At 71.0% G+C, this 111535-nt stretch carries 114 protein-coding genes and 1 pseudogene (2 of these 115 only partly in view); 49 read left to right on the plus strand and 66 right to left on the minus strand.

The window, feature by feature from the left end:
• Positions 1–181, minus strand: the 5' portion of a protein-coding gene (locus QRX60_RS06825; protein WP_286003519.1) for an aldo/keto reductase. Its footprint begins 743 nt before the window's first position; 181 of the gene's 924 nt are visible here — the first part of the coding sequence; it begins with the start codon at positions 179–181; its stop codon lies beyond the left edge, outside the window.
• A 50-nt stretch (positions 182–231) separates the two neighbouring features.
• Positions 232–633, minus strand: coding sequence for a MerR family transcriptional regulator (locus QRX60_RS06830; RefSeq protein WP_285999952.1), 402 nt, complete (start codon positions 631–633; stop codon positions 232–234).
• 84 nt (positions 634–717) lie between these two features.
• Between QRX60_RS06830 and QRX60_RS06835 the strand changes: the two genes are divergently transcribed.
• The gene (locus QRX60_RS06835; RefSeq protein WP_285999953.1) at positions 718–1335 is read left to right on the plus strand and encodes a TetR/AcrR family transcriptional regulator; all 618 of its coding nucleotides are present in this window, start codon (positions 718–720) and stop codon (positions 1333–1335) included.
• On the opposite strand, the gene QRX60_RS06840 is transcribed toward QRX60_RS06835, so the two are convergent.
• On the minus strand, positions 1308–2579 hold the full coding sequence (locus QRX60_RS06840; RefSeq protein ID WP_285999954.1) for a hypothetical protein: 1272 nt from the start codon (positions 2577–2579) through the stop codon (positions 1308–1310). The genes QRX60_RS06835 and QRX60_RS06840 overlap by 28 nt on opposite strands.
• Positions 2576–3145 (minus strand): RNA polymerase sigma factor, encoded by a 570-nt coding sequence (locus tag QRX60_RS06845; RefSeq protein ID WP_285999955.1) that lies wholly within the window; start codon positions 3143–3145, stop codon positions 2576–2578. Before QRX60_RS06845 ends, QRX60_RS06840 begins: the two co-directional genes overlap by 4 nt.
• Positions 3146–3221: 76 nt before the next feature.
• Between QRX60_RS06845 and QRX60_RS06850 the strand changes: the two genes are divergently transcribed.
• Positions 3222–4625, plus strand: coding sequence for a hypothetical protein (locus QRX60_RS06850; RefSeq protein ID WP_285999956.1), 1404 nt, complete (start codon positions 3222–3224; stop codon positions 4623–4625).
• On the opposite strand, the gene QRX60_RS06855 is transcribed toward QRX60_RS06850, so the two are convergent.
• The 3 genes from QRX60_RS06855 to QRX60_RS06865 are packed head-to-tail and all read right to left on the minus strand — an operon-like array spanning position 4607 to position 6609.
• Complete coding sequence (locus tag QRX60_RS06855) at positions 4607–5554, minus strand: pentapeptide repeat-containing protein (RefSeq protein ID WP_285999957.1); 948 nt, start codon at positions 5552–5554, stop codon at positions 4607–4609. The genes QRX60_RS06850 and QRX60_RS06855 overlap by 19 nt on opposite strands.
• 3 nt (positions 5555–5557) lie before the next feature.
• Positions 5558–6181, minus strand: coding sequence for a uracil phosphoribosyltransferase (gene upp / locus QRX60_RS06860; RefSeq protein WP_285482509.1), 624 nt, complete (start codon positions 6179–6181; stop codon positions 5558–5560).
• A gap of 5 nt (positions 6182–6186) precedes the next feature.
• On the minus strand, positions 6187–6609 hold the full coding sequence (locus QRX60_RS06865) for a protein-tyrosine phosphatase family protein (protein ID WP_285999958.1): 423 nt from the start codon (positions 6607–6609) through the stop codon (positions 6187–6189).
• A gap of 85 nt (positions 6610–6694) precedes the next feature.
• Here QRX60_RS06865 and QRX60_RS06870 point away from each other — a divergent pair, with 85 nt between their 5' ends.
• The 5 genes from QRX60_RS06870 to QRX60_RS06890 all read left to right on the plus strand — a co-directional run bounded on the left by QRX60_RS06870 (position 6695) and on the right by QRX60_RS06890 (position 11264).
• Positions 6695–7309: a DUF1707 SHOCT-like domain-containing protein gene (locus tag QRX60_RS06870; RefSeq protein ID WP_286003520.1), complete on the plus strand. Its 615-nt coding sequence runs from the start codon at positions 6695–6697 to the stop codon at positions 7307–7309.
• 84 nt (positions 7310–7393) lie between these two features.
• Positions 7394–8368, plus strand: a complete 975-nt coding sequence (deoC, locus tag QRX60_RS06875) for a deoxyribose-phosphate aldolase (RefSeq protein WP_284747996.1) — start codon at positions 7394–7396, stop codon at positions 8366–8368.
• Positions 8368–9801: an aldehyde dehydrogenase family protein gene (locus QRX60_RS06880; protein WP_285999959.1), complete on the plus strand. Its 1434-nt coding sequence runs from the start codon at positions 8368–8370 to the stop codon at positions 9799–9801. Before deoC ends, QRX60_RS06880 begins: the two co-directional genes overlap by 1 nt.
• Positions 9802–9820: 19 nt before the next feature.
• On the plus strand, positions 9821–10681 hold the full coding sequence (locus tag QRX60_RS06885; RefSeq protein ID WP_408630212.1) for an aldehyde dehydrogenase family protein: 861 nt from the start codon (positions 9821–9823) through the stop codon (positions 10679–10681).
• 127 nt (positions 10682–10808) lie between these two features.
• Positions 10809–11264 (plus strand): hypothetical protein, encoded by a 456-nt coding sequence (locus tag QRX60_RS06890; protein WP_285999961.1) that lies wholly within the window; start codon positions 10809–10811, stop codon positions 11262–11264.
• On the opposite strand, the gene QRX60_RS06895 is transcribed toward QRX60_RS06890, so the two are convergent.
• Positions 11251–12093 (minus strand): GH12 family glycosyl hydrolase domain-containing protein, encoded by an 843-nt coding sequence (locus tag QRX60_RS06895; RefSeq protein WP_285999962.1) that lies wholly within the window; start codon positions 12091–12093, stop codon positions 11251–11253. The two genes, QRX60_RS06890 and QRX60_RS06895, sit on opposite strands and share 14 nt — an antisense overlap.
• Before the next feature lie 86 nt (positions 12094–12179).
• A complete protein-coding gene (locus QRX60_RS06900; protein ID WP_285999963.1) occupies positions 12180–12830 on the minus strand; it encodes a TetR/AcrR family transcriptional regulator in 651 nt (216 codons plus the stop codon).
• 179 nt (positions 12831–13009) lie between these two features.
• Here QRX60_RS06900 and QRX60_RS06905 point away from each other — a divergent pair, with 179 nt between their 5' ends.
• Genes QRX60_RS06905 through QRX60_RS06915 form a run of 3 tightly spaced genes read left to right on the plus strand, consistent with a single transcriptional unit; the run spans position 13010 to position 15675 of the window.
• Complete coding sequence (locus tag QRX60_RS06905) at positions 13010–14233, plus strand: cytochrome P450 (protein WP_285999964.1); 1224 nt, start codon at positions 13010–13012, stop codon at positions 14231–14233.
• Between the two features lie 10 nt (positions 14234–14243).
• Positions 14244–15443: a cytochrome P450 gene (locus tag QRX60_RS06910; RefSeq protein WP_285999965.1), complete on the plus strand. Its 1200-nt coding sequence runs from the start codon at positions 14244–14246 to the stop codon at positions 15441–15443.
• Positions 15444–15480: 37 nt separating this feature from the next.
• Entirely contained in the window at positions 15481–15675 is a 195-nt protein-coding gene (locus QRX60_RS06915; protein ID WP_285999966.1) for a ferredoxin, read from the plus strand.
• Between the two features lie 53 nt (positions 15676–15728).
• Here QRX60_RS06915 and QRX60_RS06920 read toward each other — a convergent pair whose 3' ends face one another.
• Together QRX60_RS06920 and QRX60_RS06925 are read right to left on the minus strand one after the other, a co-directional pair.
• Complete coding sequence (locus QRX60_RS06920) at positions 15729–16643, minus strand: IS3 family transposase (RefSeq protein ID WP_285999967.1); 915 nt, start codon at positions 16641–16643, stop codon at positions 15729–15731.
• Positions 16643–16966: a transposase gene (locus QRX60_RS06925; protein ID WP_285994936.1), complete on the minus strand. Its 324-nt coding sequence runs from the start codon at positions 16964–16966 to the stop codon at positions 16643–16645. The genes QRX60_RS06920 and QRX60_RS06925 overlap by 1 nt, the downstream gene beginning before the upstream one ends.
• Positions 16967–17165: 199 nt before the next feature.
• Here QRX60_RS06925 and QRX60_RS06930 point away from each other — a divergent pair, with 199 nt between their 5' ends.
• On the plus strand, positions 17166–18164 hold the full coding sequence (locus tag QRX60_RS06930; RefSeq protein WP_285999968.1) for a hypothetical protein: 999 nt from the start codon (positions 17166–17168) through the stop codon (positions 18162–18164).
• A 49-nt stretch (positions 18165–18213) separates the two neighbouring features.
• Here QRX60_RS06930 and QRX60_RS06935 read toward each other — a convergent pair whose 3' ends face one another.
• The 5 genes from QRX60_RS06935 to QRX60_RS06955 are packed head-to-tail and all read right to left on the minus strand — an operon-like array spanning position 18214 to position 23389.
• Positions 18214–19287, minus strand: coding sequence for an ABC transporter ATP-binding protein (locus tag QRX60_RS06935; protein WP_285999969.1), 1074 nt, complete (start codon positions 19285–19287; stop codon positions 18214–18216).
• 2 nt (positions 19288–19289) lie between these two features.
• Positions 19290–20129, minus strand: a complete 840-nt coding sequence (locus QRX60_RS06940) for a carbohydrate ABC transporter permease (protein WP_285999970.1) — start codon at positions 20127–20129, stop codon at positions 19290–19292.
• Positions 20126–21058 carry a carbohydrate ABC transporter permease gene (locus tag QRX60_RS06945; protein ID WP_285999971.1) on the minus strand — a complete coding sequence of 311 codons (933 nt, stop codon included), beginning with the start codon at positions 21056–21058 and terminating at the stop codon, positions 20126–20128. Before QRX60_RS06945 ends, QRX60_RS06940 begins: the two co-directional genes overlap by 4 nt.
• Positions 21058–22392 (minus strand): ABC transporter substrate-binding protein, encoded by a 1335-nt coding sequence (locus tag QRX60_RS06950; protein WP_285999972.1) that lies wholly within the window; start codon positions 22390–22392, stop codon positions 21058–21060. Before QRX60_RS06950 ends, QRX60_RS06945 begins: the two co-directional genes overlap by 1 nt.
• Complete coding sequence (locus tag QRX60_RS06955; RefSeq protein WP_285999973.1) at positions 22385–23389, minus strand: zinc-dependent alcohol dehydrogenase family protein; 1005 nt, start codon at positions 23387–23389, stop codon at positions 22385–22387. The genes QRX60_RS06950 and QRX60_RS06955 overlap by 8 nt, the downstream gene beginning before the upstream one ends.
• 128 nt (positions 23390–23517) lie before the next feature.
• Between QRX60_RS06955 and QRX60_RS06960 the strand changes: the two genes are divergently transcribed.
• A complete protein-coding gene (locus QRX60_RS06960; protein ID WP_285999974.1) occupies positions 23518–24498 on the plus strand; it encodes a sugar-binding transcriptional regulator in 981 nt (326 codons plus the stop codon).
• A 307-nt stretch (positions 24499–24805) separates the two neighbouring features.
• Positions 24806–25492, plus strand: a complete 687-nt coding sequence (locus QRX60_RS06965) for a hypothetical protein (protein WP_285999975.1) — start codon at positions 24806–24808, stop codon at positions 25490–25492.
• Here the strand turns inward: QRX60_RS06965 and QRX60_RS06970 are convergent.
• Positions 25383–25706, minus strand: a complete 324-nt coding sequence (locus tag QRX60_RS06970; RefSeq protein WP_285999976.1) for a winged helix-turn-helix transcriptional regulator — start codon at positions 25704–25706, stop codon at positions 25383–25385. The two genes, QRX60_RS06965 and QRX60_RS06970, sit on opposite strands and share 110 nt — an antisense overlap.
• A 67-nt stretch (positions 25707–25773) precedes the next feature.
• Between QRX60_RS06970 and QRX60_RS06975 the strand changes: the two genes are divergently transcribed.
• On the plus strand, positions 25774–26358 hold the full coding sequence (locus tag QRX60_RS06975) for an NADPH-dependent F420 reductase (RefSeq protein WP_285999977.1): 585 nt from the start codon (positions 25774–25776) through the stop codon (positions 26356–26358).
• A gap of 91 nt (positions 26359–26449) precedes the next feature.
• On the opposite strand, the gene QRX60_RS06980 is transcribed toward QRX60_RS06975, so the two are convergent.
• The 3 genes from QRX60_RS06980 to QRX60_RS06990 all read right to left on the minus strand — a co-directional run bounded on the left by QRX60_RS06980 (position 26450) and on the right by QRX60_RS06990 (position 30308).
• Positions 26450–26635 carry a hypothetical protein gene (locus tag QRX60_RS06980; RefSeq protein ID WP_285999978.1) on the minus strand — a complete coding sequence of 62 codons (186 nt, stop codon included), beginning with the start codon at positions 26633–26635 and terminating at the stop codon, positions 26450–26452.
• 68 nt (positions 26636–26703) lie between these two features.
• Positions 26704–27765, minus strand: a complete 1062-nt coding sequence (locus QRX60_RS06985; RefSeq protein ID WP_285999979.1) for a C45 family autoproteolytic acyltransferase/hydolase — start codon at positions 27763–27765, stop codon at positions 26704–26706.
• A gap of 38 nt (positions 27766–27803) precedes the next feature.
• On the minus strand, positions 27804–30308 hold the full coding sequence (locus QRX60_RS06990) for a DEAD/DEAH box helicase (RefSeq protein ID WP_285999980.1): 2505 nt from the start codon (positions 30306–30308) through the stop codon (positions 27804–27806).
• A 151-nt stretch (positions 30309–30459) separates the two neighbouring features.
• On the opposite strand from QRX60_RS06990, the gene QRX60_RS06995 reads away from it, so the two are divergent.
• Positions 30460–31722, plus strand: a complete 1263-nt coding sequence (locus tag QRX60_RS06995; RefSeq protein ID WP_285999981.1) for a primosomal protein — start codon at positions 30460–30462, stop codon at positions 31720–31722.
• A 196-nt stretch (positions 31723–31918) separates the two neighbouring features.
• Here the strand turns inward: QRX60_RS06995 and QRX60_RS07000 are convergent, their stop codons facing one another.
• Both QRX60_RS07000 and QRX60_RS07005 read right to left on the minus strand, forming a co-directional pair.
• Entirely contained in the window at positions 31919–33118 is a 1200-nt protein-coding gene (locus tag QRX60_RS07000) for an MFS transporter (RefSeq protein WP_286003521.1), read from the minus strand.
• Between the two features lie 100 nt (positions 33119–33218).
• Positions 33219–34313 (minus strand): adenosine deaminase, encoded by a 1095-nt coding sequence (locus QRX60_RS07005; protein WP_285999982.1) that lies wholly within the window; start codon positions 34311–34313, stop codon positions 33219–33221.
• 212 nt (positions 34314–34525) lie between these two features.
• On the opposite strand from QRX60_RS07005, the gene QRX60_RS07010 reads away from it, so the two are divergent.
• Positions 34526–35650 carry a PA containing protein gene (locus QRX60_RS07010; protein WP_285999983.1) on the plus strand — a complete coding sequence of 375 codons (1125 nt, stop codon included), beginning with the start codon at positions 34526–34528 and terminating at the stop codon, positions 35648–35650.
• Between the two features lie 179 nt (positions 35651–35829).
• On the opposite strand, the gene QRX60_RS07015 is transcribed toward QRX60_RS07010, so the two are convergent.
• The 7 genes and pseudogenes from QRX60_RS07015 to QRX60_RS07050 form a co-directional block, all read right to left on the minus strand.
• Complete coding sequence (locus QRX60_RS07015; protein ID WP_285999984.1) at positions 35830–37113, minus strand: thymidine phosphorylase; 1284 nt, start codon at positions 37111–37113, stop codon at positions 35830–35832.
• The gene (locus tag QRX60_RS07020; RefSeq protein ID WP_285999985.1) at positions 37110–37502 is read right to left on the minus strand and encodes a cytidine deaminase; all 393 of its coding nucleotides are present in this window, start codon (positions 37500–37502) and stop codon (positions 37110–37112) included. The genes QRX60_RS07015 and QRX60_RS07020 overlap by 4 nt, the downstream gene beginning before the upstream one ends.
• Positions 37502–38779: an ABC transporter permease gene (locus QRX60_RS07025; RefSeq protein ID WP_285999986.1), complete on the minus strand. Its 1278-nt coding sequence runs from the start codon at positions 38777–38779 to the stop codon at positions 37502–37504. The genes QRX60_RS07020 and QRX60_RS07025 overlap by 1 nt, the downstream gene beginning before the upstream one ends.
• The gene (locus QRX60_RS07030; RefSeq protein WP_285999987.1) at positions 38779–39876 is read right to left on the minus strand and encodes an ABC transporter permease; all 1098 of its coding nucleotides are present in this window, start codon (positions 39874–39876) and stop codon (positions 38779–38781) included. Before QRX60_RS07030 ends, QRX60_RS07025 begins: the two co-directional genes overlap by 1 nt.
• Positions 39873–41444 (minus strand): ABC transporter ATP-binding protein, encoded by a 1572-nt coding sequence (locus QRX60_RS07035; RefSeq protein ID WP_285999988.1) that lies wholly within the window; start codon positions 41442–41444, stop codon positions 39873–39875. Before QRX60_RS07035 ends, QRX60_RS07030 begins: the two co-directional genes overlap by 4 nt.
• A gap of 80 nt (positions 41445–41524) precedes the next feature.
• Positions 41525–42667: a BMP family lipoprotein gene (locus tag QRX60_RS07040; RefSeq protein WP_285999989.1), complete on the minus strand. Its 1143-nt coding sequence runs from the start codon at positions 42665–42667 to the stop codon at positions 41525–41527.
• A gap of 321 nt (positions 42668–42988) precedes the next feature.
• Positions 42989–44871 (minus strand): annotated as a pseudogene (locus tag QRX60_RS07050) (NPCBM/NEW2 domain-containing protein).
• A gap of 497 nt (positions 44872–45368) precedes the next feature.
• Between QRX60_RS07050 and sdhC the strand changes: the two are divergent.
• From sdhC to QRX60_RS07075, 5 genes are all read left to right on the plus strand, one after another.
• On the plus strand, positions 45369–45812 hold the full coding sequence (gene sdhC / locus QRX60_RS07055; protein ID WP_103353015.1) for a succinate dehydrogenase, cytochrome b556 subunit: 444 nt from the start codon (positions 45369–45371) through the stop codon (positions 45810–45812).
• A 1-nt stretch (position 45813) separates the two neighbouring features.
• A complete protein-coding gene (locus QRX60_RS07060; RefSeq protein WP_285999990.1) occupies positions 45814–46227 on the plus strand; it encodes a succinate dehydrogenase hydrophobic membrane anchor subunit in 414 nt (137 codons plus the stop codon).
• A gap of 19 nt (positions 46228–46246) precedes the next feature.
• Positions 46247–48001 (plus strand): succinate dehydrogenase flavoprotein subunit, encoded by a 1755-nt coding sequence (gene sdhA, locus QRX60_RS07065; RefSeq protein WP_285999991.1) that lies wholly within the window; start codon positions 46247–46249, stop codon positions 47999–48001.
• A complete protein-coding gene (locus tag QRX60_RS07070) occupies positions 48001–48771 on the plus strand; it encodes a succinate dehydrogenase iron-sulfur subunit (RefSeq protein ID WP_285999992.1) in 771 nt (256 codons plus the stop codon). Before sdhA ends, QRX60_RS07070 begins: the two co-directional genes overlap by 1 nt.
• A gap of 255 nt (positions 48772–49026) precedes the next feature.
• Entirely contained in the window at positions 49027–49899 is an 873-nt protein-coding gene (locus tag QRX60_RS07075) for a hypothetical protein (RefSeq protein WP_285999993.1), read from the plus strand.
• A gap of 76 nt (positions 49900–49975) precedes the next feature.
• On the opposite strand, the gene QRX60_RS07080 is transcribed toward QRX60_RS07075, so the two are convergent.
• A complete protein-coding gene (locus QRX60_RS07080) occupies positions 49976–51373 on the minus strand; it encodes a S8 family peptidase (protein WP_408630213.1) in 1398 nt (465 codons plus the stop codon).
• A gap of 63 nt (positions 51374–51436) precedes the next feature.
• Positions 51437–51670, minus strand: a complete 234-nt coding sequence (locus QRX60_RS07085; protein ID WP_285999995.1) for an SCO4848 family membrane protein — start codon at positions 51668–51670, stop codon at positions 51437–51439.
• Between the two features lie 43 nt (positions 51671–51713).
• Here QRX60_RS07085 and QRX60_RS07090 point away from each other — a divergent pair, with 43 nt between their 5' ends.
• Positions 51714–52952 (plus strand): D-alanyl-D-alanine carboxypeptidase family protein, encoded by a 1239-nt coding sequence (locus tag QRX60_RS07090; RefSeq protein ID WP_285999996.1) that lies wholly within the window; start codon positions 51714–51716, stop codon positions 52950–52952.
• Here QRX60_RS07090 and QRX60_RS07095 read toward each other — a convergent pair.
• From QRX60_RS07095 to QRX60_RS07125, 7 genes are all read right to left on the minus strand, one after another.
• On the minus strand, positions 52949–53395 hold the full coding sequence (locus tag QRX60_RS07095) for a winged helix-turn-helix transcriptional regulator (RefSeq protein WP_285999997.1): 447 nt from the start codon (positions 53393–53395) through the stop codon (positions 52949–52951). The two genes, QRX60_RS07090 and QRX60_RS07095, sit on opposite strands and share 4 nt — an antisense overlap.
• Positions 53392–54396 carry an NADP-dependent oxidoreductase gene (locus QRX60_RS07100; RefSeq protein WP_285999998.1) on the minus strand — a complete coding sequence of 335 codons (1005 nt, stop codon included), beginning with the start codon at positions 54394–54396 and terminating at the stop codon, positions 53392–53394. Before QRX60_RS07100 ends, QRX60_RS07095 begins: the two co-directional genes overlap by 4 nt.
• An 8-nt stretch (positions 54397–54404) precedes the next feature.
• Entirely contained in the window at positions 54405–55511 is a 1107-nt protein-coding gene (locus QRX60_RS07105; RefSeq protein WP_285999999.1) for an acyl-CoA dehydrogenase family protein, read from the minus strand.
• 56 nt (positions 55512–55567) lie between these two features.
• Positions 55568–56581: an inner membrane protein YhjD gene (gene yhjD / locus QRX60_RS07110; RefSeq protein ID WP_286000000.1), complete on the minus strand. Its 1014-nt coding sequence runs from the start codon at positions 56579–56581 to the stop codon at positions 55568–55570.
• A gap of 45 nt (positions 56582–56626) precedes the next feature.
• Positions 56627–57130, minus strand: coding sequence for an ATP-binding protein (locus QRX60_RS07115; RefSeq protein WP_286000001.1), 504 nt, complete (start codon positions 57128–57130; stop codon positions 56627–56629).
• A complete protein-coding gene (gene trpS / locus QRX60_RS07120) occupies positions 57127–58161 on the minus strand; it encodes a tryptophan--tRNA ligase (protein ID WP_286000002.1) in 1035 nt (344 codons plus the stop codon). Before trpS ends, QRX60_RS07115 begins: the two co-directional genes overlap by 4 nt.
• Positions 58162–58504: 343 nt before the next feature.
• On the minus strand, positions 58505–58855 hold the full coding sequence (locus tag QRX60_RS07125) for a hypothetical protein (protein ID WP_286000003.1): 351 nt from the start codon (positions 58853–58855) through the stop codon (positions 58505–58507).
• Between the two features lie 455 nt (positions 58856–59310).
• On the opposite strand from QRX60_RS07125, the gene QRX60_RS07130 reads away from it, so the two are divergent.
• A complete protein-coding gene (locus QRX60_RS07130) occupies positions 59311–60039 on the plus strand; it encodes a chitinase (RefSeq protein ID WP_286000004.1) in 729 nt (242 codons plus the stop codon).
• A 57-nt stretch (positions 60040–60096) separates the two neighbouring features.
• On the opposite strand, the gene QRX60_RS07135 is transcribed toward QRX60_RS07130, so the two are convergent.
• A complete protein-coding gene (locus QRX60_RS07135) occupies positions 60097–60597 on the minus strand; it encodes a MarR family winged helix-turn-helix transcriptional regulator (RefSeq protein WP_286000005.1) in 501 nt (166 codons plus the stop codon).
• Between the two features lie 82 nt (positions 60598–60679).
• On the opposite strand from QRX60_RS07135, the gene QRX60_RS07140 reads away from it, so the two are divergent.
• Complete coding sequence (locus QRX60_RS07140) at positions 60680–61153, plus strand: cupin domain-containing protein (RefSeq protein ID WP_286000006.1); 474 nt, start codon at positions 60680–60682, stop codon at positions 61151–61153.
• Here the strand turns inward: QRX60_RS07140 and QRX60_RS07145 are convergent.
• The gene (locus tag QRX60_RS07145) at positions 61150–61956 is read right to left on the minus strand and encodes an exodeoxyribonuclease III (protein ID WP_286000007.1); all 807 of its coding nucleotides are present in this window, start codon (positions 61954–61956) and stop codon (positions 61150–61152) included. The two genes, QRX60_RS07140 and QRX60_RS07145, sit on opposite strands and share 4 nt — an antisense overlap.
• 55 nt (positions 61957–62011) lie before the next feature.
• On the opposite strand from QRX60_RS07145, the gene QRX60_RS07150 reads away from it, so the two are divergent.
• The 3 genes from QRX60_RS07150 (at position 62012) to QRX60_RS07160 (ending at position 64596) form a co-directional block, all read left to right on the plus strand.
• Positions 62012–62749 carry an MBL fold metallo-hydrolase gene (locus QRX60_RS07150; protein WP_286000008.1) on the plus strand — a complete coding sequence of 246 codons (738 nt, stop codon included), beginning with the start codon at positions 62012–62014 and terminating at the stop codon, positions 62747–62749.
• Between the two features lie 643 nt (positions 62750–63392).
• Complete coding sequence (locus QRX60_RS07155; protein WP_286000009.1) at positions 63393–63968, plus strand: TetR/AcrR family transcriptional regulator; 576 nt, start codon at positions 63393–63395, stop codon at positions 63966–63968.
• A gap of 79 nt (positions 63969–64047) precedes the next feature.
• Positions 64048–64596, plus strand: a complete 549-nt coding sequence (locus tag QRX60_RS07160) for a permease (protein ID WP_286000010.1) — start codon at positions 64048–64050, stop codon at positions 64594–64596.
• A 4-nt stretch (positions 64597–64600) separates the two neighbouring features.
• Here the strand turns inward: QRX60_RS07160 and QRX60_RS07165 are convergent, their stop codons facing one another.
• Positions 64601–64897 carry an SH3 domain-containing protein gene (locus tag QRX60_RS07165; RefSeq protein WP_286000011.1) on the minus strand — a complete coding sequence of 99 codons (297 nt, stop codon included), beginning with the start codon at positions 64895–64897 and terminating at the stop codon, positions 64601–64603.
• A 179-nt stretch (positions 64898–65076) separates the two neighbouring features.
• Complete coding sequence (locus QRX60_RS07170; protein ID WP_286000012.1) at positions 65077–66300, minus strand: NADP-dependent isocitrate dehydrogenase; 1224 nt, start codon at positions 66298–66300, stop codon at positions 65077–65079.
• A gap of 165 nt (positions 66301–66465) precedes the next feature.
• Between QRX60_RS07170 and QRX60_RS07175 the strand changes: the two genes are divergently transcribed.
• From QRX60_RS07175 to QRX60_RS07190, 4 genes are all read left to right on the plus strand, one after another.
• Positions 66466–66903, plus strand: coding sequence for a hypothetical protein (locus QRX60_RS07175; protein WP_286000013.1), 438 nt, complete (start codon positions 66466–66468; stop codon positions 66901–66903).
• A gap of 88 nt (positions 66904–66991) precedes the next feature.
• Positions 66992–67501 (plus strand): hypothetical protein, encoded by a 510-nt coding sequence (locus QRX60_RS07180; RefSeq protein WP_286000014.1) that lies wholly within the window; start codon positions 66992–66994, stop codon positions 67499–67501.
• 25 nt (positions 67502–67526) lie between these two features.
• Positions 67527–67907 (plus strand): DUF2203 domain-containing protein, encoded by a 381-nt coding sequence (locus QRX60_RS07185; RefSeq protein WP_286000015.1) that lies wholly within the window; start codon positions 67527–67529, stop codon positions 67905–67907.
• A 10-nt stretch (positions 67908–67917) separates the two neighbouring features.
• A complete protein-coding gene (locus QRX60_RS07190; protein WP_286000016.1) occupies positions 67918–68535 on the plus strand; it encodes a class I SAM-dependent methyltransferase in 618 nt (205 codons plus the stop codon).
• A gap of 3 nt (positions 68536–68538) precedes the next feature.
• On the opposite strand, the gene QRX60_RS07195 is transcribed toward QRX60_RS07190, so the two are convergent.
• Together QRX60_RS07195 and QRX60_RS07200 are read right to left on the minus strand one after the other, a co-directional pair.
• Positions 68539–69027 (minus strand): hypothetical protein, encoded by a 489-nt coding sequence (locus tag QRX60_RS07195; RefSeq protein WP_286000017.1) that lies wholly within the window; start codon positions 69025–69027, stop codon positions 68539–68541.
• An 85-nt stretch (positions 69028–69112) separates the two neighbouring features.
• Positions 69113–69526, minus strand: a complete 414-nt coding sequence (locus QRX60_RS07200; RefSeq protein ID WP_286000018.1) for a DUF2000 domain-containing protein — start codon at positions 69524–69526, stop codon at positions 69113–69115.
• A gap of 50 nt (positions 69527–69576) precedes the next feature.
• On the opposite strand from QRX60_RS07200, the gene QRX60_RS07205 reads away from it, so the two are divergent.
• Both QRX60_RS07205 and QRX60_RS07210 read left to right on the plus strand, forming a co-directional pair.
• Positions 69577–70356 (plus strand): helix-turn-helix transcriptional regulator, encoded by a 780-nt coding sequence (locus QRX60_RS07205; protein ID WP_286000019.1) that lies wholly within the window; start codon positions 69577–69579, stop codon positions 70354–70356.
• Between the two features lie 30 nt (positions 70357–70386).
• Positions 70387–70968: an HhH-GPD-type base excision DNA repair protein gene (locus QRX60_RS07210; RefSeq protein ID WP_286000020.1), complete on the plus strand. Its 582-nt coding sequence runs from the start codon at positions 70387–70389 to the stop codon at positions 70966–70968.
• Here QRX60_RS07210 and QRX60_RS07215 read toward each other — a convergent pair.
• Genes QRX60_RS07215 through QRX60_RS07225 form a run of 3 tightly spaced genes read right to left on the minus strand, consistent with a single transcriptional unit; the run spans position 70965 to position 72420 of the window.
• Positions 70965–71519 (minus strand): hypothetical protein, encoded by a 555-nt coding sequence (locus tag QRX60_RS07215; protein ID WP_286000021.1) that lies wholly within the window; start codon positions 71517–71519, stop codon positions 70965–70967. The genes QRX60_RS07210 and QRX60_RS07215 overlap by 4 nt on opposite strands.
• Entirely contained in the window at positions 71501–72133 is a 633-nt protein-coding gene (locus tag QRX60_RS07220; RefSeq protein ID WP_286000022.1) for a spermidine synthase family protein, read from the minus strand. Before QRX60_RS07220 ends, QRX60_RS07215 begins: the two co-directional genes overlap by 19 nt.
• Positions 72055–72420: a TrmH family RNA methyltransferase gene (locus QRX60_RS07225; RefSeq protein WP_286000023.1), complete on the minus strand. Its 366-nt coding sequence runs from the start codon at positions 72418–72420 to the stop codon at positions 72055–72057. The genes QRX60_RS07220 and QRX60_RS07225 overlap by 79 nt, the downstream gene beginning before the upstream one ends.
• A gap of 309 nt (positions 72421–72729) precedes the next feature.
• Between QRX60_RS07225 and QRX60_RS07230 the strand changes: the two genes are divergently transcribed.
• Positions 72730–72918 (plus strand): DUF1918 domain-containing protein, encoded by a 189-nt coding sequence (locus QRX60_RS07230; RefSeq protein ID WP_284745509.1) that lies wholly within the window; start codon positions 72730–72732, stop codon positions 72916–72918.
• Between the two features lie 72 nt (positions 72919–72990).
• Here QRX60_RS07230 and QRX60_RS07235 read toward each other — a convergent pair whose 3' ends face one another.
• On the minus strand, positions 72991–74169 hold the full coding sequence (locus QRX60_RS07235; protein ID WP_286000024.1) for an MFS transporter: 1179 nt from the start codon (positions 74167–74169) through the stop codon (positions 72991–72993).
• Between the two features lie 109 nt (positions 74170–74278).
• On the opposite strand from QRX60_RS07235, the gene QRX60_RS07240 reads away from it, so the two are divergent.
• Positions 74279–74602, plus strand: a complete 324-nt coding sequence (locus QRX60_RS07240) for an ArsR/SmtB family transcription factor (protein ID WP_286000025.1) — start codon at positions 74279–74281, stop codon at positions 74600–74602.
• A gap of 194 nt (positions 74603–74796) precedes the next feature.
• A complete protein-coding gene (locus QRX60_RS07245; RefSeq protein WP_286000026.1) occupies positions 74797–75969 on the plus strand; it encodes an MFS transporter in 1173 nt (390 codons plus the stop codon).
• Between the two features lie 54 nt (positions 75970–76023).
• On the opposite strand, the gene QRX60_RS07250 is transcribed toward QRX60_RS07245, so the two are convergent.
• Both QRX60_RS07250 and QRX60_RS07255 read right to left on the minus strand, forming a co-directional pair.
• Entirely contained in the window at positions 76024–76347 is a 324-nt protein-coding gene (locus QRX60_RS07250) for a DUF3017 domain-containing protein (protein ID WP_286000027.1), read from the minus strand.
• The gene (locus QRX60_RS07255; protein WP_286000028.1) at positions 76344–77201 is read right to left on the minus strand and encodes a bifunctional methylenetetrahydrofolate dehydrogenase/methenyltetrahydrofolate cyclohydrolase; all 858 of its coding nucleotides are present in this window, start codon (positions 77199–77201) and stop codon (positions 76344–76346) included. The genes QRX60_RS07250 and QRX60_RS07255 overlap by 4 nt, the downstream gene beginning before the upstream one ends.
• Before the next feature lie 188 nt (positions 77202–77389).
• Between QRX60_RS07255 and QRX60_RS07260 the strand changes: the two genes are divergently transcribed.
• Complete coding sequence (locus QRX60_RS07260; RefSeq protein WP_286000029.1) at positions 77390–80212, plus strand: glycohydrolase toxin TNT-related protein; 2823 nt, start codon at positions 77390–77392, stop codon at positions 80210–80212.
• Between the two features lie 49 nt (positions 80213–80261).
• On the opposite strand, the gene QRX60_RS07265 is transcribed toward QRX60_RS07260, so the two are convergent.
• Positions 80262–80849 (minus strand): pentapeptide repeat-containing protein, encoded by a 588-nt coding sequence (locus QRX60_RS07265; protein ID WP_286000030.1) that lies wholly within the window; start codon positions 80847–80849, stop codon positions 80262–80264.
• A gap of 25 nt (positions 80850–80874) precedes the next feature.
• Positions 80875–81333 (minus strand): VOC family protein, encoded by a 459-nt coding sequence (locus QRX60_RS07270; protein WP_286000031.1) that lies wholly within the window; start codon positions 81331–81333, stop codon positions 80875–80877.
• A gap of 76 nt (positions 81334–81409) precedes the next feature.
• Here QRX60_RS07270 and QRX60_RS07275 point away from each other — a divergent pair, with 76 nt between their 5' ends.
• The 3 genes from QRX60_RS07275 to QRX60_RS07285 are packed head-to-tail and all read left to right on the plus strand — an operon-like array spanning position 81410 to position 83389.
• The gene (locus QRX60_RS07275) at positions 81410–82231 is read left to right on the plus strand and encodes an AraC family transcriptional regulator (protein ID WP_286000032.1); all 822 of its coding nucleotides are present in this window, start codon (positions 81410–81412) and stop codon (positions 82229–82231) included.
• The gene (locus QRX60_RS07280; RefSeq protein WP_286000033.1) at positions 82200–82628 is read left to right on the plus strand and encodes an acyl-CoA thioesterase; all 429 of its coding nucleotides are present in this window, start codon (positions 82200–82202) and stop codon (positions 82626–82628) included. Before QRX60_RS07275 ends, QRX60_RS07280 begins: the two co-directional genes overlap by 32 nt.
• Positions 82629–82660: 32 nt before the next feature.
• Positions 82661–83389, plus strand: a complete 729-nt coding sequence (locus QRX60_RS07285) for a class I SAM-dependent methyltransferase (RefSeq protein ID WP_286000034.1) — start codon at positions 82661–82663, stop codon at positions 83387–83389.
• Here the strand turns inward: QRX60_RS07285 and QRX60_RS07290 are convergent.
• From QRX60_RS07290 to QRX60_RS07305, 4 genes are all read right to left on the minus strand, one after another.
• On the minus strand, positions 83382–86687 hold the full coding sequence (locus QRX60_RS07290; RefSeq protein WP_286000035.1) for an error-prone DNA polymerase: 3306 nt from the start codon (positions 86685–86687) through the stop codon (positions 83382–83384). The genes QRX60_RS07285 and QRX60_RS07290 overlap by 8 nt on opposite strands.
• A complete protein-coding gene (locus QRX60_RS07295; protein WP_286000036.1) occupies positions 86688–86945 on the minus strand; it encodes a hypothetical protein in 258 nt (85 codons plus the stop codon).
• A gap of 593 nt (positions 86946–87538) precedes the next feature.
• The gene (locus QRX60_RS07300; RefSeq protein ID WP_456298884.1) at positions 87539–89146 is read right to left on the minus strand and encodes a DNA polymerase Y family protein; all 1608 of its coding nucleotides are present in this window, start codon (positions 89144–89146) and stop codon (positions 87539–87541) included.
• 265 nt (positions 89147–89411) lie between these two features.
• On the minus strand, positions 89412–90110 hold the full coding sequence (locus QRX60_RS07305) for a hypothetical protein (RefSeq protein WP_286000037.1): 699 nt from the start codon (positions 90108–90110) through the stop codon (positions 89412–89414).
• Between the two features lie 326 nt (positions 90111–90436).
• On the opposite strand from QRX60_RS07305, the gene QRX60_RS07310 reads away from it, so the two are divergent.
• Both QRX60_RS07310 and QRX60_RS07315 read left to right on the plus strand, forming a co-directional pair.
• Positions 90437–90904: a GNAT family N-acetyltransferase gene (locus tag QRX60_RS07310; RefSeq protein ID WP_286000038.1), complete on the plus strand. Its 468-nt coding sequence runs from the start codon at positions 90437–90439 to the stop codon at positions 90902–90904.
• 68 nt (positions 90905–90972) lie between these two features.
• Positions 90973–91719 (plus strand): hypothetical protein, encoded by a 747-nt coding sequence (locus QRX60_RS07315; RefSeq protein WP_286000039.1) that lies wholly within the window; start codon positions 90973–90975, stop codon positions 91717–91719.
• Here the strand turns inward: QRX60_RS07315 and QRX60_RS07320 are convergent.
• The 9 genes from QRX60_RS07320 to QRX60_RS07360 all read right to left on the minus strand — a co-directional run bounded on the left by QRX60_RS07320 (position 91716) and on the right by QRX60_RS07360 (position 101770).
• Positions 91716–92327: a hypothetical protein gene (locus tag QRX60_RS07320; RefSeq protein ID WP_408630214.1), complete on the minus strand. Its 612-nt coding sequence runs from the start codon at positions 92325–92327 to the stop codon at positions 91716–91718. The genes QRX60_RS07315 and QRX60_RS07320 overlap by 4 nt on opposite strands.
• A 172-nt stretch (positions 92328–92499) precedes the next feature.
• Entirely contained in the window at positions 92500–94059 is a 1560-nt protein-coding gene (purH, locus tag QRX60_RS07325) for a bifunctional phosphoribosylaminoimidazolecarboxamide formyltransferase/IMP cyclohydrolase (RefSeq protein ID WP_286000041.1), read from the minus strand.
• A complete protein-coding gene (purN, locus tag QRX60_RS07330; RefSeq protein WP_286000042.1) occupies positions 94049–94666 on the minus strand; it encodes a phosphoribosylglycinamide formyltransferase in 618 nt (205 codons plus the stop codon). The genes purH and purN overlap by 11 nt, the downstream gene beginning before the upstream one ends.
• A gap of 77 nt (positions 94667–94743) precedes the next feature.
• The gene (locus tag QRX60_RS07335; RefSeq protein ID WP_408630215.1) at positions 94744–96219 is read right to left on the minus strand and encodes a cell division protein PerM; all 1476 of its coding nucleotides are present in this window, start codon (positions 96217–96219) and stop codon (positions 94744–94746) included.
• A gap of 160 nt (positions 96220–96379) precedes the next feature.
• Entirely contained in the window at positions 96380–97162 is a 783-nt protein-coding gene (locus QRX60_RS07340) for a DUF5336 domain-containing protein (RefSeq protein WP_286000044.1), read from the minus strand.
• 207 nt (positions 97163–97369) lie between these two features.
• Positions 97370–98260, minus strand: coding sequence for a succinate--CoA ligase subunit alpha (gene sucD, locus QRX60_RS07345; RefSeq protein ID WP_286000045.1), 891 nt, complete (start codon positions 98258–98260; stop codon positions 97370–97372).
• A 1-nt stretch (position 98261) separates the two neighbouring features.
• Positions 98262–99431 carry an ADP-forming succinate--CoA ligase subunit beta gene (gene sucC, locus QRX60_RS07350; protein ID WP_286000046.1) on the minus strand — a complete coding sequence of 390 codons (1170 nt, stop codon included), beginning with the start codon at positions 99429–99431 and terminating at the stop codon, positions 98262–98264.
• 118 nt (positions 99432–99549) lie between these two features.
• The gene (locus QRX60_RS07355) at positions 99550–99882 is read right to left on the minus strand and encodes a hypothetical protein (RefSeq protein ID WP_286000047.1); all 333 of its coding nucleotides are present in this window, start codon (positions 99880–99882) and stop codon (positions 99550–99552) included.
• Positions 99872–101770, minus strand: a complete 1899-nt coding sequence (locus QRX60_RS07360) for a hypothetical protein (protein WP_286000048.1) — start codon at positions 101768–101770, stop codon at positions 99872–99874. The genes QRX60_RS07355 and QRX60_RS07360 overlap by 11 nt, the downstream gene beginning before the upstream one ends.
• A gap of 937 nt (positions 101771–102707) precedes the next feature.
• Between QRX60_RS07360 and QRX60_RS07365 the strand changes: the two genes are divergently transcribed.
• Positions 102708–103388 (plus strand): M23 family metallopeptidase, encoded by a 681-nt coding sequence (locus QRX60_RS07365; RefSeq protein ID WP_286000049.1) that lies wholly within the window; start codon positions 102708–102710, stop codon positions 103386–103388.
• Positions 103389–104390: 1002 nt separating this feature from the next.
• Here the strand turns inward: QRX60_RS07365 and pcrA are convergent.
• A complete protein-coding gene (gene pcrA / locus QRX60_RS07370; RefSeq protein ID WP_286000050.1) occupies positions 104391–106811 on the minus strand; it encodes a DNA helicase PcrA in 2421 nt (806 codons plus the stop codon).
• A gap of 108 nt (positions 106812–106919) precedes the next feature.
• On the opposite strand from pcrA, the gene QRX60_RS07375 reads away from it, so the two are divergent.
• From QRX60_RS07375 to QRX60_RS07400, 6 genes are all read left to right on the plus strand, one after another.
• On the plus strand, positions 106920–107345 hold the full coding sequence (locus QRX60_RS07375; RefSeq protein ID WP_286000051.1) for a DUF1707 SHOCT-like domain-containing protein: 426 nt from the start codon (positions 106920–106922) through the stop codon (positions 107343–107345).
• Between the two features lie 158 nt (positions 107346–107503).
• Positions 107504–107800, plus strand: a complete 297-nt coding sequence (locus QRX60_RS07380) for a chorismate mutase (protein ID WP_257926867.1) — start codon at positions 107504–107506, stop codon at positions 107798–107800.
• Between the two features lie 64 nt (positions 107801–107864).
• Entirely contained in the window at positions 107865–108179 is a 315-nt protein-coding gene (locus QRX60_RS07385; RefSeq protein ID WP_286000052.1) for a hypothetical protein, read from the plus strand.
• 335 nt (positions 108180–108514) lie between these two features.
• A complete protein-coding gene (locus QRX60_RS07390) occupies positions 108515–109786 on the plus strand; it encodes a hypothetical protein (protein WP_286000053.1) in 1272 nt (423 codons plus the stop codon).
• A gap of 259 nt (positions 109787–110045) precedes the next feature.
• Positions 110046–110903: a hypothetical protein gene (locus QRX60_RS07395; protein ID WP_286000054.1), complete on the plus strand. Its 858-nt coding sequence runs from the start codon at positions 110046–110048 to the stop codon at positions 110901–110903.
• Positions 110904–111118: 215 nt separating this feature from the next.
• A protein-coding gene (locus tag QRX60_RS07400; RefSeq protein WP_286000055.1) for a serine/threonine-protein kinase crosses the window boundary here: on the plus strand, positions 111119–111535 show its start. Its footprint extends 1206 nt past the window's final position; only the first 417 of its 1623 coding nucleotides appear in the window; its start codon is at positions 111119–111121; its stop codon lies beyond the right edge, outside the window.

The raw sequence follows: 111535 nt of genomic DNA on the forward strand, positions 1-111535 counted from the left end.
TCGCGAGCACGACCTCGTCACGGCGGCCGGCGATCGCGCGGCCGACCAGCTCCTCGTTGACGCCGTTGGCGTAGACGTTCGCGGTGTCGAGCAGCGTGACGCCGAGGTCGAGGGCCCAGTGGATCGTCGCGATCGACTCTTCGTCGTTGTCGCGGACGCCGTAGGCCTGGCTCATCCCCATGCAGCCGAGTCCCTGGGCGCCGACCTCCAGACCGCCGAGCTTCCTGGTCTTCACGCGGAAATCTCCTCCATGCCGGGTTCGATGCCGAGCACGTTGCGCTCGACCTGGGCGTAGTTCTCGATCTTGTAGTCCAGGACGTCGAGGCAGCCCTGCAGCTCGGCGATCCGCTCCGCGACCGACCGCCGCTGCTCCACCAGCAGGGCCTTGCGGCGGCCCGCGCTGGCGACGCCGTGGCGACGCAGCGACGCGTACTCGCGCATGCTCTTGATGGGCATCCCGGTGGTGCGCAGCTTGGTCAGGAATCCCAGCCAGCCGAGGTCGTCGTCGGAGTAGGCCCGGCGGCCCGCGGTGTCGCGCGCGGGCGGGTCGAGCAGTTTGATGCGCTCGTAGTACCGGAGAGTGTCGATGGACAGTCCGCTACGTCGCGCGGCTTCCGCTATCGAGTAGCTCATGAGCTCGACACTACGACCTGGAGTGCACTCCAGGTCAAATCCTCGTTCTGGTCAAAAATAACAGCGTTCCGATACGCTGTGTAGATGGCTCGACCACGTACGCACGACGAAGCGCTCCGGCTGAAGCTCCTCGACCGCGCCGGCGAGCTCATCGCCGCCGACGGGCCGAAGGCGCTTTCCCTGCGGAAGCTGGCCGCCGACGCCGGGACGTCGACCACCGCCGTGTACTCCCTCTTCGGCAGCAAACCCGATCTGGTGAACGCCCTCTACACCGAGGGCTTCCGCCGCTTCGGTGCCCGGATGGCCGGCACCGTGCTGACCGGCGACCCGGTCGAGGACCTCGTCGCGCTCGGCAGCGCCTACCGCACCAGCGCGCTGGCCGACCCCAACCTGTACGGGATCATGTTCACCAGGTCGGTGCCCGGGTTCGAGCCCAACGAAGACGCCGAGAAGCTGGCCCGGAAGACGCTGGAGCCCCTGGAGGCGATCATCCGCCGGGCCATCGCCGACGGCGTCTTCCTCGACGTCCCGCCCGAGACGATCGCGGTCGGCTGCTGGGCCTTCGTGCACGGGCTCGTCTCCCTCGAGCTGACCGGCAACCTGCCGGAGGAGTTCGACGTCACGGCCTCCTACGAGACGGCCCTGCGCGCGAACGCCTCCGGCTGGCTGCGGCCTCACATCAGCATGAGCGACCCGTCGTAGACGACCTTGCCCTGGGCGTCGCGGGCCCGGACGTGGACCTTCGCCAGCGGGTCGAGGTGGATGTTCTGCGGGACCCACGTGGCGACCATGCCGTCGACGACGTCGGCTTCGACGCTGGTCCCGATACCGAAGTCGATGGTCGCCTTCGTCGCCGTCGTGGGCAGCGCCGCGGTGAACGGGCGGCGCGCCTTCCCCTGTTCCGCCTCCGACTCGGTCCCGCCCAGGGTGTCCACGATCAGGGTGCGCGCCGGCGGGGGCTGCGGCCCGGTGAAGTCGAGGTAGGAGGTGGACTTCGTCTTCCCCGGCCGTTTGCGGTCGGGCTGGGTCGCGCAGACCACGACCCGCTCGTCGTGGCGGCCGAGGACCACCCGGTAGCCGTCGGCCTCGAGCACCGGCCCCGGCGCGTACGCCGCGGCGTCCGGGACCACCTCCATCTCCGCGGCGGCCAGGCATTCGCCCAGCGCCCGGCCCGCCGGCGACGTCCGATCGGCGGTCACCGGCCGGTCGACGACCATGACCAGCCACGGCGGCGGCGTGGGCAGCACGGTCCCCCCCGGTGCGGGCGGGTTTTCGAGGCTGAGCGTCGTCGTCCACAGAGCGGCCCGGGTCATCGCGACGAACTGCCCGGTGACCGTGGAAGGGCGGATCGACTGCGACATGTTGTCCCCGCTTTCGGTGCGCGAGTCGAGGAACGGGGGCGCCGATCCCGCGTCCACGACCCCGGCGACCACGCCGGTCGGGCTGTGCAGCAGCAGCCCGACTCGCGTGCCCGGCGCGTAGGCGGGGGTGGCTCCCGGGTCCGACAGCGTCACGGTCGTCGCGGTGGTCTCGCAGAACATCGGCTTGCCCGCGGCGGTCACCGCGACCACCGAGTCCCCCGCCAGGACCTCCGTGAACAGCGGGACCCATTCCTCGCGTGGCGGCACGCGGTCCTCCTTGCCCGCCCCCTTCACGGCCGCCCAGCAGCGGTCCAGCGAGGACGTCGCCACCTTCGCGTCGAGGGTCAGCCGGTTGCCGGGGTCCGGGGCCGGCGGCGGCGGGCCGGCGACGGGCTGCTGCCGGACCGCCTGCGTCGCGACGACCGCGCCCGCGGCCAGCACGACGACGGCGGCCGCGGCGGCGTACCAGAGGTGCTTGGTCCGCCTCGGTTTCCCGATCCCGGCGCGGACTTCGGCGCGCAGCCGGTCGCGGACGTCGTCCGGCAGTTCCCGCCGCGGCGGGAGCCCTCGGAGGTCGTCGCTCATTTCTCCTCCAGCAGGGTGCGCAGCCGGGCCCGGGCCCGGGACAGGTGGGCGCGGACGGTGACCTCGGCGACGGCCAGCAACGCGGCCGCGTCGGCGACGCTCAGGTCACCGAGCAGGCACAGCTCGACGACGGCGCGCTGCGCCTTCGGCAGCGTCCGCACGGCTTCGACGACCTCGCGCAGCCGCTGCTCACCGTCGATCCGCGCGGCCACGGCGTCGGCGTGGTCGGACACCACCGGCGGGTCCGGGATCTTGCGCAGCAGCCGAAGCCGCCGTCTCGCGCCGCGGTGTTCGTCGCGGGCGGCGTTGCCGGCCACCGTGTAGAGCCACGGCAGGGCGCTGTCCCGCACCAGCGTGACGTCGGCGCGGCGGCGCCAGGCGATGAGGAAGGTGTTCGAGGTGAGGTCCTCGGCGGCGGACCACGAGCCGGTCAGCCGGTAGGCGTGGTTCCAGACGGCTTCGGCGTGCCGCTCGAAGAGCTCGCTGAACGCCGTCTCATCGCCCTCGGATGCCTTGTCCCACAGCGCCCGGTCACCCACCGGTACCCCCGTCGCATGACTGGTCACACCCCTCAGTGGCCGGCACCGGCCCGGATGTTGCGCGCAACTTTCGCGAACCGGGCGGCCACTTCCGGTCGTGATCATGGAGCAGGTCCGGACCACGGACAAGCAGACCCGGCCCTGGCGGCTGCCCGCGGCGGTCGCGGGCGTGTCGGCGGTGGTGTTCCTACTCGCCCGGCCGCACCTCGTCGACGACACGTTCATCACCCTCGCCTACGCGCGCAACCTCGCGTTCCACGGGCACTGGGGGCTGCTGGCCGACGCGACGTCGAACTCGGCGACGTCCCCGGCGAACGTCCTCGCCCTGGCCGCCCTGACCTTCGTGGTCCGCGACGCCGTTTTCGCGGCCGGAGTGCTGTACGCGCTGTGCCAGGTCGCGCTCGTCCTGGCCCTGCGCCGGCTCGGCACGGCGTTGCCGCGCTGGTTCCCGGCGCTGACGTTCGCGGCGCTGACGGTGAACCCGCTGCTGCTCTCGTCGATCGGGCTGGAGGTCGCGCTGGGCGCCGCGGTGCTCGGGTGGGTGACGGTGTTCGCCGTCGAACGGCGGCCCCTGGTCTTGGGGCTCAGCGCGGGCGTGCTCGCGCTCGTGCGGCTGGACCTGCTGATCTTCGCCGTGGTCCTGGGTGTGTCGGTGCGATCCGGCCGGGCCGTGCTCGGCGCCGCGCTGGTCGCCGTGCCGTGGTTCGCCTTCAGCTGGGTCGTGCTCGGCGCGGCAGTGCCCGACACGGTCGTGATCAAGACGCTGCAGGGTGCGCAACGCGCGTGGGGCGACTGGACCTTCGCCAACGGCCCGCTCTTCTACGCCCGGACTTCGCCTTGGACGGCCGTGCTGTCGTTCCTGCCGCTGGCGGTCGTCCCCTTCGCCCTCCGGCGGTCGCCCGCGCTCCGGCCGTTCGCGCTCCTGGCCCTGGGCGGCGCGCTCTACCACGTGAGCTACGTGCTCCTGAATGTCCCGCCGTACCACTGGTACTACGGCCCGGGCATCACCGCGGCGACGATCTTCGCCTGCGCCTGGGCGGCTTCCAGCCGGATCGCGACCGGCACGGTCCTGGCGGTGGTGGCCGCGAGCGCGGTCGCGTATGCGGCACCGGGACTGCCCCGGGAATTCGCGCCGCTCACTTCGAACTACGCCTCGACCGCGAAGTACGCCGAGATCGGCCGCGACCTCCACGTGCTGGCCGGGTCACGCGTCGTCGGCAGCGCGGGCGAGATCGGCGTGCTGGCCTACACGTGCGACTGCGCGATCGTCGACGTCTTCGCCGACCGCGGCCTGCTCCCCGCGGCCATCGACGCCCGCGGCGCCGGCGATCGGTGGGTGCGCGCGGCGTTGCGGGTGGACTACGCGTTCTTCGACTTCGACGTCCGGCCGCGGCACCCCGACCTGGTGCTGCGCCGGCTGCCGAGCCCGCCGCCGGACGCTCTCGCGCACTGGACGCTCGACGCGCCGACGCTCGGGAAGCAGGAGCTCTACTTGGTTCCCTCCTGAGGGAACTGCGCGTCGGTCAGGTCGAGTTCCCGGTGTTCGCCGCCCTCGAAGTCGGCTCCCTCTTCGAAGACCGTGCGCGAAAACTCGAACCGGCCCCCGGAGCGGATCCGGGTGAAGCGGACATTGCCGGCGAAGTTTGCCCGGGAGAAGAAAGCGCCTTCCTCGAAGACCGACCGGTCGAAGTTCACGATGTCGCGGAACTCCGTGCCGTAGAACCCCACCTGGCGGGTGAAGCGCGTGCCGCGGATGTGGAGTTGACCGACGAACCGGGCACGGCTGAAGTCGGCGGCGGCCAGGGTGCACCCGCTCAGCCGGAAGTCGACGAGCGTGGCTCGCTGCAGGTCGATCGACATCCCCGGCCAGTAGCCCGCCGCGTCGTGGCTCAGGTGCGTCTTGAGCAGCTCCTGCACGGCCAGCCGGACGAGGAGTTCACCCTCCCCGGGGTCGTCGGCCAGGTCGCGTGCCGCACTGCCCTTGAGCCCGACGACCGGGGCCTTGAACGGCATCCGCAGGTAGGCGCACAGCACGTTGACGATCGTCTGGCGCTGCTTCGGGTTGTCCTGCCCGAGCCGTTCCAGCGCGTAGAGCCCGCCGAGCCGCACCGGTGCCTTGTCGCTGCCGAGCTGCTCGACGGCCTTCGTGTACAGCTCGGTGACCCGCCGCTCCTCGAGGTCGCGTTCGGTCACGCCCGCGACGCGGGTCGTCTCGGCGAGCTGCAGCTCCAGCGTGCGCTGGCGGCGCGTCGCCAGCCACAGCGCGAAGACGCCGCCCGCGCCGGCGCCGATGCCGAACGCCGTCTTGACGGCGTCGATGCGCACCGGCGCGTCCGGCGACCCGGACCAGCCCAGCAGCAGCCAGAGCAGCCCGGTCGTGACGACCGCGACCACGCCGGCGGCCGCGGCCACCCACCGCCATTTCAGGAGGGGCAAGGCTTAGACGGCGCCGTACTGGCGGTCGCCCGCGTCGCCGAGCCCCGGGACGATGAAGCCCGAGTCGTTGAGGCGCTCGTCGATGCTGGCGGTGACGACGCGGACCGGCAGCCCGGTCTTTTCCAGGTGCGCCAGGCCTTCCGGCGCGGCCAGGGCGCAGATGGCCGTCACGTCGTCGGCGCCGCGGTCGGTGAGCAGCCGGATCGTGTACTCCATCGAGCCGCCGGTGGCGAGCATCGGGTCGAGCACCAGCACCGGCCGGTCGGCGAGCGACTCCGGCAGCGATTCGAGGTACGGCGTCGGCTTGAGGGTTTCTTCGTCGCGAGCGAGGCCGACGAAGCCCATCTGCGCGTCCGGGATCAGCTTGTGCGCCTGGTCGGCCATGCCGAGGCCGGCCCGCAGCACCGGGACGAGCAGCGGCGGCTTGGCCAGCTTGTAGCCCTCGGTGCGCGCGACCGGCGTGTGGATCCGCTCGGTCTTGACCGGCACGTCGCGCGTGGCTTCGTAGACCAGCATGACGGTCAGCTCGTGCAGCGCGGCCCGGAACGCGGCGCTGTCCGTGCGCGCGTCGCGCATCGTGGAGAGCCGGGCCTTCGCGAGGGGGTGATCGACGACGTGCACATCCATGCGGGTCAATCTAGCCGTCCCGCGAACCTTTTCACCCAGCCGCGCTGCCAGGGCGTTTCGACGGCGCGTTCGTGGTAGTGCTCCCGCACCCACGTGACGGCGTCTTCGGCGGGGACGCCGGACAGGACGGCCAGGCAGGCCATGACCGTGCCGGTGCGGCCGGCGCCGCCGTAGCAGGCGACTTCGACGGTTTCGACCTTGGCTCGTTCGTGCAGGGCCTTGATCTGCCGGCGTGCTTCCGCGGGCTTGACGGGCAGCAGGAAGTCCGGCCAGGTGATCCATTCGTGCGGCCAGGTGATGCCCCCGCCGTGCTTGCGCCGCAGCCGGCTCGTCCCCAGGTACAGCCCGAAGCCGGGCTCGGGTTCGTCGGGCCGCGGGCGCCCGAGCCCACGACCGCGGACCTGGACGCCGTCAGGGAATTCGACCATCGGCCCAGTGTCCTCTGAAAGGTGGACACGCAGGGTGGTTTTCGCCGCTAAGCTCCGCCGGGTGAGCGAACTGACGCCCGACCAGATGCGGGCTTCCGACGCCGATCGCGAGCGCGTCGCGCAGGTGCTGCACAACGCCCTCTCGGAAGGGCGGATCACCGTGAACGAGCTGGAAGAGCGGCTCACCACGGTGTACGAGGCGAAGACGCTCGGCGACCTCAAACCGGTGACGGCGGACCTGCCGTCGACCTCGGCGGCGGTCGAACCGGCGACGACGCGGGCCCTGGGGTTCCCCGACCAGCGCATCGGCGGCCACCCGGGCAGCCCGGTGTCGATCGGCGTGCTGTCGGGAGCGGTCCGCAAGGGCAGCTGGGTCCTCCCCCCGCAGCACAACAGCTTCGCGTTCTGGGGCGGCGCGGAGATCGACCTGCGCCAGGCCCGGTTCGCGGACCGGAACTGCACGATCACCGCGGTCGCGATCATGGGCGGCATCCAGATCACGGTCCCGGACGACATCAACGTCGACGTGACGGGGATCGGGTTGATGGGCGGGTTCGTGCTGGAGGACAAGTCGGGTGCGCCGCCGGCGCCGGCGACCGCGCCGACGGTGAAGATCAACGGCCTGGCGTTCTGGGGCGGGGTCGTCGTCTACCGGAAGCCGGCGAAGCGGGCCGAGCCGCCGCAGATCGAAGGCGCCTGACCTCGGCGATGTGACGCGTCAGGCACCGAGCGTCACAGCCAACGGGGGCTCGCGCTGTCGGACCCGCCGCCTAGACTCAGGCGCATGACAGCCACGACCAGCACGTCAGCGGCGCCGGCCACCCCGGCACCGCTGGTGGACGCGACTCGCGACGACGCGAGCCTGCGCCGCTTCCTGCTCGGGCTGCCCGGAGTCGACCAGGTCGGCGTCGAGCAGCGCGCGGCGGGCCTCGGCACGCGCAGCATCAAGAAGGACGCCAAGCGGTGGGCCATCGACACCGCCATCTCCATGGTCGACCTGACCACGCTGGAGGGCGCCGACACCCACGGCAAGGTCCGGGCGCTCGCCGCGAAGGCCGTCCGCCCCGACCCCGAACGCCAGGACACCCCGCGCGTCGCCGCCGTCTGCGTGTACCCGGACATGGTCGCCACCGCCGTCGAAGCGCTCAAGGGCAGCGGCGTGCACGTCGCGAGCGTCGCGACCGGCTTCCCGGCCGGGCGCACTTCGCGGGAGATCAAGCTGGCCGACACCAAGATCGCCGTCGACGCGGGCGCGCACGAAGTCGACATGGTGATCGACCGCGGCGCCTTCCTCGAGGGCCGCTACATGGACGTCTTCGAAGAAATCCAGGCGATCAAGGCCGCCTGCGGCGACGCCCACCTGAAGGTCATCCTCGAGACCGGCGAGCTGGCGACCTACGACAACGTGCGGCGCGCGTCGTGGCTGGCGCTGCTGGCCGGCGGGGACTTCATCAAGACGTCCACCGGCAAGGTGTCCCCCGCCGCGACGCTGCCGGTCACCCACATCATGCTGCAGGCCGTCCACGACTGGCACGTCCAGACCGGCGAGCTGCGCGGCGTCAAGCCCGCGGGCGGCATCCGGACCACGAAGGACGCGATCAAGTACCTCGTCGCCGTGCACGAGGTCGCCGGCGAGCAGTGGCTGGTCCCGGACCTGTTCCGCTTCGGCGCGTCCAGCCTGCTCAACGACCTGCTGCTGCAGCGCCGCACCCAGGTGGACGGCCACTACAGCGGCCCCGACTACGTGACGGTGGACTGATGCCTGTTTTCGAGTACGCACCGGCGCCGGAGTCGCGCGCCATCGCGAACCTGAAGGACCACTACAAGCCGTTCGTCGACGGCGAGTTCGTCGACGGCTCGGGTGAGCCGCTCAAGACGATCAACCCGGCCACCGAAGAGGTCCTCGCCGAGGTCGGCACCGCGTCGAAGTCCGATGTGGACACCGCGGTCAAGGCCGCGCGCAAGGCGTACAACGGTGCCTGGTCGAAGATGCCGGGCACCGAGCGCGCGAAGTACCTCTTCCGCATCGCGCGGCTGATCCAGGAACGCTCGCGCGAGCTGGCGGTGCTGGAGAGCCTCGACAACGGCAAGCCGATCAAGGAGTCGCGCGACTCCGACATCCCGACCGCGGCGGCGCACTTCTTCTACCACGCCGGCTGGGCGGACAAGCTGGAGTACGCGGGGTACGGCGCCAATCCGCGTCCGCTGGGCGTCGCGGGCCAGATCATCCCGTGGAACTTCCCGCTGCTGATGCTGGCCTGGAAGATCGCGCCGGCGCTGGCCACCGGCAACACCGTCGTGCTGAAGCCGGCCGAGACGACGCCGTTGACCGCGCTGGTCTTCGCGGAGATCTGCCAGCAGGCGGAGCTGCCACCCGGCGTGGTCAACATCCTCCCGGGCGCGGGCGACATCGGTGCGTCCATCGTGGAGCACGCGGGCATCGACAAGATCGCCTTCACCGGCTCGACCGAGGTCGGCAAGGCGATCCAGCGCCAGGTCGCGGGCACGCCGAAGAAGCTGACCCTGGAGCTGGGCGGCAAGGCGGCGAACATCGTGTTCGAGGACGCGCCGCTCGACCAGGCCATCGAAGGCATCGTCAACGGCATCTTCTTCAACCAGGGCCACGTCTGCTGCGCGGGCTCGCGGCTGCTGGTGCAGGAGTCCATCGCCGAAGAGGTGCTGGAGAAGCTCCGCTACCGCGTCTCGACGCTGCGCGTCGGCGACCCCCTGGACAAGAACACCGACGTCGGCGCGATCAACTCGGCCGAGCAGCTCGCCAAGATCCGCGGGCTCGTCGAGTCCGGTGACGCCGAGGGCGCGCAGCGCTGGACCAGCCCGTGCCCGGTGCCGGAGCGCGGGTTCTTCTTCGCCCCGACGGTGTTCGCGAACGTCCACCAGTCGATGCGGATCGCGCGCGAGGAGATCTTCGGCCCGGTGCTGTCGGTGCTGACGTTCCGCACGCCGGACGAGGCCGTGGCGAAGGCGAACAACACGCCGTACGGGCTTTCGGCCGGCATCTGGACCGAAAAGGGCTCCCGGATCCTGTGGATGGCGAACCAGCTGCGCGCGGGCGTGGTCTGGGCCAACACCTTCAACCGCTTCGACCCCGCCGCACCGTTCGGCGGCTACCAGGAATCCGGCTTCGGGCGCGAAGGCGGCCGCACCGGGCTGGAGGCTTACCTCAGTGTCTAATTCAAAGCAGTCTGATCTTGTGAGGATTTCCGTCGCCAAGACGTACAAGCTGTACATCGGCGGCAAGTTCCCGCGTTCGGAGTCCGGCCGGGTGTACCCGGTGACGGACGCGAAGGGCAAGTTCCTGGCGAACGCGGCGCACGCGTCCCGCAAGGACGTCCGCGACGCGGTGGTGGCGGCCCGCAAGGCGTTCCCGGGCTGGTCGGGCGCGACGGCGTACAACCGCGGCCAGGTGCTCTACCGCGTGGCCGAGGTGCTGGAGGGCCGGCGCGACCAGTTCATCGCGGAGGTTTCGGCGTCCGAGGGCCTGGCCGCGAAGAAGGCCGAGTCCCTTGTGGACGCAGCGATCGACCGCTGGGTCTGGTACGCGGGCTGGACGGACAAGATCGCGTCCGTGCTGGGTTCGGCGAACCCGGTCGCGGGCCCGTACTTCTCGTTCACGGTCCCGGAGCCGACCGGCGTGGTGGGCATCCTGGCGCCGCAGGGGTCGTCCCTGCTGGGCCTGGTCGAGGTCCTGGCCCCGGTCCTGGCGACGGGCTCGACGGCGGTGGTGGTGTCGAGCGCGGAGAGGCCCCTGCCGGCGATCACGCTGTCGGAGGTCCTGGCGACATCGGACGTCCCGGGCGGAGTGGCGAACATCCTGACGGGCCGGGCGTCGGAACTGGGTCCGTGGCTGGCATCGCACGGTGACGTCAACGCCCTGGACCCGACGGGTGCCGCGCCTGCCGAGCGTGTGGAGTTGGCGCGCGAAGCGGCGAACACGGTGAAGCGGGTGCTGACGGTCCCGGCGGCGGAGCCGGACTGGACGTCGGCGCCGGACCTGACCCGGCTGCGGCGGTACCTGGAGGCGAAGACGGTCTGGCACCCGCTGGGCGTCTGAGCCCGCGAGGGGCTTCCGGACGCCTGGAAGCCCCTCGCGCATTCCCGGACGGACAGCTGACCGGCCGCCCGGCCCCGACCGCACCCGGAGCGCGATGCAGGACAAAGCCCGGCTGGCACGTGATGCCGTGACCGCGCCCGTGCCGCCACGGCCGGCCGCGGGCGCCGTGTCCGTGGTCCTGGCGCTTGCGAGCTGGGCCACCTTGGTCTGGCTCGGCGTCACCGCGCCCGCGCGGACCCATCCGCTCGTCTACTTCGGGCTGATCTTCCTCGGCGCCGGCAGCTTCGCGCTGCTGCTCGCCGGCGCGGGCGCGCTCACCGCCCGTTCGCGTTCGCTCGCCGGACGGCTGACGCCGTCGTTCGTCACCGGCGCCCGCAACCTCGTCCTGGCGATGTGGTGGTGCGCGATCGTGGTCGACGTTCTCGGCTGCCTGATCGTCGTCGGCACCGGTGGGCGTGGCGGTACCGCGCCGCTCACCGCGAGCACCGTGGTCACGGCCTTCGTCGTCGCCGCCGTCACGGTCACCACCGCCGGGGCGACGTCGTTCTCCGTCCGCCGGGCCTACCGCCTCAGCTCATCGTGACCGAGAAGTCCGTCAGCGTGAACCTCGCCTTGCCCCCGCCGGTCGAGCAGAACTCGATCCCGTAGCCGATCTGGTTCACCGTCGGGTTCGGCGGGATCAGGCCCTTGCCGATCGACCAGGCGATCATCGCCTTCAGGTCGAGGCTGCCCGAGTACTGCGTCGCGCGGGAAACGAACGCCACGTACCCGTCGTCGTCCGCCCAGACGTCGTACGTCGCTCCGGCCGCCGTGTACGTGGCCAGTTTGTCGCCCGAGGGCTGTTGCTTCAGGTTCTCCGTCCACACCATCAGCTCACTGACGCCGGCTCCGTCGCCGACGCCGTTCAGCCACAGGTCGTACGCCACGTCGTAGATGCCCACGCCCGGGCCGCGGCCGGCGAACGTCGTCCTGATCACGGAATAGTCGTTGAACGGTTTCCCATTCTGGTTGTTGATGTCTTTGTGCACGTTCGGATAGGTTTTCACCGACGTCGAGTCGGGCTGGGTGGAATCGACGTACCAGTTGTCGTACGCGCACGCGCGCAGCGTTTCCGGGCCCGCCTCACCCGCGTTCCACATGTTGTTGTGGACGTAGTAGCCGCCGTCCGACCAGCCGCCGTCGGTCTCCGACGTCGTGAACTCCGGACTGCGGCAGCCGCGCACCGGCGTTGTCGACGGCGGCGTCGGAGTTGGCACCACCACCCGGGAAGACGGCGTCGGCGAGGCCGAAGCCGCGGACGCCGAGGACGTGCTGGGCGCCGTCGTCGGGACCGCCGCCGGGGCCGGGGCCGCGACGCCGCCGACCGGGCCGTCACCGCAGCCGGCGACCACCAGGAAGGGAATCGTCAACATCACGGCCAGCATTCTTCGTCGCATTTTCCCGCCCGCAACCCGAATTCGGCAGAACGAGGCGGAACCTTAACACGGAAACCGAAGAATCAGCTGTGATCGGCGGCGGGGTCCAGATCGTCCGCCATGATCGGCCGGCCCGGGAGCTCCGTGCCCGGCCGCGCGCTGAGTCCGTCGATCATGATCCCGACGCAGCGCCGGGCCGCCATCTCCGCCACGTCCGAGGACTTCGCCCGCATCTGGCGCAGCAGCGTCGCGAACAGGATCGCGATGTCACCCGCGCCGACATCCGGGCGGAGCACGCCCTCGGCCTGGGCTCCGCGGACGAAGTCCTCCACCACCGCCAGGATCTCGTCCCGCAGGCGCCGGACCTCCGGGTCGCCCTTCAGGATGACCAGGGCCCGGTGGGACACCATCGCCAGCTGGATGCTCAGCTGCAGCTCGACCGACTGCCTCAGCAGCCGCTCCAGCGCGCGCCACGACGACGTCTCCTCGGCGGCGATCGCGCGCGCGTCGATCAGGACCCGCTCGAAGTTGTCCATCGCGACCGCGCGGACCAGCGCGTCGCGGTCCGGGAACCGGCGGTACAGCGTGCCGACACCGACGCCGGCCGCGCGGGCGATCTCCTCCATCGGCACCTCGGGACCGGAGACGGCGAAGATGGTCTTCGCGGCGGCCAGGATCTGGTCGCGGTTGCGCCGCGCGTCCGCCCGCAGGGTGGTCTCGGGGTCTGCCGTCATGCCGTTCGCCTCTCGCTGGATCGCGCGGAGTGATTCTCGCATGGTCAGGCGGCCACACACCCCGCCCACAGCGAGTCACCCGTTAGCTAGTGGACGACTTCCTTCCGCTTCGGTACCTTGGACCGCAGAACCGGAATGTAATCCTCCGCATACTGTTAGTCCGTTTTAGGGGGCCCGAAATGACCGAAGTCGCTGATCCCACCACGAAGGACGAAGTCTTCCCGCTGGTGCGCAGCTGCCCGTTCGCGCCGCCGCCGGCGTACGAGAAGCTGCGCGAAGCAGGCCCGGTCCAGCGCGTCGAGCTGCAGTCCGGCCAGGAGGCGTGGGCGATCACCCGGCTCGAGGACGTCCGGCAGATGCTCACCGACCCGCGGTTCAGCTCCGACCGGTTCAACCCCGGCTTCCCGTTCCTGACCAAGCAGGGACGCCCGGTGCGGCGGACCAACTTCACCGCGTCGCTGATCAACATGGACCCGCCGCAGCACGGCGCGGCCCGCCGTGAGGTTGTCGGCGAGTTCACGGTCAAGCGGATGAAGGCGCTCCAGCCGCGCATCCAGCAGATCGTCGACGAGCACATCGACGCGATCCTGGCCGGCCCGAAGCCCGCCGACCTGGTCACCGCACTGTCGCTGCCGGTGCCGTCGCTGGTCATCTGCGAGCTGCTCGGCGTCCCGTACGCCGACCACGAGTTCTTCCAGGTCCGCAGCTCGACGCTGCTCAACCGGGACGTCGAGCAGGACGACCGGATCAAGGCCGTCGACGAGCTGCAGAACTACCTCGACGAGCTGGTCACCAAGAAGGAGACCGAGCCGGCCGACGACCTGCTCAGCCGTCAGATCGCCAAGCAGCGCGAGGAGCACGGCGACGCCGACCACGACTCGCTCGTCTCCCTGGCGTTCCTGCTGCTCATCGCCGGGCACGAGACGACGGCGAACATGATCTCGCTCGGCACCGTCGCGCTGCTGGAGAACCCGGACCAGCTCGAGCTGATCAAGAACGACCCGGGCAAGACGCTCGACGCCGTCGAGGAGCTGCTCCGGTACTTCACGATCGCCGAGTTCGCGACGTCGCGCGTCGCCACCGAGGACCTCGAGATCGGCGGGCAGCTGATCCGCGAGGGCGAGGGCGTGCTCGGCCTGAGCTACTCCGGCAACCGCGACCCGGAGGCGTTCGAAAACCCGGACGAGCTCGACCTGGAGCGCGGCGCGCGCCACCACGTCGCGTTCGGCTTCGGGCCGCACCAGTGCCTCGGCCAGAACCTCGCCCGGATGGAGCTGCAGATCGTCTTCGACACGCTCTTCCGCCGCATCCCGGAGCTGAAGCTGGCCGCGCCGGTCGACCAGCTGCCGTTCAAGCACGACTCGTCGATCTTCGGGCTCTACTGCCTGCCCGTGACCTGGTGAAGGGGGCGCCATGACGACTGTCGAAAAGCACGAATTCCCGATGACCCGCACGTGCCCGTTCTCGCCGCCGCCGGCGTACGAGGAGATCCGCGAAGAAGAGCCGGTGTCGAAGGTCGGGCTGCCCGACGGAGGCTGGGCCTGGGTGGTCACCCGGCACGAGGACGTCCGGACCGTGCTGAACGACCGGCGGTTCAGCGCCGACCGGCAGCACCCGGACTTCCCGCAGCTGGTCAAGGGCGGGTTCCGGCGGCAGGGCGACGAGCGCACCATGATCACCATGGACGCGCCCGAGCACGGGCCGGCCCGCAAGGCCGTGCTCGGCGAGTTCACCGTGCGCCGGATGGAGGCGCTGCGGCCGCGGATCCAGGAGATCGTGGACGGGCAGATCGACGCGCTGCTCGCCGGGCCGAAGCCGGGTGACCTGGTCGAGGCGCTGTCGCTGCCGGTGCCGTCGCTGGTGATCTGCGAGATGCTCGGCGTGCCCTACGCCGACCACGACTTCTTCCAGACCCACACGGCGAAGCTGATCAAGCGCGCGACGACGCCGGAGGAGCGGCGGGCGGCGTTCGACACCATCCGCGGCTACATGGAAGACCTCATCGCGGAGAAGGAGGCGAACCCGCCGGACGACCTGCTCGGCCGGCAGATCGTCAAGCTCCGCGAAGACGGCGCCTACCGGCGTGCTTCGCTGGCCGCGACCGGCTTCCTGCTGCTGGTGGCCGGGCACGAGACGACGGCGAACATGATTTCCCTGTCCACCGTGGCGTTCCTCCGCAACCCGGAGCAGCTCGCGGCGATCAAGGCCGACCCGGGCAAGACGCTCGACGCCGTCGAGGAGATGCTGCGCTACTGGACGATCGTCGACGCGGCCACGGCGCGCCTGTGCGTCGAGGACATCGAGGTCGGCGGGCAGCTGATCCGGGCCGGCGAGGGCGTGCTGGCGCTGGGCTACGCGGCGAACCGCGACCCGCGGGCGTTCGACGACCCGGACGAGCTGGACATCGAGCGCGGCGCGCGCCACCACGTCGCGTTCGGCTTCGGGCCGCACCAGTGCCTCGGCCAGAACCTCGCCCGGATGGAGCTGCAGATCGTGTTCGACACGCTCTTCCGGCGCATCCCGACCCTCGCGCTGGCCGCGGACGTCGACGACCTGCCGTTCAAGGACGACGCGAACATCTACGGCCTGTACCGGCTGCCGGTGACCTGGTAGAGAACGAACTGCCATCCCACCACAGGAGAGAAGAACCATGAAGATCATCGCGGACACCGGCAAGTGCGTCGGCGCCGGGCAGTGCGTGCTGACCGAGCCCGCCCTGTTCGACCAGAGCGAAGACGACGGCACGGTCATCGTCCTCGACGACCAGCCGGAGGGCGAGCTGGTCGAGAAGGCCCGCGAAGCGGTGCACGTTTGCCCCAGCCAGGCCCTGTTACTGCAGGAGTAGGTCTGCCGCAGCTTGAGGTTCACCCCGAACGGTGGACAGGGGCTTACGAGGGATCAGGCAGCCGTGCGAAGTGACTGCTCGAAATTGTCGGGACTGAGCATCCCGATTGCGGAGTGCCGCCGCACACTGTTGTAGAAACGAACCCAATTGTCAACTGCGGCAACGAGTTCCATCTTCGTGGCGTAGGCATGCCGGTAGTAGTGCTCATGTTTGAACGTCGACCAGAACGACTCTGCCGGGCTGTTGTCCCAGCAGATACCGGTTTCGCCCATCGACCGGCGCAGCCCGTGCCGGAAGCACGCTTGCGCCGTCAGATGCGCCGTGAACTCCCCGCCGCGGTCGGAATGCAGTACCGTGCCGCGACATTCACCGCCACGGGCGGCGACCGCGTCGTGGATGGCGTCCGTGACCATCTCAGCGCTGATACGGTCAGATACACTGTGGCCCAACACTTTCCGAGAGTGCCCGTCCCGGATCGCACACAGGAACATCTCGCCCTCACCACACGTCAAATACGTGATGTCGGTCAGCCAGACCGCGTCCAGCCGGCCCCGGTCGAAAAGCCGGTCGACCAGATCCGGCGGGAACGACGCGGCCGGATCGACCACCGTCGTCTTCACCTTGAACGTGCGCGGGCTGATGCCCTCCAGCCCGATCGAGGCCATGATCTTGGCGACCGTCTTCGCTGTGACCACCTCGCCCTGGTCACGCAGTTCGGCGGTGATCCGCGGCGACCCGTAGGTTCCGCGGGAGTCCTTGTGCGCCTCGGTGATCTTCACCTCGAGGTCGGCGCGGCGTTGCTGCCGTGGCGTCAGCACCCTTGCCGCGGCGCGTTTGGCGTGCGCGTAGTAGCCGGCTCTCGACACGCTCAGCAGCCGCGCCATCCGCCGGACCGAGAACCGGGTGTGCTGCGGCGAGGTGGAGCCGGCCGTCTCGGCGAACTCGTCGGGGCCGGCGTACTTGGCCATCAGAGCGAACCGGGCCGGTTCTTCTGCATCGCGGCAAAGTACGCCGAAGCTTTTACCAGGAACGCGTTGTCCTTCTCCAGTTCGGCCACCTGCCCGCGCAAGCGCAGCAGCTCGGCCCGCTCGGCCGCCTGCAAGGGGTTGTCCCCGTGGACCTCAGCCGCGGTGATCCGGCGTCGTTCGTCTTTGACCCAGACACTCAACATGCCCGCGTCGATGCCCAGCTCGCGGGCGACCTCAGCGATCGTGCGGCCGGAATCGATCACACGGTGAGCAGCCTCGACCTTGTACTCCGCCGGGTACGACCGGCGCTTGCGAGCAGGCATGAGGACATCCTTTCAGCAGGACATCTGATCCTGCTAACTCGGTGTCCACTACCCGGGGTGAACCTCAGCTTGTCGTGAGTGTTTAGGGCGGTTAGAACCGCCCTAAACACTCACGACAGAGTTATCCACATCGGCTCTGGTTATCCACAGATTTGCCGGGCGCCTCTTGCGGGCCCCCGGAGTCGATCATCGTCGAGGTATGCCTCTTCACCGACGGTGGTCCACCGACGTGCTACCGGAACCGGCCAGACCCAGCTGGCAAGTCGTCCTCGAACGGCAGTCCGGCGTCCTCAGTCTCGGACAGCTCCGCGCTTACGGCCACACCAAGGCGGACCTGGCGGCCAACGTGGAAGCCGGGCGGTGGCAGCGCGTGCTGCCCGGCGTCTACGCGACGTTCACCGGTCCACTGCCCCGGCCCGCGCGCTTGGCAGCCGCACTGCTCTACGGCGGCAAGCACGCCATCTTGAGTCATCACTCGGCAGCGGAAGAATGGGGCCTCCTCCCGATCATCGACCGGCCGGTCGAAATCACCGTGCCCTACACGAGTTCGGCCATCTCACAACGGCCGTTCGTGGTGGTCCATCGCTCACGCGCCCTGGCGCACACGACGCTGGCGACCACGCCACCTCGGACCCGCGGTGCGGACACCGTCGTCGACCTGGCCGTTTCCCAGGAGACGGCCAGAGAGGCGACGCTTCTCGTCGTGGACCTCGTCAGCCGAAGTTCGATCTCGCTCGAAGCCGTCGAGAACTGTGTCACGCAACGCCCGCCCTATCGCTACCGGGCTGCCATCCGTAACGGCCTCGGCCTGGTGCGCAACGGCTTGATGTCCGCCCTCGAAGTCGAGTACCTCCAGCTGGTCGAGGACGAGCACGGCCTGCCACGAGGTGACCGGCAGACGCCGTTCGTCGTGGACGGGAAGACACTCTGGGAAGACGTGACCTACGACAGCCACGGCGCGGCGGTCACGGTCCGGCTCGACGGCCGGGCCACTCATGCCATGGCAGGCATCGCCTTCCGGGACCGTCGCCGGGACAACGCCGCCGAACTCGCCGGCCGCGCCCGGCTCGTCTACGGCTGGAACGAAGTGCACACCGAACCGTGCGCGGTCGCGGACGAAGTCCGGCAGGTTCTGCTCCGTGAGGGCTGGGATCCGGCCGGGCACCGCGAGCCGACTTGCCGACGATGCACGTCGTGAGTGTTTAGGGCGGTTAGAACCGCCCTAAACACTCACGACGAGGTGACCACTACGAGAGGCGGAGGGTCGTCTCCGGGTTGAACGCGTGGGTCTCGCCTTCGCCGCGCAGGCCGACCCGGACGTTGTCGCCCATCCGGGGCGGGGTGCGGCCGTCGACGCGGACGACGAACCGGTCGTCGCCCACCTTGCCGTGCAGGTACGCGTCCGCGCCCAGTTCCTCGACCAGCTCCACGACCAGCTCGAAGCCGCCTTCGGAGACCAGCTCCAGCGACTCCGGGCGCACGCCGAAGACCACCTCCTTCAGGTCCCCGGCGGCGGACAGCACCGAGCGCGGCAGCGGCAGCACGACGTCGCCCAGCTTGACGCCGCCCTCGGTCAGCGGCAGCGTCGCCAGGTTCATCGCCGGCGATCCGATGAAGCCGGCCACGAACGAGTTCGTCGGGTTCTCGTACAGCTCCCGCGGTGACGCGCACTGCTGCAGGACGCCGTCCTTGAGCACCGCCACCCGGTCGCCCATCGTCATCGCCTCGACCTGGTCGTGCGTGACGTAGATGGTCGTCGTCCGGAGCCGGCGTTGCAGCTGGGCGATGTTCGCGCGCGTCTCGACGCGCAGCTTCGCGTCCAGGTTGGACAGTGGCTCGTCCATCAGGAACACGCTGGGCTCGCGCACGATCGCCCGGCCCATCGCGACGCGCTGCCGCTGCCCGCCAGACAGGGCTTTGGGCTTGCGGTCGAGGTACTTCGAAAGATCCAGCATCGCAGCGGCCTCGGCCACCTTGGCCTCGATGTCCGCTTTGGACAGTCCACGCAGCTTCAGCGCGAAGCCCATGTTCTCGGCCACCGTCATGTGCGGGTACAGCGCGTAGGACTGGAACACCATCGCGATGTCCCGGTCCTTCGGCGGCAGGTGGGTGACGTCGCGGTCGCCGATGTGGATGGCGCCCTCGTCGATGTCCTCCAGCCCCGCGAGCATCCGCAGCGCCGTCGACTTGCCCGAACCCGAAGGGCCGACCAGCACCAGGAACTCGCCGTCCGGCACCGCCAGGTCGAGCTTGTCGACCGCCCGCACCTCGTGCGCACCCGGGTAGATCCGCGACGCCTGTTCGTAACTGACACCCGCCATGGCTACTTCACCGCTCCCATCGACAGCCCCCGGACGAGGTGGTTCTGCGCGATCCAGCCGACGATCATCACCGGCAGCGAAGCCAGCAGCGCGGCGGCGGAAAGCTGGGCCCAGTACAGGCCCTCACTGGTGATGAACCCGACGAGGAACACCGGCACCGTGCCGGCCCGGGCCGCCGTCAGGTTGACCGCGTAGAAGAACTCGGTCCAGGAGAAGATGACGCAGATCAGCGCGGTCGCCGCGATCCCGGGCGCGACCACCGGCATGATGATCTTGCGCAGCAGCGTCGGCAGGTTCGCGCCGTCGATCCGGCCCGCTTCGATCATCTCGTGCGGGACCTCGAGGAAGAACGACCGCATCATCCAGATGGCCAGCGGCAGGTTCATCGACGTGTACAGGATGACCAGCGCCCACACCGTGTCCAGCAGCTCGGAGTTCTGGGAGATGATGTACAGCGGGATGATCGCCGCGACGATCGGCAGCATCTTCGTCGAGAGGAAGAACCCGAGCGCGTTCGACGTGCCCTTGACCGGCGCCAGCGACAGCGCGTACGCCGCCGGGACGCCGAAGAGCAGCACCAGGGCCGTCGAGAGGATCGTGACGAACGCCGAGTTGGACAGGTAGGGCAGGAACCCGCCGCTCAGGACGTTCGAGATCTGGTCGAACGTCGGGGAGAACAGCAGCTTCGGCGGGTCGGTGTAGGCGTCGGCCTCCTGCTTGAACGCCGTGAGGATCATCCACAGCAGCGGGAAGACGAACAGGATCGCGACGACCCAGGTCGCCACGGTCAGCGAGCCCTTGCCGTAGTGCTTCTTGCGAGGACGCGCGGCAAGAGTGGTCATTTCACGCCTCCACTCACGGAGAAGGTGCGGAACATCAGGCGCAGCGCGAAGGTCGCGACGATCATCGTCAGGATCACGACGATCACGCCCATCGCCGACGACTGGCCGACGTCGAAGCCCTCGAACGCGCGCTGGTAGATGTAGTACGGCAGGTTGGTGCTGGCCGTGCCCGGGCCGCCCTGCGTCATCAGGAAGATCGCGTCGAAGCTGTTCACGATGTAGATCGCGCCCAGCAGCGTCGCCAGCTGCAGGAACCGGGACAGGTGCGGCAGGGTGATGGAGACGAACGTCCGCCACCGGCCGGCACCGTCCACAGAGGCCGCTTCGAGCACCTCCTTGGACTGGCTCTGCAGGCCGGCCAGGATGAGCAGCATCATGAACGGCGTCCACTGCCACACGATCTGCGCCATCACCGCGGCCAGCGGGAACTCCGAGAGCCAGTCGAGGTCGGTGCCGAAGACGAAGTGCAGCAGCCCGTACGTCGGGTCGAACATCGTCGTCTTCCACAGCAGCGCGCCGGCCGCCGGGAGGATCAGGAACGGCGTGATCAGCAGCGTCCGGACGACGCCGCGGCCGAAGAACTTCCGGTCGAGCAGGATCGCCAGGCCGAGGCCCAGCAGCAGCGCGACCAGCACGCACACCACGGTCAGCACCACCGTGTTGAGCAGCGCGACCAGGAACGTCGCGTCGCTGAAGACGTCGATGTAGTTGTCCAGGCCGACGAAGTGGCGCGAGCCCGGCCGGACCAGGTTCCACGACTGGAACGAGTAGAAGACGGTGAGCAGGAACGGCAGCTGCGTCACCGCGATGACGAAGATCAGCGCGGGCAGCAGCGGCAGGCGCCGCTTGGCCGCGGTGCTCAGGCCGCGTTTCTCCTCGGCCTTCGCGTGGGCGTGGGACTTGGGCGTATCTACCGACAGCGTGGACATCACTGCACCGCCTTGTAGGAGTCGCCCACCGTCTGGGCGTAGTCCTGGGACTGCTTCAGGGCGTCGTCGACCGACTCGCGGCCGGCGATCGCCGCCGACAGCTGCTGGCTCACCCGGGTGCCCAGGTCCTGGAACTCGGGGATGCCGACGAACTGGATGCCGGGGTAGGGCACCGGGTTCGCCATGACCTTCTGCTGGTTCGCGTCCGCGATGCCGTCGAGCGTGGGCTTCGCGTAGGCCGCCGCGGCCTTGGCGTAGTCGGGGATGGTGTACGTCGACTGGCGCACGCCCGGCGGGACGCGGTTCCAGCCGTAGGTCTGGCCGACCTTCTGCACGTACGCCTTGTCGGTCATCCAGGCCATGAACTTCCAGGCCGCGTCCTTGTCCTTGGCGACCTTCGGGATGCCGAGCGCCCAGGTGTAGAGCCAGCCACTGGCCTGCGTCTTGACCACCGGCGCCGGCGCGTAGCCGGACTTGCCGACGATCTTGCTGCTCGACGGGTCCTCGTTGGTGCCCGCCATGACCGTCGCGTCGTACCACATCGCCGCGTTGCCCTGGGTGTAGCGCGTACCGCACTCGGAGAACCCGGCGCTGGAGGCACCGACCTCACCGTGGTCGCGGATCAGGTTGACGTAGAAGTTCGCGGCTTCCTTGAACTCCGGCGACGTCAGCTTGGCGTTCCAGTCCTTGTCGAACCACTGCGCGCCGAAGGTGTTGGCCACCGTGGTGAACGGCGCGAGGCTCTCGCCCCAGCCCGGCTTGCCGCGCAGGCAGATGCCCGCGACGCCGTCGGCCTTGTCGTCGAGCTTCGCGGCGAAGTCCGCGATCTGCTGCCACGTCGGCTTGGCCGGCATCGTGAGCCCGGCCTTCTCGAAGAGGTCCTTGCGGTAGGCCAGGAACGACGACTCGCCGTAGAACGGCACCGCGTACATCTGGTTCTGGTACGACAGCGACGTCTTGATGCTGGGGATGAAGTCGCCTTCGTCGTAGCCCGGGGTGGCCGCCATGTGCGGTTCGAGGTTCTCGAGCCAGCCGTTGGCCGCCCACTGCGGAGCCTCGTAGTTGCTGATCATCACGACGTCGAACTCGCCGCCCTCGGTGGCGGTCGACGCGGTGATCTTGGCGCGGGCCTGGTTTTCCGGCAGCGAGACGAACTTCAGGTTGATGCCCGTGGCCTTCTCGAACTCCGGGGCGAGGGAGATCGCGTCCTTCATCTGCGGGTTGGCCACGATCGCGATGACGAGGGTGCTCCCGCCGGTGCCGACCGAGCCGGCCCCGGCGCACCCGGTGGCCAGCAGGGACGTCGCGGCGAAGAGGGTGAGGAGCTTACGCACGGCCGCCTCCCGGGAGTACCTGCACCTTGAGGCCCGAGCCGCTGCGCATCTTGGCGAGCGCCTCGGGGTACTGCTCCAGCGGCAGCGTGTCCGTGAGCAGCGAATCGGTGTCGATCGCGCCGGTCGCGACGAGGTCGAGCGCGGCGCCGAAGCTGTGCAGCACGGCCATCGAGCCGACGATGGTGATTTCGTCGTTGTAGATGCGGAACGGCGAAAGCGCGACGCGGGCTTCCGCCGGTGCGACGCCGAAGACGAGCAGCCGGCCACCGCGCCGGATCGAGTCGAACGCGGCTTCGATGGCCGGGGCGGCGCCGGTCGCGTCGACGGCGACGTCGAACTTCTCGCCGTTCAGCTCGCCGACGTCCGACGCGGTGGCGACGGCGCCGAGACTCGTCGCCCGCGGCAGCCGGTCCTTGTTCCGGTCCACCACCGTGACCTGCGCGCCGGAGCGTTGCAGCAGCTGCTGCATGATCAGGCCCATGGTGCCGGCGCCGACCACGAGGAAGCGCTCTCCGGCTTCGACGCCGACACGGCGCACGCCGTGCACCGCGCAGGAGACGGGTTCGACCAGCGCGCCCTGCTCCCAGGTCATCGAGTCGGGCATGCGGTAGCAGGTGGACGACGGGACGGCGACGTACTCGGCGAAGGCGCCGTTGACGGTGTCGCCGGTGGCACCCCAGTTCGCGCAGAGGTTGCCGTGGCCGGCGCGGCAGGGGCCGCAGTAGCCGCAGAACAGCGACGGGTCGACGGCGACGCGGTCGCCGATCTTCCACTCGCCCGGCACGTCCGCGCCGAGCTCGACGATCTCCCCGGCGAACTCGTGCCCGGGGACGATCGGATACGGCGTGGGCGGGAAGTGCCCGTCCGCGATGTGCAGGTCGGTCCCGCAGATCCCGCACGCTCCGACCTTGACGACGACCTGGCGTTCCCCGGGTTTCGGATCGGGCACCTCGCCGACCCTGATCTCACCGGGCCGGTCGACGATGGCGGCACGCATGCCTTGCCCCTTTCTCGCGCTCATATGAGCGGCGTTGACCTATGGCGTCGAGAACATGTGAAGGCATTACAGGTCTGACGTCGGTGTTACGTCAACCTTTCGTGCAGATTTCGAGCTATAGTGCTCATATGAGCGCGTCTAAGAAGCCGCCGTCGCTGACCGAAGCGATCCTGCTGGCCACCATCGCCCGGCGCTTCTACGTGCAGGGACGCTCCAAACTGGAGATTGCCGACGAGTTCGGCATCAGCCGGTTCAAGGTGGCCCGCATGCTCGACACCGCCAGGGAGTCCGGCCTGGTCAGAGTGGAGTTCTCGCTGCCCGCGCCGGTGGATCTGGCGCTGTCGGACGAGGTGCGCGCGGCGTACGGCCTGGAGCGGGCGCTGGTGCTCGAACGCTCAACCGAGCGCGAGCCGAGGGAGGTCGTCCGGGCCAAGATCGGGACGCTGGCGGCTCGGCTGCTGGAAGAGATCGCGACCCCTTCGGACGTCATCGGGTTGTCGTGGGCACGGTCGGTGAACGCGATGACCGAGGCCATCCGCGCGCTGCCGCGGTGCCCGATCGTCCAGCTGTGCGGGGTGCAGGCCGGGATGGACATGCGCGGCCGGTCGGTGGAGACGGTCAGCCGCGTGACGTCGGTGTCCGGCGGCGACGCGTACCCGATCTTCGGCCCGCTGGTGCTGCCGGACCGGCGGACCACGGAGACGCTGCGGCGCCAGCCGGGCATCGCGGAGACGTTCGGGCAGTTCCGGAACCTGACGAAGGCCGTGGTCAGCATCGGCGCGTGGCAGCCGGGCGAGTCGACGGTGTACGACGCGCTGGACGAGGCCGAGCGCGCGGCGATCGCGGCCCGCGGCGCGACGGCGGAGGTGGCGGCGCGCCTGTTCGACGCGTCCGGAAACGCTTTGTCGACCGGATTGGCCCACCACGTGCTGGCGATCAGCCACGAAGAGCTGACGGCGGTGCCGGAAGTGATCGCGCTGGGCTACAGCAAGCCGAAAGCGGCGGCGGTGGACGCGGTTTTGCGGTCGGGCATGGTCACGACCCTGATCACCGACGCCGCGGCAGCAGTCCCCCTGCTGGCCCTGGCGGCCAAGAACCCACCCCGCTGACCGTGCCGAAAAGGCCGACACGCGTGATCAGCAAGCCGACACACGTGATTAAAGGGTCGACACGACCACGCACGCCGTGTCGACCCTCCAATCACGCGAGTTGACCCTCCAGTCACGCGAGATACGCGTTCAATCACGCGAGTTCCGCCTCTGATCACGCGAGTTCCGGGTGCCGGGCCTACTTCCGCGGTGGTACGGGCGCCGGGGCGGTGTACTCCGGCGGGCGCAGGCGGAGCCTCCGCGGGTCCGGGGCGAAACCCGGGTCGGGCCCGATGTGCGCGGACGGCGTTCCCGCGAACCTTGACCCGTGACCCGAACCAAGACTTCCCCGCGGTGGCGCCAAACCGTCGTCTGGCTGCACGCCGTGTCGTCGGTCGCCTGGATGAGCCAGGCCCTTGCGCTGGTGGTGCTCATGTCGCCGGCCCTCGCGCACCCCGGGCAGGCCGCCGCCCCGACCTCGATGGCCGACCGGCTCGACTCCGTGCTGCTCGCGCCGATGGCGAACGTCTCCGCCTTCACCGGCTTGCTCCTCGCCGGCGCCACCGCGTGGGGCTACTTCCGGCACTGGTGGGTCCTCACGAAGTTCGCCCTCACGCTGATCCAGCTCTACGCCGGGATCTTCCTGCTCTCCCCCGCGCTGCGGGAGTCCGCGGACACCAGTACCGTCACCTGGCCGCAGATCGCCGGGGCGTCGCTGATGGCGAGCGCGCTTTCCTTCCAGGCCTGGCTCTCGATCGCCAAGCCCGGCAAGCGGACGCCGTGGTCGCCCGCCGCGAAGCCGCCGACCGCGCCGACCTGGGTGTTCGTGGCGGGAGTGGCCGCTCCGGCAGTCGATGTGCCGGCCGGGATCCTCGCCGGCTATCCGCTGCCCGCGTTGTCCCTGGTCACGCTGATCGTGCTCGGTCTTGAGCGGCGACGACGGCGTCGCCGTGCTCAGCCGCCCACCGGCCGAAGCCCTCGATCGGCCCCAGCAGCGTCTCCCCCAGCGACGTAAGGGCGTACCCGCCGTCGCGGCGCTCGACGAGCCCGTCGAACTCCAGGCGCCGCACGGTTTCCGTGAGCACCTTCGCGCTGATCCCGCCGATCGTGCGCCGGAGCTCGCCGTGCCGGCGCGGGCCGTGGCGCAACGCCCACAGGACCACGGGGTTCCACGTGTTGGCGACCAGGTCGAACGCGAGCCGCGTGCGGCAGTCGGCGAGAAAGTCCATGGTTACCTTTCGGTTCCTGCCCGGGTCCCTAACGTCGTGCTGGTACAGCAAAGCACGAGGAGGACGCATGCGGATCGGGATCTTCGGCACGGGCGCGATGGCGACGGCGCTGGGCCCGCACTGGGCGAACGCCGGCCACGAGCTGAGGGTGGCCGGCCGCGACCCGGCCCGGGCGGCGGCGCTCGGCGCCCGCACCGGAACGTGGGCCGAGGTGGCGGCTTTCGCGGACGTCCTGCTGCTCGCCGTCCCCGCCGACGCCGTCTTCGACGTCCTGGCCGCCGCCGGTCCCCTGCCCGGCAAGGTCCTGGTGGACTGCACCAACCAGCCCGGCCCGGACGGCGGTCCCCCGCCGGGGACCCCGGTGGCGGCCCGCATCGCGGCCGCCGCGCCGGACGCGCACGTCGTCAAGGCGTTCAACCTGGCCCCGGCCGACGTCTGGCGGAAGCCACCCCGGACGCTCACGGTCCCGCTCTGCGGCGACGACCCGGCGGCCCTCGACGCGGTCCGCACGCTGGTCCGCGACATCGGCTGCACAGCGGTGCTCGGCGGCGGCCTCGACCGGGCGCACCTGCTGGAGGCGACGGCCGCGTTCGCCATCGGCCTGTGGTTCGCGGGCGAGGACGCCCGGGCGATCCTCGTGCCGGTGGGCTGAGCGTGCCGGTTCCGCGCGGGGCGAACCCCTTCCTCCGGACTCCGTGCGGGGCAGGCCCGAGTTCCGCCTGCCCCGCACGAATCGCCGGTTACTACTTGTACGCGCCCGCCACGATGCTCGGCGCCGCGCCGTACTCGATGGCGGTGGCATCGGTGCCGGCCGAGGCGTACTCGACCATCGAGGCCGCGGACGCGGTGGTCGCGCCGAGGACACCCAGCACCGCCGATACCGCCGCCGCGGCGAAGACGCCGGCCGTGATGCGCTTCAGACTTCCCATGTTTCCTCCCCTGTCGGCTGACTCCAAGCTAGCGACGCCGGGGCCGGAGGGGGACGATTTGGCCGGATTCACCCCGTTGGCCGCATCCGGTCAACGGCGCCGACGTTCCCCGAGGCCAGGTCCGCCGCGCCGGCCCGCAGCGGCGCCCCGCCCCGCGGGACGACGGTCACCGTGCCGTCACCCAGATCCGTCACCACCGTGCTCAACGTCATCAGCGGGTCGCCGCCGGACGCGCTGCGGTAGACGTCGTTCGTCAGCGTGTCCGCCAGCCACTTCGCGTCCGGCGCGACCGGGGCCAGGTGCGCGCACACCTCCGCCCGGTCCAGGCTCTCCTCCGACGCCGCGTCCCAGTGCGGCGAGAGCCGACGGAAGTGGTTGGTGTGCCAGGAAAGCCCACTGCCCACAGTGGTCACCGCGGTCTCGTCCCCGGCCTTCTCGACCACCGTCACCACCGGCGAGCCGACCTGCCCCATGGTGTACGCGAACCCGCCCGCCGAAGCGTGCGAGCGCAGCATCGACACCGCCTCGGCCACGGTGGCCGACCGCTGCGCGGAACGCGCGACGAAGTGCCGCCCGGCGTACGGCGAAGGCGCCACCACGCTCACGCTGTCGATCCCCCAGGCCAGCCCGTGCGTGGTCAGCGTGAAGGTGTTGCTCGGCAGGAAACCCGGGTACCACCAGACGCACACGCCGGGCTCGCCGTCGATCAGCAGGGTCAGCAGCCGCCCGACTCCGTCGAACACCGGGGCGCCGTCCTCGTTGTGGCCGAGGAGGCTCGGCGACCCCGCCCACGCCAGGTCGGTGCACCCCGTGCCGTCGCCCGTACCGAGGTCGCCGCGCAGGTTGGCCAGCAGGAGGTCGTCGAACGGCACCCCGGCTCCCGCCGCCAGGGCCGTCAGCTCGGCGTACGCGTCCGGGTGCTCGACCTGCGACGCCGCTTCGACGGCCCGGAACAGCACCGGCGACCGCCGCGCCCATTCGGTGACCGGCCAGGACGGCAGTCCGGCGAGGACGGTCCGGATGTCGGCGGCGGCGTGCTCGCCGAGCGCCCGGAAAGCGGCTTCCCGGGGCCCGCTGACGACCGTCCAGCGCACGTCGCCGACCCGGTGCTCCCGCACTGTCGCCACCATGTGATCACGATGACTGAGCAGTCAGGAAAAGGCAACGGCTAGTGCGCGCCCACGTCGGTCACCCGCACCACGGCCACCCCGGCCTCGTCGGACGCCGCCAAGTCGACCTCCGCGCTGATGCCCCAGTCGTGGTCGCCCGCCGGGTCGTCGAAGATCTGGCGGACCTTCCAGACGTCCGGCAGCTGCTCGATCATCAGCAGCGCCGGGCCGCGCGCGTCCGGGCCGGTGCCGAGCGTCTCGTACTCCTCGAAGTAGTCCGCGATGGCGTCTTCCCACGCCTCGGCGTCCCAGCCGGACGCCGCGTCCAGCTCGCCGAGCACGTTCCACGCCCGCCGCCCGAACAGCTCGACCCGGCGGAACAGCTCGTTGCGCACCAGCACGCGGAAGGCGCGCTCGTTGCGGGTGACGGCCGGTGGCTCGGACGGCGGCCGCTTCGACACCGGGCCTTCTTCGTCCGGGTGCCGCAACGCCTCCCACTCGTCCAGCAGGCTCGAGTCGACCTGCCGGACGAGCTCGCCGAGCCACTCGATGAGGTCCTGCAGCGGCTCGGTCTTGGCCTCGTCCGGCACCGTGTGGCGCAGCGCGTCGTAGACGTCCGCGAGGTAGCGCAGCACCAGCCCTTCCGACCGGGCGAGCTGGTAGAAGCCGATGTACTCGACGAAGTTCATCGCGCGCTCGTACATGTCGCGCACGACCGACTTCGGGGACAGCTCGTAGTCGTCGACCCACGGGTGGCCCTGCCGGTAGCTGTGGAACGCGCCCTGCAGCAGCTCCTCCAGCGGCTTCGGGTACGAGACGTTCTCGAGCAGCTCCATCCGCTCGTCGTACTCGATGCCCTCGGCCTTCATGGCGTTCACGGCCTCGCCGCGCGCCTTGAACTGCTGCTGCGACAACACCGGCCGCGGGTTGTCCACTGTGGCCTCCACAGTGGACACGACGTCGAGCGGGTAGCTCGGCGACTCCAGGTCGAACAGCTCGATCGCGGCCAGCGCGAACGGCGAAAGCGGCTGGTTGAGCGCGAAGTCGAACTGCAGGTCGACGGTGAGCCGGACGATCCGGCCCTGCTCGTCCGGCTCGGGCAGCCGTTCGACGACGCCGGCGGCGAGCAGCGCGCGGTAGATCGCGATGGCGCGCAGGATGAGCTTGCGCTGCGACGCGCGGTCCTCGTGGTTGTCCTCCAGGAGGTGCCGCATCGAGTCGAACGCGTTGCCCGGCCGCGAGATCACGTTCAGCAGCATCGAGTGCGTCACCTTGAAGCTGGACGTCAGCGGCTCGGGCTCGGCCGCGATCAGCCGGTCGAACGTGCTCTCAGTCCAGTTGACGAAGCCCTCCGGCGCCTTCTTCCGGACGATCTTCTTTTTCTTCTTCGGGTCGTCGCCCGCCTTCTCCAGCGCCTTCGCGTTCTCGACGACGTGGTCAGGCGCCTGCACGACGACGTAGCCGTCGGTGTCGTAGCCCGCGCGCCCGGCCCGGCCGGCGATCTGGTGGAACTCGCGCGCCTTGAGATGGCGCTGGCGGACGCCGTCGTACTTCGTCAGCGCGGAGAAGACCACCGTCCTGATGGGCACGTTGATGCCAACGCCGAGGGTGTCGGTCCCGCAGATCACCTTGAGCAGCCCGGACTGCGCCAGCGTCTCGACCAGCCGCCGGTACTTCGGCAGCATCCCGGCGTGGTGCACGCCGATGCCGTGGCGGACCAGCCGCGAGAGCGTCTTGCCGAACCCGGCGGCGAAGCGGAAGTCGCCGATCAGCTCGGCGATGGCCTCCTTCTCGGCCTTCGACGTGACGTTGATGCTCATCAGCGTCTGCGCCCGCTCGATGGCCGCGGCCTGCGAGAAGTGCACGACGTAGACCGGCGCCTGGCCGCCGTTGAGCAGCTCGGACATCGTCTCGTGCAGCGGCGTGAGCGCATACCGGAAGGTCAGCGGCACCGGGCGCTGCGCCGACGTGACGACGGCGGTCGGCTTGCCGGTGCGGCGGGTGAGGTCCTTCTCGAAGAAGGACACGTCGCCCAGGGTCGCCGACATCAGGACGAACTGGGCCTTCGGCAGCTCCAGGATGGGGACCTGCCACGCCCAGCCGCGGTCGGGCTCGGAGTAGAAGTGGAACTCGTCGGCGACGACCTGCCCGACGGGGGCGTCGGCACCGAACCGCAACGCGATGTTCGCCAGGATTTCGGCCGTGCAGCAGATGATCGGCGCGTCCGCGTTGACGCTGGAGTCGCCGGTCATCATCCCGACGTTCTCGGCGCCGAAGATCTCGATGAGCTGGAAGAACTTCTCCGACACCAGTGCCTTGATGGGCGCGGTGTAGTAGCTGCGGCGGCCCTGGGCGAGCGCGGTGAAGTGCGCGCCGACGGCGACGAGGCTCTTCCCGGAGCCGGTCGGCGTCGAGAGGATGACGTTCGATCCGGAGACGACCTCCATCACCGCCTCCTCCTGCGCCGGGTACAGCTCGATGCCCCGATCGGCCGTCCAGGTCGTGAAGGCTTCGAAGAGGGCGTCGGGGTCGGGATCCGCAGGCAGGAGGTCTGTGAGAGTCATCAGGAGTCCATCGTGCCATCCGCTCGTCGCAAAGTCGGCAGGGGCGATCGCATCGCGCGTGGTAAACCCGTAGGCTTCGCGGTACCGCGCGTCGACCGGGTGATCCTTCCGGTCACGCGCGCATACGGGCGGTACTCCGGAGGGCTAAGGAATGGCACAGGACATCATCCCGATCGAACTCGGGCTGCCGCAGGGCGACGTCGTCACCCTGTGGGCCCCGCGCTGGCGGGAAGACGGCGAGGAGTGGGAAGCGTTCCTCGGCGACGAGGACGACCTGTATGCCTTCCCGGACGCCGCGCACCTGGCCGCCTTCGTCCGCACGTCCGAGCGCCACGACCTGCTGGACCACCCGGCCTGGGACGCCGTGCCGTCGCTGAACGTGCCCGAGCTGATCCCGGACGAGGACCACACGTACGACCTCGTCGGCGTGCCGGAGCTCGTCGCCGAGGAGCCGGACGTCTGGCACATCGCGGAGCTGGCCGAGATCGTCGGCATCGTGCGCTCGCTCGCCGACGTCTGCGACCTCGAAGAGGTGCACGAGATCCTCGACTCGACCGAGGGCTTCTCGCTGCTCGACCAGGGCACCCTCCCGTTCACCGGGAGCGTCGGCGTGCAGGTGTGGAACGACCTGTCCGAGACGGTGTCGCAGAAGTGGGACACCGTGCTGGACGCGATCGACGGCCTGGTGACCGCGCCGGACGTCGACGAGAAGGTGCTGGAGCAGACGGCCGAGGAGCTGGCCGCGTTCCACGAGGAGTCCGCCGAGGCCGAGGCCGGCGCCGAGGGCGAAGAGGACCTCGAAGCCATCGACGCCGTGGACGAAGACTCCGACGAGGACGAGGAAGAAGAGGGTCCGGTCGGCTTCTGGGCCGAGGTCGGCATCGACCCGATCAAGATCATCACGTCCGGCGCGGAGTACTACACGCTGCGCTGCTACCTCGACGACGCGCCGGTGTTCCTCGGCAGCGAGGGCGAGATCGACGTGTTCACGTCGGAGAAGGCACTGGCCCGCGCGCTGGCCGACGGCAAGGACCTGGCCGACACGGACCTCGCGGACGTGTCCACGTGGGACGAGGTGCTGGCGAAGGCGACGGCGGGCGAGCTCGAGGTCGAGGTCGACACCGAGAACACGTACGTGCTGACGGGCTTGGACGCGGACATCGCGGAGGGCCCGGCGGCGATCGACCCGACGCAGCTGGAGCTGGCGGTCGAGCTGATCACGGACGCGGCGGACTGGGCGGGCGACGACTCGGCCGAGACGGCGCTGGCGGGCAACGAAAGCCTGGGCTGGCTGGTGTCCTTCGTGCTGCGGCCCGACCCGACGCGCCTCGAGCCGTCGGCGCCGTTCGACGCGGAGCAGAGCGCGTGGCGCAAGCTCGTCGAGGGCTTCGAGAACCGCCTGACGGTGGCTTGAGTTCCTGACGCGAAGGCCGCCTCCCGGGTCCGGGAGGCGGCCTTCGTCGTGTCGTCCCCCCAATCACGCGTGTCGACCCTCCAGACACGCGAGTCGACCCTCCAAGCACGCGAGTTCGCCCGGCCGGTCCCGTGCCGGAAGGGTCGACACGCGTGATCTGAGGGTCGACACGCGTGATTGAAGGGTCGACACGGTGTCAGTCCTCCGCGTGGACCGGGACCACCAGCACCGCCAGGGCCGGGAAGATCGCCGCCACGCAGAACGCCAGGGCGTACCTGCTGTCGCCGATCACCAGGCCCAGCAGGGGCGGGGTGAGGGACGCCGCGATGTTCTGGCCCGTGTTCTGCGTCCCCATCGCGCGGCCCGACCACGCCAGGCCCGCCAGTTCCGCCGACGCCGTGAAGCCCAGGCCGTTGTCGGCCACCGTGATCACCCCCGCCAGCGCCACCGCCAGCAGCACCAGCCACGGCCAGGTCGCGTCGCCCAGAGCCACCAGCAGCATGACGAAGCAGCTCAGCACCGCCAGCTGGCGCATCGGGCGCAGCCGGCTGCCGACGCGGTCGGACCACCAGCCCGACCCCAGCCTCCCCGCCGCGCCCAGCACCTGGACCACCGCCAGGTACCAGCCCGCCGCCAGCGGGCTCCAGTGCTGCACCGCCACCAGGTACGCCGGCGCGAACGCCGACACCGCGAACTGCGGCACCACCAGCAACGCACTGGCACCGTGGACCCGCCACAGCGTCGCGTGCCGGTACGGCGAAGGCGGCTTCTCGCCCGAAGCCGGCCGCGGCGGCCGCGGCGGGTCCGTGACCAGCCACGCCACCAGCAGCGAGACGACGATCGCCAGCCCGGCCGGGAGCAGGACGGCCGCGCGGAACCCGAAGTGCGCGGCCAGCGGCGGTAGCCCGAGCGCCGCGACGCCGACGCCGAGCGGCTGGGCCGTCTGGCGGATCCCCATCGCGATCCCGCGCTCGGACTTCGCGAACCAGCCCATCACGACGCGACCGCTCGCCGCGTTCACCGAAGCCGTACACGCTCCGGCCGCCAAGAACACACCAAAGAGAAGCCCGACCGGGTGAGTTCCGACCCCGGCGTACACCAGGAGTAACCCTGAAGCACCCAGTCCGAGCGCCATGATCAGACGCTCTCCGTAACGGTCCGCAGCCGCGCCCCACACGATCAGGGTGAACAGGAGCCCGATGCTCGGCGCCGCGACGACCGTGCCGGCCTGGGCCAGCGTCAGCCCCTCCGCGTCCCGCATGACCGGGACCAGGAACGGGATGCCGTAGAGGAACGAACAGCTCGCCGTCTGCGCGGCAAGGCCGAGCGCGAGGATGAGCCACCGTCGTGAACTCGCCTGCACCTGCTCCGCCGAACCGCCCGCGACCTGCACCATCTTCGTCACCGTCTCAACATCTGAGAGTAACTTCCTATATGGTGAACGATAGTTGGCATGGCTAAGGACCGCAAGCACCCAGCGGGCGGCCGCGCGGGCGTCAGCTCAGCGCGGCGTACCCGGGCTTGATGACGTCGTCGATCAGCGCGATCCGGGTGTCGAAATCGATGAACGCGGATTTCATGGCGTTGATCGTGAACCACCGGAAGTCGTCGAGGTCATACCCGAAGGTCTCGTGCAGCGCGGCGAATTCGCTGGTCATCGTGCATCCGCTCATCAGCCGGTTGTCCGTGTTCACGGTCACCCGGAAGCGCAGCTGCTTGAGCAGGCCGATGGGGTGCTCGGCGATCGAGCGCGCCGCGCCTGTTTGGACGTTCGACGTCGGGCAGATCTCCAGGGGGATCCGGCGGTCGCGGACGTACGCGGCCAACCGTCCAAGGTGGACCGTGCCGTCCGCGTCGGTCTTGATGTCCTCGACGATCCGCACGCCGTGCCCGAGCCGCTCCGCGCCGCAGTGCTGAATCGCCTCCCAAATGGACGGAAGACCGAACGCCTCGCCGGCATGAATGGTGAAATGCGCATTGTTCTGCCGCAAATACTCGAAAGCGTCGAGATTGCGGGTCGGCGGGAATCCGTCCTCCGGGCCGGCGATGTCGAACCCGGCGACGCCGGCGTCCCGGTAGCGGACGGCCAGGTTCGCGATCTCGAGCGCGCGGGCGTGCTGGCGCATCGCGCAGAGCAACGTCCCGATGCGGATGCTGCCGCCGTTCGCGGCCACCCGGCGTGTGCCCTCCGTGAACCCCGCCAGGACAGCCTCGACCACCGCATCGAGTGACAGACCGCGTTCGACGAACAACTCCGGTGCGTAGCGCACCTCGGCGTAGGCGACGCCGTCGGCGGCCAGGTCCTCCACCGCCTCCGCGGCGACCCTGACCAGGGCTTCCTCCGTTTGCATCACGCCGCAGGTGTGCGCGAAGGTCTCGAGGTAGGAAACGAGTGAGCCGGAGTCGGCCGCACGGCGGAACCAGCTGCCCAGCTCGGCCGGATCGGTGGTGGGCAGACCGGCATAACCGGTGGCTTCGGCGAGCTCGGCGACGGTGGCCGGGCGGAGACCGCCGTCGAGGTGGTCGTGCAGGAGGACCTTCGGCGCGCGGCGGAGTGTCTCGCTGGTCAGAACAGGGCTTTCGTCAGGCATCCCCCAACGGTAACCTCGTTGTCATTCCCCTACATGGCCGTAACTCTCAGGCTCTGGTCAACGCTCAGCGTTGACGATCATGCGACGAATCGGCCATCCGGGGGCAGCCTCCGTAATACGCGCTTCACGGGGGCCATACGCACAGCAATTTCGCAATCGTTAAGCTTCGTGGCACGTCCCTCCATTTCCCCGCCGACGAAGGACACACAGCAGTGACCACTGACAACCACATTGCCGCCCCGTCCTTCGACCGGATGCGCAACATGCTGGTGCGCGCGGCCGAAGTGCGTGAGAGCGAGCAGCAGCAGATCTTCGACGCGCTCGACGACATCTACGCCCGCCTCGCGCCGGTGGACTCGCTGGGCGCGGTCCGCAAGCGGCTCTCCGAGATGCCCGACCGCACCGAGGTCAGCGTCCTGGCCGAGCGCCTCGACGAGACGATGTCCCGCCTCGAGGCCCAGGACAACGCGATCGCCGCGCTGACCCGCGCCGTCGAGAGCATCGTCGACAAGCTCGCCAAGCCGTTCGCACAGCTCGACGGCCGGCTCGACGGCATGGCCGCCCGCTTCGAGGGCGTCGCGGGCCGGATGGACGGACTTGAGGACAAGCTCCAGAACATCCACCGCCGGATCGACGAGGTCGGCGGACACCTCGACAAGCAGGACGCGAAGCTCGACTCGATCCCGCAGTCGGTGCACGGCCCGGTCCGCGAGCGGATCGAGCAGGCCGAGGCGTCGCTGCGCGACCGCGTCGACCACGCCGACCACGAGCTGCGCGGCAAGGTCGACGAGCTGAGCCGCACGACGCAGGAGCGCATCGGCGAGCTGGACCGCGTCACCAACGAGCGGATCTCCGCGAACACCGAGGCGCTCAAGACGGCGCTGACCGAGACCGGCGAGATGATCGACGCCTCGGACCGCCTGGAGAACCTGGGCAACCGCCTCGAGAAGGTCACCAGCCGCCTCGACGACCTGGCCGGCCGCCTCGACAAGGTGGAGGACGGCTTCCTCTCCGGCATCGGCGACCTCGACGGCGCGCTCAAGGCCGGGCTGTCCAAGGTCGAGGGCACGCTGTCCAAGCAGCCGGACACCGACTCGGTGGACTCGCTGGTCCGCAAGAGCAACGACGAGAGCGTCCGCCGCATCGGCGGCCAGCTCGACGAGGCGATGGCGACGTTCGCGGAGCTGATGCTCGGCGGCGGCCCCGCGGTCCAGCAGATCTCCCCGCCCCCGCCGGCCCCGCGCCAGCCGCGGCGCAGCTCGCGCAACGGCCGCGCCCCGAAGGCCGCCGACACGAAGGCCAAGCCGGGCGAAGGCTCGGAAGAAGCCACGGAGTAAACAGCACGCATGAAGAGGCCCCCATCGGTGTACCGATGGGGGCCTCTTTCATGTTCCGGAGTGACCACTCCATAACACTTTCCTAGCGAAAGTGACGCTTCGGGGGCCCGCGGGCCGAGCTTTCGCCGAGAAAGATGCGGGAGGGTCACTCAGTCGGGTGATCATCTTCGCGATGATCATCACACCGTGCCGCGGATCGTCTCCCGGACGATCGGGCCCGGCGCGGGGGCCGACCCGGCGACCGTGAAGCCGCCTTCGAGAGCCGCCAAGGCCGCCGGGACCGCTTCCGGCGTGTCCGTGTGCAGCTCCAGCAGCGGCTCACCCTCCGTGACCGGGTCGCCGGGCTTGGCCAGGCACAGCACGCCCGCCGCGGCCTGGACCGGGTCCTCCTTGCGGGCCCGCCCCGCACCCAGCCGCCACGCCGCGACGCCCACCGCGTACGCGTCCAGCGAAGCCAGCACGCCCGAGGCCGGCGCGAGAACCGTGTGGACGTGCGACGGCGTCGGCAGCGGCGCCGAAGGGTCTCCACCCTGGGCGGAGATCATCCGGCACCACGTCTCGTACGCCTCGCCCGACGCCAGCACGGCCGCCGGGTCCGCGTCCAGGCCGGCCAGGGCCAGCATCTCCCGCGCCAGCGCCACGGTGAGGGCAACGACGTCCGAAGGCCCGCCGCCCCGCAGCACCTCGACCGACTCGGCGACCTCCACCGCGTTCCCGACCGCCCGCCCCAGCGGGACGTTCATGTCGGTCAGCAACGCCGTCGTCGGCACCCCGTGCGCGACCCCGATCGAGGTCAACGTCGAGGCCAGCGAACGCGCCTGGTCGAGCGTCTTCATGAACGCGCCCGACCCGAACTTCACGTCCAGAACCAGCCCGGACGCGCCTTCCGCGATCTTCTTGCTCATGATCGAGCTGGCGATCAGCGGGATCGACTCCACGGTGGACGTCACGTCCCGCAGCGCGTAGAGCTTCTTGTCCGCCGGCGCCAGCCCGGACGTCGCCGCGCAGACCACCGCGCCGACGTCCTCCAGCTGAGCCTGGATCTCCGCCGTGGACAGCGAAGCCCGCCAGCCGGGGATCGACTCCAGCTTGTCGAGCGTGCCCCCCGTGTGCCCGAGCCCGCGCCCGGACAGCTGCGGCACGGCCGCGCCGCACGCGGCCACCAGCGGCGCCAGCGGCAGCGTGATCTTGTCGCCGACCCCGCCCGTCGAGTGCTTGTCGACCGTCGGCCGCGACACCGAGAGGGACAGCCGCTCGCCCGAGTTGATCATCGCGCCGGTCCAGCGCGAGATCTCGGCGGAATCCATGCCCCGCAGGAAGATGGCCATCGCCAGCGCCGACATCTGCTCTTCGGCGACCTCCCCGCGCGTGTACGCGTCGACGACCCAGTCGATCTGCTCGTCGGAAAGCCTGCCGCCGTCCCGCTTGGTGCGGATCACGTCGACCGCGGCGAACCCGCTCACGGCAGGTCGTCCGGGCCGAAGGCGTCGGGCAGCACGTCCGACATCGGCAGGATGCCGCTGGGCGTGTCCACCAGGCACGCGGACCCGCCCAGCTCGAACAGGATCTGCCGGCAGCGCCCGCACGGCATCAGCAGGTCACCGGCGCCGCTGCGGCACGCGACGGCGACCAGGCGGCCGCCGCCGGAGAGCCGCAGCTGCCCGGCCATCGTGCACTCGGCGCACAGCCCGAGCCCGTACGACGCGTTCTCGACGTTGCACCCGGTGACCACGCGCCCGTCGTCGACGATCCCGGCAACCCCCACGTGCAGCCCCGAATAGGGCGCGTAGGCGTGAGAAGCCGCTTCGATGGCCTTCGAGCGAAGCGCGTCCCAGTCCACAGTGGACGTCATCAGTCCTCACCCCGCCGGTACGGCTGGCCGTCGGCCTGCGGCGGCCGCAGCCGCTGCGAAGCCACCGCCAGCACGATCAGCGTCACGAAGTGCGCGGTGTACGGGATCAGGTCGGACGGCAGCGTGTCGTTCGACCAGTAGATCGCGTACAGCACGCCCGCGCCGACCACACCGAGCCCGGCCGCGATCCACTGCCTGCGGAACAACTGGACGACGACGATCACGCCGACCAGGATCACCGCTCCGTACAGCAGCGCGAGCACCGCTTCGCCGCCGCCGGCGAGCTGGAGACCGTCCGCGTAGCCGAACAGCGCCGCGCCGCCGAGCAGGCCACCCGGGCGCCAGTTGCCGAAGATCATCGCCGCGAGGCCGATGTACCCGCGGCCGTTGGTCTGGTTCTCCAGGTAGTCCGCGCCGCCGCGCAGCAGCACCAGCGACGCGCCACCCATCCCGGCGAACGCGCCCGAGATCACCACGGCGACGTACTTGTGCAGGTAGACGTTCACGCCGAGCGACTCCGCGGCCACCGGGTTCTCGCCGCAGGACCGCAGCCGCAGGCCGAACCGGGTGCGCCACAGGATGTAGTAGCTCAGCGGGATCAGGATGATCGCGATCATCGTCAGCGGCGCCACCTCGGTGACCAGGCCGCGCAGGATGCCGGCGACGTCCGAGATCCCGACGCGCTGCTCCTTCTCCAGGCCGCCGAGCCAGTCGGAGAGGAAGCTCGCCGAGTAGGTGTCGAACTTCGGTACCACCGGCGACTGCCGCGGGTTGCCGGAGACCGGCGCGAAGATCAGGTTCGCCAGGTACTTCGTGACGCCGAGGCCGAGCAGGTTGATCGCGACGCCGGAGACGATGTGGTTGACGTTGAACGTCACCGTCGCCACCGCGTGCAGCAGCCCGCCCAGCGCGCCGAAGGCCAGCGCGGCCACCAGGCCGGCCCACACCCCGCCGTTGTACGAACCCCAGGCGGCGCCCCAGGTCCCGAGGATCATCATGCCCTCGAGGCCGATGTTCACCACGCCCGCGCGTTCGGCCCAGAGGCCGCCGAGCGCGCACAGCAGGATCGGCAGCGCCAGCCGCAGCGCCGTCGACGCGGTGTTCGACGACGTCAGCGCGGCGGCGCCGGTGGAGTACGACGCCGTCGAGATGACGGCGATGGCGATCACGGCCCAGATGACCCCGCGGAGCCAGCCGGGGATCCGGGACCGCTTGCGGCGCACCGGCATCGTGCCGGGGCTGCCCGCGTCGGGCCGGGAAACGTCGGTGACGACCATCAGACCGCACCCCCTTCCGCGATCGAGGCACCCTTGCGGCCGTTGGTGCCGAGCGCCCGGCCGACGCGGTGTTGCTGCGAGCGCAGGTCGGCCCGGCGCACGACCTCGTACGCCACGACGACCGACAGCACGATGATGCCCTGCATGATCGTCGCGATCTCCTTGGACACGTTGATCTGCTCCAGCGACACCGCGGAGGTGTCGAGGAACGCCCACAGCAGCGCGCCGAGCGCGATGCCGCCGGGGTGGTTGCGGCCGAGCAGCGCGACGGCGATGCCGGTGAAGCCGTACATCTGGGTCGCGGTGATGCCGTAGCTGAAGTCGCGGCCGAGCAGCTCGGGCATCGCGACCAGGCCGGCGACGCCACCGGAGAGCAGCATCGCGATCAGCGTCATCTTCTTGGCGCTGACACCGCCCGCGGCCGCGGCCGTGGTGGACTCGCCGGACGCCTTGAGCTCGAAGCCGAAGCGCGTGCGGTTGAGCATGAACCAGTAGGCCCCGCCGATGATCGCGGCGATGAACACGAACCCGAACAGCGTGCCCGAGCCGAGCGGGATGCCCGGGATCCGGCCCGAGGGCTCGATCACGCGGGTGCCGATGTTGTTGCCGGTCTGCACGCCGAACTGGTCGGCGTTGATGAGGAACGCGATGATCCCGGCGACGATCGCGTTGAGCATGATCGTCGAGATGACCTCGCTGACCCCGCGGGTGACCTTGAGGATCGCCGGGACCGCGGCGTAGGCCATGCCCGCCGCGACCGCGACCACCAGGATCGCCAGCACGTGGATGACCGGTGGCAGCTTCATCGCGCCGCCGGCGATGGCCGCGACGACGGCGGCGAAGCGGTACTGGCCTTCGACACCGATGTTGAACAGGTTCATCTGGAAGCCGACGGCCACCGCGAGCCCGGACAGGTAGTAGACCGTCGCCAGGTTCACCGTGTCGACCGCGGTGGAGCCCTTGAACATCTGGCCGATCATCGTGCCGTACGCGTTCAGCGGGTCGGCACCGGAGATGATCAGCGCGATCGCCGAAAGCAGGACGGCGAAGACGATCGCCAGCAGCGGCGGCAGCAGTTTCGTGCGCCAGGAAGTCATTCTTCGTCACCCTCCCCGGCGCCGGTCATCGCCGAGCCCAGTTCCTGCGGGGTCACGGTGGCGGGGTCGGCCTCGCTGACGAGCCGCCCGCGCAGCATGACCTGGATCGTGTCGGACAGCCCGATCAGCTCGTCCAGGTCGGCGGAGACCAGCAGCACGGCCAGCCCGGCCGAGCGGGCCTGCCGGATGTTCTCCCAGATCAGCGCCTGCGCGCCGACGTCGACACCGCGCGTGGGGTGCGACGCGATGAGCAGCACCGGGTTGCCGGACAGCTCCCGCCCGACGATCAGCTTCTGCTGGTTGCCGCCCGAGAGCGCCGCGGCGGGGACGTCGATCCCCGGTGTGCGGACGTCGTACTCGCGCACGATCCGCTCGGTGTCGGCGCGGGCGCCGGCGATGTCGAGCAACTGTCCCCTGGAGACCGGTTCGCGGGTCTGGTAGCCGAGGATCCGGTTGACCCACAACGGTTGCGTGAGCAGCAGGCTGTGCCGCGTGCGGTCCTCGGCGATGTAGCCGATGCCGGCTTCGCGCCGCGCCAGCGTGCCCGCCTTCGTGATGTCGCGGGCCTTGCCGTCGGCGTCGACCAGCTCGATCGTGCCGCCGGACGGCTTGCGCATGCCCATGATCGTCTCGACGAGCTCGGTCTGGCCGTTGCCCTCGACGCCGGCGATGCCGAGCACCTCGCCCGCGCGCACGGTGAAGGTGATGTCGTCGAGCGCGTTCCGGTCCGAGCCCTCGGCGCCCAGCGTGAGGCCGGTCAGCCGCAGCACGGCGCGGTCGGTGACGGTGGACTCGCGGGTCTCCGGGCTGGGCAGCTCCGAGCCGACCATCATCTCCGCGAGCTGGCGGGAGGTGATGGTCTTCGGGTCGGCGGTGCCGACGGTGGTGCCGCGGCGGATCACCGTGACGGTGTCGGCGATCGCGCGGACCTCGTCGAGCTTGTGCGAGATGAAGAGGAAGGTGTAGCCGTCGGCCGTCATCTCCCGGACGGTCGCGAAGAGCGCGTCGACCTCCTGCGGCACGAGGACCGCGGTGGGCTCGTCCAGGATGATGATCTTCGCCCCGCGGTAGAGCACCTTGACGATCTCGACGCGCTGGCGGTCGGCGACGCCCAGCTCTTCGAGCAGCGTGTCGGGCTCGGCGTGCAGCCCGGTCCGCTCGGCGAGCTCGGCCAGCCGCGCGCGGGCGGCGCGGCCGATGCCGTGCAGGGCCTCGGCGCCGAGGAACACGTTCTCGCCGACCGTGAGGTTGTCGGCCAGCATGAAGTGCTGGTGCACCATGCCGATCCCGGCGCGGATGGCGTCCTGCGGGTTGCGCAGCTTCACCTCTTCGCCGTTGATCGCGATCGTGCCCTCGTCCGGCGGCTGCATGCCGTAGAGGATCTTCATCAGGGTGGACTTGCCGGCGCCGTTCTCGCCACAGATGGCGTGCACCTCGCCGGCGGCGACGGTGAGGTTGACGTCGGAGTTGGCCACCACGCCGGGGAACCGTTTGGTGATCCCGGTCAGCTGGACGGCGGGCACGCCCCGGTCGGGGACGGCCTCGGCCGGGGCCTCGGCAGTGCTCATGGGCGGGAGAGTTCCATCTCTGTCAAAACACGTGAGGGCTCGGAGGGCGCTTGCCCTCCGAGCCCCGCACACGTTGTGCGCTACTTCTGCGGCTTGTCCGAAACGGTGATCGCGCCCGAGATGATCTGGGCCTTGTAGCCGTCCAGGACGTCCTTGATGTCGTCGACCTTGCCGCCGGAGGTGGCGTAGCCGACGCCGTCGACCTTGAGGTCGAACCGCTTCGGCAGGGTCGTCAGGTCACCCTTGGCGAGCGCGGTGATGTAGTCGAACACCGCGACGTCGACGCGCTTGAGCATGGACGTGATGATGACGTCCTTGTCGGCCTCGACGGTCTTCTGGTTGTACTGGTCGGAGTCGACCCCGATGGCCAGCGCGTTGCCCGCCTTGGCGGCGTCGAACACGCCCTTACCCGAGGCGCCGGCGGCGTGGTAGATGACGTCCGCGCCCTTGGCGATCTCGGCCGCGGCCTTCGCGTTGCCCTTCGGCGGGTCCTGGAACCCGGAGAAGTCACCGGCCGGCGTGAGGTACTCGTCCTCGATCTTGATCTTGCTCGAAACCGTCTTCGCGCCCTGCAGGAAGCCGGCCTCGAACTTCTGGATCAGCGGGGTGTTGACACCGCCGACGAAGCCGATGTGGCAGCTCTTGCTCTTGTACGCGGCGGCGACGCCGGCCAGGAACGAGCCCTGCTCCTCGGCGAAGACCAGCGGCGTGACGTTCGGGAGCGTGATGGAGTCGTCGTCGACGATCGCGAACTTGGTGTTCGGGTACTTGGCGGCGACGGCCTTGACCGACGGCGCGTAGGCGAAGCCGACCGCGATGATCGGGTTCAGGCCCGAGGAGGCCATCTGGTCGAGGCGCTGCTGCTTGGCCGACTCGGCCTCGCTGGCGGACGCGGTGCTCTCGTTGACCGTCGTCACGCCGAGGTCGGACTTCGCCTTGTCGGTGCCCGCGGCGGCGGCGTCGTTGAACGACGCGTCACCCCGGCCGCCGACGTCGAACGCCAGGCCGATCTTCAGCTTGCTGCCGTCGACCTTGCCGCCGGCCGCGGCCGTGCTGCTCGACGCGGCGGGCGCCGCGGGCGGCTTCTGCGCGGTGACGCAGTCCGAACCGCCCGACGAAGGCGCGGCGCTGTTGTTGCTGCTACCACCGCTCGAGTCCTTGGCGCACCCGGCCAGGGTGAGCACCCCGGCCATGGCCACGGCGGCCAGCGCGGTTCCACGCATGCGACGCAACGTGTGTCTCCCTCCCCGCTGATCCAGCGGATGGTCAAGGGCACGACCCGGCCCACTGCCGGGTCGACCGCCAGACCGTACCCAACGGACAGGAATGCGCCATAGGAACGGCACGCTACGTAACACAAACGTTTACTCAGCAGTCTCGCGCGCAACGGACCGGACACTGCCCGTGATCATCGGGCCGCGCGGGACCCTACTTTCGGCGGGTTCGGCGTCTCAGGGACGGCCGAAATGCCATTTTGTGTCACTCAGTGTGCCGAACTGACCGAAGGGTGGGCCAGCGCGGTCACTCTGTGAGATGACGGCCATTCAGGCGCAGGTGAGCCGCGCCGCGGCCCAGTCGCCGCGGTCGTAGGAGTTGCCGTAGCCGCCGTCGGTGACCACCAGCCGCAGGTACTGCGCGCCGCCCAGGCCCGCCGTCAGCGGGACCGCCGGGTCCTGCCACGTCCGGACGCCGGTCGCGGCGACCCGGGCGCCGTCCGCGTAGACCTCGAACGTCGCCGAGCCCTGCTTGTTCGTCGCCTCGCGTTCGTCGTCGACGCCGACGTCCGCGGTGAACGCCGTGCAGCGACCGCCCAGGTAGAGGACGACCTCGCTCGGCGCGTGGGCGCCGAGGCCTTCGGGTAGCCGACGCCGTTGATCGTCAGGGGCTTCCCGTCGCCCGCCGGGATGCTGCCGTTGGACATGTCGCGCTCGACCGGGCCGTAGCCGTTCTTCTCCGCCGCCCAGCGCAGGTCGCTGGCCCAGGCCGGACCGGCGGGTGGCGCCGCGGGCACCGTCAGCTGCTGGTCGCCGGCCCAGCTCACCTGGCCGAACCCGATCGTGCGGTAGGTGACGCCGCCGCGCAGGACCGCCGTCGTGACTTCGGTTCCGGCCGGCGGCGTGACCCGCCAGCGTGCTGCAGCCTGGTCGCCGGTGCCGAGCACGAACGCCCGTGGCCGGGACCGCTGCTCGACGCGCCAGCCGGCGGGCGCGGTCAGCGTGACGCGAGGGTCGAACACGGGGACGCGGGCCTCGTCGGCCGCGGACACCGTGACCTCGAACGGCTTCCCGGCGGGCGTGATCTCGCCCGGCACGCCGGGCACCGGCGCGGCCAGTTCGATGCCGGTGCTCACGAGCGGCGCGTCCCGCAGCCGGGAACCGCCCGCGTGGACCCGGTACACGACCGTCGCGTGCGGCCGGACGACCGCGGAGATCCGGCCGGCGGTCTGGAGGTCGCGGTGGGCCCAGAGGTCGCGGGCGGAGTAGCCGGCGGCCGCCGGGAGGCCCACGGCGGCCCCGGTGGTGCCGATCGTCGCGCCGGCGGAAGTCTCGTTGAAGAGCGCGACCGCGACGTCGCCGTTCGCCAGGGGCTCGGCGAAGACCCAGTGACCGTCCTGGTTGGACAGCACGCGTGCCTGGACGCCGCGGCGGTCCTGGTCGAGGGCGATGACCTCGGCGTTGCGCAGGACGTCGAAGTCCGCCGGCGACACCTTGCGCAGGTCGGCGCCGATGAGCAGCGGGGCGGCCATCATGGCCCACAGCGAGAAGTGGGACTCGTACTCCTCGGTCGTCATGCCGCCGTTGCCGACCTCGAGCACGTCGGGATCGTTCCAGTGGCCCGGCCCGGCGTAGGGCGCGAGCGGCGCGTTCGCCTTGAGGATCTGGACCATCTTCGCCCAGTTGTCCTTGATGTCGCCGGTCGTGCGCCACAGGTGGCCGACGTCCGCGCCCCACTCCCACGGCTTGTTCTCGCCCCACTCGCAGAGCGAGTACACGATCGGGCGACCGGTCTTCGCCAGCGCGTCGCGCATCTTCGGGTAGCGCTCGAGCGCGGGCCTTCCCTCGTTGTTGCAGTTGTCGTACTTGAGGTAGTCGACGCCCCAGTCCGCGAACGTCCGCGCGTCGGCGTCCTCGTGGTCGAGCGCGCCGGGCTGGGTCTTCGCGCAGGTCAGCGTGCCCGCACTGGTGTAGATGCCGAACTTGAGGCCCTTCGAGTGGACGTAGTCGGCCAGCGCCTTGATCCCGTTCGGGAACCGCGTCTTGTTCGCCTGCATCCGGCCTTCGGCGTCGCGCACCGGCTCGGCCCAGCAGTCGTCGACGTACTGGTAGCCGGCGGCTTTCAGGCCCTGGGCGACGAAGATGTCGGCGGTGTCGCGGATGATCCGCTCGTCGACCGCGCAGCCGGTGGTGTTCCAGTTGTCGAAGCCCATCGGCGGGGTGAGCGCCAGTCCGTCCGGCACTGCCCCGGCGGGCGTGACCACCGCCACGGGAAGCAGTGCCGCGACGGCGATCACCAGGACGAGTCGTCTCACCAGAACGTCACCCCATCGTGAGAGATCCGATGTATGCGGCAGCGACAGTAGGAACGAGCCGACGGTTGGTCAACAACAAACCGGATACACCAGTCTTCTGGTCTAGTGCACCAGATATCAGATGGCGAAGAGATCAGATCTCCGGTGATCACGACGGGTCGCGACGCCGCACGGCCGAGTGCGCTGCGCCACACCGCCGGGTGGCGGCACAGCAGTACCGGTGTCTGGTCCATCACAGAGGGGAACCCGGAGGTGAGCCGCGTGCCGGGTGCGGGTCTAGCATCCGATTCATCCAGGCTCGATGACGTTGATCTCGGCAAGTCCGGCCGTTCCGGCGCGACTGCGGACCTCACCGGCCACCGGGCGCACAGTCAGACGTTGGAGGCCGTTCACCGATGTCCACCACGGCGAGCACTGCCACAGCGGCAGGGGCGAGCGATCGGGCGGGTGCCTCACGCCGGCAGGGGACCTTCTACCGGGGCGACCCCGGCATGTGGTCCTGGGTGCTGCACCGCATCACCGGCGTGCTCACATTCTTCTTCCTGTTCGTGCACGTGCTCGACACCGCGCTGGTGCGCGTGTCGCCGAACACCTACGACCAGGTCATCGAGACCTACAAGACCCCGATCGTCAACCTCCTGGAGGTCGGCCTGGTCGGCGCGGTGCTGTTCCACGCCCTCAACGGCATCCGCGTCATGCTGGTCGACTTCTGGTCGAAGGGCCCGAAGCTGCAGAAGGCCATGCTCTGGGTGATCGGCGTGGTCTGGGTCGTCGTGATGGTCCCCGGTGCGTTCTTCATGCTGAAGCGCACCGTCGAAACGCTCTTCGGGGGTAACTGACATGGCCGACCTCGCCTTCGCGAACCCCCGCGCGCCGAAGCGTCCCGCCGCCCGCCGGAGCAACTTCGAGCTCTACAGCTGGCTGTTCATGCGGATCTCCGGCCTCGCCCTGATCATCCTGGTGCTCGGTCACCTGCTGATCATGAACATCCTCGACGGCGGTGTGCACCGGATCAACTGGGGCTTCGTCGCCGGCCGCTGGGCCTCGCCGTTCTGGCAGTTCTGGGACCTGGCCATGCTCTGGCTGGCCGAGATCCACGGCGGCAACGGGCTGCGCACCATCATCGACGACTACGCGCGCAAGGACAGCACGCGGTTCTGGCTGAAGATCCTGCTCTACGTGTCCATGGCGCTGATCCTGGCCGTCGGCACGATGGTGATCTTCACCTTCGACCCGAACATGCCCGCGAACTGAAGCCACGGAGACTTTTCCCATGCAGTTCCACAAGTACGACGTGGTGATCGTCGGCGCCGGCGGCGCCGGGATGCGCGCGGCCATCGAGTCCGGCCAGCGCACCCGCACCGCGGTCCTCACCAAGCTGTACCCGACCCGGTCCCACACCGGCGCGGCCCAGGGCGGCATGTGCGCCGCGCTGGCGAACGTCGAAGAGGACAACTGGGAGTGGCACACCTTCGACACGGTCAAGGGCGGCGACTACCTCGTCGACCAGGACGCCGCGGAGATCATGGCCAAGGAGGCCATCGACGCGGTGCTCGACCTGGAGAAGATGGGCCTGCCGTTCAACCGCACGCCCGAGGGCAAGATCGACCAGCGCCGGTTCGGCGGCCACACGCGTGACCACGGCAAGGCCGCGGTGCGCCGCGCCTGCTACGCCGCGGACCGCACCGGCCACATGATCCTGCAGACGCTGTACCAGAACTGCGTCAAGTACGGCACGGAGTTCTTCAACGAGTTCTACGTGCTCGACCTGATCCTGTCGGAGGACGACAACGGCAACCCGGTCGCCTCCGGCGTCGTCGCCTACGAGCTGGCCACCGGCGAGTTGCACGTCTTCCAGGCGAAGTCGATCGTGTTCGCCACCGGCGGCGCGGGCAAGATCTTCAAGACGACGTCGAACGCGCACACCCTCACCGGTGACGGCCTCGGCATCATCTTCCGCAAGGGCCTGCCGCTGGAGGACATGGAGTTCTTCCAGTTCCACCCGACCGGCCTCGCGGGCCTGGGCATCCTGATCTCCGAAGCCGTCCGCGGCGAGGGCGGGATCCTGCGCAACGCGTCCGGCGAGCGGTTCATGGAGCGCTACGCCCCCACCATCAAGGACCTCGCGCCGCGCGACATCGTGGCGCGCTCGATGGTGCAGGAAGTGCTGCAGGGCCGCGGCTGCGGCCCGAACAAGGACTACGTCGTCCTCGACGTCACGCACCTGCCGGTCGAGGTCCTCGAGACCAAGCTGCCGGACATCACCGAGTTCTCCCGCACCTACCTGGGCGTCGACCCGGTGAAGGAGCCGGTGCCGGTGTTCCCGACCTGCCACTACGTGATGGGCGGCATCCCGACCAACGTCCACGGCGAAGCGCTGCGGGACAACGAGAACGTCATCCCCGGCCTGTACGCCGCGGGCGAGGTCGCGTGCGTGTCCGTGCACGGCTCGAACCGCCTGGGCACGAACTCGCTGCTGGACATCAACGTGTTCGGCCGCCGCGCCGGCATCGCCGCGGCGGAGTACGCGCTGGCGCACGAGCACGTCGAGCTGCCGGAGAACCCGACCGCGCTGGTCGAGGAGCAGCTGTCGGGCCTGCTGTCGGAGCACGGTGACGAGCGCGTCGCCGACATCCGCAAGGAAATGCAGCAGACGATGGACTCGCACGCGTCGGTGTACCGGACCGAGGACACGCTGAAGCAGGCGCTGACCGACATCCAGGCGCTGAAGGCGCGGTACCAGCGGATCACGGTGGCGGACAAGGGCAAGCGGTACAACACCGACCTGCTCGAGGCCGTCGAGCTGGGCTTCCTGCTGGAGCTGGCCGAGGTGCTGGTCGTGGGCGCGATCGCGCGCAAGGAGTCCCGCGGCGGCCACGCGCGCGAGGACTACCCGACCCGCGACGACACGAACTTCATGCGGCACACCATGGCCTACAAGCAGGGCACCGGGCTGTCCTCGGACATCCGGCTCGACTACAAGCCCGTGACCTTCACCCGCTACGAACCGATGGAGCGGAAGTACTGATGACCACCGCTACTGCCGATCCGGCTGTCGCTGCTTCCGACGAGCACACCCCGATCACGGTCACGCTGAAGATCCTGCGGTTCAACCCGGAGGTCGACACCGAGCCGCACTGGGAGTCCTACGACGTCCCGGCGCAGCGCACCGACCGGCTGCTGAACCTGCTGTTCTACGTCAAGGACTACATCGACGGCACGTTCTCGTTCCGCCGTTCGTGCGCCCACGGCGTGTGCGGGTCCGACGCGATGCAGATCAACGGCATCAACCGGCTGGCGTGCAAGGTCCTGATGAAGGACCTGCTCGAGAAGGACGGCAAGAAGACCACGATCACGATCGCCCCGATCAAGGGCCTGACGACGTTGAAGGACCTCTACGTCGACATGGACCCGTTCTTCGAGGCGTACCGGGCGATCAAGCCGTACCTGATCAACTACAGTCCCGAGCCCACCCGCGAGCGTCTCCAGTCCCAGGCCGACCGGGACCGGTTCGACGACACGACGAAGTGCATCCTTTGCGCGTGTTGCACGTCGTCGTGCCCGGTGTACTGGAACGACGGGTCGTACTTCGGCCCGGCGGCGATCGTGAACGCGCACCGGTTCATCTTCGACTCCCGCGACGAGGGGGCCGAGGAGCGCCTGGACATCCTGAACGACGGCGAGGGCGTGTGGCGCTGCCGCACGACGTTCAACTGCACGGACGCTTGTCCCCGCGGGATCCAGGTGACGAAGGCGATCCAGGAAGTGAAGCGAGCCCTGCTCTTCAAGCGCGTCTGACACTTGCCTCAGTTCAAGGCCGTGAATGTCGCATTGAGAGACTTAGAGTCTCTCAATGCGACATTCACGGCCTTCTGAGTTATCCACATGGGGTGGGTTATCCACAGGCTGGTCGATTAGCGCTGGCACGGACGTGCGGACGCAACGCACGATCGAACAATGCCGAGGCGAGGGAGATGGGCCGAGCACCCCGAACTGCTCAGGGAACGAAGCCGGGAAGGTGTGATCAGGGCACTCACGCTGGAGTCCTTGGGCATGAGCAGCAAAGTCATCTACCGAAGGTGCCTGCCCGGTGGTCCTTGGCAACGCCTGCTTCCGGGAATCATCGTGCTGCACAACACCACACCGACGACCCGCGAGCAGCTCCTGGGCGCCCTGGTGTACGCCGGGCCGAAGTCCATGGTCACCGGAGCAGCGGCGTGCCGGCAGTACGGGCTGCGAGTGCCCGCTGTGTTTCCCGCCCGTGACGTGCATCTGCTGATTCCCCAGCAGCACAAGGCAACGAGCACCGAATTCTTGACCGTCGAACGGACCTGGCGGCTGCCGGCTCCGCACCTGCGTGAAGGCATTCCGCTGGCACCCCTGGTCCGAGCGGTCACCGACGCGGCCCGCCGGATGCGCACCGAGGAGCCGGTCGGCGAGCTTCTGGTGGAAGCGCTCCAGCGCGGGCGATGTTCGCCGGGTGCGATCAACGCCGAACTGGACAGAGGCACCAAGCGCGGCACTGCGTTACCCCGAAGGCTTCTGGCCGAGTGGCTGGACCTTCGGTCCGTCGCCGAAGCCCGGGCCAAAGAGCTCAGCAGACGGCTGGCGATCCCACCGTCCCATTGGAATCCTGAGGTCCACGACGCGGCCGGCACCTACATCGGCCGGCCGGACGGATGGTGGGACGATGTCGCTCTGGCTTGGGAAATCGACTCCGTCGACTTCCACTTTTCCCGCGACGGTTACGCCCGCACATTGCGGCGGAACAGCCGGTACGCAGCAGCTGGGATCTCGGTGGTTCCGACGCTTCCATCGCGCTTGCGAGACGACCCCGGTGGAGTCCTGGCAGAGCTGGAAGCCGCCTACAGAGCGGCGGCAGCTCGCCCACGCCCGCCCGTCTTCCTCCCCCGGCAGGCGGCCTGAAAAAGCCGTGAATGTCGCATTGAGGGACTCTAAGTCCCTCAATGCGACATTCACGGCTTTGAAACTGCGGTAGGACTCAGCGCACCGCGTCCAGGGCGTTGACCAGGCCGTGGCCGTAGTACGAGTTGTTCTTCGCCGGCCCCGTGCACTCCGTCTCCGCCGACGCGCACTTCACCGGGTCCGCCTCGCCCGTCAGCACCCGGGCCAGCAGCTGCGGCGGCAGCCCGCGGAAGCGAGACGCCAGCAAAGCGGCAACCCCCGCCGCGTGCGGCGAAGCCATCGATGTCCCGCACTTCGAGCCGTACAGACCGCCGAACACCGTCGTCGACAGCGGGCACGACGGGCCCTCGCCCGCAGGCGGCAGCTGCGAGAAGTCGCCGCCCGGTGCCGTCACGTCGATCTCGCCGTAGTTGCTGAACGACGACTTCGTGCCCCCGTAGCCCACCGACGACACCGTCACGACCCCGTCGATCGCCTTCGGCAAGATGCCGCACGACTTGTCCACCGGGTGCGGACGATTCGGATCTGTCGTCTGAGAAGTCGTGTCGAAGCCCGAGTTGCCCGCCGCCGAGACGTTCAGGACCCCGTGACGCGTCGAGAACTCGATCGCGCGGCGGACAGCCTCAAAAGCAGCAGCGTCGCCCGGTTCGCGGGAGCAGAAGAACATGCCCGGGTCGATGTAGTAGCTGTTGTTCGTCACCGGGAAGCCGTGCTTCGCCGCCCACACGAACCCGCAGACCGCCGACTCCGGGAAGATGTAGCCGTCGTCGTTGACCACCTTCACCGACGCCAGCTTCACGCCCGGTGCGATGCCTGTGAAGCCCGCCGCCGGGTCCTTGCCCGCGATCGTGCCCGCCACGTGCGTTCCGTGGTCGGACGTCGTCGGGGCCCACGACGCCGGTGAGGTGTCCGCCGCCCCCGTGGTGCAGCCCGCCGATTCCGAGGGCGAAACGGCGGCGTGAAGGGCCGGGTGCGTCGCGTCGATGCCCGAGTCGAGCACGCCGACCGTCACCGCGCGGCTGCCCTGGTACTTCTTGTTCGCCTCCGGCGCGTGGATCGCCTTCATGTCCCACTGCTGCGCCGACAGGTCGCCCGCCGCGGCCGTCGAGCGCGTGTCCTCCAACGTCCGCACAGCGCCCAAGGAGCGAGCCGCGGCCCCCGAAGAAGAGGCCACGTCCTTTCCGCCCGAATACGCCCGGTAGACGCCGATCTTCTGCTGGAAGTCCGCGTTGCGCGAACTGGCGATCGCGACGCCGATCTCGCCGTAGTACGCCACCTTCGTGCCGCACTTGGCCGCCAGCTCCTTGTCGACCGCCGAAGCGCGCGTGCCGGGCTGGTAGGTCACGACGTAGGTGTACGGCGTGCTCGTCGTGTCACAGGCGACCGGCGCGGCCTCGGCGGCGGGCGCCGCGGCGAACAGGCCGCCCCCGACGGCCAGCACGAGCGGAGCCGCCATTCGGCGTAAACGGGACATTCCACCTCCAGAGTCAGTGGCGTCAACCTAAACCGGCCCCGGAGACCGCGCCACCGACCAAAGTCAGGAGGAGACCCGCGAACGCACCCCGCGCCAGCCCAGCACGCCGATGATCGTCCCGAGCACGAACGACACGACCGTCAGCACCGCGTGCACCACGAAGTACGCGGTCGGCGAGCCGTCGGGCGTCCAGGACCGGTCGCTGTCCCACAGGTTCTTGGCGAAGGTGATCCAGATGATCCACGACCACACACCGAAGGCCAGCAGGAACAGCGAGGTGCCTCGCGAAATGCGCATGCCCCTGAGTATGCGACCCGCGCCTCGGCGCTAGATTGCGTGGGTGCACTCCGCTGTCTCCCGGTCGCTCAAGGTCCTCACGACGACGCTCGCCGCCGCCCTCCTGGCCCTGAGCAGCCCGGCCCTCGCGGCCGCGGCGCCGCAGCAGGGCCAGTGCGCGAACCGCCAGGCCCCGCCCGCCCCCGTCGACACGTCGGAGAGGCCCGCGCCCGGCAAGCAGGCCCCGCCCCCGCTGGCCGTGCCCGCCGTCCCGGCCGGCGGCCCGCGGATGGCCGAGTGCGGCCTGGTCACCCCGGACGGCGCGCTCAACCCGCCGGACGGCACCACCGCGGCGTCGTGGGTGGTGCAGGACCTCGACACCGGCGCGGTCATCGCGGCCAAGGACCCGCACGCCCGCGAGCGGCCCGCGTCGCTGATCAAGACGCTGCTCGCGCTCGTCGTGGTCACCCAGTTGAGCCCGCAGCAGGTCATCGTCGCGACGAAGGAGGACGCCGAGCAGGAGTGCACCTGCGTCGGGCTCGTCGCCGGCGGTCAGTACACCGTCGACCAGCTGCTGCACGGCCTGCTGATGCACTCGGGCAACGACGTCGCGCACGCGTTCGCCACGGCGCTCGGCGGGGTCGACGCCGCGGTGACCAAGATGAACGCGCTGGCGGCCCGCATCGGCGCGCACGACACACGCGCCGCCACGCCGTCGGGGCTCGACGGGCCGGGCATGTCGACCTCGGCCTACGACCTGAGCCTGATCTTCCACTACGCGATGAAGCAGCCCGAGTTCGCGAAGGCCGTCGCGACGAAGAACTTCGAGATCCCGGCGACCGGCGGCAAGCCGGCCATCCCGGTCTACAACGACAACAAGCTGCTCGGCGTCTACCCCGGCTTCCTCGGCGGCAAGACCGGCTTCACCGACGACGCCCGCCACACCTACGTCGGCGCGGCGCAGCAGAAGGGCAAGCGGCTCGCGGTCGTCCTGCTGCGCGCCGAGCAGAAGCCGACGAAGGTCGTCGACCAGGCGGCGAAGCTGCTCGACTACGGCTTCGCGCTGGAGGCCGACCGCGCCGTGCCGGTCGGCCAGATCAGCTACCAGGCCCCGGTGGCGACCGAGACGGGCAGCACGCCGACCGTGCTCCCCGACGGCAGCGTCAGCAGCGGGACGTCCACGGCCGCGGCGGCCAAGGAGGACCCGTTCGGCGTCACCGGCTGGATCATCACGCTGGTGGTGTTCCTGATCATCGTCGGCGGGTTCGTGGTCGGGCACCAGCGCAGGAAGGCCGCGAACTAGCGGTATCCGGGGCCGGGCTCCGGGGTCACCCGGTCGGTGGCGATCGCGCCGCCGCAGTGTCCACACGCGACGTAGGTCTCGGAGACCTCGCCACAGTCGTTGTGCCGCAACAGGATCGGCGGTCCTTCCGGGCCGGCGAGGTGCTTGTCACCCCACTGCATGAGCGTGACGACCGCGCCGAAGAGGTCCCGCCCGGCCTGCGTGAGGTGGTATTCGGGGCGATCCGGCACTTCTTCGACGCGCGCCAGCACGCCCGCCTCGACGAGGGTCTTCAGCCGGGCGGACAACGTCGGGCGCGGGATCGACAGGTTGCGCGCGAACTCGCCGTAGCGCCGCACGCCGAAGAACGTCTCGCGCAGGATGAGCAGGCTCCACCGCTCGCCGACGAGGTCGAGCGCGCGCCCGACCGAGTCCGCGGTGAAGCGGTGGGTCAGGTCGCTCACAGCGCCAGCACCAGCTTGCCGGTGTTCTCGCCGCGGAAGAGCTTGAGCAGCGTTTCCGGGAACTTCGCGATCCCGCCCACGACGACGTCTTCGCGCGACTTCAGCACGCCTTCGCGCAGCCACCCCGCCAGTGCTTCGATCGCCTCGGGGAACCGGTCGGTGTAGTCGAAGACGACGAACCCGGTCATCGACGCGCGCCGCACCAGCAGCTGCATGTAGTTGGCCGGGCCGCGCGGCCCTTCGGTGCTGGTGTACTGGGAAACCGCGCCGCTGAGGACGACCCGCGCACCGCGCGCGAGCCGAGCGAGGCCCGCTTCGAGGACTTCGCCGCCGACGTTGTCGAAGAAGACGTCGATCCCGTCGGGCACGTGCTCCTTGAGGTCCGCGCGGACGTTCCCGGCGCGGTGGTCGACGGCGGCGTCGAAGCCGTACTCCTCGACGAGCATCCGGCACTTCTCCGGCCCGCCGGCGATGCCGACCACGCGGCAGCCGTGGATCTTCGCGAGCTGGCCCGCGACGATCCCGACCGAACCGGCCGCGGCGGACACCACGACGGTCTGGCCCGGCTCGGGACGGCCGACGTCGAACAGCCCGAAGTACGCGGTGATCCCGCTGATCCCCAGCGTGCCGAGGAACGTCGGCGCCGGCGCGACCGCCGTGTCGACGATCGTGACGCCCTTGCCGTCCGAAACGGCGTAGTTCTGGACACCGAAGGTGCCGAAGACGTCCTGGCCGGCCTTGAAGGCGGGGTGGCGCGACTCGACGACGCGGGCGATCCCGGCCGCGCGCATGACTTCGCCGATCCCCACCGGCGGCACGTACGACCGGCCGGCGTTCATCCACGTGCGCATCGCGGGGTCCAGCGACAGGTACCGGACCTCGACCAGGAACTCCCCCTCGCCGGGCGCCGGGACGGCTTCCTCGGTGTACTGCCAGTCGGTGTCCTTCGGCAGCCCGGCGGCCGGGCGGGCGGCGAGGCGGTACTGGGCGTTGACGGGCACGGGACTCCTCAGAGCTGTTCGGTGCGGGCGGGGACACCCAGTAGCAGCTTGCCGGACAGCTCGAAGCTGGCCGGGTTGACCTGGAAGTGGGCGGTCGCCGTGTGGGCGTCGCGGAAGCGGCGCTGCAGCGGCGAAGTCTCGTAGATCGCCGCGCCGCCGCCCAGGTCGTACATGCTTTCGGCGACCTTCGCGGCGGTGCGCGTGACGTGCGTGGCGGCCAGGCGCAGGCCCAGCTTGAGCGCGTCCGGCACGGGTTCGGTGCCCTGCGCGGCCTGCCAGGCGTCGTCGATGCTGGTGTAGAAGAGCAGCCGCGCCGCGCGCAGGGCGGCTTCGGCTTCCGCGACGGCGGCCTGCGTCGCCGACCGCTCGGCCAGCGACCGGCTGGAGCCGAGGGGTTTCCGCGTCGAGGCGAGCTCGACGAGGTCGTCGATCGCGCCGCGCGCGTTGCCGAGCGCCGCCGCGGCGACCGACAACGCGAAGAAGCCGAAGAGCGGGAAGCGGTGCAGCGCGACGGCGTCCGCGGGCGGGCCGCCCATGACCGAGAAGACGCGGTGCTCGGGGACGAAGAGTTCGTCGGCGACACAGTCGTGGCTGCCGGTGCCGCGCAGGCCGTTGGTGTGCCAGGTGTCGAGCACCTCGATCTCGGCCTTCGGCAACGCGGCGACGTACAGCTCCTTCCGGTGCACGAACCCGGCGAAGAGCCAGTCGCAGTGCGGGATACCGCTGCAGAACGCCCAGCGGCCGGAGACGACGTAACCGCCGTCGACCTTCTCACCGGTTCCGCGCGGCGCCCAGACGCCCGCGGCGACGGTTCGAGGGTCGCCGAAGACCTCCTCGGCGCACTTCCGCGGGGCGTAGGCCGAGAGCAGGCTGCTCGTCACGGCGATCGAGACGCACCAGCCGGCCGAGGCGTCGCCGCGCGCGACCGTCTCGGCGGTTTCGAGGCTGAGCGCGGGCGGCGCTTCGGGGCCGCCCAGGTATCCGGGGACACCGCTGCGCAGGAGCTGGGCGCCGGTCAGCTCGGCGACGAGCTCGGCGGGCAGGGCGCGCTGCCGTTCGGTGACGGGCGCGAGCGTCCGGGCGAGCGCGGCGCATTCACGGGCGGCGTCCAGCATGAAACCTCCGGTTCACATTTCTTACCGGTTCAGTTTCTTTACTGCCCAGCCCACTGTCAAGGCTTGCGACGGCCACCCAGCCACGCGAGCAGCGCCCCGGCGCTGAACGCGCCCGCGACCGCCCCGAGGCCCGGCCCGCGCTGCACGGTGACGTTCTGCTCGAGCCGCACCGGCGCCGGCGGCGCGACGACCTTGCGCTGGTTCTCCTTCGCCGTCGCCGTCCACGCCGTGATGAGCAACAGGAAGCGCGAGACGAGGTTGGCGAACACGAGCAGGCCGATGACCGGCCCGAACAGCGCGGCCGACGGCGACTTCGTGACGCTGGCCAGGTAGATCGACCCGACCTGCTGCAGGATGACGAACCCGACCGCGGCGACCGCGGCCCCCTTGACCGCGCTGCGCAGCGCGACCTGCTCCCGCGGCAGCCGCGCGATCACCCAGAGGAACACGAGGGTGTTGGCGATCAGGCCGAGCACGATCGTCGCCGCCCGGAGCAGGTAGATCGCCCAGGTCTGCTGTTCGAGCCCGACGAGCTCGAGCAGGAACTGCCCGACACCGCCACCGACCGCGGTGAGTGCGAAGGAGACGACGAGCGCGACACCGAGGCCGACGAGCGCGACGAGGTCCTTGAGCGTCGTGGAGACCAGCGGCAGCTGCTGCTTCTCCTGGCCCCACTGCGCGGTGAGCGCGTCCCGCAGGTTCGACATCCAGCCGATGCCGGAGTAGAGGGCGATGAGCAGGCCGAAGATCCCGATCCCGCCGCCGGAGTCCAGCGCGCCCTTGACGATGCCGTTGACGAGCTCCTGCAGGCCTTCCGGCACGGAGCCGTTGATGCCGTCGGTGATCTTCTTGATGATCGCCTGGTCGTGGTTGACGACCAGCCCGACCACGGCGAAGGCGACCATGAACAGCGGGAACACCGACAGCACGCTGAAGTAGGTGATCGCGGCGGCGTAGTGGTTGCCGTACCGCTCGGTGAAGGCCTCGTTCGCCCGGATCAGGTGATCGAGCCACGGGTGCTTCCGCCGCAGCCGCGGCAGGAGCTTTTCCTTCGTTTCTTCGTTCGCCACTGTGGAACGCTAACCACGCCCGGTGACTCCCGCAACGCGAGCGGTTCACGTGAGGGAGGCGAGGAGCTCCTCGTACGTCGTCTCCCCGCGGAGGATCGACGCCCGGGGGCGCGTCGCGGCGTACTCCGCCACGCGGTCGTAGGCCGCCGCGAGGTCCTCCTCCGTGAGCGGCGCCGCCGTCTCGACTTCCGACGAACCGCGCGCGGCGAAGCGCCGGCGTACCTCCTCGCGGCCGGGCAGGAGCACGATCTCGTGGAAGCTCGCGCCGGTCTCGGCGGCCAGCGCTTCGAGCCGCTCGGCGAACCCCGGCCGGGCCAGCAGCTGCGGCACCACGACGTCGTGGCCCGCGGTCAGGTGCGTCCGCGCCGCCGCCACCGCGAGGTCGCGCGCCAGCAGGCCGGCCGCACCGGCGTTCTCCCGCCAGCCGCCGACCATCGCGCGGACGCGGTCCACGTCCAGGGCGAGCGCCGGCGGGTGGGCGTCGGCGTAGCGCCGGGCGAGCGTCGACTTGCCGCTGCCCGGCGGGCCGTTCAACAGGATCAGCTTCACCGCACCGGCGAAAGGAACCCGATCCGCTGGTACGTCTTGGCCAGCGTCTTCGAGGCCACGTCGCGGGCGCGCTCGGCACCCGTGGCGAGGACCTTGTCCAGCTCCGCCAGATCGTCCAAATAGGACTTCGCGCGCTCCTGGATCGGGGTCACCCACTCGACGAACACCTCGCCGAGGTCCTTCTTCAGGTCGCCGTAGCCCTTGCCCTCGTACGCCGCTTCGAGGTCCGCGATCGTCCGGTCGGTCAGGGCCGAGTAGATGGTCAGCAGGTTCGAGACGCCCGCCTTGTTCTCGGCGTCGAACCTGACCTCGCGGCCGGTGTCGGTGACCGCCGAGCGGATCTTCTTCGCCGAGCGCTTCGGGTCTTCGAGCAGTTCGATGAGCCCGTTCGCCGCGGACGCCGACTTGCTCATCTTGCTCGTCGGGTCCTGCAGGTCGTAGATCTTGGCGGTGTCCTTGATGATGTACGGCTCGGGCACGACGAACGTCTTGCCCAGCCGGTTGTTGAAGCGCTGCGCGAGGTCGCGCGTCAGCTCCAGGTGCTGGCGCTGGTCCTCGCCGACCGGGACGGCGTCGGCCTGGTAGAGCAGGATGTCCGCGGCCTGCAGGACCGGGTAGGTGAAGAGGCCGACGCTGGAGCGGTCGGACCCCTGCTTCGCGGACTTGTCCTTGAACTGCGTCATCCGGCCGGCCTCGCCGAAACCGGTCTGGCATTCGAGGACCCAGCTCAGCTGGGCGTGCTCCGGGACGTGGCTCTGCACGAAGAGAGCGCTGCGCTGCGGGTCGATGCCGATGGCGAGCAACTGGGCGGCCGAGACGCGGGTGCGCTGCCGCAGCACCTTCGGGTCCTGCTCGACGGTGATGGCGTGCAGGTCGACCACGCTGTAGAAGGTCTCGTGCGTGTCCTGCAGCCGTACCCACTGGCGCAGCGCGCCAAGGTAGTTGCCGAGGTGGAACGAGTCGGCGGTGGGCTGGATCCCGGACAGGACCCGCGGACGGCGTTCGGCTGCGACGGTCTGCTCTTCGGACACGGGAGGATTCTTCCAGGCCGGGACGCGCGGCGGGTGCCGAGGGGGTTCAAGCTGGGGATTCTTCCAAGCCCGGGCGTGCGGCGGGCACTGACGAGGTCGAGGTGGGGCGCGCGTGGACCCGGGTTGCTTTGGGGCGTTGGCAGGTCGGCACCAGCGCGCCCGGACGCACCGAACGCCACATTGGGTGCGTCCAGCGCACCGAACGCCACATTGGGTGCGACCAGGGCACTGAACGCCGTTGGGGGATGGTTTCGTGGTGCCGACGGGCCGAGCGAGGGGCACCTACCGCCGGACGGGGTGAGCCGAGGCATCTGCGGCGCTGCGGCGCCGAGCCGGGAGCGCCTCAGGCGTGCGGGCGCTGGGTGAGGAACGGGCGGGTCGGCGTGGCGTCGGGCTCGCCGAGGACGGCTTCGGCCATGGCCGTGACCGGGCCGGGAGCTTCGGGGACGGCCGGGGCGGCTTCGGCGACGCGGGCCTTCCGGCGCTGGCGCAGCACACCCAGCGTCATGCCGACGATGCCGAGCGCGACCGCGACCAGCCCGACGGGGCCGAGCACGCCGAAGCTCTCCGCGTTGGTGTCCGCCTGCGCGGTCACGACGTCGGCGAACGCGTCGCCGCCGCCGGCCAGGAGCAGCGCGGCCGGGACGAGCGCGACCACCGCGACCGCGCGGAAACCGCGCAGCGTGGATCGCATCAGGCTTTGACCTGGGTTGCGCACCGGAGTGCCTCCCGCGAGTGACGAGCGAAACGCTCACCCATCCGAGTGAGACGCTGCGTGCTACTGGTCAAAAAACTACCGAGCGTGTCAAGACCTGTCGGTACCGACCCGCTCGGGGGCCGAGACTAGTGCCCAACCAGTAACACGATCCGGGCACCCCCACGGTTCACTTCGATCACCCAAGCGGGTGTTGCGGAAGGCGGAACGCTCACACCGAGAGTAGAGCGTGACCGATCCGTGTCCGGCCACCCGTCACCCGTTCATCGCAAAATCGCCTCACGCCCTGCCGTTCGTCGCAGCCAGGACTGCTCCGATCGCGTCCTCTTATTCGGAAAACTTTTCACTCGATGGCGATTGGTCTATACCTCTTGGAGTAGCCCATTCGGCTCGGTCGGACCGCGCACGACCGGCGTGATCAAGAGGAGTCCCGAATGTCGATTGCCCGGTTCCTGAAGCGCACCGGCGTGGCGGTGAGCGCGCTCGCCGCGGCGGCCGCCGCCGTCGTGCTCCCGGCCACCACCGCGTCCGCCGCGGCGGATGCCTCCTTCGTCGTCAGCGAAGCCCAGTTCAACCAGATCTTCCCGAACCGCAACAGCTTCTACACCTACAGCGGCCTGACCGACGCACTGTCGGCCTACCCCGGCTTCGCCAACACCGGCGACGACACGGTGAAGAAGCAGGAAGCCGCAGCGTTCCTGGCGAACGTCAACCACGAAACCGGCGGTCTGGTCTACGTCGTCGAGCAGAACACCGCGAACTACCCGCACTACTGCGACGCGAGCCAGCCCTACGGCTGCCCCGCCGGCCAGGCCGCCTACTACGGCCGTGGCCCGATCCAGCTGAGCTGGAACTTCAACTACAAGGCCGCCGGCGACGCCCTCGGCATCGACCTGCTCAACAACCCTTACCAGGTCGAGCAGAACGCGGCCGTCGCCTGGAAGACCGGCCTCTGGTACTGGAACACCCAGACCGGCCCGGGCACCATGACCCCGCACGACGCGATGGTCAACCAGCGCGGCTTCGGCGAGACCATCCGCAGCATCAACGGGTCCATCGAGTGCAACGGCGGCAACCCGGCGCAGGTGCAGAGCCGGATCGACAAGTACAGCCAGATCACCGGGATCCTCGGGGTCCCGACGGGCGACAACCTCTCCTGCTGAGCCGGGCGCGGCGAGAAGGGCCTTCCCGGCTTCCGGCCGGGGAGGCCCTTTTTGGTGTCAGACCTGGGGATCGAGGTGACCCAGGAGCTTGCGCAGGACGTCGTCGAGCAGGCCCAGCTCCTTTCCGGACAGTCCCGACAGCAGTTCGGAGACGTTCGCGGTGTGCTCGGTCATCGCGGCGTCGACGGCGTCGAAACCCTTGTCCGTCAAGCGGATGCGGAAGCTGCGGCGGTCGTTCGGGTCCAGCGCGCGCTCGACGAACCCGGCCTTCTCCAGCCGATCGAGGCGGCTCGTCATGCCGGCGCGGGACATCATCAGCGTCGCGGACAGCTCGGACGGGATCAGCGTGTAGGGCTTCCCGGACCGGCGCAGTGCGGCCAGGACGTCGAACTCTCCCCGTTGCAGGCCGAACTTGCCGAACACCCGCTCCTGGGCCGGGCCGAGCACCAGCGCCAGCCGGCCCATCCGGCCGGCCACGCCGATGGCGGCCAGGTCGAGGTCGGGGCGTTCGCGGTGCCAGGCCGACACGACGGCGTCGACGGCGTCTTCGTCACTCACGCCGCCCACTCTATTCGACGCCAGCACTATTCGCTGCCTGATAGTTTGACAGCGAACTATCAGGCGTGGAACCATCTTGGGCATGACGACATTGCTGGTACGCCACGACGAAGCCGAGCAGCTCGGCTCGACCCCCGACACGATGACCCTGCTCGCGGACGTCTCCCAGACCGGCGGGCACCTGAGCACGAACCGCGCTTCCCTGGGCCGCGGGCGCGATGGCGCGACGCCGCACTTCCACACCTCGTCGGCCGAGATGTTCTTCATGCTGGACGGGGAGCTGGAGGTCCTGAACGGCGAAGACGTCGTGACGGTCCGGACCGGCGACATGCTGTTCGTGCCGCCGCACACGAACCACGCGTTCGGCGCGACTCCACGGTCGGGCGCGGACGTGCTGATCGTGTTCACGCCCGGCGTCGAGCGCTTCGAGTACTTCCGGATGATCGACCGGATCCGGCGCGGCGAGGCGTCGCCGGCGGAGATCCTGGCGTCGCAGGACCGGTTCGACAACCACTTCGTGGACAGCGCGGCCTGGCGCGCGGCCCGCGCGGCCTAGATGTCGTAGGTGGCGGTGACCGGCGCGTGGTCGGACCAGCGCTGGTCGTAGGCGGCGGCGCGCTCGACGACGACGTCGACGACCTTCTCGGCGAGGCCCGGGGTCGCGAGCTGGCAGTCGATGCGCCAGCCGGAGTCGTTGTCGAAGGCCTGGCCGCGGTAGGACCACCAGGTGTAGGGGCCGGGGCCTTCGGGGTCGAGGCGGCGCTGGACGTCGGTGTAGCCGGCTTCGGTGTAGACGCGGCCGAGCCAGGCGCGTTCCTCGGGGAGGAAGCCGGAGTTCTTGCGGTTGCCGCGCCAGTTCTTGAGGTCGACGGTGTCGTAGGCGATGTTCCAGTCCCCCACGACGACGACCTCGCGCCCGGCCGCGGCGGCCTTCGCACGGAGTTCGACGAGGTAGGGCAGGAACGCGGCCATGAAGCGCTCCTTCTCGTCCTGGCGCTCGGTGCCGACGTCGCCGCTGGGGAGGTAGAGGCTGGCGACGACGACGTCCGGCAGGTGGACTTCGAGGTAGCGGCCGCTGTCTTCGAACTCGGGCTCCCCGAAGCCGATCCGGACTTCTTCGGGCTCGGTGCGGCTGTAGATCGCGACGCCGTTGCGCCCCTTGACGGCGGAGGGGGCGTGCACCGAGAACCACCCTTCGGGCTCGACGACCGCCGCGGGCAGCTGCTCCGCCGTGGCGCGCACCTCCTGGCAGCAGACGACGTCCGCCTTCGTGGCGGCGAGCCACTCGACGAAGCCCTTTTTGGCGGCGGCGCGGAGGCCGTTGACGTTCACGGTGGAGACGGTCAGCACGTGCTGCACGCTACCCGGCAGAACTCACGTGCCCGCCGGTGGCCGCTCTGCCAGACTGCCGGGCATGGGTGAGCTGACGGTGCTCGGCAGCTGCGGCGCGTTCCCGGAGCCCGGGCGGGCGTGCGCGGGGTTCCTGTTGTCGCACAACGGATTCCGCGTCGTCCTCGACCTCGGGTACGGCGCGGCGTCGCGCCTGTTCGCGCACGGAATGCCCGACGCCGTGGTGGTGACGCACGAGCACCCCGACCACTGCGCGGACGTGAGCGCGCTCGGGCGGGCCTGGCACTACACGGTCCAGGCCGGCAGCGGGTCGCCGCGATTGCCGTTGCACTGCACGCCCGGCACGGTCCGGCGCCTGGCGGCGATGGAGCCGCGGCCGGACCCGGCGGAGCTGTTCGAGGTGCACGACCTCGGCGACCCGGCCGACGTCGGACCGTTCCGGCTCACGACGTACGAGCTGCCGCACTACCTGCCGAACTTCGGCGTGCGGCTGACGGCGCCCGGGCTCACGGTGGCGTACACCGGGGACACGGGACCCTCGCCGGCCTTGGCGGACCTCGGCCGCGACGCGGACCTGTTCATCTGCGACGCCACCCTCCGCACCCCACCGGCGGAGGGAGAGCCCCGATTCCTGATGACCGCGGCGGAGGCGGGCCACTGGGCCGAGCGGGCCGGAGCGCGCCGGCTCATGCTGACCCACTTCTGGCCGGGCACCGACCGCGCGGCAGCCGCCGCCGAGGCACGCGCCGAGTTCGGCGGCGAGGTGCTGGTCGCGGAAGAGGATTTGGCCGTCGCGCTCTGACGCCAAGGCGGGCGCAGCTTTCGCTCGCAAGGGCGCGGCTGTCTTGCCTAGGTACAGCGCCGCCTGCGCGCAGCTGCAGCCCGCGCGCTCGCAGCTTCCCCCGCTTGGGCGCGGCCCTCGCTTGCCCAGGCACAGCGCCGCCTGGGCGCAGCTTCACCCGCCTGGGCGCAGCTTCAGCCCGCGTGCCCGTAGCTTCACCCGCCCGGGCGGGACTCTCGCCACCTGGGCGCGACTCTCGCTCGCGCAACCCTCACCGCCCTGGGTGCAGCTTCGCCCACCTGGGATCGGCCTTGATGGCCGCTTGCCCAGCCGCTCCAGCCGTCGTCTCGGCGGTCCGAAGGAATCCGCCCCACGCGCTCCGACCCCCGTCCGAGCGCGGTCCCCGGGCTTCCTCCTCCGGCACCCGCCGATCCGCCGCACACCGCTGAACCCTTCCGCCCGCGGAACTCCCCCTGGAGACCCCGCGGACACCGCTTCAGCCCATGCCGCATTCAGTTGTCGCCCGTCCCCGGACGTCGCCGCACCTCCCCTCACCTGCATCTTCTGACCCGGCAAGTTCTACCAGCGACCACCGACAAAAACCGCGCCTTGACACTCGAAGCTACGGTCATTAGCTTTAAAGCTATGTCAAGTAGCCACCGCGATGTCTCCTAGGGCGGGCCTGACCACCGAGTCGGTGGTCGACCTCGCCCTCGAGATCGTCGACGAAGCCGGTGCCGAAACCCTGACCCTCGCCAAGGTCGCCGGACGCGCCGGAGTCGCCGCACCCTCGCTCTACAAGCACGTCAGGAACCTCGCCGACCTGCGCCGGCTCATCGATCTCAGAGTCGTCCAGCAGATGGCCGAGGCACTGAGAACCGCCGCCACCGGGCGCGAAGGCGCGGACGCCGTAAAAGCCCTCGCCGACGCCTACCGCGCCTACCTGCGGCGCCACCCGCACCGCACCAACGCCCTGACCACCGCCCCCGACGCATCGGACACCGAACTCAGCCGGGCCACCCACGCCGTCGCCGAGGTCGTCTTCGCCGTGCTCCGGCCGTTCGGCTTCGACCACGTCCAGGCCGTGCACGCCACCCGCTGCCTCCGGGCCGCTGTCCACGGCTTCGCCGGACTCGAAGCGTCCGGCGGCTTCGGGCGGCCCGAAGACGTCGACCAGAGCTTCGAAGTCCTCAAAACCCTGCTTGTCCAAGGCCTCACGAACTACGCGGAGAAATCATGAGCTTCCTCCTCGCCGTCCTCCTCTTCACCGTCGGGCTCGGCGTGCTCGACGCCCGCTTCCCCTGGACGGAGGCCCGCAGATGATCGCCGGGCACTTCGGGCTCGCGGCCGCCGTCAAGGCGGGCCGGCCGGCCATTCCCGTGTGGACACTCATGCTCGCCACCGCCTGGCTCGACGTCGTCTTCGTGCCGCTCTACCTCAGCGGTATCGAGACGGTCGACGGCACGGGCTACGGCGGCGGCGTCATCCACGCCGACTACACGCACTCGCTCGTCGGCGCGCTCGTCCTCGCGGCCCTCTTCGGCGCCGTCGCCGCGTGGCGGCTCGGCCGGGAAGCCGGGCTCGTCCTCGGCGGCGTCGTCTTCTCGCACTGGCTGCTCGACCTCGTCGTGCACCGCGCCGACCTGCCGATCCTGCCCGGCAACGCCGGCGACCTGCCCACGTTCGGCTTCGGGCTCTGGCGGCTGCCCGCCGTCTCGGCCGTCGTCGAACTGCTGATGCTGGCGATCGGCATCGGCCTCTACTGGCGCGCCGCCGCGAAGCGCGACCCGAAGCGCGCTCGCACGCTGGGCCTGTCCGCCGCGGCGTTCGGCATCGTCACCCTCGCGGCGGACCTGCTCGGCGTCTGAAGGATCAGCAGGCGGAACCGGCGACCGGCTCGGTGAACGCGGCGGCCACCCACTTGTCGTCGGCCACCTTCCGGAAGCCGTTCTGCACGCCCGGCAGCGCGTCGAACTGGGCGTCGCGCAGGTACTTGCCGACGATCTTCGCGTTGCCGTCGGCCGTCTCACGGGCGTTGAGGACGTCCGCGGTCACGGTCACCTTGCACCCGGTGGCCGATGCTCCCGAGGCCTGCTTGTTCGTGTTCATCACGTAGACGACGATGACCAGGACGATGGCGCCCAAGATGATCAGAGTCTTCTTCGACATGCCTTCCTCCAACCGCGTGCCCCGTCCCCCGCCAAGGGTAGGCAAACCTTTACCCAAACCAACAGCGCTGGACGTAGCAACCACCCGGAGGCGCCAGTCCGCCTCGCCCGCCGGTGACGCGCTGTGCACGAAAGAGCCCCCTTCCCGGCGGACCGGGAAGGGGGCTCCTGCACGGGAACTCAGCCCTGGGCGATCTTCTTCGCCAGGTTGTCGTCCAGCGTCGCGAGGAACTCCTCGGTCGTCTGCCACGGCTGGTCCTTGCCGATGAGCAGCGCGAGGTCCTTCGTCATCTGACCGCTCTCGACGGTCTCGACGACGACCTGCTCCAGCTTGTGCGCGAAGCCGATCAGCTCCTGGTTGCCGTCCAGCTTGCCGCGGTGCTCGAGACCCCGGGTCCACGCGTAGATCGACGCGATCGGGTTCGTCGAGGTCGGCTTGCCCTGCTGGTGCTGGCGGTAGTGCCGGGTGACCGTGCCGTGCGCGGCCTCGGCCTCGACGGTCTTGCCGTCCGGCGTGCGCAGCACCGACGTCATCAGGCCGAGCGAGCCGAAGCCCTGCGCGACCGTGTCGGACTGGACGTCACCGTCGTAGTTCTTGCACGCCCAGACGTAGCCGCCCTCCCACTTCATCGCCGCGGCGACCATGTCGTCGATCAGGCGGTGCTCGTAGGAGATGCCCTTGGCGTCGAAGTCGGCCTTGAACTCGTTCTGGAAGATCTCCTCGAACACGTCCTTGAACTGGCCGTCGTAGGCCTTGAGGATGGTGTTCTTGGTGGAGAGGTAGACCGGCAGGCCGCGGTCGAGGCCGTACTGCAGCGAGGCGCGCGCGAAGTCTTCGATCGACTTCTTGAAGTTGTACATCCCCATCGCGACGCCGCCGCCCTCGGGGAACTTCGCGACCTCGAACTCCATCGGCTCGGAGCCGTCGTCCGGGGTGTAGCTGATGGTCAGCGTGCCCGGGCCGGGGACCTTGAAGTTGGTCGCCTTGTACTGGTCACCGTGGGCGTGGCGGCCGATGATGATCGGCTTCGTCCACGTCGGCACCAGCCGCGGGATGTTCTGGATGACGATCGGCTCGCGGAAGATCACGCCGCCGAGGATGTTGCGGATCGTCCCGTTCGGGGACAGCCACATCTTCTTGAGGCCGAACTCTTCGACACGCGCCTCGTCCGGGGTGATCGTCGCGCACTTGACGCCCACGCCGTGCTTCTTGATCGCGTTCGCGGAGTCGATCGTGACCTGGTCGTCGGTGCGGTCCCGCTCCTCGATGCCCAGGTCGTAGTAGTCCAGGTTCACGTCCAGGTACGGGTGGATCAGCTTGTCCTTGATGAACTGCCAGATGATGCGGGTCATCTCATCGCCGTCGAGTTCGACGACGGTGCCCTGGACCTTGATCTTGGCCATGAGCAGCGGTGCTCCTTCCGCGGATCTTCGCGTTCTTCGATACGTCTCGCCGGTAGCGGTACAAGCGTACTGCTTGACGGAGCTGGATGGTTCCAGTAGTGGTCGGTATCAAGTCTCCACCCGCCGGTTGTGGCACGAATCACGGGGCGGCGGGATGCTGGACGGGTGGCTACCAGGGCGTTCGTCGCCGTCGCGCTGTTCGCCGCCGCCTGCACCACGCCCCCGGCCGGGCCACCCCGGCTCGCGCCGTACGCCGACTGCGCCCACCCGCCGTCGCCGGACCAGGTCCACCAGGGCCTGCAGGGCCCGTCGCGAGGCGGGACGGCGGTGGCCCTGCTGTTCTCCGAAGTCCCGATGAAGGCCGGTGACGAGCAGAAGATCGTCTGGCGCGTCACCGGCACCGGGCCGATCAGGATCTTCGCGACCGGCCCCGCCGCCCAGGTGGTCCAGCCGGTGTGGGGTCCGGAGGAACACGGCGGCTCGACCTTCGCCTACCCCGGCGGCGAATGGGGCGTCGGCTTCCGCTTCACCGCACCGGGCTGCTGGACCGTGCACGTGGCCCGCGACGACGTCGAAGGGTCGCTGAGCCTGCCGGTGACCTGATCCGACCGCTCGCCGAGCGATCGTCGCGCCGAAGGGTGAACCAAGGCACGATGCCATCCGTGAACTCATCATGCGGGAGGTGACGGCCATGTCGACCCATCGGTACGCCGAGTACGAAGACGACTACGAGGACTACGACGACACCACTGACGTGCTCGACGAGCGGCCGCGCCGCGGCGTCGCCCACCTGGTCAGCGCGCTGGGCGGGCTGCTGCTCACGCCGGTCGCGCTGGGCCTGCTGAGCTGGGGCGGGCTGCGCCAGCAACAACTGATCCAGGCCACGCTGAGCACCAACCGCGACTCGCTGGGCATCGCGCTGCTGGCCGGCGGGGCGATCCTGCTGCTCGTCGTCGCGTCGCTCGGCGCGCTGTCGGCGGTCGGCCCGATCCTCGGCGGCCTGATCTACGGCGTGCTGCCCGGGGTCGCGGCGATGGCCGTGCCCGACTGGGGCTTCCGGCTGGTGAACCTGATGCCGAAGAGCGACATCGCGTACGGCGTCATGGACTTCCTCTTCATCGGCGGCCTGCTGGGCGTGGGCTTCCTGCTGGTCGGGAGTGGGCTGGCCAACGCACTGGTGCGGCGGCGCCGGGAGGCCTGAACCGGGCCGATGGGATCATCGGGCGATGGGTTTGTTCACCGTCGCGGAGGCACGCGACGAACTGGCGCGGCTGCGTCCGGTCCTCGACGAGCTGGTGCGCGTCCGGGCCGACGCGGCCGAGCTCGCGGCGTCGCTGCGCCCGGGCGGGCGGGCCACCGAGCTGGGCGGGCTGCCCGAGTGGAAGGCCGCCCAGGCCCGGCTCGACGACCTGATGACGACGGTCCAGCGCACCGGCGCCGAGCTCAAGGGGTTCGCGCCGCTGCTGGTCGACTTCCCGGCCGAGCTCGACGGCACCGACGTGCTGCTGTGCTGGCTCGAAGGTGATCGCGAGCTGGGCTGGTACCACCGCGCCGACCTGGGCTTCGCGGGGCGCCGGCCGCTGAAAATCGCTGGTCCGCCCGGCTAGGTTGGGGTCCGTGGACCACGAATCGAGGGCGGCCCTCTTCGACGGCACGGCCGAGCACTACGACGAAGACACCTTCCACGCCCAGGTGGCGGACGCACTGGTCGAGCCGCTCGCTCCCGGGCCGCAGCTCGTGCTGGACGTTGCCACGGGGACCGGCTTCGCGGCGTACGCGGCTCTGCTGCTGAAGCCGGAGCGCGTGCTGGCTGTCGATCTTTCGCCGGCGATGGTCGCTCGCGCGACGGCGAAGGCGCCCACCCTGGATCCGTCGGGGCTGATCACGTGGCAGGTCGGGCCGGCGGTGCCGATGCCGGCGCCGGACGGGTCGGCCGATGTGGTGCTGTGCGCGTCCTCGCTGCACTTCCTGGGGGCGGTCGCGTTCGCCGACTGGCTGCGCGTGCTGAAGCCGGGCGGGCGCCTGGCGTTCTCGGTCGTGTCGGGGGCGCGGTTCCGGCCTTCGGGGGCCTTCGCGGAGTTCGTGCCGAGGGACATCACGTTCCCGACCGACGAAACCGAGGCGGCGGCGCTGGCTTCGTCGGCCGGGTTCGCAGACGCTTCGGCATGGACGTTCACGGTGGACGGCGGGGACCGGGTGCGGAGCGTGTTCGTGGTCCACGCCACGGCCCCGTGAGAGTCAGCCGTTGTAGTGGACCTCGCCACGGGTCGCCGGGCCGTCCGGCGACCCGCAGTGCTGGACGAAGGTGACGTCCACGCCGGTCGCGTCGAGGCGGTCGATCGTGAAGTCCGCGTACGGGTCGCCGCAGCCGAAGTTGCCGCTGACCACGAAGATCCCCGGCGTGGTCAGCGCCGGGTCGCTCTGGCCGCGGTAGCGCGCGCCGGTGTACGTGCCGGTGTGCAGAGCCTCCCCCGCCGGGGCGCTCAGCTCGACGCGCAGGTCCTTCAGCCCCGACTGGACGTCGATCTTCAGCCTGCCGTCGTACTCCCAGACGGCGATCTCGTCGCCCGGCGCCGCGTAGTGGGCGCTGCCCTGCAGCGGCCAAGCGCCGTCTTCCGAGGTGTAGTCCACCGTCTGCACCGGGTCCGCCGAAGCGGCCGGCACGAGCGCCAAGCCCAGCCCGGCCGCCGCCGTCAGGACCACGCACGCACGACGAAGTGAATTCACGGAACCTCCCCCAGTTCGAGCCGCGCACCGCGGCACTGCCGATCATGCTGCCAGTGCCCGTGATGACCGAATAGGGGGTTTCTACTCACTTGTGCAGCGACGCGCCCTTGAGGATCTTGTCCACCGCGTTCTTCGGGCCGTGCACCGCCAGCCCGGCCAGCGCCAGCTTCTCGCCCGGCACCGCGCGGACCGCCGCCCGGTTGTCGACGTCGTTGCCCGTGTGGAACAGCTCGTCGGTGAAGATCGAGATCCGCAGGCCGCGGCCCAGCGCGCGGGTGTGCGCCGCGGTCAGGACGTCCGCCGTGCCCGAGAAGACCAGCACCGGCTGGCCGAACATCGGCAGGTACTCCGTGTCGTCGGCGTCGAGGTACGGCTCGCCCATCAGCTCCGGCGTCACGTGGGCGATCCCGCTCACCAGGAACGCGGTGACGTTGAGCCGCTGCCAGGACGCCAGGTCGTCGCGGAGCAGGACGGCGATCTTCGTGTCGAAGGAACTCATGCTCCGAAGACTCGCCCGCCGGCCACCGCCGCGTCTTGTACGTTCTTGACATGGAGGCACGCGTCTCGGCTTGGCGGCCGGCGGTCCCGGGGATCGCCGAGGTCTTCCACGCGCGCTTCATCACGCACGCCTACCCGCTGCACACGCACGACACGTGGACGCTGCTGATCGTCGACGACGGCGTCATCCGCTACGACCTCGACCGCCACCACCACGGCGCGCTCGGCCCGGCCGTGACGCTGCTGCCGCCGAACGTCGCGCACGACGGGCGCGCCGCGACCAGCCACGGCTTCCGCAAGCGCGTGCTCTACCTGGAGACGTCGGTGCTGGGCGAGGACCTCGTCGGCGCGGCGGTCGACCGGCCGAGCGTCGCGGACGGGCTGCTGCGCACCCGGATCCACCAGCTGCACGCGTCGCTGACCGAGCCGGGTGACGCGCTCGAGGCCGAAAGCCGGCTCGCGCTCGTCGCCGAGCGGCTGCGCACGCACTTGGGCCGGCCGGCCACGCACCCGCCGAAGCGGGGGCTCGCCGACGACCTGCGGGACCTGCTCGACGCGAAGCTGCCCGAAGCGCTGACGCTGGCCGAAGCGGCCGAGACGCTGGGGGCGCACCCGGCGCACCTCGTCCGCTGCTTCGGGGCGCGGTTCGGCCTGCCGCCGCACCGCTACCTGACGGGCCGCCGCGTCGACCGCGCACGCCGGCTGCTGCTCGACGGTGCCCCGGCGGCCGACGTGGCAGCCGCCACCGGGTTCTCCGATCAAGCTCACTTGACCCGGCATTTCAAGCGGTACCTGGGCACGACGCCGTCGCGGTACTCGAAGGCTCGGTGACCTGCCTGCCGGTTGTGTCAAGATGACCGCATGCTGCGCGAACTGCACCTGACCGGCGACCCGGCCGCCGACAAGCTGCTCAACGACGACCCGTTCGCCCTGCTCGTCGGCATGCTCCTCGACCAGCAGTACCCGATGGAGCACGCCTTCGCCGGCCCGCGGAAGATCGCCGACCGGATGGACGGGTTCTCCCTCGCGAAGATCGCCGCGACCGACGTCGAGAAGTTCGTCGAGATGTGCGTGGTGCCGCCCGCCATCCACCGCTACGGCGGCTCGATGGCCCGCCGCGTCCACGCGCTCGCGCAGCACATCATCGAGAACTACGACGGCCGGACCGAGGGGCTCTGGCTCGACGGCCGCCCGAAGCCCGACGGCCCGGAAGTCCTGAAGCGGCTGCGGGCGCTGCCGGGGTTCGGCGAGCAGAAGGCGAAGATCTTCCTGGCCCTGCTGGGCAAGCAGCGCGGCATCCAGCCGAAGGGCTGGCGCGAGGCGGCCGGGGCGTACGGCGACCGCGGCTCGCGCCGGTCGATCGCCGACGTCACGAGCGCCGAGACGCTGGCCGAGGTCCGTGCGTTCAAGAAGGCCGCCAAGGCCGCGGCCAAGGCGGGTTAGCGCACCCAGACGCGCAGCGGGCCGAGCGGCCGCGCGCCGTGGGCCAGCGCGACCTCCAGCGCGTCGCCGTGTTCGTAGCCGGCCACCGGGGCGCCCGGGAAGGCTGCCGCCACCGCCGCGACCGCGCCGGGCCAGCCCTCGTCCGGCCCCGTGAAGTTCGACAGCCCGACCACGCCGTCACCGCGATGGGCCACGACCGCGTTCTCGCCGCGGGACAGCAGCGCCACCGAGGGCCCCCATGGTGAAGCGGTGCGCTGCCAGCCCGGCTCGGGAACGCCGGGGCCGCACGCGATCCACGTCGCCTCGAACAGCACCGAGAAGCCCGGCAGTTCCAGCGTCGCGAAACTGTCCTTCACCGAGCACCCGGACGAGCCGTCGACGAACGGGAGAACGTCGGCGGCCGTGGCGGAGGGATCGAGCGTCACCGCGTCCGGGTAGTACCGCGGGGTGCGCCGCGGGTGGGTCCAGGCCCGCGGGCCGAACCGCCCGCCGGGGCAGACCGCCGCGCACCAGGACGCGTTCTCGGCCGCCGCTAGCGCTGCGCGAACCACAGGACGTCCGGCTCGCCGCGGGGGACCTCGACCGGGACCTCGCACACCTTCCCGAAGTGCGCGCGAAGCCGCGCGGCGAACACCGGGGCCGCGCCGGCGCTCCACACCGCCAGCACGCCTCCCGGGTTCAGCAGCCCGGCCAAGCGCGCCAGCCCGGCCTCGGAATACAGGTGGGCGTTGCCTTCCGTGACCGTCCACTCGGGACCGTTGTCGATGTCGAGGCACAGCGCGTCGAAGCGTTCGGAGGTCCCGGAAAGCCACGGGACCAGATCCGCCTCCACCAGCCGCACCCGGGGGTCGGCCAGCGCGTCGGCGTGCACCGTCCGAAGTGGACCCGAGCGGTTCCAGGCGATCACCGCCGGCTCGCGTTCCACCACCACGACGGACGCCGCTCCCCCGTCGAGCGCCGCGCGGAGGGAGAACCCCACGCCCAAGCCGCCGATCAGCACGCTCGCCCCCGGCGACAGGGCACCCGTCACCAGGAGGCGCTCGGATTCGCCGTTGCGCGTGTCCATCAGGAAAACGCCGTTCTCGATCACTTCGAACGCATCCCCGTCGCGCCGCAGGACCAGCTCGCCGCCCCGGCCCCGGGCGGTCTCCACCACCTCGACCACGCTTCGACCTTCTCACAGCAGGCCAGCGAGTTTGTACAGAACCAGGCTCCCCGCCACCGCGACGTCGAGACTGGCGCCGGTGCCCCCATCGGGATCTCGACGACGGTGTCCAGCAGGTCGAGGACCTCCGGCGGGATGCCGGTCCGCTCGTGGCCGAGCACGGCGATCGTGCGGCCGCGGGCGGCCGGGAGGTCCGCCGGCCGCACCGCTTCCTCCGCCAGTTCGACGCCGACCACGCGCGTGCCGGCCACCCGTTCGCGCGCCAGCCGGCCGGGCGGATCGTGCACCCAAGTGCACGCATGCCGGGCACCGCACCGTGTTTCCGCGCCGCAACGCCTCGGGTACCCAGGGGAACCGCGGCACCGCGAGGCACGCACCGACCGCGTCGCAGGTGCGCAGGAGCGTGCCCAGGTTCGCGCCGTGCAACGGCCACAGCGGGACTTCCGCAGTTCGCGGGGCGTGCGGACCCGGACAGCGGGGCTCACCGGCGCCGAGGCGCGGCGCCTCCGGATTCGCTGATCATGCCGGGATTCTAACCCGTTCGCCGGGACCGCCGAACGATCCGCGCTCCTACTCTGGACACGGAGGTGAAGCCCATGCATGCAGGAGTGGGAGACGAAATCCAGGTACACGGCCGTACCGTCGGGTCGGCCGAGCAGCGCGGCGAGATCCTCGAAGTCCGCGGGCCCGACGGCGCCCCGCCCTACCTGGTGCGGTTCGCCGACGGGCACGAAGCGCTCGTCTACCCGGGCCCGGACTGCGAAGTCCAGGCCCACGCCGATTAGCCGAAGGGCACCTTCCTCGCAGGTGATGAGCCGGGAGTCGCCTTCAGCTCACCACCTGCGCCGAAGGGCACTTCAGCCCACCGCGACCTCTTCCCGCGGGGCGCGGACCCGGCCCCACGCGGTGCCGACGAGCACCAGCGCCGCCAGGGTCAGCGCCGCCGCGACCTCGGGCAGCACCAGCGGCCCGCCGGACGTCAGCACCGCGCCCCCGACCACGCCGGACAGCCCGACGCCGAGGTAGATCGCCGACGCGTTGAGCGAGAGCACCAGGCCCGCGTGGCCCGGGGCCAGCTCGATCAGCCGGTGCTGCACCGGCGGGCTGAACGACCACGTCGCCATGCCCCACACGAACAGCGCGACGCCGGCCGCGATCGGCGTCGCCGTCGCGATCGGCAGCAGCGCCATGACGACGGTGATCGCGGCCGTCACGACGAGCAGCGGCGCGCGCGAACCCCAGCGGTCGGCCGCTCGGCCGCCGGCGAAGTTGCCGACCGCGCCGCCGACGCCGTAGCAGAAGAGCAGCACCGTGACCGCCGTGCCGTGGAGGCCCGCGGTGGCCGCCAGCAGCGGGGACACGAACGTGTAGACCATGAACGCGGCGAGGCACCCGAGGACCGTCACGGCCAGCATGACGAGCACTCGCGGGTCGCGACCGGCGGCGAACCGCTCGGCCAGGGTGACCCGCGGCGGCGCGGCGACCGACGGCAGTGCCATCCGCACGGCCAGCGCGCTCGCCAGCGAGAACGCCGCAACCAGCGCGAACGCCGTCCGGTAGCCGAGGTGCTGCGAGATGAGGCTGCCCAGCGGCACGCCGAAGATGAGCGCGACGGTCAGGCCGCCGAACACGAGCGCGATCGCGCGGCCCCGGCGATCCGGGCTGGTCAGCTGGGCCGCCACGGCACTCGCCGCGGGGGTGAACACCGCGGCACCGATCGCGGTCACCACCCGGGCCAGCAGGAGCGTGCCGTAGCCGGGCGCGAGCGCGGCGAACAGGTTGCCCGCGGCGGTGACGGCGAGCGCGGCGACCAGCAGCGTCCGCCGCTCCCAGGTGCCGGTGACGGCGGCGAAGAGCGGTGAGCCGACCGCGTAGGCGATGGCGAAGGCGGTGACGAGCTGCGCCGCGGCGGTGGCCGAGACGTGCAGCTCGCCGGTCAGCGCCGGCAGCAGCCCGGCAACGATGTAACCGCTGGTCCCGACGCCGAACGCGCCGAAGGCCAGCACCGAGATCCTCGAGGACGAGGGTGTGGACATGGGTGGGTCCCCCCAAGGGATCGGGCGATTGGTTCGATGAACGTCGTAGTTCGACGACCACCGTACTACGTCCCTCCGGCAATTTCGATCGGCGTCGTACAATGGGCTCATGGTCAAGACCGCCGCGCTGCCGCCGATCGTTCACCCGGAGCTGGACGAGATCACCGTCGAAGGCGTACTCCGCGCCCTCGCCGACCCGGTACGCCTGGCGATCGTGCGGCAGCTCGCGGCCGCGGAGCACGAGATCGCGTGCGGCGGGCTGACCGTGCCGGTGACGAAGTCCACACTCACCCACCACCTGAGCATCCTGCGCCAGGCCGGCGTCGTGGCGGGCCGCCAGGAGGGGACCACCCGGTTCAACTCGTTGCGCCGCAACGACCTCGACGCCCTGTTCCCCGGCCTCCTGGACGGCGTTCTCGCCGCCCGTCGCTGATCTCGCCGTTACGGTGTGGATCGTCACCCGATATCAGGATGACAACGACCCCCCTCGCTTGTTGGACTGTGCGTAGGACAGCCCACGGCGCTGGGGCCGCATGGCTGTCTTCTTTTGTGTCCACGAACTGAACCGATCCAGTACCTGCGACTGAGACGGCTAAGTAATCGTTTACCCACCTTGGAAGGAGTGCCGTGCCCGTCGCGCTGCTCGCGCTCGCCATCGGAGCTTTCGGCATCGGGACCACCGAGTTCGTCATGATGGGCGTGCTGCCCCAGGCAGCCGCCGACTTCGGCGTCGACATCCCGACCGCCGGCTACCTCATCTCCGCCTACGCACTGGGTGTCGTCGTCGGCGCCCCGCTGCTCACCGCGGTCGCCGTCCGGCTGCCGCGCAAGACCATGCTGCTGGCCATGATGGGCCTGTTCACGCTGGGCAACGCCCTCTTCGCGCTCTCCCCCAACCAGGAGTTCGGCGTCGCCTTCCGGTTCCTCGCCGGACTGCCGCACGGCGCGTTCTTCGGCGCGGGCGCGGTGGTCGCGTCCAGCCTCGTCGGCCCCGGCCGGCGCGCGAAGGCCGTGTCGATGATGTTCCTCGGCCTGACCCTGGCGAACGTCATCGGCGTGCCGCTGGGCACGCTGCTCGGCCAGCGGGTCGGCTGGCGCGCCACCTTCGGCGTCGTCGCCGTGATCGGCCTGGTCGCCGCCGCGGCCATCGCGAAGCTGGTGCCCCACCAGGGCCGGCCCGCGGAGGCCTCGCTGCGCAGCGAGCTCGGTGCGTTCAAGCGGCCGCAGGTGCACCTCGCGCTGGCGATCGTCACGTTCGGACTCGGCGGTGTCTTCGCCTGCCTGTCCTACATCACGCCGATGCTGACCGACGTCGCCGGCTACTCGCCGTCGAACGTCACCCTGCTGCTGTCGCTGGCCGGGGTCGGCATGACGATCGGCAACCTGCTCGGCGGCCGCCTGGCCGACCGCGCGCTGATGCCGGGCCTCTACGCCGCGCTGCTGGCGCTGGCCTGCGTGCTGGGCATCTTCACGATCACCGCGCAGGGCAAGGTCGGCGCCGCGATCACGATCTTCTTCGTCGGCGTCGCCGGGTTCATGATCGGCCCGATGATGCAGGCGCGGATCATGGAGAAAGCGGGCGGCACTCCGTCCCTGGTGTCGGCCGCCGTCCAGTCCGCGTTCAACATCGCCAACTCGATCGGCGCGTACCTGGGCGGCCTGGTCATCGCCGGCGGCCTCGGCCTGGTCGCCCCCAACTGGGTCGGCGCGCTGCTGGCGGTCTTCGGCCTGACCCTGGCGATCGTCTCGGGCACCCTGGACCGCCGCGAAGCCCGCACCACCCTGGCTCTCACCTCTTGAGATAAGCGTCCCAAACGACGCATCTTTCTCGACGAAAGTTCTAAGTACGGCGGCTTAGCTGGAGGCGAGGGGGCCGCCGATGATCGTCAGGGCCACGTACAGCACGGCCGCCGCGAGCCCGGTGTAGGTCACGATGTCCACGACCTTGCCGCGGATCGCGAGCAGCCCGGCCCTGGCGGTCGGCAGCACCGCCCGCAGCACCGCGGCGAGGAGGAGTGCGGCGCCGATCAGCGCCGCGCCCTCCCGCCAGTGGTACTGGACGATCCGCAGCGCGGCGACGGCCACCACCAGCAGCACCACCGCGAACGGGAGCTGGGCGAACCGGGCCTGCCTGCCCCGGCGGTCGTGGACGTCCCGCCGGTCCTCGGTCATCGTCATCGGCCCCGGACCGAGCGTTCCGCCGCTTCGACGACGTTGCTGACGAGCATCGCCCGGGTCATCGGCCCGACCCCGCCGGGGTTCGGCGAGATCCAGCCCGCGACCTCGGCCACGTCCGGGTGAACATCGCCGGTGAGCTTGCCGTCCACGTGGGACACGCCCACGTCGAGCACCGCGGCGCCCGGGGCGACCATGTCCGGCGTGATGATCCCCGGCACCCCGGCCGCGGCGACCACGATGTCCGCGCGGCGGACCTCGGCGGCCAGGTCGCGGGTGCCCGTGTGGCACAGGGTGACGGTGGAGTTCTCGCTGCGGCGGGTCAGCAGCAGGCCCAGCGTGCGGCCGACGGTGATGCCGCGGCCGACGACCGTGACGCGCGCGCCGTTCAGCTCGACGCCGTGGCGCTTGAGCAGCTCGATGATCCCGTACGGCGTGCACGGCAGTGCACCCTGCTGGCCGAGCACCAGCCGGCCGAGGCTGACCGGGGCGAGGCCGTCGGCGTCCTTCTCCGGGTCGATGCGCTCGAGCACGCGGTTCGCGTCGAGGTGCTTCGGCAGCGGCAGCTGGACGATGTAGCCGTGGCACGTGGGATCGGCGTTCAGCTCGTCGACGACGGCTTCGAGCTTCTCCTGGGTGATGTCGGCCGGCAGGTCGCGGCGGATCGAGTTGATCCCGATCTTGCCGCTGTCGGCGTGCTTCATCCGCACGTACGAGTGCGACCCCGGGTCGTCGCCGACCAGGACGGTGCCCAGGCCCGGCGTCACCCCCTTCGCGGCCAGCGCCGCGACGCGCGGCCCGAGCTCCGCGAAAATGGCGTTCTTGGTGGCCTTGCCGTCGAGAATCTTCGCCGTCACGACGCCCATTCTGGCAAAGCGACCCCCGCGCGTCGCTTCCAGGCGCGGGTGGTCGCAGCCCGTAGAGTGATCGTCACCCCCACACGGTCCACTCGCGACGCTGGCCGCGATCAACCTGTGATCTACCGCACGTTGCATCACGCGAGGTCAGACCGTGTGCCGCCGGGTCGCCGAGCGGCAAAACCCACATGCGGGGTGCACAGGCGCGCGCGAACAGTCAAAATGTCCCCGTGGCACAACCGACGACGCAGCTGAACGCGACCGAGCAGGACACCCTGGTCAAGCAGATCGGACTTGCCCTGCTCCGTGCCGCCCCGCGCGACTGGCGCAAGGTCACCGCGGAGTACCGAGCCGTCGGGAGGTACCACGAGCTCACCGGCGAGATCGTCACCGAGGACGGCACGGTGCACGAGTGGCTCGCGACGCACGACATCGCGACCCTCTTCGGCAGGCTGCGCGGTGGCATGTACCGCGACGGCCGCGGAACGTGGTTCAACGCGCGCTACCAGCTCGACCACCCGTCCAGCTACAACCTCGAGTACAACCGTGACGAGCCGGTGTGGAACCTCGCGCCGCCGCCACAGGCCTATTCGGACGAGCTGCGGATGTTCCCCCGCACCGAGGAGAACGTGCCCGAGTGGCTGATCCGGCGGATGTCCGGGCTCGGCCCGGAGCAGCCCGGACCGCACTTCCGGATCGCCCGGATCTTCGACACGATCGGCCCCGCCGGCCGCCCGGTGATCAACCGCCCCGACCTCGAGGTCGAGGAGCAGGACCGGCTGCTGGAGTACCTCGACCACGCGCCGTTGGTCGTCACCGAGCGCGGCTACGACATCGACCGGCTGGCCGCGACCCCCGAGGCCACCGTCCCGGTCGCCTTCCACAGCGACGGCCAGTGGATCTGGCCCGCCGCCGTGAACTTCTACCTGCGCAAGTACGGCGTTTCGCCGGAATCGGACCTGGTCGAGCACGTCCGGGCGGTCGGCTTCACGCCGCCGCCGGTCGACGAGCCGACACTGCAGGCCGCCGGCGCGTACCTGACCCGGGGCAACCAGCCGCCCCCGCAGCAGCAGCGCCCGGCCGGGCCGCCGCCGCAGGGCCCGCCGCCCCAGCAGGCGCCCGCGGGACCGCCGCCGACCATGGTCGCGCCGGCCCCGCCGGTCGTGCCGCCGCAGCAGCACCAGGAGCCGCCCGCGCCGGTGGAAGCGGCGCACGCCGCCGAGCCGGACGCGCCGGCCGAGGAGCACGCCTACGCCGATGAGGCCGAGTTCGCCGAAGAGGGCTACGACGACCAGGAGTTCGACGACCGCTTCGCCGAGGAGGACTCCTACGGCGAAGAGGAGTACGAGCACCCCGAGCACGCCGTCGGCTCGAACGGCACGTCGCCGGAGCCGAACCGGGTGCCCGACCTCGAGGAGACCGCGGAGTACGTGCCCGACCAGCCGATCGGGCACGAGGAAGAGCCGCGCGACGGCGAGCACGCCGCGGGCCGGCCCGCCCACGAGGACGAGGGCGGCTTCGACGGCGAGCAGTTCCCGGAGCCGGCCGCCCACCGCCAGGACGACGCGCACCCGGCGTTCGACGCCGGTTCCCGGCGGGACGACGAGCCTTCGCACGCGGCCTTCCAGCCCGATGAGGAAGAGCCGTCGCACGCGGCCTTCCAGCCCGCCCAGGACGAGCCCGCACACGCCGCGTTCCAGCCCGGGCAGCAGCCGGAGCCCCCGGCCTTCCCGCCGCCGGGCCGGCCCCGGCCGGACGAGCCGTCCCACGGCGGGTTCCAGCCGCCGGAGCGCGCCGCGTTCGACCCCGGACCGCCGACCATGATCACCCAGCCCGAGGTGCCCGGCGTGCTGCCGGTGCCGGAGCCACCGGCACCCCAGCCCCGGTCCCAGCCCGAGCCCGCGGAGCCGCCCGCCGCGCCGGCGCCCCGCTCGGGCCGCCGCGCGCTGCGCCGCGAGACCCCCGACCACCCCGTGCTCGCCGGCCTGCAGAGCAAGCTGGACGAGCTCGAGGTGCCCGAAAGCGGCTACAAGCTGGGCGAGCCCGCCGAGCACGGGTGGAGCGTCGAGCAGGTCGACGAGGGCTGGCGCGTCGGCTGGTACGACGGCAAGCTCAGCAACCCCGCGGTGTTCGGCGACGCCGAAGACGCGGCCGCGTTCATGCTCGGCAAGCTGCTGCTCAACCCGGAGGGCCACGTGCCCGAGCCGGAACCCGAGCCCGAACCGGAGCCGGAGCCCGAGCCGGAACCGAAGCCGCAGCGGGTCGTCGCGACGCTGTCGCCGGAGGTCGCGACCGGGTCGTACCCGGTCCGCAAGCCCGAGCCGGTGCCCGCCCAGGAGCAGACGGCGTTCACGAGCGCCGATGAGCTGTTCGGCGACCTGGAAGACGACGAGCCCCCGGCCCCGCCGCGCCAGCCCGCCCCGCCCGCGCCGGTCCCGGCCGGACCGGGACCCCAGGCGGCGCAGCAGCAGACCGGACCGCCGCCCGCGGCCCCCGCGCCGCTCCGGCGTGAGCCGCCGTCGGCGCCGACCGTCCTGGCCGCCCCGGTGCCGCAGGGCGCCCCGCCGGTGCCGCCGCCCGCCGCACCGCCCGCGCCGCCGCGTCGTGAGGAGCCGGCCCGCCCGGCCGTCAACGGCGGTGGTGGCGGCAACCAGCAGCAGTGGCCGATCGGGCCGATGGCCGGGGAGCCGCCGCTGACGCTGTTCCGCGGCAAGGAGCTGCGCGAGCTGCCCGCGGGCAGCGAGCTGGACCGCTTCGGCGGGCCGAACGGCAACCTGACGTACGCGGCCGGCACGCCGTTCGCCGAGCGGTCGCTGGTGCCCGAGTGGGTGAACCGGCCGTACCACGTCTACCGCGTGCAGCGACCGCTCGAGGCGCTGGCCGGCGTCGCGATCCCGTGGTTCAACCAGCCGGGCGGCGGGTCGGCGTACCTGCTCCCGGCGTCGATCGAGGAGCTCGTCGCCGAAGGCGACCTGATCGAGCTCGACCCGGGCGAACCCCCGATCGACTGATTTCCGTCCCGCGAAGGCCCGGTAGCCCGTCTGCCGGGCCTTCGTGCGTTCAGCGGATGACGAGCCCGTGGGCGGCGGCGAAGGCGATGGCCGTCTCGACGTCGACCTCGGCACCCCGCAGATCGGCCTGGACCAAGGCGTTCGCGTCCAGACGCGCACCGCGCAGGTCCGCGCCGTCGAGCTTCGCGGCCTGGAGGCGGGCGCCGGTCAGGTCGCTGGCGCGCAGGTCGGCGCCCGCGAGGTCGGCCTCGGTCAGGTTGGCTTCGCGCAGCCGCAGCCCGGACAGGCCCAGCTTGCGCAGCCGCGCCTTCGCGAGCGACGCCAGCGAGAGGTCGCACTCGGTCAGGGCGATGCCGGCGAACCCGCACTCGGCGAACGACGAGCCGAGCAGCGAACACGACGTCCAGCGGCTTTCGACGAGCACCGAGCGGTCGAAGGTGCACGACCGGAACGCGGAAGCGTCGTGCCGCGAGCGGGAAAGATCGGCCCGGCTGAACAGGCAGTCGTCGAAGGTGCAGCCGCGCGTCCGCAGCCCGCTCAGGTCCGCCCCGGTGAAGTCGCACCCGGTGAACCGGCGCTTTTCCCACCACTGCCCGGACAACACCGCTTCGCGGTAGTCCTCCCCCGTCTCCAACACGGCCCCCAGGGTGCCACACGCGCGGTCAGAGCTTCGCACCCTGGACGTAGTTCATCGCCTCGACGTACTCGGGCAGGTGCGCGCGCCGCGCCATTTCGGCTTCGTCCAGGTTCTCCAGGCGGGTCTGGATCCACCACAGGTTGCCGAAGGGATCGCGCACGCGCCCGACGCGGTCGCCGAAGAACAAGACCGTCTGGCGGGTCACCTCGATCGCCCCCGCTTCGATCGCGCGTCGCTGGGTTTCTTCGCTGTCCGGCACGTAAAGCCGCAGGAACGCCGGGGTCGCCGCCCCGTCGTCCGGCGAGTCGAATGCCATCACGACCGCGTCGCCGATGCGGACCTCCGCGTGGCCGATCTTCCCGTCTTCGCCGACGACGCGGCCGAGCTCCTCGGCGCCGAAGGCCTGCTTCAGGAAGTCGAGCAGGCCGGCGGTGTCGTGGCCGATGATCCACGGGGTGACCGTTGTGTAGCCGTCGGGAACCATGTTTCCTCCTCAGTCGGTGTGGCCCCCGACCGTAAGCTCGAAGTAGGTCAGTTCCTGACCGCTGCATACTGGGCGCATGGGAGTTCCGCTGCGGCCGCTGGCGGTCGCCGGGGCGCGGTCGGTGTACCTCGAAGTCGCGCCGCCCGCCGCGCTGGCCGGCGTCCTGGCCTGCGGCTGGCACGGGCGCACCGGCTGGGCGCGGCCGCTGCGCGCGCTCCCGGACGGCTGCGCGGACCTCGTCTGGGACGGCGACGCGCTCACCGTGGTCGTCACCGTCGGCACTCCCCTGCGCTTGTGGGTCCCGGCGGCGGCGTCCCGCGTCGGCGTACGGCTGCGGTGCGGCGCCGCGGCCGCCGTGCTCGGCACGTCCATGCCGGAGCTGCCGGCCGTGACGAGGCTGAGCGACCTCTGGGGTGCGGACGCCCGGCACGCCGAAGAAACCCTGGCGACGACCGCCGATCCCTTGGCACAGCGCGGAATCCTCGAAGCGCTCGTCGCTCGCCGGCGAGCGACGCCGGACCGGCGGGTGCTGGCTGCCGTGCAAGCCCTCGGCGCGACCACGCGGACGTCCGAGGTCGCCGTCGGGCTCAGCGAACGCGCGCTGCGGCGGCACTTCGTCCACGCGGTCGGCGCCGGGCCGAAGCAGCTGCACCGCGTCCGGCGGTTCCAGCGGTTCCTGCGCCTTCTGGAGTCGCTCGCGGCCGGGCGGACGTCGCTGGCCGGCGTCGCCGCCGAGCTCGGGTACGCCGACCAGTCCCACCTCGGCCGCGAATGCCGCCGCCTGTCGGGTTCTTCCCCCGCCGCGCTCGTGCGGGTGGCCGAAAAGTTCCAGACGGCACCGCGGCCCGCGCGCCACGATCTTCCGCATGTTCCGAGTCACGATCGCGGTGCGCGCTGACGACCTCGACGTCAACGGCCACGTCCGCGGCCCGGCCTACCTCGCCTACGCCGACCACGCGCGCTGGGTGTGCGTGCGGGCCGCGGGCATCGACCCGGGAGCGCTGGCCGCGCGCCGGATCGGCCCGGTGAACCTGGAGACGACCGTGCGGTTCCACCGCGAGCTCGTCCCGGGCAGCGAGGTCTCGGTCAGCTGCGTGTTCCAGTGGGGCTCAGGCAAAACTTCCCGCGTGGAACAGGAGTTCCACGCGCCGGATGGCACGCACGTCGCCTCGGTGTCATCGGTGTCGGGTCTGCTCGACCTCGACCGGCGCCGGCTGCTCCCCGACCCCGGGGCGTACTGGCAGGAGCTGGCCGCGCACCCCGAACTGCTGGGCCTGGCGCCGAAAACGACGTGAGCTTTCCCGGCCCGCTCACTACGGTGACGACCGTGCCCGACCACGACTACGTCGACCCTTACCTCGCCTCGCTCTACGACGCGATGAACCCGCGCGAGAGCAGCGGGGACTTCGCGTTCTACCTGCCGATGATCATGGCGGCGGAGTCGGTGCTGGACGTCGGCTGCGGCACCGGTTCCCTGCTGCACTGGGCCCGCGAGTCCGGCCACGAAGGACGGCTCGTCGGACTCGACCCCGCCGAGGGCATGCTCATCCAGGCCCGCCGCCGGGACGACATCGAGTGGGTGCACGGCGATTTGTCGACCGCCGCCTGGGACAGCGAGTTCGACTTCGCCGTGATGACCGGGCACGCGTTCCAGGTGCTGCTGACCGACGACGAGCTGCGCACGGCGTTCTCGGCCGTCCACCGCGCACTGCGGCCCGGCGGCCGGTTCGGCTTCGATACGCGCAACCCGGCCGCGCGCGCTTGGGAGCGCTGGACGCCCGCGAACGTCTGGGAAGCCGGCGAAGTGCGGTCGTGGAACGACGCCGGGCCGTTCGAAAACGGGTACGTGAGTTTCAAGACCACGTACGAAAGCCCGAACTGGGACGCGCCGCAGTACAGCGAAAGCACACTGCGGTTCCTCGACGTTCCTTCCCTGAACGGGTTCATCGAAGACGCCGGGTTGGTCGTCGACGAGCAGTACGGCTACTGGGACCGCACCCCGGTGACCGGCGACGGCCCCGAGATCGTCACGATCGTCCGGCGTCCGCTCACCTGAAGTCGCGTGACTTCGCCTTGATCCGCATCGGCAACGCCTCGACGCGGTCGGCGAGCACGCTGACCACGCCGTCGGCCTTCTCCACCACCCCGCGGATCAGCAGCGCCGGGCTGGCACGCGCGACGCGGTGGTAGCGCTGCCACAGGCCGAGCGTGCAGATCACGTTGACCATCCCCGTCTCGTCCTCGATGTTGAGGAAGGTGACGCCGCCCGCGGTCGCCGGGCGCTGGCGGTGCGTGACGGCGCCGCCGACCAGCACGCGCGCGCCGTCTTCGAGGTCGGCCAGGCCGTTCGCCGGGACGACGCCGAGCGCGTCGAGGCGGTCGCGGATGAACTCGGTCGGGTAGCTGTCCGGCGACACCCCGGTGGCCCAGACGTCCGCCGCCGCGAGGTCGAGCCCGTCCATCCCGGGCAGCACCGGGGCCTGTGCGCCGACCAGGCCCGGCAGCTTCTCCGGCCGTTCCCCGGCGACGGCACCCGCGGTCCACAGCGCCTGCCGGCGATCGCCGCCGAACCCGGCGAACGCACCGGCGGTGGCCAGCGCCTCGATCTGCGGGGTCTTGAGCCGCACGCGGCGGGCGACGTCGGCCATGTCGGTGTAGTCGCCGGTCGCCTGCCTCTCGGAGACGATCCGCTTCGCGACGTCTTCGCCGATCATCCGGACGGTGCTCAGCCCGGTGCGCACGTCGTGGAACTTTCCGGTGCCCGGCTCCAGCGTCGCGTGCGGCAGGCTGCGGTTGATGTCCGGGCCGTGCACGGTGACGCCGTGGCGCCGCGCGTCGGCGACCAGTGACTGCGGCGAGTAGAAGCCCATCGGCTGCGCGCGCAGCAGGCCCGCGAGGAACGCGTCCGGGTGGTAGTACTTGAAGTAGGCGCTCGAAAACACCAGGTGCGCGAAGCTCAGCGCGTGGCTCTCCGGGAAGCCGAAGTTCGCGAAGGCCTTGAGCTTCAGGAAGATCTTCTGCGCCAGCTCGTCTTCGACCCCGTTCGCGGCGGCGCCTTCGAGGAACCGCTGCCGCAGCCGGTCCATCTTCCGGTCCGAGCGCTTCGACCCCATCGCGTGCCGCAGCTGATCGGCCTCCGCCGCGGTGAAGTTCGCGACGTCCAGCGCGATCTGCATCATCTGCTCCTGGAACAGCGGCACGCCCTTGGTCTTGTGCAGCGCGTTCTCCAGCAGCGGATGGTCGTACTCCCATTTCTCGATGCCCTGCTTGCGGCGGATGTACGGGTGCACCGAGCCACCCTGGATCGGGCCGGGCCGGATCAACGCGACCTCGACGGCCAGGTCGTAGAACTCCCGCGGCCGCAACCGCGGCAGCGTCGCCAGCTGCGCGCGGCTTTCGACCTGGAACACGCCGATCGCGTCGGCGCGGCACAGCATGTCGTAGATGTTCTCGTCGGTGAGGTCCAGCTCGGCGAGGTCGATCTTCTCGTCCTTGTGCTCCTCGACGAGGTCGAGCATGTAGTGCAGCGCCGAGAGCATGCCGAGGCCCAGCAGGTCGAACTTGACGAGCCCGGCGGCCGCGCAGTCCTCCTTCTCCCACTGGATGACGCTGCGGTCGGCCATCCGCGCCCACTCCACCGGCACGACCTGGCTCACCGGCTCGTGGCACATGACCATCCCGCCGGAGTGGATGCCCAGGTGGCGAGGGAAGTCCTCGAGCGCGAAGGCGAGCTGCACGACCTCGTCCGGGATGTCGTGGTCGTGGTCCTTTTCTGTGCTGCGCAACGATCCCCAGCGGTCGATCTGCTTGCTCCAGGCGTCCTGCTGGCCCGGCGAGTAGCCGAGCGCGCGGGCGGCGTCGCGGACCGCCGAGCGGGCGCGGTAAGTGATGACGTTCGCGACCTGGGCGGTTCTGAGGCGGCCGTGCTTCTTGAAGACGTACTGGATGGCTTCTTCGCGGCGGTCGGACTCGATGTCGAGGTCGATGTCGGGGTAGCCGTCGCGGTCCGGGGCGAGGAAGCGCTCGAAGAGCAGCTTGTTGGCCACCGAGTCGACCTTCGTGATGCCGAGCGCGTAGCAGACGGCCGAGTTCGCCGCCGAACCCCTTCCCTGGCAAAGGATCTTGTGGTCGTTGCAGAACCGCACGATGTCCCAGACGATCAGGAAGTACCCGGGGAAGCCGAGGTCTTCGATGATCTCCAGCTCGTGCTCGATCTGGGCTTTCGCCTGCTCTTCGTGGTCTTTGCCGCCGAAGCGTTCCTCCGCTCCTTCGCGGGTGAGTTCGCGGAGGTAGGTCGTCTCGGTGTGGCCTTCGGGGACGTCGAAGGGCGGCAGCTTCGGGGCGATCAGCTTCAGCGGGAAGGCGCATTCCATGCCCAGGAGGGCGGAGCGGCGGACGGCGCCGGGGTAGCGCCGGAACAGGACGTCCATTTCGGCGCCGCTGCGGAGGAACGCCGTCCCGGCCGCGGGCAGCCAGCCTTCCAGCTCGTCGATGCCGCGGCGGGCCCGGATCGCGGCGAGCGCGTCGGCGAGCGGGGCGCGTTCCGGGCGGGCGTAGTGCGCGGCGGTGGTGGCGACGGTCGGCAGGCCGAGTTCGCCGGCGAGCTTCGTCAGGACATCGTTGTACGTGCTGTCGAGCGGCTGGCGGTGGTCGGTGAGCTCGACGTAGACGTTGTCCTGGCCGAACCGGTCGACGAGTTCCTGCAGTTTCTCCGCGGCGGCCGCCGGGCCGTGCGTGACGAGGGCGGAGCGCACCGCGCCTTTGCGGCAACCCGTGAGGACGGCGCACTGCCCGGCGACCTCCTCGGCGACCGCGCCGAGGTCGTAGATCGGCTTGCCCTTTTCGGCGTTCTCGTGGATCTGGCCGGCGGTGATGGCGCGGCAGAGGGCGCGGTAGCCCTGATCCCCGCGGGCGAGCAGCAGGAGGTGCTCGCCTTCGGGGTCGGCGACGCCGTTCTGCGGGTTCTGGAGGCCGAAGCTGAGCTCGGTGCCGAAGACGGTGTTGACGCCCAGCTCCCGCGCGGCCTCGGCGAAGCGGACGACGCCGTACATGCCGTCGTGGTCGGTGAGGGCGATGGCGTCGAGCTGGAGACGCGCGGCTTCTTCGACGAGCTCTTCGGGGTGGCTGGCGCCGTCGAGGAAGCTGAAGTTGGAGTGGCAGTGCAGCTCGGCGTAGGGGACGCGGACGGCCTCACCGCCGTCGTCGTTGCGCCGGGTGGGGAGGTCGCCGGGGCGTTGGTAGGCCTCGCGGCGGCGGCCCCAGGCAGGGCTGTCGCCGTGGTCGCCGGGAGGCACCCCGCCGGCGAGGGTGCGGGCGAGGTCCTTCCAGCGCACGGGTGGGTTGTTCCAGCCCATCTAACGGCTCCCGGGCTCGTCCCGCCGACGGCGTTCTTCGGCTTCGGTGAGCGGGCGGGCCTGCGCTTCCCGGCGGCGGCGGTGCCAGTTGCTGGGGTGGTTCCAGCGGCTCCGGGCTTCGGCGTCGCCGAGAGGCCGCGGCTCCACGGCTTCCTGGCGCGTCCGCCCCGACGGGTGGTTCCGGCGGCTCCGGGCTTCGGCCTCGCTCATGCGGCAGCCGTTCTCCTGCGACGAGCGCGGAACCGGAAGCACGATCACCGGGCACACCCACTCTTCGTCGGCGTCGGGCCGGGCGGCAGGCAGCTGCCCGCGGACCGACCAGCTTTCGCCCGAATCGCGCTGGGGTGCCGGGGTACGGCCGGCAGTCGGGCATGCGTCACCGCGAGCGGGCTCCGGAGGCAGGTCGCCTGCGGGCCATCGTCCGTCGGCGGCGGGCGGAAGTGGCTCGCCCACCGCCCAGCCTTCGTCAACCGCTTGCGCCGGGTGCCCATCACCAGCCGCCCATCTCCCGTCGGCGGCGGGCGAAAGCGGCCCGCCCACCCAACCTTCGGCAACCGTCTGCGCCGGAGGCTGCTCAGCGGTCCCCCACCCCCCGTCGACCGCGCCGGACGGAAGCTGTTCGCGGGCCTTCCATCCCCCGTCGGCGGCCTGCGCCGGGTGCCGATCACCAACCGCCCATCCCCCGTCGGCGGCGGGCGCCGGAGGCCGATCGCCGGCTCCCCGTCGCTCGTCGGCGGCCGGGGACGGTACTTCGCGCAGCCACTCGCGTTCCTCTTCGGCCCGGCGGGGCGTTGCTCCCGGTTCGGAGCGCAGCCAGGCTCGGAGCTTTCGTGCGTAGTCCTCGTCCATGCTCAGTCGTACACTCCCTCGACCGTCCACAGTGGATTTTCCGTGCCCGCGCAGTGCACCAGCACCGCGTCGGGCGGGTCGTCCGGCTCGCCCGCGAGCAGCAGCTGCAGCCGTGCCCGCCGCGGGCCCGGTCTTCGGCGGTCGCCCGCCAGCGGCCACGGCCCCGCCCAGCCCACCACCTCCCGGTGCGGGCCGCCGGTGATGCTCAGCCCGCGCGGGACCGCCGTGAGCTGCTCGCGCGCCGTGATGCCCACCGCCCGGCCCTCCGCGTCGAAGACCTGGGCCGGCACCGGGCGGTCGAGGACCGTCGCCGGGGAGGGCGCCGGCAGCCGTCCCGGCCAGGTCGCGTCCGCCGGCGCCGTTCGCTCGCGCGGGTCGCCCCAGGGCACCAGCCGGACGCGGCCCGCCGGGTCGCGGCCGCCGTCGAGCAACGGCGTCACCACGCCCTCCGGCCCGAGCAGCCCCTGGACCCGCACGAACGCCCGCGCCGCGCGCTCGTCGTCCTCGTCGGAACGACCGTTCTGCCACAGGTCGAGCTGCAGCGACCGTCCTTCGACGATCTCCTCGGGCTCCAGTCGCAGCCGCACGACACCCGACGTCGGGCGCCGGCCCGGTGCGGCGCGCAACCAGCCTTCGAACTGCCAGCGCACACGGTCGGCGACCCCGGCCGGCGTCAGCGGTTCCGCGCACCGCCACGCGCGGCCGAGGTGTTCACCCTCCTCGGTGACCGCGTAGATGCCGAGCCGGGTGCAGGCCAAGCCATGCCCGGCGAGGCCGGCGCAGAACCGCGTCGCGAGGCCCTTGGCGAGGAACGCCGCGACGTCGACCCGCTCGACGACGGGGTCGAACTCCTCGGTGAGCGTCAGCTCGGGCGGCGGGTGGCGCCGCAGCGGCGGACGTTCGGAACGGCCCCGCGCCAGCCGGTGGGCGAGCACGCCGGTGGCGCCGAACCGGTTGACGACGTCGCGCTCCGGGAGTTCCGCGAAGGCGCCGAGCGTCCGCAATCCGAGCCGCCGCAACAGGTCGACGAGTTCCGCGCGCTCGGCGCCGGGCTGGTCGAGCTCGGTGACGGGCAGCGGCGCGAGGAACTCCGCGACGCGCCCGGGTTCGACGAACTCCCCGCACCGCGCGGCGAGCGTCGCGGCGAAGAGTCCCTCGGCGACGCCGACCTGGCATTCCACGCCAGCCGCCGCGGACACTTCGTCGACGAGCCGCTCGACGAGGGCGTGCTCCCCGCCGAAGTACCCGGCGGCACCGGCGACGGGGACGGCGACGAGCCCCGGCCGCACGACCTCGACCCCGACGACGAGCGCCTCGACCGCCCTCGCGACGGCTTCGAAGAGGCGAGCGTCCCGCCCGTCGTCGACGGCGAAGACGGCCAGGTCCGGACAGTTCGACTGCGCCTCCCGCCGCCGCATCCCCCGCCGGACGCCGTTCCGCCGGGCCACGTCGTTGCTCGCGACAACGCGGTTCGCACTGAAGACGGCAGCGGGCGCGGTGACGGCAACGCCACCGACGGCCGCGGCGGCGACCACGGGCCAGTCCGGGCACCAGAGGACGAGCATCCGGGTGGGGAGGTCGGCGGAACTACGTTGCGCGGGGACGGTCATGCGCCCTCCCCACGCAGGCCGCGAACGCCCGCCGGGCGGGTGTGACGGAGGGGCCGACACGCGTGATTGAACGGTCGACTCGCGTGATTGGAGGGTCGACTCACGTTGCGGAAGGGACGGCTCACGTGATCAGACAGCCGACTCGCGTGATTCGGGAGTCGACTCGCGTGATTGAGCGGACGACACGCGTACCCCGCCGGACGACACGCGTACCTGGGTGGACGACATGGCCCGGGCGGCACGGGAGTCCACTTTGGACGGAGGCTCATGCCGTGGCCTCCGAGCGGACGGCGAGGTCGCGAGCCGCGAGAGCGATCGAGCCGGCGGGACCGGGCAGCGTGAGCGATGCCGAGACCGGGCGGGCCGCCGCGCCGCGGCCGTGGACCCTGACCTGTACCCGTCGCTCACGCAGGTGGCCATAGCCATCCGCGAGACCGGACCACTCCGAGAACCGGCAGGACAGCTCGACGTCGGCCCCCGGCCACGCGCCGGACGCCAGCAGCACCGCCCCGCGGTGGCGGGCCCGGGCCGACAGCCGCCGCGCCACGGCTGCCTGGACCGTCTCCGCGTGGACCACCACCAGGTCCACGCCGTCGAGCAGTGCCGCGACCACCGCCGGGAGCTCCGCGCCCGGACGCGGGACCAGCGCCAGCCGGCCGAGGTCCACGCCGTACTCGGCCGCCGCCGCCAGCCCCAGCGACGGCATGCCGACCACGGCCGCCCACGACCCGGCGGCGGTGGCCTCGGCGAGCAGTGCGAGCAGCAGCGACGTTCCCCCGTGGACCGCCACCGTGCTCCCGCGCCGGAGCCCAGTGGACGGCAACAGCCCGGCGAGCGCCGGGACGACCGGGAGCACCTTTCCCGTCGCCCGCGCCCGCTCGGCCTGGGCCGCGACCCGGCTCGCCGTGCTGACCCCGGGCAGGGCCGCCAGCCGGGCCACCGGCGGCTCCACCACAGCAGTCACCGCACGCACCTCCCCACCACGGACTAGGCCGGCGGTCGGGCCTCTCCCAAAACACGACCGACGGCGCTGGTTCGCCGCGGGGAAGGCGGCGGTTCCACGTCGAACACCTGTTCGACATGGACAAGTCAACCGCGAACCACCCGAGGTGTCAAGTCACCCACTGGTGGCAGGTGAAGCCTGGTGGACGACGACTGGGCAGGGGCAGCACACCCGCTCACCGGTCAAGGCGAGGGACGTCGCGCGGGCACGGCGCGCGCGGCAGATCGGTCACCCCGCCTAGGTAATGAAGTTGCCCGCCCGGAGCCCCGATCGCTAGACAGATCCGCGTGGAGCTCACCGAAGCCGGGCCCGAAGACTGCCCGGAACTGCTCGTCCTGCAACGCTGCTGCTGGGTCCAGGAAGCCGTCCTCAACGACACCCTCGACATCCCCGCGCTGCACGAAACCCTCGAAGACGTCCGCGACTGGACGAAGACGTGGTCGGTGTGGGTGCTGCGCGACGAGCACCGGCTGGTCGGCGCGGTCCGCGCCCGCCTCGAAGGCGACCGCTGGGAGCTGGGCCGGCTGATGGTCGCGCCGGACCTCGCCGGCCGCGGGCTCGGGCGCCGGCTGCTCGAGCACGCCGAAGCGCGGGTGCCCGCCGAAGCACGCCGGTTCGCCCTGTTCACCGGCGCCCGCAGCACCCGCAACATCACGCTCTACCAGCGGGCCGGCTACCGGCTCACCGACGCGCCCGAAGCCGGTGGGCACATCAAGGGCGCGGTGTACCTCGAGAAGGACGTCACACAGCGCTAAAAACCCGGTCCGCCCGCCTGACGCTGCGGCGTCGGCTAGATTCCCCGGTGGACTTCTGGGGGTGGGCGATGACCAAACGGCCGGTCGTGTGGATCGCCGGAGCGCTGGTCGCGGCGGGTGCGGTGCTGGCCGTCGTGTTCGCCGCGGGCGGCGGGGTGCCCGGTGCCAAGGCCGCCCCGGGGCCGACGACGATCGGCGCGGAGTGGCGCTCGTTCCGCGCCGACGTCACCGGGATCCGCCCGGGCCCGGACGACGTCAGCCTGTTCGTGCAGGTCGCCCTGCCCGGCAACGACCCCGGCTGCGTCCGGGAGCCGCGCATCGAACAGGTCGTGGAGACCAAGACCGACGTCCGCGCCGACGTCGTCTACTCGACCCGGCCCGCGGCGGGCGGCTGCCAGGACAAGGTGCCCGCCGAGCTGCGGCTGGCCACGTCCACCCCGGTCGCCGACCGCACGGTGATCCTCAACGGCGACAACGGCAACGCCTGGCACAAGCTCGGCGCCGGCTGGGGGCACTGCGCTCCTCAAGGCACCTGCGCCCCGCCCGCCGACCACTGCGACCCGGCGTGGATCGGCGCGGCGGTGTCCGCGACGGGCGCCGAAAGCGCGGGCACCACCCGCGTCTGCGACCCGAACTGGCTGGTCCTCGATCTGCCGGTGCACCGGACCGACCCGCCGGCCCGTGCGGTCTTCCGCTGGGGCGGCGCGGGCTGGACGTCGTTCGCGCAGGTGAAGTCGGCCGGCTGCCCGGAGATCCGGGCAGCCGAGCCGAAATTCCCCGTCGCGCTCTGCAAGGCGCTGCCCGCGCCCGCCTAACGCAGCTTCTTGACGATCTCCGTGCCGACCGCCTTCACCGCGTCGTCGGTCTCCTGCTGCGGCATCGGCGAGTTCGAGAAGAAGCCCTTGTCCCAGCCGGACACCTCGACGATGACCACCGTCGTGCCCTTCAGGACGTGCAGTTCCGATCCGCTGAACGCGCTCTGCGTCACCAAGCGGACGAGCGTCGCCTTGTCGCCGATGCCCTTCACGTCCGTCGGCGGGACCGCCGGGGCTATCGGCAGGTACAGGTGGTTCGCCGATTCGCGCGCGTTCTCCCCGGAGTACCCCGTGATCCGGACGCTCAGCGTGGCGTCACGGACGTTTTCGTCGGGGCCCGGCTTCCAGCTGCAGTTGACCTGCTTCAGGCCGGGCAGGTTCGCGGTGCCCGGGCCGCCCAGCGCGAAGCTCGGGAAGCCCGCCTTCTCCAGCGTCTGGGCCGGGACCTGGCACTCGGCGGGCACCGGCGACGACGACGGTGCCGCGCCGGTGCTCGCGAAGTAGTCGCTCGCGAAGATGCCGAGCGGGATGCCCGCGCCGAGCAGCACGACCACCGCGCCGACGATCCCGAGGATCAGCCCGGTCCGCTTCTTCTTCGGCGGCCGCATCGGCCCGCCGTAACCCGGTGGCGGATATCCCTGCGGGTACCCGGGCGGAGGGTAGCCGGGCTGCTGGGGATACGGCCCCTGCTGCCCGTAACCCGGCTGCCCAGGCGGACCCGGCTGACCTGGTCCGTACGGCGGTGGTTGCTGCATCGAGCCCTCCCTCTCGAAGCGCGGGTCAGTGCGCGAAGTGGCGCGTCCCCGTCAGGTACATCGTGACGCCCGCCTTCTCCGCGGCCGCGATCACCTCGGGGTCGCGGACCGAGCCGCCGGGCTGCACGATCGCCCGCACGCCCGCCTCGACCAGCACCTCCAGGCCGTCCGGGAACGGGAAGAACGCGTCGGACGCGCCCACCGAGCCCTTGGCCCGGTCGCCCGCCCGCGAGACCGCCAGCCGCGACGAGTCGACGCGGTTGACCTGGCCCATGCCGACGCCGACGGTCGCGCCGTCCGCGGCGAGCAGGATCGCGTTCGACTTGACCGCGCGCAGCGAGCGCCACGCGAACTCGAGGTCGCGCAGGGTCTGCTCGTCGGCCGGGGTGCCGGTGGCCAACTGCCAGTTCGCCGGGTCGTCGCCGGCGGCGTCGATCGCGTCGACGGTCTGCACGAGCACGCCACCGGAGATCTGGCGGAACTCGATCGGCGACGGCGCGATCTCCGGGAGCTTCAGCAGCCGGATGTTCTTCTTGCGCTGCAGGATCTCCAGCGCTTCGGCGTCGAAGTCCGGCGCCAGCACGACCTCGGTGAACACCTCGGCGATCTGCTCCGCGGCCTCGCGGCTGACCGGCCGGTTCGTCGCGATGACGCCACCGTAGGCCGAAACCGGGTCGCACGCGTGGGCCTTGCGGTGCGCCTCGGCGATGTCGGTGCCGACCGCGATGCCGCACGGGTTGGCGTGCTTGATGATCGCGACGGCGGGTTCGGCGAAGTCGAACGCGGCGCGGCGGGCGGCGTCGGTGTCGACGTAGTTGTTGTAGGACATGGCCTTGCCGTGCAGCTGCTCGGCGTGCGCCAGGCCGGCCCGGTGCCCCTTGTACAGCGCGGCCTTCTGGTGCGGGTTCTCGCCGTAGCGCAGCACTTCGCCGCGCTCCCAGCTGACGCCGGAGAAGTCGGGGAAGCCCGAGTCGTCCGCGGGCGCGTAGACGTTGGAGAACCACGACGCGACCGCGATGTCGTAGGACGCGGTGTGCGCGTACGCCTGCGCGGCGAGGCGCTTGCGGTCCTCGAGGTCGAAGCCGCCGTCGGCCACGCGCTCCAAGACCCAGCCGTAGCGGGCCGGGTCGACGACGACCGCGACGCTGCCGTGGTTCTTCGCCGCGCCGCGGACCATCGCCGGGCCGCCGATGTCGATGTTCTCGACGCAGTCCTCGGGGCTCGCGCCGGACTCGACGGTCTGCGTGAACGGGTACAGGTTCACGACCAGCAGGTCGAACGCCGCGATGTCCAGCTTGCGCAGCTGCTCGACGTGGTCGGGGTTACCCCGGTCGGCGAGCAGCCCGGCGTGCACGCGCGGGTGCAGCGTCTTGACCCGGCCGTCGAGCGACTCGGGGAAGCCGGTGACGTCTTCGACCGGCGTGACCGGGACCCCCGCGTCGGCGATGACCTTCGCCGTGCCGCCGGTGGAGACGATCTCGACGCCGGCCGCGTGCAGGCCGGTCGCGAGGTCCAGGAGGCCCGCCTTGTCCGAGACGCCGATCAGCGCCCGGCGGACCGGGCGCCGTCCCAGGTCAGTGCTCACGAAATGTCACCTTTCGTCCGTCCACGGTGCAGCCACCGCGGCCGAGTCGCTCGATCGTTTCCACCAGCAGCCTGCGCTCGACGGCCTTGATCCGTTCGTGCAGGACGTCTTCGGTGTCGTCGTGCTCCACGACGACCGCTTCCTGGGCGATGATCGGCCCGGTGTCGACCCCGGCGTCCGCGAAGTGCACGGTCGAACCGGTGACCTTGACCCCGGCCTCCAGCGCGTCGCGGACCGCGTGCATCCCGGGGAACGACGGGAGCAGCGCCGGGTGCGTGTTGACCACCGTGAACCGGCCGAGGAACTCGCTCCCGAGGATCTTCATGAACCCGGCGGAGACGACCAGGTCGGGCTGGTAGGCCCCGACGGCCTCGGCCAGCGCCTTGTCCCAGGCCGCGCGGTCGGGGTGGTCGGCGACGCGGACGGTGAACGACGGGATGCTCACGCGTTCGGCGCGGGTGAGGGCCTCGATGCCGGTGCGGTCGGCGCCGACGGCGACGACCTTGGCCGGGAAGCCGGACCGGCCGGTGGCGTCCAGCACCGCCTGCAGGAGGGTGCCGGAACCCGACGCGAGCACGACGAGCTTCACCGGAGTGGGCAGGTCCAACCGTTGAGACAGAGCGGGCTCCTTGCCGCGGGCGGTGCGCAGCCGGGCGCACGGCGCTTCACCAGGTCACGTCAACCCTAACGGTCGGTCTCGTCCGGCTCGACGTCGCCGCAGGTCTCGGTGCCTCCGGTCACAGCCTCGTCGTCTCCGGAGACGTCGTCGGCCGGTTCTTCGAGGCCGAGTTCGGCATCGGCGTCGGCTTCGAACTCCGCGTCCTCGTCGGGTTCTTCTTCGAGTTCTTCTTCGGGCTCTTCGGTTTCTTCGTCCTCTTCGGACGCTTCGATTTCCTCGACGGCTTCGGCGGCCTCTTCGGCGTCGACCTCGTCAGCGTCTTCGAAGGCTTCGTTGTCTTCGAGCGCTTCGGGCGGGGGTGCCGGCGGCTCGTGCTCGCCCGTGAAGAACGCGACGAACGAACCCGGGATGACGATCCAGCAGAACGCGACGACCGACGCGACGCCGACCGGAACGCTCACCGGGTCGAACGGGCCGTCGCCGAGCCGTCCGCCGGACAGCGTGCCCAGCAGGACGCAGCCGAGCGCGACGACCGCGCCGGCCACCGCGACCGTGCGGATGCGCTGCGCCGGGTCCGCGTCGACCTTGCGCAGCGACCAGCCGACGAGCACGCCGGCCGCCGCGGGCAGCGCCAGCAGGGCCGGCCACCACGCCGCGTGGTGCTCGGGCAGGCCGCCCAGCAGCGGGACGCCGGGGACGGCGCCGCCGCGGTAGCCGAACATCCCGACATCCAGGTCGCCGATCGAGAAGCCGGGCCCGGTGACGAACGACAGCGCGGCCGTCACGGCGTTCGGCAGGTACAGCACGGAGAGCAGGAACATCCCGAAGCTGCTGCCGAACGCGGGCTCGTACATGTCGGCGACCGTCCGCCAGGACAGCGCGGTCGCGACGGTGAACACGGCGGCGCCGCAGGCGACCAGCACCGCGAGCCCCAGTGCGCCGGCCCGGAGCCCGCGCAGGGCGAGCGGGTCGAGGCGTTCGGCGACGACGTCCGGCAGCCCGCAGCACCAGGCGATGCCCGCGGCCGAGGCCGCCGCGGCGAGCAGCCCGGGCACGACGAAGGCGACCAGCGGGTTGGCCGTGACCGGCGAGCCCTCCGCGCAGAGCGCGATGGCGAGCCCGAACAACGCGTGCGCGCCGGTGACCGTGGCGAACACCGGCAGCGCTTCGCGGGGTGACCGGCAGCCGAGGCGCACGGCGGCGCCGGACGCCGTCCGGGCGGCCAGCGCGAGCGTGCCCAGCGTCGGCAGCAGCGGCAGCACACCGAGCGGGTGAACGCCGAGGTCGAGGCGGACCTGGTGCGCGGCGAGCCAGCCCGGCCCGGCCGCCAGCAGCACGCCGGTGCCGGAGAAGACGGTGCGCGGGGCGGTGAGCGCCACCAGCGCCAGCACGGCCGCGACAGCCGCGTAGCCGGTGACCAGCGGGCCGAGGGCGGCGGCGAGCAACACCCGCACCCGCGCCGCCCGGGACGGTTCGACGTCGGGTTCGAGGTCGCCCACCGGCTCCTCGCGGGAGTCGGCGAGCAGGTCCATGATCCGCACCCTGACATCCGGGCTGGTCCATCCGGGTGAGCCACGCCGCCGCCGGTCGGCGTGGGGAAGCTAACCCACCCGGACGGGTAACACCGGAATGCAAAACACCCGCCGTGACACGGAGTGTCACGGCGGGTGTTTCAGCGCGGGTGTTCCAGCGCGGACCGCGTCAGCTCGACTTGCCGAAGCCACCGGGCGGCGTGCCCGGGTTGTCCGACGGCGGCTGCTGGAAGAACGAGCCCTGCTGCGGCGCGTAGGTCGTGGCCTGCTGCCCCGGCGGCGGCGTGGTCGACGGCGGGTTCGGCGAGCCGTACTGGCCCTGCGAGAACGGCGCCGACGGCTCCCCGGCCTGGGAAACCGGTCCCGGCCCGTGCCCCGGCTGCTGCTGGCCGTACTGCTGCCCGGGCTGGCCGCCGTACTGCTGCTGCTGGCCGGGCTGGCCGTACTGGCCGCTGTAGGGCGGCGCGGCGGGCTTCGGCGCCGGCGGCTTGACGACGTCGTACGCGATGAGCAGCGCACCGACCGCGACGATCATCTGCAGGATCCCCAGGATCAGGATGACGGTGACGATGCCGGGCGAAGTCTGCATCCCGACCAGCGTGTCCAGGACGTCGAGCGCGCCGAGCACGCTGAACAGCGCGGCGAACGGCAGCGTCTTCGGGCCCTTCGGCAGCGCGTGCAGCCCCGCGAGCAGGCCGCCGACCAGCAGGTACGTCGTGCCGAGGCCGACGTTGCCGTTGTCGGAGAAGCCGAGGAAGTACTGGACGAGGCCGAAGACCGCGACGACCAGCGCCAGCAGCAGCGGCAGGTTCTGCGGCAGGCCCGCGGCGCCCGAGGGCGCCTGGTGCGAGTGCGGCGGCTGCTGCGCCGGGAAGCCACTGGACGGCGGTCCGGGGGGCTGCTGGCCGCCACCCTGCTGGGGGTAGCCAGGCCCACCGCTGGGGAAGGTCATCGGATGCACTCCTGTCGGTTCGACCGGCACTCCGGGGTACGAGGACACCCGGGGGAAGACGAGGCGGCTTGCGTGCGCAGAACGCTAGCGCACTCCAAGGCCACCAGCCCATCAGACGCATGAATACCTCGGGAGGTTTCGTCCGGAAACGCGGAAGAGCCGGGCACCTGTGCGGTGCCCGGCTCGACCAGCGGTTACGCCCCGTATTCAGCCGAGGCTGTTGTACAGCTCACGCGCGAGGACGGCGGTCTCGCTCGGGGTCTTGCCGACCTTGACGCCGGCGGCCTCGAGGGCCTCCTTCTTCGCGGCCGCCGTGCCGGAGGAGCCGGAGACGATGGCGCCGGCGTGGCCCATGGTCTTGCCCTCGGGCGCGGTGAAGCCCGCGACGTAGCCGACGACCGGCTTCGTCACGTTCTCCTTGATGTAGGCCGCGGCACGCTCTTCGGCGTCGCCACCGATCTCGCCGATCATCACGATGACCTTGGTGTCGGGGTCCGCCTCGAACGCCTCGAGGGCGTCGATGTGCGTGGTGCCGATGATCGGGTCACCGCCGATGCCGACCGCGGTGGAGAAGCCGATGTCCCGCAGCTCGTACATCATCTGGTAGGTCAGCGTGCCGGACTTCGACACGAGGCCGATCGGGCCGGTGCCGGAGATGTTCGCCGGGATGATGCCGGCGTTCGACTTGCCGGGGCTGATCACGCCGGGGCAGTTCGGCCCGATGATGCGGGTCGTGTTGCCCTTCGCGACCGCGTGCGCCCAGAAGTAGGCCGAGTCGTGCACCGGGATGCCCTCGGTGATGACCACGGCGAGCGGGATCTCGGCGTCGATCGCCTCGAGGACCGCGTCCTTGGCGAACTTCGGCGGCACGAAGATGACCGACACGTCGGCGCCGGTCTCCTTGATGGCCTCTTCGACGGTGCCGAAGACCTTCAGGTCCTTGCCCTCGATGGTGACGGTCTGGCCGGCCTTGCGGGCGTTGACGCCGCCCACGATGTTCGTGCCCGACTTCAGCATCTTGGTGGCGTGCTTCATGCCCTCGGAGCCGGTGAGCCCCTGGACGATGACCTTGCTGTTCTCGTTGAGGAAGATCGACATCTCACGCACCTGCCGCGGCGAGCTCGGCAGCCTTGTCGGCCGCGTTGTCCATTGTGTCCACCACGGTGACCAGCGGGTGGTTCGCCTCCGCCAGGATGCGGTGGCCCTCTTCGACGTTGTTGCCGTCCAGGCGGACGACCAGCGGCTTGCTGGCCTCGTCGCCCAGGATCTTCAGGGCCTCGACGATGCCGGTCGCCACCGCGTCGCAGGCGGTGATGCCGCCGAAGACGTTGACGAAGACGCTCTTCACGTCGGTGTCGTTGAGGATGACGTCCAGCCCGGCCGCCATGACCTCGGCCGACGCGCCGCCGCCGATGTCGAGGAAGTTCGCCGGCTTCACGCCGCCGTGCTTCTCGCCCGCGTACGCCACGACGTCCAAAGTGGACATGACCAGGCCCGCGCCGTTGCCGATGATGCCGACCTGGCCGTCGAGCTTGACGTAGTTGAGGTTCTTGGCCTTGGCCTTCGCCTCGAGCGGGTTCTCCGCTTCCTTGTCCACCAGGGCCTCGTGGCCCGGCTGGCGGAAGTCCGCGTTCTCGTCGAGGGTGACCTTGCCGTCGAGGGCGATGATCTTGTCCTGCGGGTCACGGACCAGCGGGTTGACCTCGACGAGGGTGGCGTCCTCGGAGACGAAGGTCTCCCAGAGCTTCACGACGACGTCGGCGGCCTCGTCGATGATGTCGGCCGGGAAGTTGCCGGCCTTCAGGATCTCGAGCGCCTTCGCCTTGTCGACCCCGGCGATCGCGTCGACCGGGATCTTGGCGAGCGCGTCGGGGCGCTCGACCGCGAGCTGCTCGATCTCCATGCCGCCCTCGGAGGACGCCATCGCCAGGAACGTGCGGTTCGCCCGGTCCAGCAGGAAGGAGAAGTAGTACTCGGACGCGATGTCCGAGGCTTCGGCCACGAGCACGCGACGCGTGATGTGGCCCTTGATGTCGAGGCCGAGGATGGCTTCCGCCTTCTCCTTCGCCTCGTCGGGCGTCTGGGCCAGCTTGACGCCGCCCGCCTTCCCACGGCCGCCGACCTTCACCTGCGCCTTGACGACGACCTGGTTACCGATCTGCTCCGCGGCGGCCTTGGCTTCTTCGGGGGTGCTAGCCACCGAGCCCGGCAGAACCGGTACTCCGTGGGCGGCGAAGAGATCCCTCGCCTGGTACTCGTAGAGGTCCACTACTCCAGTCTCCTGACGACACGCCACTGCAGGTGGTCCGCGACCGGACCGCGCTGTCGGACCAGTCGAGGTTAGCGACCTGCGCAGACGCAGGGGACTCCGCACCTGGTGAAGTCGGTCACCGTACGCGGTCAGACGGTGCGTCCGCGGTGTGAGACCGCCCACCGGCGAGCAGGTTCGCGGCTTCTTCCGGGGACATCGCGGCATCGACCGGGATCACGCGGACGGGGTCGAGCGCCTGTTCGAGGTCCGGCGGCGGCCGCTCGCCGAGCACGGCGACGGCGTCCGGGTCCTCCTGCTCGGCGGTGCGGAGGATCTGTTCGACGGTCTCCAGTGGACCGGCGTGGACGACCTCCATGCCCGCGTCGCGCAGCACGCGGCCCAGCGCGACGGCGGCCGGTTCGGGGCGGGTGAACTCGACGACGAGCACCCGCCGCCGCTCACGGCTCACGGCGTCCGCCGGCGGCCGACATGCCCGCCGCGACGAGCAGCGCGGCCACGGCGGCGAGGGCCACCCAGAAGCCGGTCGACGGGCTCGCGTCGCCGAGGGCGCCGCCGACGAGCGGCAGCTCCGCGGCGTGCAGCGCGGTGAGCAGGGCGGCGCCGGCCAGCAGGGCCGCAGCGGGCTTCGGCCGGGAGCGCAGGGCCAGCGCGGCCGCGCCGACCACGACCACGACGGCGGTCAGCAGCCCCCACGACGGAGTGTCGAAGTTCGACCAGAGCCCGGGCGCGACGTAGCCGGGCACGCTGAAGACGGGCAGTCCGAACGCGGCGACGGCCAGCACCCCGCCGGCGACGACCGGGGTGAGCACGCTGCCGTTCGGTTCGGCGCCGTCCCCGGCGTCTTCGCGTTCGACGACACCGGTCCCGGCGGCGGCGAGCGCGAGCAGGGCGGCGAGCACGAGCGCGGCGAACGTCCAGGCGGCCCCGGCGCCGAGGTCGTAGGTGAAGACGGGGGTGGCACCGGACGTGCCACCGAGGTCCGCGCCCCCGAACCCGGCGAGGTTGCCGGCCTGGGTGGCGGTCAGCGCGGTGTTCAGGACGGCGGTGCCGGCCAGCACGATCCCGGCCCAGGCGACCCCGAGCACTGGCCGCGCCCCCGGTGCCGTCTTCGGGACCAGCGTGCCGAGCGCGGAAACGGCGACGACGAGCGCGGCGGCGAGCAGGAACCACCGGGCGGGGCTCTCGGCGGCGGCGCTGACCGGGGCGGCGGCACCGGGGTTGAGCGCGGTGACGGCAACTTGCGGCGCGAAGGTGCCGATCAAGGCGGCGACCGCGGTGGCGAGGCCGAGGACGCCGGTCGTCAGCCGCCACCAGAAGATCCCGGGGATCTTGACGTCGCGTTCGGTTGTCGCGGGTGCTTCGCTGAGCCGGGTGAAGGCGAGGCCGGCGGTGACGGCGGTCGCTCCGAGCGCGAGGACCGGCCCCCACGTGACGTGCAGGTCTGCTCTGAGAAGTCCCGCCAGCACGGGCGGCACGGCGACCCCGAAGGCGGCGGCGGTGAGGCCGAGCAGCATGCCGCGCGCGGTGCTTTCGGCCGGAGCGGCGAGCGCGAGGACGGCGGCCAGCGGCAACGCGGCGGCGAGCAGCAGGTAGCCGCCGAGGGCGGGCCAGGGTCCCTCGAAAGCGGCGCGGGCGAGGAGGAAGCCGTTGTCGGAGCCGACGGGAGCGGTGAGGAGCCCGACCGAGGCGGTGACCGCGAGCAGCGGGACGAGCAGGCGCCAGCGCCGTCGTTCGGGTTCCTCGTCGGTGCGCCCGGCCTGCCAGGCGGCGATCCCGGCGACCCCGGTGAGGAGATCCCCGGCGACGAGCAGCCAGAACCCGGCGCCGACGGCCGAGCCGCCGATGAAGCGGTCGGGGAGGTAGAGCTCGGGGCGGATGGTGAGGGGCCCGTTGACGGCGAACTGGAGGTCGAGCACCAAGCGGCCGGGCGCGAGGGCGGCGAGGCCGAGGACGAGCCCTTTGGCCAGGCCGGGCTTAGCGGCAGCGGCGGCCCAGACGGCGGCGACGGCGGGAGCCAGCGCGAGAACGGCAAGCCACGGCCAGCCGGCGAACCCGGGGCCGGCGGCCGGCGAGACGGGGACAAGGCCCGCGGCCGTGAGGGCGACGGCGCCGAGGGCGGTGAGAGCCAGGGCGACGGTCAGCGGACGGGACGGAGTGGTGTCTTCGGCCCAGGTGGCTGGGGCTTCAGCCGAATCGGTGGTTTCGGCGGGCGCCTGCCGGGAAGTCTGTGCGCGAGGGGGCTTCCGCTTGCCGGTGGGTCGGGTGGCGGCGGGGTCCTGCGGGGAGGACGGGGAGCCGGGGGCGCTCCCGGTCGGAGGCTCTGAGCGTGGGGGCATTGCCCGCGACGCTAGCAAGCCTTGCGGCTGCGGGAGGTCCCAGCGGGGCGCGAGTCGGCGAGCGGCGCAGCTTGTCCGTCCACGCGAGCCGGCCGGCAGTGCGGGTCGTCCGGCGGCGCGGCCTGCCCGCCGACGCGAGTCGGCCGGCACAGTGCGGTCGTCCGGCGGCGCGAGTGGTTGAGCGGTGCGGGAGTCGGGCAGACCTTGAGGCTTCGCCGGAGGCGGGCGACTGATGAGCGCGTCGAACGTGTGGCTCGGTCACGCGTAACCCGTGAATCCCTGCGCGCAAGCCCAGGAAGTCGGACAAAACCGGCGTCGGGGAATCAGGGCGCGGCGCGAGTCGGTGAGCGGTTCACGGGGGTCGATGAACGGTCGACTCGTCCTACCCCTCGAGCCTGCGCCCGGCGCCGGTTCAAGGCTCTCGCGCCCGCCGCAAGCCGGGTTGAGGCGTCGAAGATGCTCAAACATCCCCTGGCAAACGCTTATTCCGGCCCTCTTGAGCCCGGACACCCTCGGTCCGTCCATAATCGTCCACAAGAGCTGTAAGGCAAGTCACAACCAATGCAGTAAACCCCCTCTAACTTTGAGTAATTCCCACAGGTGAACGCAAGATCCACGCCACCCGAACGGCCGACGCCCGGGGCAGATCTTGCTTACGGCGGTGCCCCTTCGTTACTGTCCCCCGGTCCCCATTACAGTCAGGTCACGAAGTAGGACGACGAGCGAACCACCCCCGAGGTTGGCTCACCGGGTTCCCCCGCCCGCAGTCCTCCGACCCGGCTCCCCGACGATGGAAGGCCCTGTCTTGGCTTCACACCGCTCCCCCGGCGGCCAAGCTCCTTCCCCGGCACTGAAGGACGCACTGGAAGGTGCGGTCGTTCGTGTCCGGGGTGCGCACCGCATCGCCCCGCCCTCCTCGGCCCTTCGCGGCCGTGTCGTGGTCGCCGCGGTGGCGGCCGGTGCGTTCGCCGCCGCAGCAGCGGGCCAGACTCTCAAGACGGTCACCGACTCCGACGCCGCCGTGACGCCCCTGGCCAACAGCCAGGACGCCAGCGCATCGCTCACCGCGGGAGGTGCGGGCACCGGGGGCGCCCCGGAGCTCCTGCCGACCGGCCACGCCGTCGACGCCTCCGCCGAAGCCGCGAAGGTCTCCGACAGCGCCTCGATCACGCAGGCCCGTGAGCAGCGCGAAGCCGACGCCGCCAAGAAGGCCGCCGAAGAAGCCTCTCGCCCCAAGACCTGCCTGCCGGCCCACGGCACCTTCACCTCGGGCTTCGGTGCCCGGTGGGGCACGAGCCACCTCGGCATCGACATCGCCAACGCGATCGGCACCCCGATCTACGCCGCCTCCGACGGCACCGTGATCGAGGCCGGCCCCGCCAGCGGCTTCGGTCTTTGGGTCCGGGTCCAGCTCGACGACGGCACGATCCAGGTCTACGGCCACATGAACAGCTTCTCCGTCAAGGAGGGCCAGAAGGTCAAGTGCGGCCAGCAGATCGCCGAGATCGGCAACCGCGGCCAGAGCACCGGCCCGCACCTGCACTTCGAGGTGTGGCAGAACGGCACCAAGAAGATCGACCCCCGGCCCTGGCTGGCCGCGCGCGGCATCGTCCTCTGATCCGTTCGCTCTCCACCGGCGGCCCACGATGACGGGCCGTCGCAGCAGGAAACCCGGCCGTAGAGCCATGATCCGCCGCTGAAGGCCGACGACGCCCCTCAGCGCGGCGGACACTCGCTCCGGCCGGGACACCGCGGCAGTCCGCGATCGCCAGGGCAAGCAGCCCGCGAATGCCCGCTTCAGCCGGGCCACCGCGACGGCCCACAACGACAGAAGCAGCCCCAGCCCCACCTTGGCCGGCACGCGACCACGGCCCACGGCCGCGACGACAGCCCACGCTCCGGCAAGCACACGATCACCGCTCACGACCGCGGCGACAGCCGACGCGCGGCGGTTCCCCGCCACAGAGCGACGAATCGAAGCCGACGACGGACGCACGCGGGCCGGAACCGCGTCGGCGGCCGAAAGCTCTCCAGACCGCTCCACGCCTCCCGGGACACCCGGAACCACCCTCGGCCCCGCCGAAGCCACCGGAAAGCCTCTCAGCGCCCGGAAACGGCTAACGCTGCCCGCCCGGCAAGCGGCGGACGAAGTACGCCACCGCGACCTGCCACACCGTGCACAGCTCCGCGGACCTGCGCACCGGCAACCAGCCCCAGGGCACAGCTCCCCGTGCGCCCCCCGCGGAGCGGACACGCGCGGCACGACGTGTCGTCCAGCGGCGTCCCCGGCCGCAGGTGACACATCGCCCGTCCGCTCCGAGCTCGTGCTGCCTGAGCAGCGCTCGCCAGGCGGCGGCCAGCCGGCACGCCTCCGCTCCCGCACGCGAAGAATTTCCTGGAGCCCCCGAAGGGCCCGGACCCCGATCCGGAACCGTCGACCCCAGGACTCCTCGCAGGTGTTTTTGTACCCCTTCGGCCAACAGGTGAAACAGCACCGCGTCCACACCGCACTACCCCCTCCGTCGAACTCGTGTTCGATTACGGGGTCCGTTCTACCGGTGGGGTACGACGATTCCGGCGGCGATCGCCGGGATCGCCGCCGGGTTCACTCGGACGGGTGTTAGAGCTTCACCATCGGCACGCTGCCGATCAGCATCAGGCGGACCTTGCCCGCCGCTCCGAAGTCGATCGTCGCCGTCGCTCGCGGGCCGACACCGTCGCACGAGATCACCGTGCCCAGGCCGTACTTGTCATGGCTGACCCGGTCGCCGACGTCCAGCTTCAGCGCCACCGTGTCCTTCCAGCCCTTGCCGAACGACGGTGTCCCCGAAGACGAAGACGGCGAAGAAGTCCGCCTGCCGCCCCAGGTGGTCGCTGCCCGCGGGGTGCCACCGCCGCGCGAACCGGACCCGAAACCGAACCCGGCGCTGGAAGGCTCCAGCCGCCGCCAGTCGACGAGGTCGCCCGGCAGCTCGTCGAGGAACCGCGAGGCCGGGTTCATCGACGGCTGGCCCCAGGCCGACCGCGTGATCGCGCGCGAGACGTACAACCGCTTGCGCGCCCGCGTGATCGCGACGTACGCGAGCCGCCGTTCCTCGGCCAGCTCGGTCGGGTCGCCCAGGGCGCGCATGTGCGGGAAGACGCCGTCCTCCCAGCCGGTGCAGAACACCACCGGGTACTCCAGGCCCTTCGCGGTGTGCACGGTCATCAGCGTGACCACGCCCGCGCCGCCGTCGCCTTCTTCGCCGCCGTCGGGGGAAGGCACCGAGTCGGCGTCCGCCACCAGCGACACGCGCTCGAGGAACGCGGGCAGCGACCCCGGCGCCGGCACCCCCGGCTCCACGACCAGCTCGGCGTTCTCGTCGGCGACGACCTCGGCGGTGATCTCGGTGAACTCCCGGGCGACGGTGACGAGCTCGTCCAGGTTCTCCACGCGCGTGTGGTCCTGCGGGTCGTCCGACTCCTCGAGCTCGACGCGGTAGCCGGTCTTGTCCAGCACGGCTTCCAGGACGTCGTGGACCTCCGCGCCGGACGTGATCAGCTCGCCCAGCTCGTCGAGCAGCGCCACGAACCCGCCGATCGCCTTGACCGAGCGCGGGTTCAGCAGCGGCACCTTGCCCTCGACCGCGTCCCGCAGCGCCGCCGCGAACGAGATCCGCTCGCGCTCGGCGTGCGTCGCCACGACGGCTTCCGCGCGGTCGCCGATGCCGCGCTTGGGCACGTTCAGCACGCGCCGCAGGCTGACCGTGTCCTCCGGGTTCGCCAGCACGCGCAGGTACGCGATCATGTCGCGGACTTCGCGCCGCTCGTAGAACCGCACGCCGCCGACGACCTTGTACGGCAGGCCGAGCCGGATGAAGATCTCTTCGAAGACGCGGGACTGGTTGTTGGTGCGGTAGAAGACGGCGACGTCGGAGTAGTCGGCTTCGCCCTTCTCCGCCAGCGCGTCGATCTCGTTCGCGACGAACGCGGCTTCGTCGTGGTCGTTGTCCGCGACGTAGCCGACGATCTTCTCGCCGTCGCCCGAGTCCGTCCACAGCCGCTTCGCGCGGCGGTTCGGGTTCCGCTCGATGACGGCGTTCGCCGCGGACAGGATCGTCTGCGTGGAACGGTAGTTCTGCTCCAGCAGGATGGTGTGCGCGTTCGGGAAGTCCCGCTCGAACTCCTCGATGTTGCGGATCGTCGCACCGCGGAAGGCGTAGATCGACTGGTCCGCGTCACCGACGACGACCAGCTCGGCCGGCTCGACGCCCGACTCGTTCGGCGCCGTCCCGGCGAGCTCGCGGACCAGGGTGTACTGCGCGTGGTTCGTGTCCTGGTACTCGTCGACCAGCACGTGGCGGAAGCGCCGCCGGTAGTACTCGGCGACGTCCGGGAACGCCTGCAGCAGCGAGACCGTGCGCATGATGAGGTCGTCGAAGTCGAAGGCGTTGGCCTGGTTCAGCCGCCGCTGGTACTCGACGTAGACCTCGGCGACGCGGCGCTCGAGGTCGTTGGCCGCGTTCGCCGACGCCTCGTCGGGGTCGACGAGCTCGTTCTTCAGGTTCGAGATGTGCACGGCCAGAGTGCGGGCGGCGTACCGCTTCGGGTCGATGTCGAGGTCTCGCGCCACGAGCGTGATGAGCCGCTTCGTGTCGTCCGAGTCGTAGATGGAGAAACTCGACGACATGTCCAGCGTCTTGGCTTCCCGGCGCAGGATCCGCACGCACATCGAGTGGAACGTGGACACCCACATCGCGTTCGCGCGGCGCCCGACGAGCGCGGCGACGCGGTCGCGCATCTCGGCGGCGGCCTTGTTCGTGAACGTGATCGCCATGATTTCGCCGGGGTGCACGCGGCGTTGCCCGAGCAGGTAGGCGATCCGGCGGGTCAGCACCCGGGTCTTGCCCGATCCCGCGCCCGCGACCACCAGCAGCGGGCCACCGGCGTGGGTGACGGCTTCGCGCTGGGACGGGTTCAGGTCGTCGAGCAGATCGGCCTGCCCACCGGAGGCGGGCTTGCGCGCGGGGGTCTCGGCGGGGAGATCGAAGAGGGTGTCCATCGTCTGTCCACGCTACCCCGGGCGGGTGGGCTACCGCGGCAGGCGTAGCGGGAGATGTCGCCTGACGCCCGACGCGCGGCGGGGCCGGCGCGCGGAGCATCGGTTGACATGGAAGACAACCGCACCGCCCGCATCCGGGCCGCCGACGCCGACCGCGAACGCGTCGCCACCGCCGTCCAGACCGCCGGCTCCGAAGGCCGGCTCACCCTCGAAGAGGTCGAAGAGCGCCTCGCCCACGTCTACCGCGCACGGTTCACCGACGAGCTGACCGCGCTCACCGCCGACCTGCCGCGGCCCGCACCGGCCCGGCCCGGCTTCCCGCTCACCCGGGCCGGGCTGCGGCGGCACCCGGCGCTGCGCCTGCACCTCGCCGTGGCGGTCGCGATCGCGGTGCTGGCGATCGTCCGCTGGGCGGTGCTGGGCGTCGGGTTCTTCTGGCCGGCGATCCCGATCTTCTGGCTCGCGGTGAGCCTCTTCGTTCATGCCAGGGTGCGTTCGTTCCGGGAAAGTCCCGGCGCGGCTGTGCCATACTGATGCCATGCGGCACGCAGGGCGATTTTTTTACGGGACCCGGACTCCGGCTCCCGTGATCGCGTAGTGCCCGAACCGCCATCACGCCAGCCCCGGAGTCCACGGACCCGGGGCTGCCGCCGTCCCAGGGGCCGTGTCCGGGCACCGAGGGAGAGGTCCTGATGAACGCACAAGCGACGAACGCCGACGGCCAGCCCGCCGAGCACACTCCGGCCGGGGACGACATCGCGTCGCTCCGGCAGGAGATCGACTGGCTGGACAAGGAGATCCTGCGCCTGGTGAAACGCCGGGTCGAGGTGTCCAAGACGATCGGGGCCGCGCGGATGGCCGCCGGCGGCACGCGGATCGTCTACAACCGCGAGATGGACGTGCTCGCGCGCTACCGCGAGCTGGGCCCGGACGGCCGCCAGCTGGCGATGGCGCTGCTGAACCTGGGGCGCGGGCGGCTCGGCCGGTAACGGTTGCCCGAATTCCGGGTCTTCCCTGAGGCACGGGTGACCCGGCTGCGGGCAGACTGGGGCCATGGACTGGCTCGTGAACCTCATCGCCGTCATCGTCGCGCTCGCGAGCGTGCTGGCCGCGCTGGGCCATGTGGGGTATCTGGCGATGTTGAACAACGCGGCGGGTAAGCGGGCCGGCGGCGCGCCGGTCGCGCAGTACGTCCGCAGCCGCTGGGCGATTGCCGGCGGTACCACCGCGGCGTCGCTGTTCGCCTGGTTGCTCACGGCCGGGGGACCGACGCTCGACATCGTGGCGATTCTCGTCGCAGCGGGTAGCGGAGTGGTGGCGACGAAGGCGCTGCAGTCCACGCGCGACCGCTACCGCACCGGGGGCTGAAACCCGCTGATCTGGGCTGATGGCACTGCGTGAAACTTCGCAGTGTCACCTTCCCCCTTTCGGTCGCGCCCGACCGAGTGAAACCTCTGCAACTTGCAGGTTTGGGGGCGACTTTCTACGCCGGATGCTCCTAGGGTTGACGCCGTGAGGACCCTTGCGTCTGGGTCGGGCGGAGCCCGGAGGGCGCGCGGGGGCAGCAGCCCCGCGCGCCCAGTCTCGCATGCGCGTGCATCTGCGCAGGATTCCGAACGAGATTCCGCTCGTGAGGATGCTCCGATCGGGTCCTCTTGCCGCCGGACGGCGTCACGACCGCACCGCCGGGTGGTCGAGCCCACATGACCCACGGCACGGAGTTCCACGGACGCGGCGGCGCGCCCGCGCATCCCGGGCGGCACCGGCTCGGCAGCACGGACGGCTGGACGCCGCCGCTGCCCGAGCACCGCGCCGGGCGGCGGCACGCGGCCGGCCCGGCGCCGGTCGACCCGCCCGTGTCCGGGTCCCTTCCCCTCGCCCAGCCCAGGTCCGGGACGCTCCCGCTCCCCCAGCCGACGTCCGGGGCGCATCCGCTCGCGCAGCCGACGTCCGGCGCGCTCCCCCGGCCGTCGCTGCCCCAGCCTCGCGACCGGCGGCCGGCGGCCCCGCTGTTCCCCGCTTCGCACGGCAGCCTCCCCCTCGACGACGTCGAGCCGGCCGAGCCGGCCGAGCCGCCGCGTTCCGAGACCCGCGCCGACCAGGCCGCCCGGCGCACCCGCGTCTCGCTCGCCGCCCCGCAGCCGCGCCGCGCGGACCCCGAGGACGACGATGTCCGCATCTACGCGGCGCCGCCGATCGACGGGCTCGGCGGCTTCACCATCGGGTCGGTGCCCGCGTCCGTGACCCCGCCCAAGACGTGGAAGAAGGCGGCCTGGTTCGCCACCGGCGCGTCCGGCGCCGTGGTCGTCGGGCTGCTCTTCGCCGGGTCCTACCTGGTCGGGAAGCCGCCGGTGGACCAGGCCGTGCAGGGCGCGTGGCCGGGTTACCAGGGCGCACCGACCGTCATCGACCCGACCGGCGAGGCCGAGCCGCCGTCCCGGCAGGGCGGCTCCGCGCCGGGGCCGGACGACAGCACGTCCTCGCCGGACAAGCCGGCCGGGCGGACCAGCGGCGGTGGCGCGGGCCCCGTCGACGGGGCCGCTCCGCCGCCGTCCGCCGACAGGACCGCCGGCTCGAAGACGACCGGCACGGCCACGCCGAGCGGGCGGCCGCAGAAGCCGCCCGTCACGCCCGCCCAGCGCGAAACCCCGGTCAAGCCGCCCTGGTGGTACTCGTTCCCGCCGGACGCCCAGACCATGGGGGACAACTCGGAGAAGTTCTTCAACACCGTCACCACCGACCCCGCCGCGGCGTCGTCGGTGACCACCGGCGAGCTGCACGACCAGGGCCCGCAGGCCCTCGCCGAGCGGTACGCCGGCGTCGCCTACTTCGAGGTCCGGAAGATCAGCATCGACCAGCAGCGCGGCGTCACGGTGAACACCGTCGAGATCACCCACACCGACGGGTCCAAGACGATCGAAGAGCGCACGCTGACGTTCGGGGACGGCGACAAGATCGCGGCTGACGGCCAGTAACCGGCGCTGCACGTGCGGTTCGCCCGTTCCGATGCACGTGCGGTGCGCCGAGCGGTTACCCCTGGTCCGGGTGGGTGACATAAGCTGCCGCTCGTCGTATCGCGACGGCATTCCGGCGACAGAGCCTGGTGGTGCTCGTCCGCACAGGGTTACCTGACGACAGCGGATCCGGTACCGGCCACGAGTCGGCCATCCGGACCAACGGAAGCCCGGCCGAACGGCCGAGTGACCGCCCCGGAACCCCAGAGCGAGGACATTCGTGCTTGATCGGCAGCGCACACGGCGTGAGGTACCCAACGCCGTCCGCGTCGAGGACGTGATCCCGGCCGAGATTCTCGACGGCGTCGGCGACGCCGACCGCGACTATCTCGAGCAGGTCTTCCGCGACCCGCAGCGGTTCCTGCCGCCTCGTCCGGAACCCGTCCGCGAGCCGGCGCAGGCCGAAGACGCCGACGAGCCGGAGAGCAGGTTCGTCCGCCGCGCCAAGCTGGCCGGGCTGGTCGCCGCCGGGGCGCTCGTCGCCGGCGCGGTGGTCGCCGCGCCGATGCTGACCAGCTCCCACCGCGCGGTGTCCGCAAACGACCAGTCCGCGCCCTCCGGCTTCACCGACGCCGCGGAGCTCGGCGGCCTCGCCGTCCCGCAGCACCAGGCCGGGGGCGGCGCCCCCGAGCAGCGCAGCGCCCCCAGCCCGGGCACGCACTCCGGAGGCGCGCCGTCGGCCGCGGAGTCGACCGGCAGCGGTCCGCGGACCCAGGCCGCGCCGACCACGGACCCGGTGCCGGACGCGGCCGCCGACGCCCGCAGCGCGAGCCGGAAGATCCAGGCCGTCAAGGACTTCTACGCCGCCATCGCGCGGGACTCGGCGGGCGCGCTCGCGCTGCTGAGCCCGTCGCTGGCCGACGGCGCGGCCGGCGAGCTGGTCCGCACCTGGAGCTCGATGGACGCCATCGACGTCCAGGAGGCCGACACGCAGATCAAGCCGGACGGCTCGATCCTCGCGGTCGCGACGCTCCACCGGCCGGACGGCGCCCTGGTGCGCGTGACCCAGTTGTTCCGGGTCGCCGACACGGGCGGGTTGATCACCGAAGCCGAGCTCGTCTCGGCCCAATACATGTAGCCCTGGGCGATCACGCCTTCACCCGTGGTTCAAGTGCCTGTACCGGATTCGTGTGCGCAGAGTGAGCGCCTAGCCTTGTCACGGGCCGATCTCGAAAGAGTCGGCACACAGCCCACGACATGTGCATACGCTCCAGAGAAGCGGCGTGCGCGTGGCCGCGTCACCAGGCACCGATCCTCACGCCCTGGTGAAGTCGGAGCCCAAAGGGAGGTCGCGTGAGCGACGAGGGTCGCCTGGTCGCCGGTCGGTACCGCATCGTCGGCCGGATCGGCACGGGCGCGATGGGAGCCGTCTGGCAGGCGCACGACGAGGTCCTGGGCCGCACCGTGGCCATCAAACAGCTCCTGCTCCAGCCGCACCTGGACGAGCACGACGCCGAGGACGCCCGGCAGCGCACCATGCGCGAGGGCCGGATCGCCGCCCGGCTGCACCACCCGAACGCGATCTCCGTCTTCGACGTCGTCACCGACGACAACGGGCAGCCGTGCCTGATCATGGAGTACCTCAACTCCACGAGCCTGGCCGCCGTGCTGCAGGAACGCCGCACGCTGCCGCCGACCGAGGTGGCGCGCATCGGCGCCCAGGTCGCCGCGGCACTGCGCGAGGCGCACGCGGTCGGCATCGTCCACCGC

Source organism: Amycolatopsis mongoliensis, from assembly GCF_030285665.1.
GTDB classification, from domain to species: Bacteria; Actinomycetota; Actinomycetes; order Mycobacteriales; family Pseudonocardiaceae; genus Amycolatopsis; species Amycolatopsis mongoliensis.

Coding starts and splice junctions, on each gene's coding strand:
- QRX60_RS06830 (WP_285999952.1), bottom strand. CDS start 633: ATGAGCTACTCGATAGCGGAAGCCGCGCGACGTAGCGGACTGTCCATC.
- QRX60_RS06835 (WP_285999953.1), top strand. CDS start 718: ATGGCTCGACCACGTACGCACGACGAAGCGCTCCGGCTGAAGCTCCTC.
- QRX60_RS06840 (WP_285999954.1), bottom strand. CDS start 2,579: ATGAGCGACGACCTCCGAGGGCTCCCGCCGCGGCGGGAACTGCCGGAC.
- QRX60_RS06850 (WP_285999956.1), top strand. CDS start 3,222: ATGGAGCAGGTCCGGACCACGGACAAGCAGACCCGGCCCTGGCGGCTG.
- upp (WP_285482509.1), bottom strand. CDS start 6,181: ATGGATGTGCACGTCGTCGATCACCCCCTCGCGAAGGCCCGGCTCTCC.
- QRX60_RS06865 (WP_285999958.1), bottom strand. CDS start 6,609: ATGGTCGAATTCCCTGACGGCGTCCAGGTCCGCGGTCGTGGGCTCGGG.
- QRX60_RS06870 (WP_286003520.1), top strand. CDS start 6,695: ATGCGGGCTTCCGACGCCGATCGCGAGCGCGTCGCGCAGGTGCTGCAC.
- deoC (WP_284747996.1), top strand. CDS start 7,394: ATGACAGCCACGACCAGCACGTCAGCGGCGCCGGCCACCCCGGCACCG.
- QRX60_RS06880 (WP_285999959.1), top strand. CDS start 8,368: ATGCCTGTTTTCGAGTACGCACCGGCGCCGGAGTCGCGCGCCATCGCG.
- QRX60_RS06895 (WP_285999962.1), bottom strand. CDS start 12,093: ATGTTGACGATTCCCTTCCTGGTGGTCGCCGGCTGCGGTGACGGCCCG.
- QRX60_RS06900 (WP_285999963.1), bottom strand. CDS start 12,830: ATGACGGCAGACCCCGAGACCACCCTGCGGGCGGACGCGCGGCGCAAC.
- QRX60_RS06905 (WP_285999964.1), top strand. CDS start 13,010: ATGACCGAAGTCGCTGATCCCACCACGAAGGACGAAGTCTTCCCGCTG.
- QRX60_RS06910 (WP_285999965.1), top strand. CDS start 14,244: ATGACGACTGTCGAAAAGCACGAATTCCCGATGACCCGCACGTGCCCG.
- QRX60_RS06915 (WP_285999966.1), top strand. CDS start 15,481: ATGAAGATCATCGCGGACACCGGCAAGTGCGTCGGCGCCGGGCAGTGC.
- QRX60_RS06920 (WP_285999967.1), bottom strand. CDS start 16,643: ATGGCCAAGTACGCCGGCCCCGACGAGTTCGCCGAGACGGCCGGCTCC.
- QRX60_RS06925 (WP_285994936.1), bottom strand. CDS start 16,966: ATGCCTGCTCGCAAGCGCCGGTCGTACCCGGCGGAGTACAAGGTCGAG.
- QRX60_RS06930 (WP_285999968.1), top strand. CDS start 17,166: ATGCCTCTTCACCGACGGTGGTCCACCGACGTGCTACCGGAACCGGCC.
- QRX60_RS06935 (WP_285999969.1), bottom strand. CDS start 19,287: ATGGCGGGTGTCAGTTACGAACAGGCGTCGCGGATCTACCCGGGTGCG.
- QRX60_RS06940 (WP_285999970.1), bottom strand. CDS start 20,129: ATGACCACTCTTGCCGCGCGTCCTCGCAAGAAGCACTACGGCAAGGGC.
- QRX60_RS06945 (WP_285999971.1), bottom strand. CDS start 21,058: ATGTCCACGCTGTCGGTAGATACGCCCAAGTCCCACGCCCACGCGAAG.
- QRX60_RS06955 (WP_285999973.1), bottom strand. CDS start 23,389: ATGCGTGCCGCCATCGTCGACCGGCCCGGTGAGATCAGGGTCGGCGAG.
- QRX60_RS06960 (WP_285999974.1), top strand. CDS start 23,518: ATGAGCGCGTCTAAGAAGCCGCCGTCGCTGACCGAAGCGATCCTGCTG.
- QRX60_RS06970 (WP_285999976.1), bottom strand. CDS start 25,706: ATGGACTTTCTCGCCGACTGCCGCACGCGGCTCGCGTTCGACCTGGTC.
- QRX60_RS06975 (WP_285999977.1), top strand. CDS start 25,774: ATGCGGATCGGGATCTTCGGCACGGGCGCGATGGCGACGGCGCTGGGC.
- QRX60_RS06980 (WP_285999978.1), bottom strand. CDS start 26,635: ATGGGAAGTCTGAAGCGCATCACGGCCGGCGTCTTCGCCGCGGCGGCG.
- QRX60_RS06985 (WP_285999979.1), bottom strand. CDS start 27,765: ATGGTGGCGACAGTGCGGGAGCACCGGGTCGGCGACGTGCGCTGGACG.
- QRX60_RS06990 (WP_285999980.1), bottom strand. CDS start 30,308: ATGACTCTCACAGACCTCCTGCCTGCGGATCCCGACCCCGACGCCCTC.
- QRX60_RS06995 (WP_285999981.1), top strand. CDS start 30,460: ATGGCACAGGACATCATCCCGATCGAACTCGGGCTGCCGCAGGGCGAC.
- QRX60_RS07000 (WP_286003521.1), bottom strand. CDS start 33,118: ATGGTGCAGGTCGCGGGCGGTTCGGCGGAGCAGGTGCAGGCGAGTTCA.
- QRX60_RS07005 (WP_285999982.1), bottom strand. CDS start 34,313: ATGCCTGACGAAAGCCCTGTTCTGACCAGCGAGACACTCCGCCGCGCG.
- QRX60_RS07020 (WP_285999985.1), bottom strand. CDS start 37,502: ATGACGTCCACTGTGGACTGGGACGCGCTTCGCTCGAAGGCCATCGAA.
- QRX60_RS07025 (WP_285999986.1), bottom strand. CDS start 38,779: ATGGTCGTCACCGACGTTTCCCGGCCCGACGCGGGCAGCCCCGGCACG.
- QRX60_RS07030 (WP_285999987.1), bottom strand. CDS start 39,876: ATGACTTCCTGGCGCACGAAACTGCTGCCGCCGCTGCTGGCGATCGTC.
- QRX60_RS07035 (WP_285999988.1), bottom strand. CDS start 41,444: ATGAGCACTGCCGAGGCCCCGGCCGAGGCCGTCCCCGACCGGGGCGTG.
- QRX60_RS07040 (WP_285999989.1), bottom strand. CDS start 42,667: ATGCGTGGAACCGCGCTGGCCGCCGTGGCCATGGCCGGGGTGCTCACC.
- sdhC (WP_103353015.1), top strand. CDS start 45,369: ATGTCCACCACGGCGAGCACTGCCACAGCGGCAGGGGCGAGCGATCGG.
- QRX60_RS07060 (WP_285999990.1), top strand. CDS start 45,814: ATGGCCGACCTCGCCTTCGCGAACCCCCGCGCGCCGAAGCGTCCCGCC.
- sdhA (WP_285999991.1), top strand. CDS start 46,247: ATGCAGTTCCACAAGTACGACGTGGTGATCGTCGGCGCCGGCGGCGCC.
- QRX60_RS07070 (WP_285999992.1), top strand. CDS start 48,001: ATGACCACCGCTACTGCCGATCCGGCTGTCGCTGCTTCCGACGAGCAC.
- QRX60_RS07075 (WP_285999993.1), top strand. CDS start 49,027: ATGAGCAGCAAAGTCATCTACCGAAGGTGCCTGCCCGGTGGTCCTTGG.
- QRX60_RS07080 (WP_408630213.1), bottom strand. CDS start 51,373: ATGTCCCGTTTACGCCGAATGGCGGCTCCGCTCGTGCTGGCCGTCGGG.
- QRX60_RS07085 (WP_285999995.1), bottom strand. CDS start 51,670: ATGCGCATTTCGCGAGGCACCTCGCTGTTCCTGCTGGCCTTCGGTGTG.
- QRX60_RS07105 (WP_285999999.1), bottom strand. CDS start 55,511: ATGCTGGACGCCGCCCGTGAATGCGCCGCGCTCGCCCGGACGCTCGCG.
- QRX60_RS07125 (WP_286000003.1), bottom strand. CDS start 58,855: ATGCGATCCACGCTGCGCGGTTTCCGCGCGGTCGCGGTGGTCGCGCTC.
- QRX60_RS07130 (WP_286000004.1), top strand. CDS start 59,311: ATGTCGATTGCCCGGTTCCTGAAGCGCACCGGCGTGGCGGTGAGCGCG.
- QRX60_RS07140 (WP_286000006.1), top strand. CDS start 60,680: ATGACGACATTGCTGGTACGCCACGACGAAGCCGAGCAGCTCGGCTCG.
- QRX60_RS07150 (WP_286000008.1), top strand. CDS start 62,012: ATGGGTGAGCTGACGGTGCTCGGCAGCTGCGGCGCGTTCCCGGAGCCC.
- QRX60_RS07155 (WP_286000009.1), top strand. CDS start 63,393: ATGTCTCCTAGGGCGGGCCTGACCACCGAGTCGGTGGTCGACCTCGCC.
- QRX60_RS07160 (WP_286000010.1), top strand. CDS start 64,048: ATGATCGCCGGGCACTTCGGGCTCGCGGCCGCCGTCAAGGCGGGCCGG.
- QRX60_RS07165 (WP_286000011.1), bottom strand. CDS start 64,897: ATGTCGAAGAAGACTCTGATCATCTTGGGCGCCATCGTCCTGGTCATC.
- QRX60_RS07170 (WP_286000012.1), bottom strand. CDS start 66,300: ATGGCCAAGATCAAGGTCCAGGGCACCGTCGTCGAACTCGACGGCGAT.
- QRX60_RS07180 (WP_286000014.1), top strand. CDS start 66,992: ATGTCGACCCATCGGTACGCCGAGTACGAAGACGACTACGAGGACTAC.
- QRX60_RS07185 (WP_286000015.1), top strand. CDS start 67,527: ATGGGTTTGTTCACCGTCGCGGAGGCACGCGACGAACTGGCGCGGCTG.
- QRX60_RS07200 (WP_286000018.1), bottom strand. CDS start 69,526: ATGAGTTCCTTCGACACGAAGATCGCCGTCCTGCTCCGCGACGACCTG.
- QRX60_RS07205 (WP_286000019.1), top strand. CDS start 69,577: ATGGAGGCACGCGTCTCGGCTTGGCGGCCGGCGGTCCCGGGGATCGCC.
- QRX60_RS07210 (WP_286000020.1), top strand. CDS start 70,387: ATGCTGCGCGAACTGCACCTGACCGGCGACCCGGCCGCCGACAAGCTG.
- QRX60_RS07230 (WP_284745509.1), top strand. CDS start 72,730: ATGCATGCAGGAGTGGGAGACGAAATCCAGGTACACGGCCGTACCGTC.
- QRX60_RS07235 (WP_286000024.1), bottom strand. CDS start 74,169: ATGTCCACACCCTCGTCCTCGAGGATCTCGGTGCTGGCCTTCGGCGCG.
- QRX60_RS07240 (WP_286000025.1), top strand. CDS start 74,279: ATGGTCAAGACCGCCGCGCTGCCGCCGATCGTTCACCCGGAGCTGGAC.
- QRX60_RS07250 (WP_286000027.1), bottom strand. CDS start 76,347: ATGACGATGACCGAGGACCGGCGGGACGTCCACGACCGCCGGGGCAGG.
- QRX60_RS07260 (WP_286000029.1), top strand. CDS start 77,390: ATGCGGGGTGCACAGGCGCGCGCGAACAGTCAAAATGTCCCCGTGGCA.
- QRX60_RS07270 (WP_286000031.1), bottom strand. CDS start 81,333: ATGGTTCCCGACGGCTACACAACGGTCACCCCGTGGATCATCGGCCAC.
- QRX60_RS07275 (WP_286000032.1), top strand. CDS start 81,410: ATGGGAGTTCCGCTGCGGCCGCTGGCGGTCGCCGGGGCGCGGTCGGTG.
- QRX60_RS07280 (WP_286000033.1), top strand. CDS start 82,200: ATGTTCCGAGTCACGATCGCGGTGCGCGCTGACGACCTCGACGTCAAC.
- QRX60_RS07290 (WP_286000035.1), bottom strand. CDS start 86,687: ATGGGCTGGAACAACCCACCCGTGCGCTGGAAGGACCTCGCCCGCACC.
- QRX60_RS07300 (WP_456298884.1), bottom strand. CDS start 89,146: ATGACCGTCCCCGCGCAACGTAGTTCCGCCGACCTCCCCACCCGGATG.
- QRX60_RS07315 (WP_286000039.1), top strand. CDS start 90,973: ATGACCAAACGGCCGGTCGTGTGGATCGCCGGAGCGCTGGTCGCGGCG.
- QRX60_RS07320 (WP_408630214.1), bottom strand. CDS start 92,327: ATGCGGCCGCCGAAGAAGAAGCGGACCGGGCTGATCCTCGGGATCGTC.
- QRX60_RS07340 (WP_286000044.1), bottom strand. CDS start 97,162: ATGACCTTCCCCAGCGGTGGGCCTGGCTACCCCCAGCAGGGTGGCGGC.
- sucD (WP_286000045.1), bottom strand. CDS start 98,260: ATGTCGATCTTCCTCAACGAGAACAGCAAGGTCATCGTCCAGGGGCTC.
- QRX60_RS07360 (WP_286000048.1), bottom strand. CDS start 101,770: ATGCCCCCACGCTCAGAGCCTCCGACCGGGAGCGCCCCCGGCTCCCCG.
- pcrA (WP_286000050.1), bottom strand. CDS start 106,811: ATGGACACCCTCTTCGATCTCCCCGCCGAGACCCCCGCGCGCAAGCCC.
- QRX60_RS07375 (WP_286000051.1), top strand. CDS start 106,920: ATGGAAGACAACCGCACCGCCCGCATCCGGGCCGCCGACGCCGACCGC.
- QRX60_RS07380 (WP_257926867.1), top strand. CDS start 107,504: ATGAACGCACAAGCGACGAACGCCGACGGCCAGCCCGCCGAGCACACT.
- QRX60_RS07385 (WP_286000052.1), top strand. CDS start 107,865: ATGGACTGGCTCGTGAACCTCATCGCCGTCATCGTCGCGCTCGCGAGC.
- QRX60_RS07390 (WP_286000053.1), top strand. CDS start 108,515: ATGACCCACGGCACGGAGTTCCACGGACGCGGCGGCGCGCCCGCGCAT.